Source organism: Acinetobacter sp. ANC 4805 (assembly GCF_022549495.1).
GTDB lineage: Bacteria > Pseudomonadota > Gammaproteobacteria > Pseudomonadales > Moraxellaceae > Acinetobacter.
Window position 1 is genome coordinate 1 of sequence record NZ_JAKZGD010000006.1, and the last position, 115,343, is coordinate 115,343.

The 115,343-nt window shown below is 37.2% G+C and carries 113 protein-coding genes and 1 pseudogene (1 of these 114 running past the window's edge); 40 read left to right on the forward strand and 74 right to left on the reverse strand.

Annotated features, from left to right (window positions below):
* The first annotated feature begins 247 nt into the window (after positions 1–247).
* Positions 248–997, forward strand: a complete 750-nt coding sequence (locus tag MMP60_RS09185) for an iron-containing redox enzyme family protein (RefSeq protein ID WP_241335985.1) — start codon at positions 248–250, stop codon at positions 995–997.
* A 377-nt stretch (positions 998–1,374) separates the two neighbouring features.
* Positions 1,375–1,611, forward strand: a complete 237-nt coding sequence (locus MMP60_RS09190) for a VF530 family protein (RefSeq protein WP_241335986.1) — start codon at positions 1,375–1,377, stop codon at positions 1,609–1,611.
* Positions 1,612–1,775: 164 nt separating this feature from the next.
* Here the strand turns inward: MMP60_RS09190 and MMP60_RS09195 are convergent, their stop codons facing one another.
* The 4 genes from MMP60_RS09195 to MMP60_RS09210 form a co-directional block, all read right to left on the reverse strand.
* Positions 1,776–2,693 carry an alpha/beta hydrolase gene (locus MMP60_RS09195; RefSeq protein ID WP_241335987.1) on the reverse strand — a complete coding sequence of 306 codons (918 nt, stop codon included), beginning with the start codon at positions 2,691–2,693 and terminating at the stop codon, positions 1,776–1,778.
* Between the two features lie 32 nt (positions 2,694–2,725).
* On the reverse strand, positions 2,726–3,658 hold the full coding sequence (locus tag MMP60_RS09200; RefSeq protein WP_241335988.1) for an alpha/beta hydrolase: 933 nt from the start codon (positions 3,656–3,658) through the stop codon (positions 2,726–2,728).
* Between the two features lie 237 nt (positions 3,659–3,895).
* Entirely contained in the window at positions 3,896–4,789 is an 894-nt protein-coding gene (locus tag MMP60_RS09205; RefSeq protein WP_241335989.1) for an AraC family transcriptional regulator, read from the reverse strand.
* A 208-nt stretch (positions 4,790–4,997) separates the two neighbouring features.
* Complete coding sequence (locus tag MMP60_RS09210; protein ID WP_241335990.1) at positions 4,998–5,912, reverse strand: AraC family transcriptional regulator; 915 nt, start codon at positions 5,910–5,912, stop codon at positions 4,998–5,000.
* 354 nt (positions 5,913–6,266) lie between these two features.
* Here MMP60_RS09210 and MMP60_RS09215 point away from each other — a divergent pair, with 354 nt between their 5' ends.
* On the forward strand, positions 6,267–6,965 hold the full coding sequence (locus MMP60_RS09215) for a DUF1826 domain-containing protein (protein ID WP_241335991.1): 699 nt from the start codon (positions 6,267–6,269) through the stop codon (positions 6,963–6,965).
* A 4-nt stretch (positions 6,966–6,969) separates the two neighbouring features.
* Here MMP60_RS09215 and MMP60_RS09220 read toward each other — a convergent pair whose 3' ends face one another.
* The 7 genes from MMP60_RS09220 to MMP60_RS09250 all read right to left on the reverse strand — a co-directional run bounded on the left by MMP60_RS09220 (position 6,970) and on the right by MMP60_RS09250 (position 15,376).
* Entirely contained in the window at positions 6,970–8,130 is a 1,161-nt protein-coding gene (locus MMP60_RS09220; protein ID WP_241335992.1) for a DUF4268 domain-containing protein, read from the reverse strand.
* Between the two features lie 131 nt (positions 8,131–8,261).
* Positions 8,262–9,062, reverse strand: a complete 801-nt coding sequence (locus MMP60_RS09225; RefSeq protein WP_241335993.1) for a sulfite exporter TauE/SafE family protein — start codon at positions 9,060–9,062, stop codon at positions 8,262–8,264.
* Between the two features lie 45 nt (positions 9,063–9,107).
* Positions 9,108–9,599 (reverse strand): flavin reductase, encoded by a 492-nt coding sequence (locus MMP60_RS09230; protein ID WP_018679326.1) that lies wholly within the window; start codon positions 9,597–9,599, stop codon positions 9,108–9,110.
* Positions 9,600–9,795: 196 nt separating this feature from the next.
* Entirely contained in the window at positions 9,796–10,824 is a 1,029-nt protein-coding gene (locus MMP60_RS09235; RefSeq protein WP_241335994.1) for a methionine synthase, read from the reverse strand.
* A gap of 30 nt (positions 10,825–10,854) precedes the next feature.
* A complete protein-coding gene (locus tag MMP60_RS09240) occupies positions 10,855–11,847 on the reverse strand; it encodes a DUF1852 domain-containing protein (RefSeq protein ID WP_241335995.1) in 993 nt (330 codons plus the stop codon).
* A gap of 474 nt (positions 11,848–12,321) precedes the next feature.
* Positions 12,322–14,499, reverse strand: coding sequence for a TonB-dependent siderophore receptor (locus MMP60_RS09245; protein WP_241335996.1), 2,178 nt, complete (start codon positions 14,497–14,499; stop codon positions 12,322–12,324).
* Between the two features lie 184 nt (positions 14,500–14,683).
* Positions 14,684–15,376, reverse strand: coding sequence for a type 1 glutamine amidotransferase domain-containing protein (locus MMP60_RS09250; protein WP_241335997.1), 693 nt, complete (start codon positions 15,374–15,376; stop codon positions 14,684–14,686).
* Positions 15,377–15,467: 91 nt separating this feature from the next.
* On the opposite strand from MMP60_RS09250, the gene MMP60_RS09255 reads away from it, so the two are divergent.
* From MMP60_RS09255 to MMP60_RS09265, 3 genes are all read left to right on the forward strand, one after another.
* On the forward strand, positions 15,468–15,881 hold the full coding sequence (locus MMP60_RS09255; RefSeq protein ID WP_241335998.1) for a MerR family transcriptional regulator: 414 nt from the start codon (positions 15,468–15,470) through the stop codon (positions 15,879–15,881).
* Positions 15,882–16,014: 133 nt separating this feature from the next.
* On the forward strand, positions 16,015–16,923 hold the full coding sequence (locus MMP60_RS09260; protein WP_241335999.1) for an alpha/beta fold hydrolase: 909 nt from the start codon (positions 16,015–16,017) through the stop codon (positions 16,921–16,923).
* Positions 16,924–16,936: 13 nt separating this feature from the next.
* Complete coding sequence (locus MMP60_RS09265; RefSeq protein ID WP_241336000.1) at positions 16,937–17,770, forward strand: SDR family NAD(P)-dependent oxidoreductase; 834 nt, start codon at positions 16,937–16,939, stop codon at positions 17,768–17,770.
* A gap of 7 nt (positions 17,771–17,777) precedes the next feature.
* Here the strand turns inward: MMP60_RS09265 and MMP60_RS09270 are convergent, their stop codons facing one another.
* Entirely contained in the window at positions 17,778–18,776 is a 999-nt protein-coding gene (locus MMP60_RS09270; RefSeq protein ID WP_241336213.1) for an AraC family transcriptional regulator, read from the reverse strand.
* 258 nt (positions 18,777–19,034) lie between these two features.
* Between MMP60_RS09270 and MMP60_RS09275 the strand changes: the two genes are divergently transcribed.
* Both MMP60_RS09275 and MMP60_RS09280 read left to right on the forward strand, forming a co-directional pair.
* On the forward strand, positions 19,035–19,841 hold the full coding sequence (locus MMP60_RS09275) for a type 1 glutamine amidotransferase domain-containing protein (RefSeq protein WP_241336001.1): 807 nt from the start codon (positions 19,035–19,037) through the stop codon (positions 19,839–19,841).
* Between the two features lie 168 nt (positions 19,842–20,009).
* Entirely contained in the window at positions 20,010–21,050 is a 1,041-nt protein-coding gene (locus tag MMP60_RS09280; protein WP_241336002.1) for an acetoacetate decarboxylase family protein, read from the forward strand.
* A 281-nt stretch (positions 21,051–21,331) separates the two neighbouring features.
* Here the strand turns inward: MMP60_RS09280 and MMP60_RS09285 are convergent, their stop codons facing one another.
* From MMP60_RS09285 to MMP60_RS09335, 11 genes are all read right to left on the reverse strand, one after another.
* Complete coding sequence (locus MMP60_RS09285) at positions 21,332–22,399, reverse strand: saccharopine dehydrogenase NADP-binding domain-containing protein (protein ID WP_241336003.1); 1,068 nt, start codon at positions 22,397–22,399, stop codon at positions 21,332–21,334.
* Positions 22,400–22,413: 14 nt separating this feature from the next.
* Entirely contained in the window at positions 22,414–23,652 is a 1,239-nt protein-coding gene (locus MMP60_RS09290; RefSeq protein ID WP_241336004.1) for an NADH:flavin oxidoreductase/NADH oxidase family protein, read from the reverse strand.
* A gap of 300 nt (positions 23,653–23,952) precedes the next feature.
* A complete protein-coding gene (locus tag MMP60_RS09295; protein ID WP_241336005.1) occupies positions 23,953–26,157 on the reverse strand; it encodes an OsmC domain/YcaO domain-containing protein in 2,205 nt (734 codons plus the stop codon).
* 272 nt (positions 26,158–26,429) lie between these two features.
* Positions 26,430–27,272, reverse strand: coding sequence for an SDR family NAD(P)-dependent oxidoreductase (locus MMP60_RS09300; RefSeq protein WP_241336006.1), 843 nt, complete (start codon positions 27,270–27,272; stop codon positions 26,430–26,432).
* 1 nt (position 27,273) lies between these two features.
* Positions 27,274–28,350 carry an amidohydrolase family protein gene (locus MMP60_RS09305; protein WP_241336007.1) on the reverse strand — a complete coding sequence of 359 codons (1,077 nt, stop codon included), beginning with the start codon at positions 28,348–28,350 and terminating at the stop codon, positions 27,274–27,276.
* A gap of 262 nt (positions 28,351–28,612) precedes the next feature.
* Complete coding sequence (locus MMP60_RS09310; protein WP_241336008.1) at positions 28,613–29,779, reverse strand: hypothetical protein; 1,167 nt, start codon at positions 29,777–29,779, stop codon at positions 28,613–28,615.
* An 11-nt stretch (positions 29,780–29,790) separates the two neighbouring features.
* Positions 29,791–31,110 carry a TolC family protein gene (locus MMP60_RS09315; RefSeq protein ID WP_241336009.1) on the reverse strand — a complete coding sequence of 440 codons (1,320 nt, stop codon included), beginning with the start codon at positions 31,108–31,110 and terminating at the stop codon, positions 29,791–29,793.
* Positions 31,107–32,693, reverse strand: a complete 1,587-nt coding sequence (locus MMP60_RS09320; RefSeq protein WP_241336010.1) for a GH3 auxin-responsive promoter family protein — start codon at positions 32,691–32,693, stop codon at positions 31,107–31,109. The genes MMP60_RS09315 and MMP60_RS09320 overlap by 4 nt, the downstream gene beginning before the upstream one ends.
* Positions 32,690–33,511 carry a hypothetical protein gene (locus MMP60_RS09325; RefSeq protein ID WP_241336011.1) on the reverse strand — a complete coding sequence of 274 codons (822 nt, stop codon included), beginning with the start codon at positions 33,509–33,511 and terminating at the stop codon, positions 32,690–32,692. Before MMP60_RS09325 ends, MMP60_RS09320 begins: the two co-directional genes overlap by 4 nt.
* 149 nt (positions 33,512–33,660) lie before the next feature.
* Positions 33,661–35,208 carry a DHA2 family efflux MFS transporter permease subunit gene (locus MMP60_RS09330; protein WP_241336012.1) on the reverse strand — a complete coding sequence of 516 codons (1,548 nt, stop codon included), beginning with the start codon at positions 35,206–35,208 and terminating at the stop codon, positions 33,661–33,663.
* Between the two features lie 25 nt (positions 35,209–35,233).
* Complete coding sequence (locus MMP60_RS09335; protein WP_241336013.1) at positions 35,234–36,295, reverse strand: HlyD family secretion protein; 1,062 nt, start codon at positions 36,293–36,295, stop codon at positions 35,234–35,236.
* A 599-nt stretch (positions 36,296–36,894) separates the two neighbouring features.
* Here MMP60_RS09335 and MMP60_RS09340 point away from each other — a divergent pair.
* The gene (locus MMP60_RS09340; protein ID WP_241336014.1) at positions 36,895–37,767 is read left to right on the forward strand and encodes a bile acid:sodium symporter family protein; all 873 of its coding nucleotides are present in this window, start codon (positions 36,895–36,897) and stop codon (positions 37,765–37,767) included.
* Positions 37,768–37,821: 54 nt separating this feature from the next.
* Here MMP60_RS09340 and MMP60_RS09345 read toward each other — a convergent pair whose 3' ends face one another.
* From MMP60_RS09345 to MMP60_RS09355, 3 genes are all read right to left on the reverse strand, one after another.
* A complete protein-coding gene (locus tag MMP60_RS09345; RefSeq protein ID WP_241336015.1) occupies positions 37,822–38,844 on the reverse strand; it encodes a 2-dehydropantoate 2-reductase in 1,023 nt (340 codons plus the stop codon).
* A gap of 207 nt (positions 38,845–39,051) precedes the next feature.
* A complete protein-coding gene (locus MMP60_RS09350; protein WP_241336016.1) occupies positions 39,052–39,402 on the reverse strand; it encodes a LysR family transcriptional regulator in 351 nt (116 codons plus the stop codon).
* Positions 39,403–39,461: 59 nt separating this feature from the next.
* The gene (locus tag MMP60_RS09355) at positions 39,462–40,571 is read right to left on the reverse strand and encodes an S-(hydroxymethyl)glutathione dehydrogenase/class III alcohol dehydrogenase (RefSeq protein WP_241336017.1); all 1,110 of its coding nucleotides are present in this window, start codon (positions 40,569–40,571) and stop codon (positions 39,462–39,464) included.
* Positions 40,572–40,744: 173 nt separating this feature from the next.
* Between MMP60_RS09355 and MMP60_RS09360 the strand changes: the two genes are divergently transcribed.
* On the forward strand, positions 40,745–42,256 hold the full coding sequence (locus MMP60_RS09360; RefSeq protein WP_241336018.1) for a phospholipase D family protein: 1,512 nt from the start codon (positions 40,745–40,747) through the stop codon (positions 42,254–42,256).
* Positions 42,257–42,375: 119 nt separating this feature from the next.
* Entirely contained in the window at positions 42,376–42,864 is a 489-nt protein-coding gene (locus MMP60_RS09365) for a pyridoxamine 5'-phosphate oxidase family protein (RefSeq protein ID WP_241336019.1), read from the forward strand.
* Here the strand turns inward: MMP60_RS09365 and MMP60_RS09370 are convergent.
* From MMP60_RS09370 to MMP60_RS09380, 3 genes are read right to left on the reverse strand one after another with little or no spacing between them, the layout of a single operon-like run.
* The gene (locus tag MMP60_RS09370) at positions 42,861–43,484 is read right to left on the reverse strand and encodes a class I SAM-dependent methyltransferase (RefSeq protein ID WP_241336020.1); all 624 of its coding nucleotides are present in this window, start codon (positions 43,482–43,484) and stop codon (positions 42,861–42,863) included. The genes MMP60_RS09365 and MMP60_RS09370 overlap by 4 nt on opposite strands.
* Positions 43,485–43,508: 24 nt before the next feature.
* Positions 43,509–44,099, reverse strand: coding sequence for a uracil-DNA glycosylase family protein (locus MMP60_RS09375; protein WP_241336021.1), 591 nt, complete (start codon positions 44,097–44,099; stop codon positions 43,509–43,511).
* 23 nt (positions 44,100–44,122) lie between these two features.
* Complete coding sequence (locus tag MMP60_RS09380) at positions 44,123–44,821, reverse strand: histidine phosphatase family protein (RefSeq protein WP_241336022.1); 699 nt, start codon at positions 44,819–44,821, stop codon at positions 44,123–44,125.
* A gap of 371 nt (positions 44,822–45,192) precedes the next feature.
* Between MMP60_RS09380 and MMP60_RS09385 the strand changes: the two genes are divergently transcribed.
* Entirely contained in the window at positions 45,193–46,797 is a 1,605-nt protein-coding gene (locus MMP60_RS09385; RefSeq protein WP_241336023.1) for a GMC family oxidoreductase, read from the forward strand.
* Between the two features lie 95 nt (positions 46,798–46,892).
* Here the strand turns inward: MMP60_RS09385 and MMP60_RS09390 are convergent, their stop codons facing one another.
* The 13 genes from MMP60_RS09390 to MMP60_RS09450 all read right to left on the reverse strand — a co-directional run bounded on the left by MMP60_RS09390 (position 46,893) and on the right by MMP60_RS09450 (position 57,226).
* Positions 46,893–47,927: an AraC family transcriptional regulator gene (locus MMP60_RS09390; RefSeq protein ID WP_277603717.1), complete on the reverse strand. Its 1,035-nt coding sequence runs from the start codon at positions 47,925–47,927 to the stop codon at positions 46,893–46,895.
* Between the two features lie 58 nt (positions 47,928–47,985).
* Positions 47,986–48,150: a rubredoxin gene (locus MMP60_RS09395; protein WP_004662235.1), complete on the reverse strand. Its 165-nt coding sequence runs from the start codon at positions 48,148–48,150 to the stop codon at positions 47,986–47,988.
* Between the two features lie 2 nt (positions 48,151–48,152).
* Positions 48,153–49,355 carry an alkane 1-monooxygenase gene (locus MMP60_RS09400; protein ID WP_241336025.1) on the reverse strand — a complete coding sequence of 401 codons (1,203 nt, stop codon included), beginning with the start codon at positions 49,353–49,355 and terminating at the stop codon, positions 48,153–48,155.
* Positions 49,356–49,576: 221 nt separating this feature from the next.
* Positions 49,577–49,987 (reverse strand): YeeE/YedE family protein, encoded by a 411-nt coding sequence (locus MMP60_RS09405; protein ID WP_241336026.1) that lies wholly within the window; start codon positions 49,985–49,987, stop codon positions 49,577–49,579.
* Complete coding sequence (locus tag MMP60_RS09410; protein ID WP_241336027.1) at positions 49,984–50,403, reverse strand: YeeE/YedE thiosulfate transporter family protein; 420 nt, start codon at positions 50,401–50,403, stop codon at positions 49,984–49,986. Before MMP60_RS09410 ends, MMP60_RS09405 begins: the two co-directional genes overlap by 4 nt.
* Before the next feature lie 80 nt (positions 50,404–50,483).
* A complete protein-coding gene (locus tag MMP60_RS09415) occupies positions 50,484–51,236 on the reverse strand; it encodes a zeta toxin family protein (protein ID WP_241336028.1) in 753 nt (250 codons plus the stop codon).
* 4 nt (positions 51,237–51,240) lie between these two features.
* Positions 51,241–51,495: a hypothetical protein gene (locus MMP60_RS09420; RefSeq protein ID WP_018679272.1), complete on the reverse strand. Its 255-nt coding sequence runs from the start codon at positions 51,493–51,495 to the stop codon at positions 51,241–51,243.
* Between the two features lie 78 nt (positions 51,496–51,573).
* The gene (locus tag MMP60_RS09425; protein ID WP_241336029.1) at positions 51,574–52,050 is read right to left on the reverse strand and encodes a DUF6438 domain-containing protein; all 477 of its coding nucleotides are present in this window, start codon (positions 52,048–52,050) and stop codon (positions 51,574–51,576) included.
* Positions 52,051–52,163: 113 nt separating this feature from the next.
* Positions 52,164–52,868 carry a 2-C-methyl-D-erythritol 4-phosphate cytidylyltransferase gene (ispD, locus tag MMP60_RS09430; RefSeq protein WP_241336030.1) on the reverse strand — a complete coding sequence of 235 codons (705 nt, stop codon included), beginning with the start codon at positions 52,866–52,868 and terminating at the stop codon, positions 52,164–52,166.
* A complete protein-coding gene (gene ftsB, locus MMP60_RS09435; protein WP_241336031.1) occupies positions 52,852–53,223 on the reverse strand; it encodes a cell division protein FtsB in 372 nt (123 codons plus the stop codon). Before ftsB ends, ispD begins: the two co-directional genes overlap by 17 nt.
* Before the next feature lie 125 nt (positions 53,224–53,348).
* Positions 53,349–54,638 (reverse strand): phosphopyruvate hydratase, encoded by a 1,290-nt coding sequence (eno, locus tag MMP60_RS09440; RefSeq protein ID WP_241336032.1) that lies wholly within the window; start codon positions 54,636–54,638, stop codon positions 53,349–53,351.
* A gap of 61 nt (positions 54,639–54,699) precedes the next feature.
* Positions 54,700–55,557, reverse strand: a complete 858-nt coding sequence (gene kdsA, locus MMP60_RS09445) for a 3-deoxy-8-phosphooctulonate synthase (RefSeq protein ID WP_018679267.1) — start codon at positions 55,555–55,557, stop codon at positions 54,700–54,702.
* Between the two features lie 31 nt (positions 55,558–55,588).
* Complete coding sequence (locus MMP60_RS09450; protein ID WP_018679266.1) at positions 55,589–57,226, reverse strand: CTP synthase; 1,638 nt, start codon at positions 57,224–57,226, stop codon at positions 55,589–55,591.
* Positions 57,227–57,596: 370 nt separating this feature from the next.
* Here MMP60_RS09450 and MMP60_RS09455 point away from each other — a divergent pair, with 370 nt between their 5' ends.
* Complete coding sequence (locus MMP60_RS09455; protein ID WP_241336033.1) at positions 57,597–58,034, forward strand: internalin; 438 nt, start codon at positions 57,597–57,599, stop codon at positions 58,032–58,034.
* A gap of 69 nt (positions 58,035–58,103) precedes the next feature.
* Here the strand turns inward: MMP60_RS09455 and MMP60_RS09460 are convergent, their stop codons facing one another.
* The 4 genes from MMP60_RS09460 to MMP60_RS09475 form a co-directional block, all read right to left on the reverse strand.
* Positions 58,104–59,192, reverse strand: a complete 1,089-nt coding sequence (locus tag MMP60_RS09460) for an alpha/beta hydrolase (protein WP_241336034.1) — start codon at positions 59,190–59,192, stop codon at positions 58,104–58,106.
* Between the two features lie 19 nt (positions 59,193–59,211).
* Complete coding sequence (locus tag MMP60_RS09465) at positions 59,212–59,928, reverse strand: SGNH/GDSL hydrolase family protein (protein WP_241336035.1); 717 nt, start codon at positions 59,926–59,928, stop codon at positions 59,212–59,214.
* Between the two features lie 35 nt (positions 59,929–59,963).
* Positions 59,964–60,371, reverse strand: a complete 408-nt coding sequence (locus MMP60_RS09470) for a nuclear transport factor 2 family protein (RefSeq protein WP_241336036.1) — start codon at positions 60,369–60,371, stop codon at positions 59,964–59,966.
* Positions 60,372–60,447: 76 nt separating this feature from the next.
* On the reverse strand, positions 60,448–62,472 hold the full coding sequence (locus tag MMP60_RS09475) for an NADPH-dependent 2,4-dienoyl-CoA reductase (protein WP_241336037.1): 2,025 nt from the start codon (positions 62,470–62,472) through the stop codon (positions 60,448–60,450).
* A gap of 124 nt (positions 62,473–62,596) precedes the next feature.
* Here MMP60_RS09475 and MMP60_RS09480 point away from each other — a divergent pair, with 124 nt between their 5' ends.
* From MMP60_RS09480 to MMP60_RS09495, 4 genes are all read left to right on the forward strand, one after another.
* The gene (locus tag MMP60_RS09480; protein WP_018679260.1) at positions 62,597–63,157 is read left to right on the forward strand and encodes a PadR family transcriptional regulator; all 561 of its coding nucleotides are present in this window, start codon (positions 62,597–62,599) and stop codon (positions 63,155–63,157) included.
* On the forward strand, positions 63,157–64,062 hold the full coding sequence (locus MMP60_RS09485) for an alpha/beta hydrolase (RefSeq protein ID WP_241336214.1): 906 nt from the start codon (positions 63,157–63,159) through the stop codon (positions 64,060–64,062). The genes MMP60_RS09480 and MMP60_RS09485 overlap by 1 nt, the downstream gene beginning before the upstream one ends.
* 185 nt (positions 64,063–64,247) lie before the next feature.
* Complete coding sequence (locus MMP60_RS09490; protein ID WP_241336038.1) at positions 64,248–65,483, forward strand: ATP-binding protein; 1,236 nt, start codon at positions 64,248–64,250, stop codon at positions 65,481–65,483.
* 105 nt (positions 65,484–65,588) lie between these two features.
* Complete coding sequence (locus MMP60_RS09495) at positions 65,589–66,377, forward strand: HAD-IIA family hydrolase (RefSeq protein ID WP_241336039.1); 789 nt, start codon at positions 65,589–65,591, stop codon at positions 66,375–66,377.
* Positions 66,378–66,468: 91 nt separating this feature from the next.
* On the opposite strand, the gene MMP60_RS09500 is transcribed toward MMP60_RS09495, so the two are convergent.
* From MMP60_RS09500 to argC, 7 genes and pseudogenes are all read right to left on the reverse strand, one after another.
* Positions 66,469–67,509 carry a 3-deoxy-7-phosphoheptulonate synthase gene (locus tag MMP60_RS09500; RefSeq protein WP_241336040.1) on the reverse strand — a complete coding sequence of 347 codons (1,041 nt, stop codon included), beginning with the start codon at positions 67,507–67,509 and terminating at the stop codon, positions 66,469–66,471.
* Between the two features lie 579 nt (positions 67,510–68,088).
* The gene (locus tag MMP60_RS09505) at positions 68,089–68,451 is read right to left on the reverse strand and encodes a YnfA family protein (RefSeq protein ID WP_241336041.1); all 363 of its coding nucleotides are present in this window, start codon (positions 68,449–68,451) and stop codon (positions 68,089–68,091) included.
* A complete protein-coding gene (clpA, locus tag MMP60_RS09510; protein ID WP_018679256.1) occupies positions 68,451–70,736 on the reverse strand; it encodes an ATP-dependent Clp protease ATP-binding subunit ClpA in 2,286 nt (761 codons plus the stop codon). Before clpA ends, MMP60_RS09505 begins: the two co-directional genes overlap by 1 nt.
* Before the next feature lie 122 nt (positions 70,737–70,858).
* Positions 70,859–70,984: pseudogene (locus MMP60_RS09515) on the reverse strand (hypothetical protein); the annotation flags it as partial.
* 298 nt (positions 70,985–71,282) lie between these two features.
* Positions 71,283–71,699 (reverse strand): ATP-dependent Clp protease adapter ClpS, encoded by a 417-nt coding sequence (clpS, locus tag MMP60_RS09520; protein ID WP_241336042.1) that lies wholly within the window; start codon positions 71,697–71,699, stop codon positions 71,283–71,285.
* 21 nt (positions 71,700–71,720) lie between these two features.
* On the reverse strand, positions 71,721–72,476 hold the full coding sequence (locus MMP60_RS09525) for a DUF6776 family protein (protein ID WP_241336043.1): 756 nt from the start codon (positions 72,474–72,476) through the stop codon (positions 71,721–71,723).
* Between the two features lie 75 nt (positions 72,477–72,551).
* Positions 72,552–73,601, reverse strand: coding sequence for an N-acetyl-gamma-glutamyl-phosphate reductase (gene argC / locus MMP60_RS09530; RefSeq protein ID WP_241336044.1), 1,050 nt, complete (start codon positions 73,599–73,601; stop codon positions 72,552–72,554).
* Positions 73,602–73,953: 352 nt separating this feature from the next.
* On the opposite strand from argC, the gene MMP60_RS09535 reads away from it, so the two are divergent.
* Entirely contained in the window at positions 73,954–75,492 is a 1,539-nt protein-coding gene (locus tag MMP60_RS09535; protein ID WP_241336045.1) for a hypothetical protein, read from the forward strand.
* Here the strand turns inward: MMP60_RS09535 and MMP60_RS09540 are convergent, their stop codons facing one another.
* Entirely contained in the window at positions 75,493–76,182 is a 690-nt protein-coding gene (locus tag MMP60_RS09540) for a SprT family zinc-dependent metalloprotease (protein ID WP_241336046.1), read from the reverse strand. It abuts the gene before it with no gap.
* Complete coding sequence (rpiA, locus tag MMP60_RS09545; protein WP_241336047.1) at positions 76,182–76,853, reverse strand: ribose-5-phosphate isomerase RpiA; 672 nt, start codon at positions 76,851–76,853, stop codon at positions 76,182–76,184. Before rpiA ends, MMP60_RS09540 begins: the two co-directional genes overlap by 1 nt.
* A 98-nt stretch (positions 76,854–76,951) precedes the next feature.
* Here rpiA and ilvA point away from each other — a divergent pair, with 98 nt between their 5' ends.
* Entirely contained in the window at positions 76,952–78,496 is a 1,545-nt protein-coding gene (gene ilvA / locus MMP60_RS09550) for a threonine ammonia-lyase, biosynthetic (RefSeq protein WP_241336048.1), read from the forward strand.
* Between the two features lie 277 nt (positions 78,497–78,773).
* On the opposite strand, the gene MMP60_RS09555 is transcribed toward ilvA, so the two are convergent.
* A complete protein-coding gene (locus MMP60_RS09555; protein WP_241336049.1) occupies positions 78,774–79,079 on the reverse strand; it encodes a hypothetical protein in 306 nt (101 codons plus the stop codon).
* Positions 79,080–79,673 (reverse strand): hypothetical protein, encoded by a 594-nt coding sequence (locus MMP60_RS09560; protein ID WP_241336050.1) that lies wholly within the window; start codon positions 79,671–79,673, stop codon positions 79,080–79,082.
* A gap of 334 nt (positions 79,674–80,007) precedes the next feature.
* Here MMP60_RS09560 and MMP60_RS09565 point away from each other — a divergent pair, with 334 nt between their 5' ends.
* Entirely contained in the window at positions 80,008–80,658 is a 651-nt protein-coding gene (locus MMP60_RS09565) for a TrkA family potassium uptake protein (protein WP_241336051.1), read from the forward strand.
* 1 nt (position 80,659) lies between these two features.
* Complete coding sequence (locus MMP60_RS09570; RefSeq protein ID WP_241336052.1) at positions 80,660–81,997, forward strand: TrkH family potassium uptake protein; 1,338 nt, start codon at positions 80,660–80,662, stop codon at positions 81,995–81,997.
* Here MMP60_RS09570 and MMP60_RS09575 read toward each other — a convergent pair.
* Genes MMP60_RS09575 through MMP60_RS09585 form a run of 3 tightly spaced genes read right to left on the reverse strand, consistent with a single transcriptional unit; the run spans position 81,985 to position 86,639 of the window.
* Positions 81,985–82,512: a cysteine peptidase family C39 domain-containing protein gene (locus MMP60_RS09575; protein WP_241336053.1), complete on the reverse strand. Its 528-nt coding sequence runs from the start codon at positions 82,510–82,512 to the stop codon at positions 81,985–81,987. The genes MMP60_RS09570 and MMP60_RS09575 overlap by 13 nt on opposite strands.
* Complete coding sequence (locus MMP60_RS09580) at positions 82,513–83,676, reverse strand: phospholipase A (protein ID WP_241336054.1); 1,164 nt, start codon at positions 83,674–83,676, stop codon at positions 82,513–82,515.
* A gap of 23 nt (positions 83,677–83,699) precedes the next feature.
* Entirely contained in the window at positions 83,700–86,639 is a 2,940-nt protein-coding gene (locus MMP60_RS09585; RefSeq protein ID WP_241336055.1) for an insulinase family protein, read from the reverse strand.
* 690 nt (positions 86,640–87,329) lie between these two features.
* On the opposite strand from MMP60_RS09585, the gene MMP60_RS09590 reads away from it, so the two are divergent.
* The 8 genes from MMP60_RS09590 (at position 87,330) to MMP60_RS09625 (ending at position 93,196) form a co-directional block, all read left to right on the forward strand.
* On the forward strand, positions 87,330–88,343 hold the full coding sequence (locus MMP60_RS09590; protein WP_241336056.1) for an adenosine kinase: 1,014 nt from the start codon (positions 87,330–87,332) through the stop codon (positions 88,341–88,343).
* 16 nt (positions 88,344–88,359) lie between these two features.
* A complete protein-coding gene (locus MMP60_RS09595; protein WP_241336057.1) occupies positions 88,360–88,665 on the forward strand; it encodes a Rieske (2Fe-2S) protein in 306 nt (101 codons plus the stop codon).
* 22 nt (positions 88,666–88,687) lie between these two features.
* On the forward strand, positions 88,688–89,299 hold the full coding sequence (locus MMP60_RS09600) for an OB-fold-containig protein (protein WP_162147121.1): 612 nt from the start codon (positions 88,688–88,690) through the stop codon (positions 89,297–89,299).
* 569 nt (positions 89,300–89,868) lie between these two features.
* Positions 89,869–90,060, forward strand: a complete 192-nt coding sequence (cydP, locus tag MMP60_RS09605) for a cytochrome oxidase putative small subunit CydP (protein ID WP_241336058.1) — start codon at positions 89,869–89,871, stop codon at positions 90,058–90,060.
* A complete protein-coding gene (locus MMP60_RS09610) occupies positions 90,060–91,637 on the forward strand; it encodes a cytochrome ubiquinol oxidase subunit I (RefSeq protein WP_241336059.1) in 1,578 nt (525 codons plus the stop codon). Before cydP ends, MMP60_RS09610 begins: the two co-directional genes overlap by 1 nt.
* Positions 91,634–92,779: a cytochrome d ubiquinol oxidase subunit II gene (cydB, locus tag MMP60_RS09615; protein WP_241336060.1), complete on the forward strand. Its 1,146-nt coding sequence runs from the start codon at positions 91,634–91,636 to the stop codon at positions 92,777–92,779. The genes MMP60_RS09610 and cydB overlap by 4 nt, the downstream gene beginning before the upstream one ends.
* Before the next feature lie 14 nt (positions 92,780–92,793).
* On the forward strand, positions 92,794–92,895 hold the full coding sequence (gene cydX, locus MMP60_RS09620; protein ID WP_002120988.1) for a cytochrome bd-I oxidase subunit CydX: 102 nt from the start codon (positions 92,794–92,796) through the stop codon (positions 92,893–92,895).
* A 4-nt stretch (positions 92,896–92,899) separates the two neighbouring features.
* The gene (locus tag MMP60_RS09625) at positions 92,900–93,196 is read left to right on the forward strand and encodes a cyd operon YbgE family protein (RefSeq protein ID WP_004799128.1); all 297 of its coding nucleotides are present in this window, start codon (positions 92,900–92,902) and stop codon (positions 93,194–93,196) included.
* A 689-nt stretch (positions 93,197–93,885) separates the two neighbouring features.
* On the opposite strand, the gene MMP60_RS09630 is transcribed toward MMP60_RS09625, so the two are convergent.
* The 6 genes from MMP60_RS09630 to MMP60_RS09655 form a co-directional block, all read right to left on the reverse strand.
* Positions 93,886–94,407 carry a GNAT family N-acetyltransferase gene (locus MMP60_RS09630; protein ID WP_241336061.1) on the reverse strand — a complete coding sequence of 174 codons (522 nt, stop codon included), beginning with the start codon at positions 94,405–94,407 and terminating at the stop codon, positions 93,886–93,888.
* Positions 94,408–94,471: 64 nt separating this feature from the next.
* A complete protein-coding gene (locus MMP60_RS09635) occupies positions 94,472–95,146 on the reverse strand; it encodes a DUF2057 family protein (protein WP_241336062.1) in 675 nt (224 codons plus the stop codon).
* Positions 95,147–95,369: 223 nt separating this feature from the next.
* Positions 95,370–95,966, reverse strand: coding sequence for a nitroreductase family protein (locus tag MMP60_RS09640; RefSeq protein ID WP_241336063.1), 597 nt, complete (start codon positions 95,964–95,966; stop codon positions 95,370–95,372).
* A 176-nt stretch (positions 95,967–96,142) separates the two neighbouring features.
* Entirely contained in the window at positions 96,143–97,264 is a 1,122-nt protein-coding gene (gene ftsY / locus MMP60_RS09645; protein ID WP_241336064.1) for a signal recognition particle-docking protein FtsY, read from the reverse strand.
* Positions 97,265–97,383: 119 nt separating this feature from the next.
* The gene (locus tag MMP60_RS09650) at positions 97,384–97,713 is read right to left on the reverse strand and encodes a hypothetical protein (protein WP_241336065.1); all 330 of its coding nucleotides are present in this window, start codon (positions 97,711–97,713) and stop codon (positions 97,384–97,386) included.
* 110 nt (positions 97,714–97,823) lie between these two features.
* Complete coding sequence (locus tag MMP60_RS09655) at positions 97,824–98,183, reverse strand: hypothetical protein (RefSeq protein WP_241336066.1); 360 nt, start codon at positions 98,181–98,183, stop codon at positions 97,824–97,826.
* A gap of 233 nt (positions 98,184–98,416) precedes the next feature.
* Here MMP60_RS09655 and MMP60_RS09660 point away from each other — a divergent pair, with 233 nt between their 5' ends.
* The 3 genes from MMP60_RS09660 (at position 98,417) to MMP60_RS09670 (ending at position 100,033) form a co-directional block, all read left to right on the forward strand.
* A complete protein-coding gene (locus MMP60_RS09660; RefSeq protein ID WP_004671340.1) occupies positions 98,417–98,650 on the forward strand; it encodes a hypothetical protein in 234 nt (77 codons plus the stop codon).
* 434 nt (positions 98,651–99,084) lie between these two features.
* Positions 99,085–99,462: a DUF2750 domain-containing protein gene (locus MMP60_RS09665; RefSeq protein WP_241336067.1), complete on the forward strand. Its 378-nt coding sequence runs from the start codon at positions 99,085–99,087 to the stop codon at positions 99,460–99,462.
* A 139-nt stretch (positions 99,463–99,601) separates the two neighbouring features.
* Complete coding sequence (locus MMP60_RS09670) at positions 99,602–100,033, forward strand: CBS domain-containing protein (protein WP_241336068.1); 432 nt, start codon at positions 99,602–99,604, stop codon at positions 100,031–100,033.
* Between the two features lie 63 nt (positions 100,034–100,096).
* On the opposite strand, the gene MMP60_RS09675 is transcribed toward MMP60_RS09670, so the two are convergent.
* A complete protein-coding gene (locus tag MMP60_RS09675) occupies positions 100,097–101,311 on the reverse strand; it encodes an aspartate aminotransferase family protein (protein ID WP_018679223.1) in 1,215 nt (404 codons plus the stop codon).
* 163 nt (positions 101,312–101,474) lie between these two features.
* Between MMP60_RS09675 and grxD the strand changes: the two genes are divergently transcribed.
* Complete coding sequence (gene grxD, locus MMP60_RS09680) at positions 101,475–101,816, forward strand: Grx4 family monothiol glutaredoxin (RefSeq protein WP_018679222.1); 342 nt, start codon at positions 101,475–101,477, stop codon at positions 101,814–101,816.
* Positions 101,817–101,867: 51 nt separating this feature from the next.
* Here grxD and MMP60_RS09685 read toward each other — a convergent pair whose 3' ends face one another.
* On the reverse strand, positions 101,868–102,191 hold the full coding sequence (locus tag MMP60_RS09685) for a hypothetical protein (RefSeq protein WP_241336069.1): 324 nt from the start codon (positions 102,189–102,191) through the stop codon (positions 101,868–101,870).
* 79 nt (positions 102,192–102,270) lie between these two features.
* Here MMP60_RS09685 and MMP60_RS09690 point away from each other — a divergent pair, with 79 nt between their 5' ends.
* Positions 102,271–102,702: a guanosine-3',5'-bis(diphosphate) 3'-pyrophosphohydrolase gene (locus MMP60_RS09690; protein ID WP_241336070.1), complete on the forward strand. Its 432-nt coding sequence runs from the start codon at positions 102,271–102,273 to the stop codon at positions 102,700–102,702.
* Between the two features lie 51 nt (positions 102,703–102,753).
* Positions 102,754–103,677 (forward strand): LysR family transcriptional regulator, encoded by a 924-nt coding sequence (locus tag MMP60_RS09695; RefSeq protein WP_241336071.1) that lies wholly within the window; start codon positions 102,754–102,756, stop codon positions 103,675–103,677.
* A gap of 54 nt (positions 103,678–103,731) precedes the next feature.
* On the opposite strand, the gene map is transcribed toward MMP60_RS09695, so the two are convergent.
* On the reverse strand, positions 103,732–104,529 hold the full coding sequence (gene map, locus MMP60_RS09700) for a type I methionyl aminopeptidase (protein WP_241336072.1): 798 nt from the start codon (positions 104,527–104,529) through the stop codon (positions 103,732–103,734).
* A gap of 353 nt (positions 104,530–104,882) precedes the next feature.
* Here map and brnQ point away from each other — a divergent pair, with 353 nt between their 5' ends.
* Both brnQ and MMP60_RS09710 read left to right on the forward strand, forming a co-directional pair.
* Positions 104,883–106,187, forward strand: coding sequence for a branched-chain amino acid transport system II carrier protein (gene brnQ / locus MMP60_RS09705; RefSeq protein WP_241336073.1), 1,305 nt, complete (start codon positions 104,883–104,885; stop codon positions 106,185–106,187).
* Between the two features lie 398 nt (positions 106,188–106,585).
* A complete protein-coding gene (locus MMP60_RS09710) occupies positions 106,586–106,819 on the forward strand; it encodes a hypothetical protein (protein WP_241336074.1) in 234 nt (77 codons plus the stop codon).
* A 38-nt stretch (positions 106,820–106,857) separates the two neighbouring features.
* Here the strand turns inward: MMP60_RS09710 and MMP60_RS09715 are convergent, their stop codons facing one another.
* Positions 106,858–107,313 carry a hypothetical protein gene (locus MMP60_RS09715; RefSeq protein WP_241336075.1) on the reverse strand — a complete coding sequence of 152 codons (456 nt, stop codon included), beginning with the start codon at positions 107,311–107,313 and terminating at the stop codon, positions 106,858–106,860.
* Positions 107,314–107,447: 134 nt separating this feature from the next.
* Between MMP60_RS09715 and MMP60_RS09720 the strand changes: the two genes are divergently transcribed.
* Together MMP60_RS09720 and MMP60_RS09725 are read left to right on the forward strand one after the other, a co-directional pair.
* A complete protein-coding gene (locus MMP60_RS09720) occupies positions 107,448–108,305 on the forward strand; it encodes an alpha/beta fold hydrolase (RefSeq protein WP_241336076.1) in 858 nt (285 codons plus the stop codon).
* Positions 108,306–109,021: 716 nt separating this feature from the next.
* Entirely contained in the window at positions 109,022–109,486 is a 465-nt protein-coding gene (locus MMP60_RS09725; protein ID WP_241336077.1) for a MarR family winged helix-turn-helix transcriptional regulator, read from the forward strand.
* Between the two features lie 56 nt (positions 109,487–109,542).
* Here the strand turns inward: MMP60_RS09725 and MMP60_RS09730 are convergent, their stop codons facing one another.
* From MMP60_RS09730 to MMP60_RS09745, 4 genes are all read right to left on the reverse strand, one after another.
* Positions 109,543–110,211, reverse strand: a complete 669-nt coding sequence (locus tag MMP60_RS09730) for an SOS response-associated peptidase family protein (protein ID WP_241336078.1) — start codon at positions 110,209–110,211, stop codon at positions 109,543–109,545.
* Between the two features lie 63 nt (positions 110,212–110,274).
* Positions 110,275–112,437: a malate synthase G gene (locus MMP60_RS09735; protein WP_241336079.1), complete on the reverse strand. Its 2,163-nt coding sequence runs from the start codon at positions 112,435–112,437 to the stop codon at positions 110,275–110,277.
* Positions 112,438–112,724: 287 nt separating this feature from the next.
* The gene (zapE, locus tag MMP60_RS09740) at positions 112,725–113,870 is read right to left on the reverse strand and encodes a cell division protein ZapE (protein ID WP_241336080.1); all 1,146 of its coding nucleotides are present in this window, start codon (positions 113,868–113,870) and stop codon (positions 112,725–112,727) included.
* A gap of 119 nt (positions 113,871–113,989) precedes the next feature.
* Complete coding sequence (locus MMP60_RS09745) at positions 113,990–115,009, reverse strand: AraC family transcriptional regulator (protein ID WP_241336081.1); 1,020 nt, start codon at positions 115,007–115,009, stop codon at positions 113,990–113,992.
* A gap of 155 nt (positions 115,010–115,164) precedes the next feature.
* Here MMP60_RS09745 and MMP60_RS09750 point away from each other — a divergent pair, with 155 nt between their 5' ends.
* A protein-coding gene (locus tag MMP60_RS09750; protein ID WP_241336082.1) for an NAD(P)/FAD-dependent oxidoreductase crosses the window boundary here: on the forward strand, positions 115,165–115,343 show its 5' end (the start). 1,336 nt of this gene lie beyond the right edge of the window; the window shows 179 of its 1,515 coding nt (coding positions 1–179); the start codon lies at positions 115,165–115,167; its stop codon lies off the right edge, out of view.

Consider the following 115,343-nt stretch of genomic DNA (forward strand, 5'->3'; position numbering starts at 1 on the left):
AACTAATCGTTTGAATTCCTTATCATTAAATCGTGTTAAATTTTCATATCTCATCTGATCAGTATAAAACATTTCTTACTTTCGCAAGAGATCTAATGATTAAATTTAATAAAATACTGTACATATAAAAAATGTTACAAATTAAATAACAATCATTGTATATTTATTGTATTAGGATACAATTTATAAAAAAGCAACAATCGTGGAATATGGTTGGAACAGGTCATACGAAATAGGATGCATCGAAATGACTATTATGAAGCAACAATACGGAACAAAACTAGAAATCACAACTCATTCTGAATGGTCTCAACATTTTTGGGATCAACTTATCCCTGCAAAAGAGCGAGTGAGTAAACATCCTTTATTCTTGAACATGGCAGATGGCACGCTTAGTCTAGAATGCTTTCGAGCAGCGCTATTAAATTTTTATCCATTAGTCGCTCATTTTCCATCTTATATGGCCGGTGCTTTAGCCAAAGCAACCACTTTTTCTTTAGACGGTGTAACGGAAACGAGAGATTGGCTGATTCAGAATATTAAGGTTGAGGAGCGTCATTTACATTGGTATCAAGATTGGGCTAAAGGTTTTGGTTTAACAACGGAGATGTTAAATGACGTACGTCCACCAGCAGCAATGAATGCTGTCAATCATTTTTTATGGGATGTTAATTTTCGTGGAACTCTTGCAGAAAGTATTGCAGCAACAAATCTAGCGATAGAATGGGCGACAGGTGATTGGAGTATGCATGTCTATAAGGGTATCCAAAGCTATACACAGCATCCTGAAGTTACTATTAATAAACGATCTTTAGCATGGTTAAGAGCTCATGCACATTATGATGATTTACATCCTTATGAAGCAATGGAATTAATCAAAAGATTATGTGATAAAGATCCTATTTTGCAAAGAAAAGCATTTTTAGCAGCGAAAGAGGGTTTGGCATATTATGAACTAGCTTTAGATGAATGCTATAAGTTACAACATAAGAACTAAAACATCAGATAAAACTGCTACTTAGTTGGGGGTGCTAAGTAGCAGTTTTTTTATATAAATATCTATACCTGCAACAAAATTTTCAATAAATAATCTGTATTAGTCCAGATAGGTTGTATACTAACGATCAAATCATCAAACACAAAGTAGGCTTATTTATACAAATATCCTTGCGGTTGATCAACAAAAACAAAGTGCTTAGTAATCAATATCTTACAAATACATAATTACGTATAATGTATATTATGTTAAATAAAATATTATGTAAGCTGTCTACTCACATGTTGCTTGCAATGACTACCTATAAATTCCAATCCTCTCATTTTTCAACTAGCTCAGGTTATAATGATGTCCTCCCAAAATATGGTTAAGCTATTATGAATGCCTCTAATGACCTTTTACACGGCAAAAAACTTGCTGACATTTTGGATGAATTATTGGATTACTACGGTGGCTTTGAAGGCTTAAGTCGTAAAATTGAAATTAGATGTTTTTGCATAGATCCAAGTGTTAAATCATCATTGCGATTCTTGCGTACCACACCATGGGCACGTGAAAAAGTAGAAAACTTATATTTGTATGTCTTACGCCAAAAAGCCAAACAGAAACCCTAGCCTCAGCATTTTAAAAAGACATAAAAGTTAACTTTTTCCAGATTTCCAAACGATTAACTCTATGTCCTCTGTATCTTCTAGCTGGTATAGATAAGCATTAAGCATTGTGAAGTATTTAACTTCATTTCTAAAAACAGACCATTTTGAAGTGGCCTGTTGGATTATTAAAGTTTGATTGTAAAGAATGGAACCAATTGAGCTACAGCTTCATCAACAAAGTTTAGCTTGTCATAGAGAGACATATGGTTGGCCCCAACAACGACATAAAGTTGTTTATCTGTACTCGCTGCCCGATTAATCAAGTCTTCACTCATCCATTTACTTCCAGCGTTACTACCTGCAATCGCAAGTAAAGGCTGAGTAAAAAATGCTTCTGCTTTGTTATAGGCATCATAAGTAATGATTTGGGTTAAACTGCGTGCAGTTGCAAAACCAGGTGCATTTGGATGCTCAGCACGTGGAGTATGGTAGTACTCCCATGCTTCACGTAATTCTTCATTCGGAGCATCTTCTTCTCTTAATGGTGCAAGTGGCATAGTTGCGACTTCTGAACCACTAGCATCGGCTGTACGTGAATCTGTACCTGCCTGAATGTACGGAAGTGCATCTGCATCTTTGACATTGTTTTCCCAACCATTACGGAACATTTGACCAATGTTCACCGCACTGACCATACCCACCGCTTTGATACGATGATCATTGATGGCCGCATTTGCAGTATAACCTGCACCTGCACAAATCCCCATCGCACCGATACGACTATTATCGACATAAGGCAAGGTTGTTAAATAATCAATTACAGCACTCACATCTTCTGTGCGTACATACGGGTTTTCTAACTGACGCGGCATGCCTGTACTAGCACCTTGGTAAGATGCATCATACGCAATCGTTACAAAGCCATGCTCAGCCAACTTCCGTGCATATAAACCAGCGGTTTGCTCTTTAACACCGCCGCCTGGATGGCTCACCACCACTGCAGGATAGGTTTTGCTTTCATCAAAACCTTCAGGGAAATTAATTACTGCTGCAAGTGTAATACCTTGACCATTATGATTTTGGATACTGATTTCTTTTAACATTTTCATATTCCTCTATTGAACTTTTTTGCGTTTCAAGCTGAAAGCTGCTCTTCAAAAAATGGGATTGCTTTTTCCAGTGCTTTAGCAACAGGCTCAGGTTGATCATACAACTCGTAATGGGATGTATTCTCTAAAACAAACAGCTCTTTTTGTTCCGATGCCGCACGACGTACAATCTCATGACCATCTCGATAAGCACCAAATAAGCCCGGTTTGTCACCAATCACCACTAAGATTGGTTGAGTTAATAAAATTTCAGCTAAGTGGAATGCATCCCAGCCTAAAGCGACACTCATTCGCGAGAATAAGGCACTAGTTGCACCATTCGGCTTCTGACCGCGAGCAGTCTTGTAGTATTCCATCGCTTCTAATGGATCAATATCAGTAATTCCGGCTTTTTTACCTTCCTCTACGGAAGGAGGTAATAAATTATTGACTAACAATTCTGTACCACGAGCTTCGGCAGTCCGTTGCTGTGCAATTGCTTCAAGCCCTTTAAGTAATGCCCCACCCGTTCCACCGTAACCTTCACGCATCATACGACCGAAATTAACCCCCGTAATAGAAGTCACAGCCTTAATACGGCGCTCAGTCATTGCTGCATTTAAAACATAGGCACCACCACCACAAACACCTAATGCACCAATCCGATTTTCATCTACAAAATCCTGAGTGACCAAATAATCTACGGCATAACGAATATCTTCGACACGATGATATGGATTTTCAATAAAACGTGGTTCACCACCACTTTCACCCTGAAATGATGCATCAATGACCAGTACAACAAAGCCTGCATCTGCTAAAGCTTGACCATAAATGTTGCCAGAAGTCTGTTCTTTACAGCTACCAATAGGATGAACACTGACAATGGCTGGATACTTTTTACTTTTATCAAAATCATTTGGGAATAAGATATTTGCCGTTGATTCCCATGCTAGGTTTTTATATTTTACAGTTTGCATATTGAGTACCTCACTCGTTAATTATGCGTAATAACAATTCGTTTTAGATTGAATTTCTTTCTATGTATTCAGTATAGGATTATAAAACGTGAGTGAATTGCCTAATTCAACGGATAATTTGCCTATTCTGGCATTTATGATTTATTTTAAAATTAATTATAATTTTCAATACCTTAAAAACAAACTCAATTTCTAATATCGAAATTGGATTGTAAACAGAACAATTCATTCTATTAATTAAGCTAAGAGTAAATTTTGGATATCTTTTTGTGGAGAAGACCCAAATAGACGTGAATATTCACGACTAAATTGTGATGCGCTCTCATAACCAACTAATCCTGCTGCATGACCAACATCAATATGCTGATTTAACATCAGGTGTCTAGCTTCCTGTAAGCGAAGCTGCTTTTGATATTGTAACGGACTCATTCCAGTAATTTTTCGAAAATGCTGTCTGAAAGTTGATGGACTCATAAATACTTGTTCTGCAAGATCATCCATCTGAATCTGTTGAACAAAATTATGCTTTAACCATGATACCGCTTTCTCAATTTTACTACTCACAGAACCAACTTTAATCAGTTGACGTAAATAAATACCATTTGCCCCCGTTAATAAACGAATTGTGATCTCTTGCTGTATGATGGGTGATAATTGCGATAATAAAATAGGTTCATTGAGTAAATTCACCAAACGATTTACCGATTCAATAAGTTCATAATCAATAGATTGAACACCAAAAGAAGGGGGTGTTTTCTCTTGAAAATCTATTTGCCCCATCTGCAAAACCATTTTTCTAATCATCGAGATATCTAATAAAAGCATCAATCCTAGAAAAGGTTTATGCTCTGATGTCCGACGTGTATGGCTAATAACAGGAATATCTATTGTTGTTAGCATAGTTTGACCAGGACTATAAGTAAAAATTTCCTCTCCAATAATCACTTGTTTTTCACCTTGTAAAACAATGCCTAAACCTAAATTGTAAATACAATGTGTTGCACTTGGTTCAGAACGTCGATGCAAGGATAATGCAGAAATTGCCGTACGATGATCACCATCTATTTGAATCAGGCGATCTACAGTCTTTGCCAATGAAGTGATGACATCACTGGTATTTCTATCATACATTTTTATCTCCTTATATCTCATCGACTCAAACTATGGCTGAATAAAACACCCTCTATTTGTTTAACTAAAAACCAACCTTTTGTACTAATTCAACCCAGTTTAGATTCATAATTTGAGCACGATTAAGTAGTATAAAAAATGAGAAAACTTAGAAATTGCCTAAAATGACGAGTTATTTGCCTATTATATTGAATTCATCAAAATTCCATTATGAATTTTGTTTCAAATGCTGAACATCACGTTGAGGTGATGCACCAAACAAACGGCTATATTCTCTACTAAATTGAGAAGCGCTTTCATATCCTACTAAGCTCGCAGCACGTCCAGCATCTACATTTTGATTTAACATCAAATGTCTGGCTTCTTGTAAACGCAATTGCTTTTGATATTGTAATGGACTCATTCCTGTAATTTCTCGGAAATGTTGCCTGAATGTCGATGGGCTCATAAACGCTTTATCTGCCAAATCATCCATTCGAATGGATTGAGTATAGTTATTTTTCAACCAGTTCACGACTTGGTGAATTTTTTGATTTACTGATCCAGTTTTGACGAGTTGACGTAGATAAATACCTTGTGAGCTGTTTAATACTCTAACAATAATCTCTTGTTGAATTAAATGTGCTAGATGAGGAATCAGAGCAGGCTCATCTAATGTTTTGACTAATCTTAATACTGCATCTGTAAGAGGTGCATCGACCCAGTCAACTGAAAATGAATCATGAATATCTTCTACAGATGCAGATACTTTATCAACTGGCATATTTACAACTATTTCATTCACCATTTGAATATCAAACAAAATTAAAACAGCTAAAAATGGCTTATCTGAAGAAGCCTGCACGATATGTGAAGTAGCTGGTAAATCTATCGTCGTTAACATACTTTGACCTTCAAAGCATTGATAGACTTTATTACCAATAACGATTTCTTTTTGCCCTTGTAAAATAATACCTAGGCCTAAATTATAGATACAATGTGTACTTTCAGTGGGACTCATTCTGCTATGGAAAGAAAGCTCAGAGATACTACATACATGATCTCCCTCTATCTCCGCAAAATGTGAAACAACCTGAATGAGTCGCTCCGTATTTTTATTTCTTTTAGCAGTGATGAGTGGCATAAATATTTAAAATCCAATCAGTGACTTAAATTTTGTGAATACATCCTTTCATTTTTGAATGAACTATTCCAGTACTAGGATAAACGCTTATCACTAGCCATTCATACAGCAAATAGATTTTTAGTAGAAAATAAAAAATAAATACAAAAAAATCAAATTCTTAGTTGTTTTATTGTACGAACATTATTTTTGGGGTTTCATATCATCACCTTTCAAGAGCTATTGATGCTCATTATGTTGATAAAAATTCTTAGCTCTACCACTTTTCCAACCTATCTTTTACAGTTTTTTGGAATGCAATATACCTAAGGCTAAGTGTTATGATTAAACCTTGTTTTATGATGTAATTCTCATATGGAAAATATATTCTCTAAAAATACACAAATTAAAGTAGTTTCTACTTTTTCTGAACTTGTGAATTTCAATTTTCAAGGAACAGTAAATGCTATGTGTTGGCATAGAGATTTGGTTGGTGATTTTGAAGAAATCGTGACTAAACTTGAGTTAAAAGAAAATATTACAGAAGTTTCTATTGATGATCTATTGGCATTACAACTTTCAGAAAACGGTCATCTTGCACGGGAAATTATCTTAAAGGATATACAACTATTAAGTAATTTCGGAGCTTCACCTTCGCTTAACTTACTTAAAAATTACGAGCGTGATGACGAACTAGACTTCATTTCAACGGATGTATATTCATATCATATTGATCGCTCACCCATTGAAACAGATACTTTTTTATGTACTTATCATGGTGTTGCAAGTGATATCGCACCCAATGATCAGGTTGAGCAAAAGATTTTAATCCCAGAAATTAGGGAAAAACTCAAAAAATTATATGATGGTCAAGATACTGAATTTGAAACGTTTTTAGAAGAATATTTCTTTGATCTACATTATCAGCCTAAACCCGATATAGAACCTATAAATTTAGGCTTAGGGCATCTTTGGCGATTGGCAGTAGATCACCCAACACAACAAGTTTTGCCCTGTGTGCATAGAGCACCTACTGAAAATGATGGTGAGTATAGACTTTTATTAATTTGTTAGATGTTTATTCATCTTCATGTATTTTGGGTTGCCACTGCCCTTGTTTGAGCAATTGATAAATACCATTCATGTGCGGAGCAAATGCTTGTTCAAATTTTATCATATTTGCAATCATCCATTCGATCATGCTTGGCCATTCAGCTTTGTCATAACCATCAAAAGGTTTTGCGTATTGAATGCGACATGATTTTTTTCCAGGTAAAGGTAACCACTCAAGTGACTGTCCAAATATTTTCTCAATTTGATCTTGATGAGATTTTAGGTATCCAAAAGTAGCATTATTTGCATCAGGTTCTGAACGAGAAATACTAAGTTCGACTCGAGCCTCTTTCTTGCTAAAAATAAGGCTATAAGGTAAAGAACTAACACCTGAGCCTGCACTTAACCAATGATCATCAGATGGGCTAATATTATTATAGAGTTTACATGGACTTTTACGAAAAGCTTCTAATGCCTGTTCCCAGAATTCTCTCCTAAGTTTATGTCTCTGCTTTAGTTGAATATCAACAGTTTTTTCTTCAGCTTCTCTTGCAGCTATGCCGATCATAAATTCTTTAATTTCTGGAGGTGGAATAATTTGTTCAATATTAAGAAACAAATCTGAATTACTACTATAGGGTGTTACTTTAAAGCATTGACATGATAAGTTAAATTGGCTTAGCCAAAGCATAGTATTCGTAACTTCTTTTCTATAGTTGGCTGCCACTAAAATAATTCTTTGACTTGTACTAGTATTGATAAGTTTGGTCTGTAAGTCCTCGATTTCTAAGAACTCAGATAATCGGTCTGAAGCTTTGACGTGGTCATTCGGAAAATATTGGTCAAGATATTTCTGATAAATTTCGATAATGTCATTTTTAGTAAGATTAGAACAATAACCTGCATATTTTAAAGCCTGCCATACAACATCACGCCCAGAATCATCAAGCTTATTTTCAATAATAACTAAATTACCTTCTTTGTCGATCGCCAAGAGATCTAAACGCTCTTTTGTATCATCAAAACCAGCAAATTCCTTTTGAATCATCAATAGTTCTTCTCCAAAAACAGCTGGGGTATTAACCAACCACTCTTGAAGATGATGGCGCTCAGAAAACCCAAGCTCAGAAAAAGTTTTAGTAAGTAGCGGAGAAATTCTATTTTGTTGAGAGTCAATCTTGTACATTTATGGGATAAGCTCGAAATTCATACTGCTAGGGATGATCTTAGATTACCATATCTGTAATACATTTAATCACAATGAAAAAAAAGCCCATATTTAATGAGCTTTTATCACAGGAATCAACCTATTATATTTCAACGTATTCCTTTAAAAAGGAAAAAACACCCGACAATAAGTAACAATACAGCAAAGCATTTTTTTAACATTTGTGGTGATAATGCATGTGCCACTTTAGCACCCAACTTCGCTGTAAAAAAACTCATTGAGCTGATGCCAATAAAGGCATAAATATGTACATAGCCAATACTATTAGGAACATGCACCTGCTCTTTCATACCAAAAAGCATAAAGCCCAACGCACCTGCAATCGCAATCGGTAAACCACATGCTGCTGATGTTCCCACCGCTCTTTGCATTACCACACCATAATGATTGAGATAAGGTACAGTTAGGCTCCCTCCTCCAATCCCAAAAATTGCAGATGCAATGCCAATTCCAGTACCTGCAAATACTTGTTTAGCTGCTGAAGGAAGTACTTTATTCTGATCAACGACCTTTTTTGCACCAGTAAACATCTGATATGCAACCCAAATTACAAAAGCACCAATGATCAGTTGTAAATGTGCTCCTGAAAGTAATCCTGCAATACCTGCACCAAAAAAAGATCCAACAACCAGCCCAGGACTTAGATTTTTGAATACAGGCCAAATCACAGCACCATTTTTATGATGAGCCATTAATGAACTGATAGATGTCACAATAATGGTCGCCAATGATGTCCCTAGAGCCATATGCATGATCACTTCAGATCCGTACCCCATTTGCGTAAAGACCACATATAAAAGTGGTACGATGATGAGTCCACCGCCAACACCAAAGAGCCCAGCAGCAAATCCTGCTGATGCACCTATTGCTAAAAAAATAATTAATTCCACGACATACTTACTTACTTGAGAGTTAATATTAAATACAAAGTTACTTTACGCGATTTCTGCTTCACCGACATGATGATAAGCACGATTGAAATAAACCAAACTATGTTCATTTTGACCTTGTTGAATCGCTACAGTACGACAAATAAAAATTGTATGTGTTCCAACTTCTTGAATTTGTTCAATCTGACAATCAAAACTCACCAAAGCATCATCTAAAACAGGCGCACCTGTTTCTAATTCTGTCCAAGTTCCATATTTAAAGCGTTCTTCTGAACTCATCTTGGATGAAAATACGTTGGAAATATGCTGATGATGTGCACCCAAAACATTGACGGTTAAAATTTCATTTTCTATAAAATGTGCATGTGACCGAGAAGTTTTATTCATACAGACCAGTAATGTCGGCGGTGTATCAGTGACGCTACACACCGCAGATGCAGTAAATCCATGACGACCAGAAGCTCCTGAAGTAGTCACTACATTCACTGCACTTGTCAATAAAGACATTGCATTTCTAAAGTCTGTTGCTTCAATCATCATTTTATTCCTAAATTGAACCTTAGATTTTCTTTAGATTTCGCTCTACCACTCGATCGCGACATTGGCACATCATCTAAATGAGTTCTGAGTAGAACTGATACTTGCTCTGAATCTGACTAAGGGGCACTCGTTTGATCTGGAATTTTAGCCAAACTAAACAAATACCCTTTACATATATATCGCTGAGCAAGTACTAGGCAGAGAGTTCTTTTCGAACAATTTCTGCACCTGCACTTAAAGCATTGAGTTTGCCTCTTGCCACTTCACGAGCCAAAGGTGCCATACCACAGTTAGTCGAAGGATAAAGTTTATCTGCATCAACAAACTGAAGTGCTTTGCGTAGCGTATCCGCGACTTCTTCGGGTGTTTCAACCGTATTGGTTGCCACATCAATCGCACCAACCATGACTTTTTTACCGCGAATCAGTTCAATTAGATCCATCGGCACACGAGAGTTTTGGCATTCCAATGAGATGATATCGAGCTTAGATTTTTGTAGCTTAGGAAAAGCTTCTTCGTATTGACGCCACTCTGAACCCAAAGTTTTTTTCCAATCGGTATTGGCTTTGATGCCATAGCCATAGCAAATATGAACTGCAGTCTCGCATTTAAGACCTTCAAGCGCTCTTTCTAAGGTTGCAACACCCCAATCATTCACTTCATCAAAGAACACATTAAATGCAGGCTCATCAAACTGAATGATGTCGACACCCGCAGCTTCTAATTCAAGTGCTTCTTGGTTCAAAATTTTGGCAAATTCCCAAGCCAGTTTCTCACGGCTTTTATAGTGACCATCATACAATGTATCAATCATAGTCATTGGGCCAGGCAACGCCCACTTGATTGGCTGTGTGGTTTGGCTACGTAAAAACTTGGCATCTTCTACAAATACTGGCTTTTGGCGAGAGACTGCACCGACTACAGATGGAACACTTGCATCATAACGATTACGGATACGCACCGTTTCACGCTTCTCAAAATCCACGCCATCAAGGTGTTCAATAAATGTTGTGACAAAATGTTGGCGTGTTTGCTCACCATCACTGACAATATCAATCCCTGCATGAATTTGTTCTTGCAGAGATAAACGCAAGGCATCTTGCTTCGCTTCGATTAATGCCTCACCCTCTAATTTCCAAGGTGACCAAAGTTTTTCAGGTTCTGCAAGCCATGAAGGTTTCGGTAAGCTGCCAGCCGTTGATGTTGGTAATAAAATTGCCATTTTAAATCTTCTATCTCTATTTCAGGTAAATTAAGCAGCGTTACTGTCTACGGTGTAATTTGCAGCCCATTGCTCAAGGATGTTTTGATAAGGCTTGATAAAGTTTTCTTCCGTCCATTTACCTTGTTTTACTGCGAGCTGACCACGTTCAACACGGTCATAGACGATTCGTGTTAATGAATAATCTGGGTACTCTAGACTTGCTTGATAGACCTGTGCCGCTGATGAATTTGCATTGTAAATTTCAGGACGATAAATCTTCTGGAAAGTCTCCATGGTACTAATCGCACTGATCAGCTCGAAGTCAGTGTAATCACGTAATAAATCACCTGCAAAATAGAATGCTAAAGGTGCAACGCTACCTTTCGGCATGAAGAAGCGAACCTGTAAGCCCATTTTATGGAAATACTCATCGGTACGAGAGTATTGATCTTGTTTATATTCAACACCTAAAACTGGATGCTCATTAACAGTACGCTGATAAGTCCTCGCCGTTGAAACGCTTAAACAAATGACAGGTTGTTGATTAAATTCAGCCTTAAACGTATCTGAATTCACTAAATATTGATAAAGCTTGCCGTGTAAATCACCGAAACCTTCAGGCGCATACGAAGTTGAGTTCTCTTTATTATGTTCTTTCAGCACCACGCTAAAATCGTAGTCACGCACATAAGATGAGAAACTATTACCAATCATGCCCTCAATACGTTGATTAGTATGGTGATCGGTAATTGTGCTTTTCAGCATTTCAATAATTGGAAAAGTTTTACCATTACCTTCAATATCTAAATCCGCAGAAATAATATCAATTTCAAGTGAATAGCGATCACCATTTGGGTTATCTGTTTGTGCTAAAGCATTGAAACGATTATTAATCATTCGAAGCGTATTGCGTAGGTTCTGCTCACGGCTTTCTCCACGCGCCAAGTTGGCAAAATTGGTCGTTAAACGTGTGCTATCTGCTGGTTGATAGTTTTCATCAAAACGAATGCGTTTAATTGAACATGCAAACTCTGTACTCATGATGATTGGTATCCTAATTTTTGCAATAAAATCTAAATTTCTCTATGGAGTGATTTATACCGCAATCATTAGATGAATAAAAATGATTTAATCTAACCTCAAGATGAGTAAAATTCATGTTAAGGTTTTTGTTGTATCCATTGCGAATGAAAGGCAGCAAGCTGAGTCATCAGATTTTATAAATTAAGTCAGTAAAGCCAACATAAATTTCTTGAAAATAAAAGTTTAGATTAGATCTGAGTGTATCTTCAAAAAGGGATAAAAAATGGAATAAAGAGCTAAAAGACAACGCTAGAAAATTGTAATTTCAAAGCACAATTACATTCTAAGTATTTAAATTTAATTCATTATTTTTATTTTAAAATCATATCACTTAATTTTATGTGACATGAAGTATCAAGTACAGCCCCTCCCATCATATGATTATTAGTGCTGTACTTGACTGAATTTATTTACCACATTCAACTAATGCAATTAAAAATTCACAGTCCAAGACAATTGTGCTGTACGTGGTGCACCGAGAAATAAATAATCATCGCCGAAGAAGCTACCGACATCTCGCCAATATTTTTTATTAAACACATTGTCAACATTCAATCTCAGTGTGTTTTCATAGCCATAAGCACGGAAGTTATAGGCTGAACCCAGATTAAATACGGTATAGCTAGGTACTTTCACTGTACCTGATTTATTTGCATATTTACGATCACTATATTGCATACCAGCCAATAAACGTAAACCCTCTACTTGCGGCACTTGGTATGAGATATAACTCGCCAAACGTACAGTTGGTACATTTTGAGTTTGATGACCTTGATATTCAGATGATTGTATATCTTGTAAGCGTGAACGGGTCAGTGCCAAAGTAGATGTCATATCTAGGTTTTGACCTATACGCCCTTGTAGACCAAGTTCTAAGCCGAGGTTATGTTGTTGACCATCCGCCACAAAGTCATTTGCTGTGTTGGTATATTGATTGTCTTGTTTTAAATCAAACAATGCCGCAGTAAAGAGTAAAGCTTGCCATTGCTGTTTAATTCCTAGCTCATACTGAGCCGAATGTTTTGGTGCTAATGTCACAAAAGGATTGTTTGTAAACCACGGTGCTTGTCCGCCGTCACTTAAGCCTTTGGCATAAGACGCATACAGATGAGTCTTTTCCCAAGGCTGATACATCACAGCAAATTGGGGTAAAAAGCGATTAAAGTTGGTATCTCGGATATTATTCGCATTTGCATCATAAGCACTTTCATTCAAATGCAATAATTTACCGCCTACTACAGCAGACCAAGTATTATTGAAGTCAATCTGATCAAGTAAATTGAATGCAGTTTGCTGACTGTTCAAAGATTTGTAATGGTTGCCTAAAGTTGCTTCAGACGGATCATAGTTCACAGTGTCAGTATAAATATTTCCTGTGCCCACTGGTTTATTAATCGCATCATATTGCGCATGTCGTTTATAAGTCTTTGATAATTCCAAACTAAGTTTATGTTGCCATGTGCCAGTACTGAATTGGCCATTTAATCCTGTTTTAAATTGATTGGTCAAATAACTGTCATCAGGACTACGGAAATCATAAATATCATAGTTACCATTTTGGTCAAAAGTATTGCCTAAACCAGTAATCTGACACACGCTGCTATAACAGCCCCATGGGAATGCTGAATAATCATCCACCACAACACGGCTTTGTGAAGCACTTAGATTTGCTGACCAATCTTTATTGATTTGGTAATTATATTTTAAGCCCGTATTTAAACTTTGATTGATGACAGGTTGGCTCCAACTTTGATAGCCAAGTAAACGATCCCATTCCACGCCAGTGGGTACAGTTTTACCATCAAGTAATTGATAACCTGGTACTGAACGCTGGCGTTGACGCTGTGATTCAATATTAAATTCTAGTTTTGAACGATCGGAAATGTGCCAATCTAAAGCCAAAGAGCCAAATAAACGTTTGCCATTAGCATGCTCAACATAAGGATGGATTTCCTCATGCGCTAAATTCATTCGATAACCAAACTGCTGATTAGCTCCTAAAAATCCACCCAAGTCCGTTGCGATACGATTGCCACCATGGCTATCTGCATCAACGGTCATTGAACGGATGTCTTTAGGACGTTTGCTTACATAATTAACCACACCCGCAGGTGTTGACATGCCACTTTGAATGGCACTCATGCCCTTTAAAATTTCGACTTGTTCTTTGTTTTCCAGCCCGACATTTTGTTCACCACGGAGTAAGTTGCCATTGAGCAAGTAGCTTGAACCAAGGTTCAGCGCGAAACCACGCATCATAAAGTTTGAGTAATAGCCAATTGGAGCGTAACCATCACCTACCGCAGCATCATTTTTCACAACATCCGTTAATGTTTTCGCATGTTGATCAGCAATTCGTTCAGCCGTAACTGCATGAATAGATGCAGGAATCTCAGCAATATTTTGTTGCGTAAAACCAGATAAATTCACCTTTGGTTGAAAATATACGCTTTCTGCTGCTTGGGCATTTACTGTGATTGTTTCTAATCGGGATACCTTATTTTCATCTTCAGCATGTACCAATACTGAGCTTAGCCCTAGGCATGAAAATGAACCAACCGCCAGTAACGCTTTGTGTAAACGAGAAAATGTAAATGGATATGTTTTCACAGTAATTGCCTAACCCCAAAAGATAATCTTATAGCCTAAATTTTCGGGCATGAGTATTCACAATTTTCTATGATTGAACAAGTACGTTTTCCACCATCTATCTAATATTTTTAAATGCTCTGTATACCGTAGGTAGAGACAGAGCATATGATCAAAATGTTTTTAAATCACTCTCTTTGAAAAATTAATGATTTAATAAACGCTCAATAATTGCTTGAGCCGTTGGGCGAGCAGAAAATGGATTTTGACCTGTAATCAAATTGCCATCTCGAACCACATAGGGTGCAAATGGAATGAATTTTTTAGAATAGATCGCCCCATGTTGTTTCGCTAACTGCTCAGCATTATAAGGTACTCTTTTTGCTACACCTGCTAAGATCTCTTCGCTCCATGCAAAACCAGTTATTTTTTTATCTTTTATCAGATATTGCCCATCTGAAAGCCGAACATTAAGCAGCCCACAATAACCATGACAAACACTGGAAACAATGCCACCTTTCTCATAAATTTTTCTAGTCATTTCTTGGAGTTCGGTATTATTCAAAAAATCCCACATCACGCCGTGCCCACCCGTGTAGTAAATCACATCATAATCTTTCCAATTGATTTCAGATGGCTTTTTAGTATTTTCGAGCAGTTGCATAAATGCGGCATCATTCTTGCGCTTCAATACCGATTGATCAGCAACGAAACGCCCTAATGATTTTGGTTCAAGTGGCGACTTTCCTCCCTGTGGGCTGACGATATCTTGAATATAGTTTTGCTTCTCAAATTCATCATATGCATGGGTCAGTTCACCTAACCATAGACCTGTAGGTTGATCAATTCCTTCATATTCAGATACATTGGTGACAATATGTAATATACGTTTAGACATGCTTTACCTCTGCTTTAGCTTTATTTTTAATCTTGCTTTTGCATCACTATAAGTCTAAAGTTAACTTCAATGTCAAGAGGAAATCAGTAAAATGAATATTAGCGAATTATCAAAACATAGTGGTTTAACTACACCGACGATTCGTTATTATGAACAAATCAAACTGTTACCTAAGGCAAAACGTAAATCGAATGGCTATAGAGAATATAGCGAAGACGACCTTAAACAGCTTTTTCTGATTCAACAAGCACAACAAGTCGGCTTTTCACTCGCAGAAATTAAAGCCTTTTTACCATCAAATGTAACGAATTGGGATCATGACACGCTTATTGGAATTTTAGAAAACAAAATCAAAGACATTGAAGAATTAGAACAGAAATTAGCAGTCAGTAAGCAAAACCTACGAATGATGATTTTTGCGATCAACAATAAACCTGATGAAATCACTTGTGCGGAAAATGCCAAGCGATTGCTTAATCTATATTATGAAAATGATAAGAATTAATACGTTATTAAGTTTAGTTATAAAGCAGTTAAATAAATTGGCGTAAAATATCAAGTGATATGGCGGTTTCCATCAAGATCATACATTAGCTTTGCTTAAAAATAGCGCTACGACCCATCATTAGGAAATAGCGATGAGCAGCAAAAATAGTGAAAGATCACAACCAAGTGATATTCACTTCAATTCTGGTGATCTGAAATGTAGTGCATATCTATATCGTCCAGATCAGAAATCACCATCCCCAATTATCGTCATGGCTCATGGGCTTGGTGGTACTCGGAAAATGCGTCTAACTGCTTTTGCCGAACGTTTTGTTACAGCAGGATACGCCTGTCTTGTTTTTGATTATCGGCATTTTGGGGACAGTGAAGGTCAACCAAGACAACTTTTAGACATTAACCGCCAACTGGAAGACTGGAAAGCTGCGATAGCTTATGCACGTCAATTGTCAGGAATAGATCATTCAAAAATTATTCTGTGGGGTTCATCCTTTTCTGGAGGACATGTTCTAGCTACGGCTGCCCAAGATGCAAATATTCGTGCCGTGATTTCTCAATGTCCATTCACAGATGGACTTTCGTCAAGTCTAGTCATGGATCCAGTGACTTCGTTAAAACTCACGACTTTGGCATTGCGTGATCGCATAAGTGCTGTACTGGGAAATGAACCAGTTATGGTGCCTTTGTCCGCAACGCCTGGTAATACAGCGCTCATGAATGCAGCGGATGCTCACTCAGGTTCACTCGAATTAACTAAATATGATCCTGATTATAAAAACTACGTTGCAGCCCGCTTTGCCTTTGACATCATTCGTTACTATCCCGGACGTCAAGCCAAGAAAATAAAAGCCCCTGTATTATATTGTGTTTGTGAAACCGACAGTGTTGCCCCCTCAAAAGCAACTTTGCGTTATGCCAATCAAACCCCTCAAAAAGAAATTAAACGCTATCACTATGGTCATTTCGAAATTTATATCGGTGATGCATTTGAGCATGTAGTGAATGATCAAATTAATTTTCTAAAACGAACAGTTGCTATCTAATCGAGTAAAAATCATGAATAAATATCAATTAAAAGATAAAGTTGTCGTCATTACTGGTTCAACAGGTGGCTTAGGTCAAGCAACAGCACAGGCATTACGCGATAAAGGTGCTAAGTTAGCGTTACTAGATTTAGATTTAAATAAAGTTACCCAGCAAGCAAATGACTTAGGTGGAAGTAGTAACGCAATCGGATGGCAAGCAGATGTTTGCTCTTTAGAAAGTTTGGAAAATGCGATGGCAAGTGCGGCAAAGCATTTTGGCAAAATTGATGTCGTGATTGCCAATGCTGGCGTTGGTAATCCAGCATCACTGGAACATATGGCACCTGAAACCTTTGAGCGAACAATTGATATTAATTTAACAGGTGTATTTCGTACTTTCCGTTCTGCGCTGCCTTATGTAAAAGAAACTCAAGGCTATTTATTGGCAATTTCGTCCTTGGCAGCATTTGTACACTCCCCTCTAAACACGCATTACACTTCAAGCAAAGCAGGTGTTTGGGCATTATGCGATAGCCTACGTTTGGAACTTAAACATTTGAATATTGACGTGGGTAGTTTTCACCCCACCTTCTTCCAAACACCGATGATGGATGCAGTGCAATCAGATCCAGCAGGCAAAGCAGTTTGGAATGGTAATACAGGCATCTGGAAATATGTAGCGATTGAAACTGTGGTCTCAGAACTGGTTGAAAGTATTGAGAAGCGTAAAGATATTGTGATTGTACCTAAAAGTAATAAATTCGTTGCCAATGCTCCGGGATTGTTTCGTAACATTATTGAACTAATAGGATTCAATCAAAAACAACTGAAACAAACGATGCAACTGGCAGCAAAGCATGATTAAAATCAGATCAATTGATTAAATTTATATTTAAAGATTCTCGTTCTTGCTGCGGTGTTTTACCCGACCATTCTTTATAGGCTCGGGTAAAAGCACTATGTTCGGAATACCCAAGTAACAGAGCAATATCTATAATTTGCAGTCTCGGGTCTATTAAATAAGATTTTGCTAATTCATAACGAACTAGATTTAATTCTTTGCGAAAACTTGTCCCCACTTCAATTAATCGTCTTTGTAAGGTTCGACGTGACAAATGCAATCTTTCAGCAAGCTGATCAATCTCTGGTTCACCTTGATGCAGTAAATAGGCAATTTGCTTACGAACTTGCTCTATAATTTCTTCGACTTGGGGTAAGCGTGCAAGCTGTTGATCAGCATGTTTGTCCAGCAATGTCATCAAAGCTGTATCAGGGCTTTTTAAAGGTAAACTCAACATTTCTAATCCGAATCGAATCAGCGGAACCTGTTGTTCGAAAAGAACAGGACAACCAAAGTATTCTTCATAAGGTCTAATATCTTCAGGTCGTTCATGAATAAAATGAACCGCTTGTAAACTATCCTTACCGCGAATCAGGCTTCGACCAAACTGCACCATCACCGTTCGACCAGTTTCATCAACTAAACCACCTGTCTCATATTCACCAGTATCCCAAGTCAATTCTACACATTCACCAAGTAGCTGAATATTTGCAGGGATAACATCAAAAATAAGCCGTTGATAACGCTCAAAACGTTGTATTACAGTCAAGAAATTATCACAGGCAGAAAGTACTGCCCCAATGATTCCAAGATGTCTCGCAGTAATGGTTTGTCCCACATGTAAGCCAATCAACGGATCATTCAAATAATCTTTAGCAATTTGTAATAAGTTTTCCCAATGTTCAATCGCAACACCACCGAGACCATTTGTCTCTGGAACTGGCCAAGGTTCACCCAATACTTTTTCTGGGTCATGCCCCAATGTTTCCATATATTCAAATAATAATTGAACATAGGTCTCTGGGATCATTCTTCGATGTAATGGTTTAGCCAATCCTTAGATCTCATTGTTATTTTAGTGGCGTAAAGTATCAAATAGATCGCTTAAAACTGTCAAGATAATTACTATAGCACTTGATATTTTTGAACTTATTATAAACTTTGAAAATTTACGATGATTCATTTTTTAGGATTTAAAATCTAATAATGATTTGCTGCACAAACAGCTTGACCTTAAACCTCACTTTAAGCATAGCATTGGACTCAGGTAATTCATGAGGAACCTGTCATGTTCAAAGCTTGGAATATTCGCAAAGGGTTAATTCCTATTTTTACAGTTGTTTTTGCAAGTAATTATGCATATTCATCTGAAACAGCGTCTCAACTTCACCAGACAAAACAGAATGGAAAAATTCTGGTGGTGATGACCAATCATACGACTTATCCAACACGAACAGATAAAACAGGATTATGGTTCACTGAACTCACCCATTTTTATGATGTTGCCGAGGCTGCTGGCTATGACATGGATTTTGTCAGTCCACAAGGTGGTGCTGTTCCTTTGGATGAACATAGTTTGAAATCTATTTATTTAGATCGTGCCGCTAAAGCTCACTTAGCCGATCCTCAATTTATGCAACGCCTGAAAACAACATTGGCACCAAATAAAATTGAGCCGAAACATTATAAGGCAATTTATTATACGGGTGGTCATGGCACGATGTGGGACTTTCCCAACAACAAAGAGCTGAAAAATATTAGTGAGAATATTTATCAACAAGGTGGGATTGTTTCCGCGGTTTGTCATGGGGTTGGTGGTTTATTGCCATTACAAGATGAACAAGGCAAACCTCTGATTGCAGGTAAAACAGTAACAGGTTTCGCCAATATTGAAGAAACACTTTCAGGAATCAAATCCCAAGTCCCTTTTTCCTTGCAAAATGAATTAATTGATCATGGTGCAAAATATAAACGTGCTTTCCTCCCTTTTAATTCTTATGTCATTTCAGATGATCGAATCATTACTGGACAAAATCCTCAATCGAGTAAAGCTATTGCTGAAGCAGTCGTGAAAAAATTAAAAAGTTTAAATTAAGTTTTCATATTGATATTTAAAAACCAGATTCACGAAATCTGGTTTTTGTGATTAGTTGTATCCAATTTTTTAAATTTTAATTTTTCTCATTATTTATGAAAATAAGCTTGACCTTAAACCTTACTTTAATCTTAGCATTTAAGTGAGATCTATAGGAGTCATATGATTATGTTTAATCTTATTCATTTAAACCGTTCCATTACTGCAATATCAATCAGCCTATTTTTAGGCATTTCCACCCAAGCAGCAGAAAATAATTTAACCACTGGCACGGTCGAACAAACTATGAGCAATAATGCGCAACCCACTACAGTCGTCGAATTTGGCCCATATAAAGTCAATGTACCCAAAGGTGGTTATTATGATCGTTTTCGGATGAATCCTAATTTAGATGAAGTTGCAAAAGACCCAGCGGCTGGAAATATTGATTTCTTTCGCGCCATTCCGAAAAAACTGGTTGAAACACGTGTAGGTAAAGTTTGGTCTCCAAATTTTTATTACCGTACCAGTAATGTGCAGCTTTTGATGTTAGCACCTGTTTCTAAATTGAAAGCAAAACTACCATCCCCACTTGAACCTTTACAACCTTTTCCAGGCTATGGTTTAGTTTCGCTGACTTTCTTCTCATATGTGGTTGGCGATGTTGATCCCTATGATGAAGTCTCTGTCGCAGTGGTTGTTCGTCAACCCAAAGCTCATTACTTTCATTCAACTGAATTATTAAGCTCAATGAGAAAGCATAATTATTATGGTTATGTACTTGCCTTACCCGTGGATACAGAGATTGCACGTGTGCGTGGTGTGTATGGGTATCAGTTGCCAAAATGGTTGACGCCAATAGACATGAAAATTGATCATCAACAGGTTCAGGCTCATATCTATAATACAGATGGAAAACCTGATCTCAGTTTAACTGCACCAATACCAACCATTAAGAACGTCAAACCTCAATCTCGCATTGAAACCAAGACGATGTTTAATCAAGTCGATGGTGAATGGCATCAAACTTCTGTGCAATCAAATACATTGGCTTTTGGTCAAAAGTTATTTCCTAAAAATGTCGAGCTGGTTCGTAGTGGTGGTCCTCTGAGCAAATTGCTAGATGATCTAGGTGCAAACAAAGTACTGCGTTTAGATGTCGTAAAAGATGCCCAATTGGCATTGAATATGCCTATTCCGATGCCATCCTTAGATAAAATAAAAAGATAAGACTAAAAAATAAATTCTTCACGAAAGACATTCTCATCTGAGAATGTCTTTTATATTAATAATAAATATTTACCTTAAACTTTAAGAATTATTACTTTATGATTTTCATCATGGTTAGACTGAATTAAATCAAATTACTAAATACAAAAATTATATAAAAAATAAAATTTATATATGAATATCCCTATGATTTCATATTTTAAATTAATCTTAAAAATGTAATAGAAAAACCAGAATCATATTTAGAATATGTTTCTGGCTGTGAAATTAAATAACTTCATTTAAGTAATAATCAATGCACCTGAACCTTTGATTTGGGTTACGAGTTGATAACCCATTAATTTGGCTGGCGTATATGTTCCACCTTTCACTTTTTGTTCAAGTAAATAACGAACTACCGTCAGCGCACCATTCACCGTTAAGCTATAAGCATTTTCAGTTTGAATTCGTGCTGTTTTAATCTGCCCTTGAGCATTTGTAGCTTCACCCCATACATAGGTTGGTAGCTTGGCGCGTAATTCCTCGTTTGGTCCAACGACTGATTTTCCAATCATGGATTTCATCATTTTTTGCACAGCTTGGAGCTTTAATACTGGACGTAAGCAGTTCAACACTTTTGCACCAAAAATTACTTTTGAGGAAGCAGGTACAAACACCTCAATATTAGCAATTCCTGTCGTATAAAATGCCGTAGCCACATCGCCCCAAGGTACACTCATCGCACTCTTTTGACCATCACCAAAATCAATATGGCGAACATGGTGTGCTAAAGGAACAGTAATAATTTTTCCATTTTTACGGATTTTTCCACCATCCGCCATGCCTTCAGTACTGGTTTTTGCAGTTCCGGGAGAAAGCCCCGTTTTGGAGTCAAAGCCTAATGCCAAATGTGTTGCATCAGGTAAAGCCTCTTTCAGCGCAGCTGCGACACAATCTGTTGGAATAACATCAAATCCAACACCAGGACATAGAACAATATCTGCTTGTTGTGCTTGAATATTTAAGGACTGTGCCAATTCAAAAACAGGAATCTCGCCAGTAATATCTAAATAATGTGCGCCTGCCTTTATACATGCCTGCATCATCGGCTTTGACGTTGATGAAAAAGGCCCAGCACAATGCATAACTAGATGCAGACCTTCTAATTGTTCGCTGATCTGAATAACTTCATCTAGTCCAAAGGCACGAAATTCAAGACCAAGTTCCTGAGCTAATTCAGCCACTTTCGTTGGATTACGTCCTGCCAAAATGGGTTTTAGCCCTTGTCGCACAGCCTCACGAGCAATTAATTCACCCGTGTAACCATTTGCGCCGTATACCATCCAATTTAAATTATTTGTATTTTTCATTCTAAGACCCTGTTTTAAGATGAAAATGTATAGTCGCGCATATGATTTTTATATTGGCGAGTACGACGTGCCATCGCAGTTTGCTGTAAAATCAATGCCCATAAAGGTGCAACTTTAGGATTGGTTTTCTTACCTGCACTCAGTTTACGCAACTGGAATTTTACTGTTGCCATATTGGCAAGTGAAGCGAGCGTTTTATTTTCCCATGTAATTGCACTTAACGCTGGTGCAGTATCCTGACCTTGTTTCCACTGATTCGGTAAATTGGGATCAATCGCCAAAGCCGTGGCAATTCCAACCATATCGACACCACTTTCAATCACTTGTTCTGCAACCTGTTTGCGACGAATTCCACCTGTTACCATCATTGGCATTTTCGCGACTTTACGAATCTCTTGGGCAAACTCTAAAAAATAGGCTTCTCGTGCTAAGGTTCGTCCATCTCTAGCTTGACCTTGCATTGCAGGTGCTTCATAACTTCCACCTGAAAGCTCAACCAAATCTACAGGTAATTCATTTAACATTTTCACTACTTGTTGGGCATCTTCTGCACTGAATCCGCCACGCTGAAAATCGGCAGAATTTAATTTAACAGCTACCGTAAATTTTGCTGACACTACGGCACGTACCGCTTTTACAATCTCAATCAAAATGCGAGCACGATTTTCTAATGAACCACCCCATTGGTCTTGGCGTTTGTTGCTTAGTGGTGATAAAAACTGACTGAGTAAATAACCATGTGCAGCATGGATTTCAACACCATTAAATCCTGCTTTTTCACCTAAACGAGCGGTATTGGCAAAACGTTGAATGACTTCTTCAATCATCTCTTGTGTCATTTCAATTGGCAGACTGAAACGATCAGATAATTTACCGAGATCTAATGCAACAGCCGATGGTGCCCAAGTTTGTTGTCCTAAATTCGATTGCATTTGTCGACCAGGGTGATTGATCTGCAACCAAACTTGTGCCCCTTTGGAACGTCCAATTTGCGCCCAACGTTTAAATGTGTCCAAATACTTTTCATCTTCCAATACCACGCCACCCGGTCCAGTCATGGCACGACGATCGACCATCACATTTCCAGTAATGATTAAACCAACACCACCATCTGCCCATGCTTGATATAAACGCATCAATGCTTCTGATGGCGCATGGTTTAGATCAGCCATATTTTCTTCCATTGCTGCTTTTGCAATGCGGTTTGGAATACGAGAACCATTTGGGAAAACCAATCTTTCAAACACATTCATTTCTTGTGCCCTCATTTTGTATGGTTTTACTTTAAGATTAAAGTGAACTTTAATGTCAACCTATTTTATTCAAATATTTCTATTTATTATCAATATTAATAAGATGATAGAGCCAATAAACTGGTGCGACCCATTACACAAGAAGAAAATAAAAATATTAAAAACAATAAGTTGAATTATTTTTGCTTTTATTCTTTCCTTGGTATTACTTATATTTAATCACAAAATTTTAGTCATTCTATAACAAAAAAGTGCATGATCAACATGCACTTTTTAGAGCTACAAATTTTTAACCGAGATTTACATAGTTAATCCAACAGCCTTTGCACGCGCTTGATGCAACTTCTTATAGCTATCAATCAAACGTAAATGACGATCAAGCCCCTCAAGTTTCATACTTGTTGGTGTGAGACCATAGAAACGAACATTTCCTTCAACAGACCCAACGACTGCATCCATACGTTCGTTACCAAACATACGACGGAAATTCGTTTCATAATCTTCTAATTCCATCTCATCATCGAGCAATACTTCAAGTACCACGTTCATGCATTGATAAAATAATCCACGTTCAACGGTATTGGTGTTGTATTGTAAGAAGGTTTCAACCAGTTCTTTGGCTTCTTCAAATTGTTCTAATGCAATATAGATCAATAATTTAAGCTCTAGGATGGTCAACTGTCCCCACACAGTATTGTCATCAAATTCAATACCAATCAAGGTCGCGATTTCAGTATAATCATCTAATTCACACTCTTCTAAACGCTCGGCTAAAGCTTCAAGTTGAGTTTGATCTAAGCGATGCAGATTTAAAATATCTTCACGGAATGCCAAAGCTTTATTGGTGTTATCCCAAATTAAATCTTCCACCAAATAAATTTCAGAATAATCTGGAACTAAGATACGACATGCTGTTGCACCTAAATGCTCATAGACAGCCATATATACTTCTTTGCCCATTTCTTCCAAAATGCCAAACAATTCAGCCGCTTCTTCTTCATTTGAGTTTTCACCCTCATTGGTGAAATCCCACTCGACAAAGTCATAATCTGATTTAGCACTAAAGAAACGCCATGAAACTAAGCCACTTGAGTCAATGAAGTGTTCCACAAAATTATTCGGTTCGGTCACTGCTTCACTTTGGAAGGTTGGTTGAGGAAGATCATTTAAACCTTCAAAACTACGCCCTTGTAATAGTTCAGTTAGACTACGTTCCAACGCCACTTCAAAGCTCGGATGTGCGCCAAAAGAAGCAAATACACCGCCTGTACGTGGATTCATCAGTGTCACACACATCACTGGGAAATCACCGCCCAAAGAAGCATCTTTCACTAAAACAGGGAAACCTTGTTCTTCTAAACCTTGGATGCCTGCCACAATACTTGGGTATTTTGCCAGTACTTCTTGAGGAACGTCAGGTAAAGCAATTTCACCCTCTAAAATTTCACGTTTAACAGCACGCTCAAAAATTTCTGATAAACATTGAACTTGGGCTTCAGCCAAAGTATTACCTGCACTCATTCCATTACTCAGGTACAAGTTTTCAATCAGATTCGATGGGAAATACACAACTTCTTTATCTGACTGACGCACAAATGGCAATGAACAAATACCACGCTCTGTATTACCTGAGTTGGTATCATATAAATGCGTACCCAGTAGTTCATTATCTGGGTTGTAAATTTCAAGGCAATACTCATCCAAAATTTCTTTTGGTAATTTACCTTTCGAACCCGGTTTGAACCACTTTTCGTCTGGATAATGTACAAATTCTGCATTGGCAATTTCTTCACCCCAGAACTGATCATTATAGAAAAAGTTACAGTTCAAACGTTCAATGAACTCACCTAAAGCTGATGCTAAAGCACTTTCTTTGGTAGAGCCTTTACCATTAGTAAAGCACATTGGTGATTGTGCATCACGGATATGCAAAGACCAGACATTTGGAACAATATTACGCCAAGATGCAATTTCGATCTTCATCCCTAGATTCGCCAAAATACCAGACATGTTGGCAATGGTTTCTTCTAGTGGTAAATCTTTCCCTGCAATATAAGTGCTGCTTTCTGAAGTCAGACTTGGCATTAACAGTGCTTGTGCATCCGCATCAATACTTTCGACTTCTTCAATAATAAATTCAGGGCCAGTTTGAATTACTTTCTTCACGGTACAACGATCAATCGAACGTAAGATACCTTGACGATCTTTTTCAGAAATGTCAGCAGGTAGTTCAACCTGAATCTTAAAAATCTGTTTGTAACGGTTTTCAGGGTCAACAATATTATTTTGTGATAAACGAATATTATCTGTCGGAATATCACGGGCAGCACAATACACTTTGACGAAGTAAGCTGCACATAATGCCGATGATGCTAAAAAGTAATCAAATGGACCCGGTGCAGAACCATCACCTTTATAACGAATGGGTTGATCAGCGATAACTGTAAAATCATCGAACTTGGCTTCTTGTCGAAGATTGTCGAGATAATTAACCTTGATTTCCATGCTGGCACCTAAATATTCTTATGTGTCAGCACAGACACATAAAATTTCAAATATTGATCAATAACCCGAATCGTGGATAAGAAATTGATTTAAAAAGAGTAGCTAGAGCCATTCATTCATCTGAACAGGAAACTGACTCTAGTCGTGATGGGCGCTATTATAGAAGTATTTTGTGTAATTGATAACTTTTGTCTGTTTTTCTAGTCTATTTATGAGCAATTAAGCATGTAAAAATAACTTAGAAGTTATTTTTACATTTACCACTCTACCATTCACTTGCCATTTTTCTGCGATTTCTTAGTCAGAAAATTAAGTGCTTGAGAATAATGAGTTGGAGTAATTCTTTGCACGACATCTAAAATTTTTGCATCAGTACCAATTAAAATACGTGCTTTATTTTTTCTAACGGCATCTAAAATAATTTTTGCAGCATCTGAAGGTGGTGTTTTTAATACCTTATTGAATGATCGGCTTGCTCGTGCAGGATTCATTCCTAAGGCACGAATACTATCACTCATACGTGCATTATTTGCGATATTAGTACGAATCCCTCCTGGATGAACACAAGTTGCGCTTACGCCATTATTTTGGATATCTAATTCTTGGCGCAAAGCTTCAGTGAAACCACGCACTGCAAACTTAGTCGCATTATAAGCACTTTGGGTAGGTTGCGCAGTGAGACCAAATAAGCTAGAAATATTAATAACATGCCCTTCGCCACTTTGTTTTAAATAAGGTAAAAATTCCTTCGTCCCATATACGACTCCCCAAAAGTTGATATTAAAGATCCACTCCATTTCTTCATAATTCATTCCTTCAACCGTACTCGCTAACGCCACACCTGCATTATTAAAAATCAAATTAATTTTACCGTGATGCGTAAAGCTATCTGCTGCCCATGCACGTATAGCTTCTTGATTAGATACATCTAATTGAGTGAACGTCGCATTCACAGGGTATTGTGCTATGAGAGATCGTGTTTCTACTAAGCCTTGCTCATTCACATCACTTAATGCCAAATGTGTACCTTGTTGTGCGAGAAGAATCGCAAGTTGCTGACCAATACCAGATCCTGCTCCTGTGATTGCAGCAACTTTTTGGTTAAAATTTTTCATGTTATGACTCTATATTTAATTGATAAAAATTGATCGCATTCTGTCTAAATATGGAATACAACGCTTGATCGCCATAGGGTGTGATCATTTGAATATATGCATAGATCAAATCACTTAGAGCAGCATTTGGCTTATCCATAGGGAAATTAGAGGCATACATAATTCGATCAACACCAAACACATTGATTGCGTGTTGAATCATGGGGGTTAATAGATTGACGATTTCTGTAGGGCTTGCAGTGCGGTGCTGTTGATAAAATGTATGCCCTAATACTGGCATCATCAAACCTGAAATTTTGGCATAAACATTTTTCTGCTGTGCCAATAGTCCTAAATCATGTTGCCATTGCTTAAAGATGTCAGTTCGTTGCGCTGAGGTGATTCCTGTTTTCTTACCAACCGAACCAAATAACCCTGCAGGTGTCGCAAGGTGATCTACCACAATACGTGTTTGAGGAAAATTTGCTGCTAAAGCTGTAATTTCAGTTAACTGAGTTGAATAACCCCATGCATCAAAGGACAAATCTAGTTTTGCGACATCCTCAAAACCTTTTAAAAATTTCTTTGACTGATATAAATGAGGTTGATCACACCAACGATAAATTCCTTTATCTTTATGCCAAGACGCCATCTTTCTAATACCCCTAAATAACGGGCTAGCATCTTGATGTGCTTTTAAAATATCTTTAAACCCTTTTTCTCTAGGATCAGCTGTACCTACGATAGCGCCTAAGGTTATGTCATGTTGTTTAAAATTGAGTTGTTTAACCCATTCTGTTTCTTCGACAACACCAAACCCTTTTGCATGATGCCAATTCGCCTCAATATGTACCACGCTATCAATAGAAAAAGGCGCAATGTCTGCACGATAATGTATTGGTAAATAAGGGTTTAAAGCATATTGTGTCAACCCTAAACTATCTAGCAAGGATTTTGGTTTCACAAAACGAACCATTTGGTCCATCACTGCTGGATATTTCCCAAGCAGTTTGACCAATAAAGCCGCCGAATGTGGCGTATGATATGGATCCCATTGATGAATATGTGGATCAATTATAGCGAAATCTAGTTTTTTCATTCTTATACTCGTCCAGAACACATAACAATCACGAATTGAATTTTTAAAATCCTGTGGAATTGTTTTAGCGTACAGAACAATAGACTATGAATAAAATGATTTATTTAAATATCAAACTATGAATTCCATTCATTTATGTTCCACGATAAAGTAGATTGCCAGTCTCAGTAATTATTTAACGATGCAGAGAACACCTCTGTGCCATCGAAATCGAGACAAAAGGGTTTCTATTTTCTGTGTATTTGCATGGCAATCTCGTCAGTTAAATACGCCCAATTTCAAGATATGGAATGAGGGTCGCATCAAAATTTGAACGAGGGTCTCCAGCAAAACTGATAAAACCGTGCATTCCTGTTAAGCATTCGCCTTTATAAAATTGATTGAGTTGATAACGTGGATCTTTATGTGACAGTGTAAAACTCACGACACCAATACCAAATTTTTTTGATATTTTGTGGGCATCTGCGAGCATGCGATGGTGTAAGGCAAGAGATTCTGGATGACACAATAAAGTATGTAAGACATGGTATTTCAAAGAATCACCACGCTTAGGTAATGGCATACTTTTCGTAACCGATGTGCACAAATTATAGATTGGTCTAAATGCACCAATTAAAGGACTGTAATGTAAAATTTTGGTTTGTTTAATGCTATGTTGATCCCACAAACCAAACATCCCAACAAGCTTATTATTTTTAAAATAAAGAATAAAATCAGAAAGTTTGATTCCTGAAAAATAGTGATGTCCTTGTGCTAGTTCTTCAAAATTATATGCAGGAATAAAGTTATAGTGCTTTGACATCTCAGCAATAAAGTCATTCATTGCAGGGATATGTTCAAGTTGAGCAATACAAGATTGAACATGACGAATATCCTGATGATCTTGAGCGGTACGATTTAAGAAAGCTTTGATTTTTCTTTTCGTTCCCAAATGCGTCAAGGTTAAAGTTTCAATCAACCCTTCATCATAATAATCTGGCATACCTGTTTTAGCAGTTTGCATTGCTGCGCGCGCTGCATGGTTATCATCAAAAATAATCATTTGGCTAAAATTAGGCTCATACATACTGATTTTCACATGAGCGCCTAAGACCTTGACCAAAGATTTTCCTCGATAACTTGGATCAACACGTAGATCGCTGGCATACCTCAGATTTTGTATTTGTTTGTTGATATAACATGGACGATGACCATTGCTATAGCAGGCTACCTTTTTCCGCTGTTCGGTATCCTCAATTACAACATGTAATTTATGTCTATATAGGATGTCTGAGGCCTTAAAATAACTCGGCTCACGTTGAAAACTGATTTGGACACCTCGGGTTGTCATCGGAACAGAGATGAGTTCTCTCAATCCCTGATCGTCTTCAAGCACTGCCTCACGTGTAATGAGATTATTTTGGGGTTGTTGCACTGAATCTATTTTCATTGATTATTCACCTATTGATGATGTGGAACAGACACCAAATCGTTTAAATTTCCCATCTGATCGAGTAGCTGATATACAAATACAACTTCATCTTGTTGATTGACGGTTTTTTGAGTCTGCACATCCAATAATTTCTGCTCTGTATTGAGTAAATCGAAGGTTGTTTTGGTACCCAACTCAAATTCTTTACGGGTATATACAAATGCGATTGAAGCGGCATCAATTGCATTTTGCAGCGCATCTTTATTTTGACGAATGGTTTGAAGTTGTGCGTAAGTGGTACGGATACGCTGATTTAGATCTAATTCCAAACTTTTAATTTTTTGATTTGCAAGTTCAATATCAACTTGGGCTTTATTGATATTTGCACGATTAAGTCCATCATCATATAGCGGTACATTTAACTGAACACCGACCATATAATTATTACTTTCCGAGCCAATATTGGTTGCTGCATGTTGAGTACCAAGCTTACTGGTGAGCATCACCGTCGGCCACAGTTCCCTTTTGGTTAAAGCATATTGCTTTTCTGCCGCTTGCTTTTCATATTTCGCTTGTATCAAAGCAGGATGGTTCTTGGTTTTCGATAGAATGTCATCCACGTTATTGGCGATGCTTGGCAATTGATTTATTGCGACCAAATTATCAGCTGTTACCCCAGTGATTTGATAAAATTGTGCTTCACTAATGGTCAGATTAGATTGAGCTTGAGTAATATCTGCTTGCCCCTGAGCAACTTGAGCCAGAACTTGAGCTAAGTCTGCTCTTGTAATCATGCCGACATCAAACCGCCGTTGTGATTCATACAAAGAACGCTGAAGATTAGACATGGTTTTCTTTCTGAGTTCTAAAATAGCTGTCTTTTTAAGCACATCGGTATAGACCATCACCGTATTCAATATGGTTTCAGACCGCTGATCTGATAAGGCTTCATGACGGGCTGAAAGCTGATTCTTCGCAACTTCGATTCCCAAACTATGCCGACCAGAGGTGTAAATTGGATAATCTAACTGTAGTTGCAAACTACGCCCCCTGCGATTTCCTTCTGTTGGAAACATCACATTGGTTGGCGTTTCTATTTTTTCATAGTCTAATTGCCCAACGAAATTGACTTTAAGTCCATCTCGTTGGGTTGCTTGACCAAGTACCGCCGTAGATTGACGAACACTGAGGCGACTCAGTTCTAATTGGCTTTCATGCTTCAAACTTGCAGAAAATGCATCATCTAAAGTCATTGCTTCGACTGAACTCGTAGCAAATAAGACACTTAAATACATTAAATATGGGTACTTGCATGCTTGCCTTTTAAATTGATTGATCCCTCTATTCATAGTCGTTCCAAACTATTTAAAGTAATTTTCTTTAACGGTTCAGGTTTAATATTTCCCTCAATTAGCCCATCAGACATCACCAATTTTTTATAAGCAGCCCAACCATTATCTGCCTTACGAATTTGCGGTTGGTCGAGTTGACCTAAATTACGCGCTAATTCGTAATGGAAGTTTTGACGCAAAATACTGTCAATATATTCATGATCAACTGAGTGATGAATATTTCCTTCAAACAGTACACAATAAAATGGTTTCGCCTGTTGCTGCGTATCTATCGCAAGCAATGAAATCGCTTTGGAATCGGTTTCATTTAAATGAGACAATAATTGTTGGGCTGTCTCAGGAGCGAGTTTCTCACCCACTAAATCCACACCAAAACGACGACCCTGAAATTCAAAACAAGGTATTTGTTCCAAGAAACCTGTAACCAATAAGCAATCATCTAAACAGTAGCGTAGTAAGCCATTGCCTGAGGTAATAATTGGACTAACCACATCACCCAGCTTGAGTTCCCAAGAAGGGATTATTTTTCCTTGCTGTTCGCCCTCTAAATATTCAAATTCATAAAAATGGCTTTGATATGCCAGTGGATACTGATCGTTATAAGGAATCGTCACAACCCCTTCGGTTGCCCATAACCCCTTACCTTCAAATTGTACAAAGGGTAATCGCTGTTGCAATTTCTCAGCCCAAGCTTTTGATCCTGCGGTGTCCCAACTCGATAACAAACTCAGTTTTGGCCATAATTTTTGAAAATCAATTTGATGATCGTGTGTCGCGGTCATTAAACGCTTTGCACTTTTCGGGCTAAATGGTGCTTTAACTTGCTCTAAACATGCTTGACGTTCTCCCCATGAACCACTATCAAGTACTTCTATAATTTCATCTTGCATTACCTCTAAACGATCGAGTAATTGCAATGCAAACGTTGGGCTCCAAACAGAAATCATGGCTAAATTATGGTTTGCAACCAAATAACATAAGGTCGCAAACAAGGCATCATCCGCATTTGCTGCAAATGCCACATTACTGGGAACAGCCTGAGTAAATTTAGATAAAAGACGTTTTCCGACACTTAATAAAGCACTGTCATCATTGAGATTTTTATCTTTTAATACCTCACGTTGGCTTTCAGGCAACCATGAAACTGACCAATAATGTGTACCCCATTGTAACTGAGGGCATTTACGATACATGCTTGCCAACCACGGTGCGATCGCATGATCAAGCTCATCTAAAAACAATTGGGTATAAGGAATAAACTTAATTTGTTCACTCGAACCACTGGTCGGTTGAAAACGAATGAGCTTACTGGTTGAAAGTGATAATTTCTGCTCACGATATTGATTAATCTCCTCTCGCCATGCGCTATAACGAGAGGATTTAAAAGATTTTATGAATTGTTCATAAGTCGTGGCATCTTTTTTCCGTGCAAGGTTGGACGTTTGCAAAATTGAGTGCAATATTTGACGTTGAGATGCTTCTAAATTGTTGGCATTCTTTTTAAAGTCTTTATTCGCCGAATCACACCATTGTTTCAAGATCATATGTGATCCAGAGGTGAGCCATTCTGTATATTTCATTTTGAGATACTCTTGCTCAGTTTAGATGTTGTAAGAATTGCCTCGTGTTTTCCCTTACTGGTTGGTTTGGTAATGAATCTTGCTGGAAAACGAGCTAAGTCTTTCCAACTTAATCGACCGATGCATGGTAATTCTGTGCCTGTTGTCCAAGTCGGGTTTTTTTGTTCAAAAAAATGTATTTTAGGATTTGTTATTCTCATTTCTTCGGTAATGGGCGCAACTTCATTTTTTAAAGGCTGATAGTCATCACCAAAATTCAATAATCCAACTTCTTTGTCATAATATTCACCAAAGAAATTTTCACAGTAATGTTCGACAACTGTCGATAGGTGTTCATTATTACCCTGCATATTTGGGTAATAGGCATAATAATTATTGGCTAATAATAAATATGTTTTATAGCCTTTTGAAATCAGCAGCCAATAAAACTCATTAAAAGGATATCTCACTCTCAGTTTTATAATCAGCTTTAGCATAGTACTTTGCAGTGTTCGAGTTCCCCAAAACTCCTTCAGAATAACCGTATCTCCACTAAACAAAACGGTATAGTCTTTGCCATTTAAGTAAAAATGTTGAACAGCAACTGTAGAAAAACCAACAACTTCATGTGTTTCTGAGTTAAAAATTAACATCGCCCCACTTTTCTTTTTGAAATCATCTGAAAAAATTTCAAACTGGGTATTCTCATAATATTGTTCATAAATTGAATACATTGCTTGCAGTTGATCAATGCCTATTTTCTCTCGCTCAATATATTGACCATAAGTTGTTTCCTTATTGTTGAATATTGAGATGATCTTAGCCGTTGTATTAATCATAAATTAGTCCTTTAAATTTTGAATATGAAAATCTCTATCTCATAAAGAAATATAAAATTCATATTATTTTTTTAGGGAAACATATTTTTATATGTCCCATTTTATTTTTAAATCATTGAAAAATGATTTTACCCTCTAGTCTTATGTATCTATATATTCATTTTTTTCGCCCTATCCATAAAAATTGTAAGAAATGCAGCCGTGATCATGATGATTGAGAGCATACGCAACAAATCATTAAAGCTCGATGTAAGTGCTTGATAATGAATATCTCTGTAAATAACACTGAGTGCGATTTGCTGCGCATCTGATCCAATATCTTGATATTGTGCTGTGAGTTGATTGAGTCGTTCTATAAACACCCAGTTCTGCGGTGTCATATATTGATTGAGTTGGGTGACATGTATAGCAGTCAGCCAATCTAATGATGAATTAATAAGTGCTAAGCCAACTGCACCGCCGATATTACGCATGAGGTTATAAATACCACTGGCATCTGCGACTTTAGACAGCGGTAATGTACTCATGGCTAAATGTGATACAACAATTAGACAAATCATGAGCCCAATACCACGATAAACTTGTGGCCAAAACATAAAGTCGTAATCACTATGGATACTTAAATGTGAGTTTAACCAGACTCCAAAACTTGCTAAAAGCATTCCAATAAATACTGTTTTTCGAGTATCAAAATTTGGAATTAACCATGCCAATAATGGTGCAAAGAAGAACATCACAATTCCTGTGACCATCATAATATGACCGATCTGGCTACTATTCATTTCTCGGACTTGTCCAAGAAATACAGGGATCATGTAGCCTAATCCATACAATGCCATGCCAATCACAAAGGTAATGATTGCACTTAAAGTAAAGTTTTTGTTTTTAAAAACACTTAAATCTAATAATGGTTTTGGTTGAGTAAAACTGCGTGAGAAGAAAATAAAAGCACCAATCACGCAAATGATAAATGCAAACCGAACTCCCGTATCCACAAACCAATCATGACGAGCACCTTCATCAAGGAAATATTCAAGCCCGCCTAAAAACATTGCCATACCAATGAGGGCGAGCCAATCCATCGTCTTGATCAAAGCATGATTTGCTTTATCAATATCTGGCCCTGAAAAAATAATCGTCGCAATAATAATTCCTGGAATAATATTAATCAGGAACATCCAATGCCATGAGAAATTATTGGTCAGCCATCCGCCGATGGTTGGACCAATCGCTGGACCTAACGTACTGACCATGCCGAAAACAACCAATGGTAATGAGCGCTTAACTTCTGGAAAAAGTAAAAATAAGGCAGTCATAGAAGTCGGAATCATACCGCCGCCCATAAACCCTTGTATCGCTCGAAAGACCAATAGGCTTTCTAAGTTCCAAGCTAATGCACAAAGTAATGAACTGATCGTAAAACCAATCGCGCAAAGTGTGTAATAAATCCGTGTAGATAAAATTCGAGAGACAATACTCGACATTGGAATCGCAATAATTTCAGCAATCAAATAGACCGTTTGTACCCATGTCACCTCATAGCGACTGGCACTCATACCTGCTTGAACTTCATTCAACGAGCTTGCAACAATTTGTATGTCAAGAATTGCCATGAAATTGCCAAAGATCATCGCAATAAAGATAATCCATGCAATTTTGGGTGCAAATTCCCATTCACCGTTTAAATGCTTATCCATTTTTTATACCTAAATGACTTTCTTATTAAGTTCTTAAGTCAACTGTCGCCTTGACCGACATTCCAGGTTTTATCAGCTCGATATGAGGGGTTGAATCAATTGAAATACGCACAGGGATACGTTGCACAACTTTATTAAAATTACCTGTTGCATTATCTGGTGGCATAAGCGAGAACGTTGCACCTGATGCAGGAGAAAAACTTTCAATTTTTCCTGTGTAACTTAGGCTTGGATAAGCATCAATTTTGAGATTAACCTTTTGACCGATATGCATTTTTTCAATTTGTGTTTCCTTGAAATTTGCCTGAACATATAAGCTCTTTTCAGGGATAATTGCCATTAAACGTGTTTGGGGTGAAACACGCGAACCTTTTTGTATCGCAAGGCTGCCCACTTTACCTGACACTGGGCTGATGATTTTTGCTGAGCTTAAATCAATTTGATAAAGATCAGAGGTTGCATGTGCGCTCTGAATATCTGCTAAAAGTTGTGCTCGGCTTGCCTGCAAACTTCCTAATTGCGCTTCAGCCGAATGAACTGTTGCTTGTGCCTTACTTAATTGCGCTTGTGCTGCTAAATATTGAGATTGAATGCCCTCAAAATTTTGTCGAGTAATCACCCCATCTTTTAATAAATCTTGATAACGGGAAAAGTCCTTTTTTAAACGAGATAAATCTGCTTCAGCAGCAAGGACACCACTATTTGCTTCGGCAATCGTTGAATGCGCGGACTTTTCATTCTGTTGCTGCACACCAAGTGCAGCTTCTTTTAAGCTTACAACTGAGCGAGCTTGATCATAACGAGCTTGATAATCTCGATGATCTAAAATAGCCAAAGGCTCGCCCTTTTTTACAACTTGATTATCACTAATAATAAGCTCAAGTACTTCCCCTGAAACTTTAGGCATTACCCAAGTGACATCAGCTTGAACATACGCATTATCAGTTGATTGATAAAATCGAAATACTAAAAAATAATATATTAACCCTGCTATCAGGCTTAAACTAAGTAAGCTAAAAACAATCCAAGTTACTTTTTTCCGTTTTTGGAAATTAACATCCGTTTCTACCTGAACCAAGGTATCCATATACAAATCCATGTGCTTGTAATGTAAGGTTTTTATTTTAACCCAAGTCAAATATGGGCAATCACTCTTATAACATTCATTTAGCCAAACTAAACAAAGTGCTATAAATATCAAATTGATGTAAATTATCGTTCTTGATGTAATAAAATGTCATTGACCTTTATTTCAGTGAACAAGTGTATTTGTGCCAATAATATTTGTCAAAAAAAATATGATGAAAGCCAATATTTTCATGCTTATAATAATTTGAAGTGTACTTAAAATCTCAATACACCCTTGATATTAATAGATAAACTTAATAAATATCAGCTCTTAATGATATAGATCATGTTTTATTAGATTGATCTTTTTATCTGTCAAAAAATTAGAATTTTTGAATATCAGATGGTTATAAAAATGTAACTATTCGGGAAAAGTTGATATTTCAATCTTTAATTTATGCCTTAATTGCTTAAGTTGTCGTTTAGCTGACAGATTCTTGTATACGAATTACCTAAAGTACTCTGTACACAAGGAATGTATAAGATGACTAAGGTCAGCGTTGCTTAAATATTAATCTTCTTAAAAAAATAATTTTTTATCAAAAGGAATGAACGGTTATGGATTCAGGATTGATCACACTTTTCTTGCCTATGGCTTTGGCGATTGTCATGGCTGGTATGGGGCTAGAATTAACGTTAAAAGACTTCGCACGTGTCAGTAAACATCCCAAAGCAGTTTTGATCGCTTTATTTTGCCAATTGATTTTATTAGTAGGCATTGCTTTTATAATTTGTAAAATATTTGCACTACCGCCACTTCTAGCGGTTGGTTTAATGCTCTTGGCAGCCTCGCCTGGAGGAACAACCGCGAACCTTTTTAGCTATTTATATAAAGGTGATATTGCGCTCAATATTACTTTAACAGCAATCAATGCAATTGTTGCAGCAGTGTTCCTTCCCTTTATCGTGAATTTTTCAATTTTGCATTTTATGAATGAAGGTCAGCACGTCGGTCTACAATTTACAAAGGTTCTACAAGTTTTTCTCATTATTTTAGTACCTGTCTGTATTGGCATGCTGATTCGTCACTATACCCCACACATTGCAGAGAAGCTAAATCGCCCTGTTCGAATTTTTGCAATAGTTTTTCTACTGATTATTATTCTTGGGGCAATTTTTAAAGAACGAAATAACCTGATCGAATATATTGGACAAATTGGATTTGCAACAGCACTATTCTGTGCAATTAGCCTACTTATTGGTTACTTTGTGCCACGCATGTTGGGAATTAATTCTTATCAAGCCAGAGCATGTGCTTTCGAAATTGGTATTCATAACAGTACTTTGGCGATGACCATCGCACTAACCATTATGGCAAGTACAACTATTGCCATGCCAGCCGCAGTCTATTCTATTTTTATGTATGTATTTGCTACGATCTTTGGGATATTCATTACGAAATATGCAGCTCAAGACAGCGTAAAAGCATAAGCAATAAATAATTTTAAAGATTAAAAAGCGTATAACATTTATACGCTTTTTTGATTATATGGTCTTACTTACTTGTTCAAATAACATGGTTTTGAGTTCTAATCCCGACCATGCTTTTAGCTCTGATGTTGATTCAGCCTGTTTGACCAGTTGAATCAATTTTTCATTAATTGGCGCAATGAGTTTGAGCTGTTTTGCTAAATTTACAACTTCGCCATTAATCCAATCAATTTCTGTTTTTCTTCCAGAACTTAAATCATCTGCCATTGAAGATCGTGCAAGTGGATCAATGGCTAACATTTTTTGACTGACAATCTTAAAAACCGTATTCGGTAATTTCAATATTGTAGGGATAAATTGTGCTGGAATTGGAGTAAGTTGTGCTGGTTTAATTTTTGCTATTTTAAGTAAGTTCAATGCTTCCAATTGAGCAATTGCTAAACACTGGCGATATTCACGAATAGACAATTGTTGTTTCAATGGAAGTTGTGACAGCGCATTTATCGAATTATTTAAGTTAAGTAAGAGTTTCGCCCATTGAATAGCCTGCATATCTGATTCTAGTTTGATTTCGAGATTTGCCTTTTGAAATGCGTTGGCTAATTCTATGAGTCCATCATGCTTCTTTACATACAATGCCCCATCTGTACCTTGATGAAATATGCCATTTCCCAAAGCCACTACATTGAAAGGCACCATGCCTTCAAGAAGAATATGATCGGTTAGAATCTGCTTTAAGATTCCTACATTGCTTAAGCCATTTTGGAAACTAATAATGATGGTCTTTTTCTTTAAAATATCCTTTAACTCACCAGCGACTTGTTCAGTAGATGCAGATTTAACACATACTAAAATAATATCTGCTTGAGCTGCAATTTGAGGATCATCTGTTATTTGGAGTCTATTTGCAGCTATGGTTTGCTTAAACCCTTGATAGTCTGAAACTGTTAAACCATATGTTTGCAGTTGCTGTTGAATTTTTGGACGAACAATAAAATTTATATCATAGCCCGCAGCAGCCAACCTACCACCAAGATAACATCCGATACTGCCAGCACCATAAATACAGATTTTCATTCACTTACTCAGGCTTTTAGATGGAAATTTTTAGTATTTTAAAAACTATACCGAAAATCTGTAGGTGAATTTGTCGTTTAGCTGACAAATATTCATGTCGCTAAATCGCAACAGCAATATCAACCCTTTTCAGAGCCGAACAGATAAGAACCATTGTTAGAAAAGCTTCAACTTTATTGACATATACTCATGATATTAAAACGAGTTTTATGGTTTTAGATAACGAGATATATCTTGAAATTCAGACTCTAACGTTTGAACCGCATGCTGTTCCATCGCCCTAAATTTTTTTAATATCATTTGTCCAAACTCTGTCACTACAGCACCACCACCATGCGTTCCACCTGTTTGAGTCTCAACAAGATGAGAATGAAAACATTGATTCATGGTATCCACCAGTTGCCAAGCACGACGATAACTCATCTCCATTGATTTCGCGGCTTGGGAAATGGAGCCTGTACGTTGAATTGCTTCAAGTAACTCAGCTTTACCTGGACCAAAAGCAATTTGCTCTTCGGCTAAGATTCGGACATGTAATTTTAAACGTGGTTTTGACATCAACTTATACTCAAAGATTTGATGATGCGGTACACATCATCAAATCCAAACATTAACAATTAAAAATGAATCACTGTACGGATCGATTTACCTTCGTGCATTAGATCAAAAGCGTCATTAATGTCTTCTAGCGGCATGGTATGCGTCACAAATGGCGCAAGTTGAATTTCACCTTTCATCGCATCTTCAACCATTTTGGGTAATTGTGAACGCCCTTTTACCCCACCAAAAGCAGTTCCCATCCATTTACGACCTGTCACCAACTGGAATGGGCGAGTTGAAATTTCTTGCCCTGCACCAGCAACGCCAATAATCACTGATTGTCCCCAACCACGATGTGCGCATTCTAATGCTGAGCGCATGACATTGGTATTTCCAATACATTCAAAGGAATGATCAACGCCCCAACCTGTCATTTCAACAATCACTTGCTGAATTGGCTGCTCATAATCTTTTGGATTCAAGCAATCAGTTGCACCAAATTGTTTTGCCAATTCAAATTTCTCAGGGTTGGTATCAACGACAATAATACGTCCAGCTTTGGCTTGACGTGCGCCTTGTACCACAGCAAGACCAATACCACCCAAACCAAATACCGCAACACTATCACCCGCTTGAACTTTCGCCGTGTTATGTACTGCACCAATACCAGTCGTTACACCACAACCTAGCAAACAAACTTGTTCAGGATTTGCTTCGGGATTAATTTTTGCTAAAGATACTTCAGCAACAACGGTATATTCACTAAAGGTTGAACAGCCCATATAGTGATAAACAGGTTGACCATTGTAAGAGAAGCGCGTTGTACCATCAGGCATCACGCCTTTACCTTGAGTCGCACGAACTGCAACACACAAATTGGTTTTACCCGATTTACAAAATAAACATTCTTTACACTCTGCGGTATAGAGTGGGATGACATGATCACCCACTGCAACACTCGTAACGCCTTCACCTACTTGAACAACGATACCAGCCCCTTCATGACCTAAAACTGCGGGGAAAACACTTTCAGGATCATCACCAGATAAAGTAAATGCATCGGTATGGCACACACCTGTATGGGTAATTTTAATCAGTACCTCACCTGCTTTAGGTGCTTCAACATCAAGTTCTACGATTTGCAATGGCTGACCTGCGGCAAAAGCAACGGCTGCACGAGATTTCATACCTTTATCCTTTATAGTCGATGTAATGTTTTATGTTTATGTAACAGTTAACTGATTTTATGCTGATATTCAACATCTTCAAGTACATGTAGTGCTATCTTTACACAAGTAGACAACATTTCACGATAAAAATGATAAAGAATCTATACCACCTTAAAAGTATAACGATTGTTATGGTACTAGGGCTGAGTGCTTGTGCTTTGCCACCTAATCAAAACCATGATCGGAGTGACCCTTTGCCAATAAAAACAAAGTGGATGAATGATCCCCAAGCTGATCTTAATATTAAACAAGGTCTGACTGCTTTTTTAGCATTAGATGATGCGTTTCTCAGTATTGCATCTCGTATTCACTTGATTCGAAATGCAAAATATCAGGTTGATTTACAATATTATATTTGGAAAGACGATGCGATTGGCAATCTCATGTTGCATGAGTTGCTGAATGCTGCCGACAGAGGCGTAAAAATTCGATTATTAATTGATGATCAAAATGGCATAAAACTAGATAAAACTTTGAGGGCACTCTCACAGCATCCAAACTTTGAAATTAGGATTTTTAATCCCTATAAATTTAGACATTTAAGAGTGATTGATTATCTATTCCGATTAAATAAAATTAATCATCGTATGCACAATAAATTGGTGATCGCAGACGATGCGATTGCAATTACAGGTGGTCGCAATATCAGTAGTGAGTATTTTGAAGCCAGTAACTATTTTCAATTTAGTGATATGGATATTTTATTCTATGGCAGCGCAGTTGATCATGCAGAACAAAGTTTTAAAGAGTTTTGGGATAATGATTTAAGTTATTCAACCACACAATTGATCGGTACTGGGCAACCTCAGCAGCTTGAGCAACTTAGACAAAAATTTGAACAACTTGATCAGACCAATACTTGGACAGAAAATAAGCTTGAATCTGCACAAAACTTTTTAAAAGAACGCCTTCAACATTACCCTATTCAATGGGCAAAGGCACATTTTGTTGCCGATCATCCCAATAAAATTTTAGGTCAGGCAAAAGATCAAGAACTGATTTCGTTTCAAATGCTCAAAATCCTAGGTAAACCTGAACAACATATGGAACTGGTTTCTGCTTATTTTGTTCCAACACAACGTGGAACAGAATATTTAAGCCAACTTTCGAATAATGGAATTAAAGTTCGTGTATTAACTAACAGTTTAGTTGCAAATGATGTGGCCGTTGTTCATTCGTTTTATAGTAAATATCGTAAACCACTCTTGCAAAATGGAGTTCAACTTTACGAATTTAAACCCAATATTGAACGAACAAAGCGAACATGGTACGAAATCGCAACAGGTAGTGTGATCCCCGTAAAAGGTAAAAATCGTTCGAGTTTGCATGCTAAGTTTTTTGATGTAGATGGTAAGGTTTTTATTGGTTCATTTAATTTTGACCCAAGATCAGCTTATTTAAACACCGAAGTCGGTTTAGTGGTTGAATCTGATCAGCTACAAAATCAAATTACAGCATTACTTGATCAACACTTACTTCAAGTTGCTTATCAACTTAAACTTGACTCAAATGGCAATATCGTTTGGTATGAACATAAACAAAATGGCGAAATCGTAAAACATTACCGTGATCCTGAAAGCACTAATTTTCAAAGATTTAGTACCAAGTTTGTTTCCTATTTTCCAATTGAATGGATGATGTAAGATGTTAATCAATCTATTCTGATTGACTAAATTGACAAATTATTAACAACTAAAGACTATTTTCTTTAAGCTTATATATGCTAATTATTATATGAATAAACAATAACAAGGATAAAACGATGATTTCAAAAAAAGATTGGAAAAATATTCAGCAAGTATTCAAAGCCGCACAAAAGGCTTCCCTACACTCCTCGATTGCAACAGTCGATCAATTTGGTCAACCTTCAATTACCCCGATTGGTACAGTTTTTTTAAACGAGGATCAAACAGGTTACTTTTTTGATACTTTCACAGAAAAATTAAGTACTAATTTAGATCAAAACTCAAAAGCATGTATTCAAGCAATCAATAGCAGTAAGTGGTTTTGGTTAAGTTCACTCATTCAAGGCAGCTTCACAGATTTCCCTGGTGTACGCTTATATGTAGAGATCGGAGACTTACGCCCAGCAAGTAGAGAAGAACGATTCGCTATAGATCGCCGTATTCAACCATTGCAGTGGACAAAAGGAAGTCAACTTATCTGGTCTGAATTTACACATGTTCGTGACATCAAAATCAATGAATTCCGCTGGATTAAATATCCAAAAATGATGGAGCATTTAATTTAACTCAAACTCATTTCGAATAAACATAACCCTTCTATTTCCAATGGCATCTTGATCTCTTGAAAAGATGCTTGGCTAAGCGCATCCAAGTGCTCTTGTTTATTCATATAGAGTTGATTATTTTGCATTGCATGGGGCGCGCACAAATGATCACAAACTAAATAGATGCCATCAGAATTCAACAAAGTTCTGACGATCTTATGAAAATTAGCTGCATATTTTTTATGTCGAAGTTCATGCAATGCTTGATGGATGATAATAAAATCATATTTTTGATCTAAAGCATTTTTCCAATTAGATTCTTTAAAATTTCCAACAAAGTATTTTGTTCGAGATAGTTCTGATACATTCAACTTGTTTTGTGCAAGCTGATGCATGACTTCAGAAAAATCAAACGCCGTATATTCGATATGATCTAACTGCGCCAACAAATGTTGAGCTAGAAAACCTGGACCAGAACCTAATTCCAATATGTGACATGGATCAGAATGATAAGTTCTTATTAACTCTACATAATAATCAAAAAAATCTTTTCGCCATGGGCGTTTTACATTTGCCGTCTCTTGCCATTCAAAAGCATCTTCGTAGTTTCTTAAATCAATTGGACTAGATACATCATTCATATAATTCCCCTATTTTTTATATATTTAAAGCAACCCAATCGCTTGAAAAAATTGTTGATAAGCATCCGCTTTTTTGTTTAATGCTAAAGGATAGGCCCGCGAAGATGACGGCAAGCGATACAAATTCAGCTCACGATTGACGTAATTCACGTGTACTGATTGCCCAATCATTGGTTTATTTATTTGTTCAGGAAAATGCTGCATCAAAGTATCAGTTGCTTTATCTCCTGTGGTCATAATCGTATGACACAGCGGAATTTGCCCAAGCAATTGTGATAAATCAGTTGCCGTCACAATTTCTAAAAATTTATCAGAAGCATTGCCTTGCAGTCGTTTCACTTGATAAGCCGTATCAAATATTGCTATTCCAATCTTTGTGAGAAAATCACGAATTTGTTGTTCTTTAAAACGCTTATTTGGTAAATCTAAGAAGTAATCTTTATCTTTGAAAAAAATGAGCCCAAAGATACGCCACATATCATTTTGATAGTTCGGATAGTAAAAATCCATTTTCCATCGACTCTGTGGTGGTGGAAAACTACCTAACATCAGTAGTTTGGCATTATGTGGTAAAAATGGACTTAAAGGATGTGTTTCAACGGCTATCTCTGTCATCATATTTTCTTATAAATTCTCGCTTATAGCCACGTTAGTAAATTAGGTTGTTGAGATTTAATAAATTGGTGTTCATTTAAGCTCAATAATTGTAGTTCACCATTCATTAACTTGAGTGTTGTAATACTGGTGTTGGCGATCGACCAACTTAATGCAAAAGTACGTTGTACACTTAACTCGAGTAATTTGCCAATAACAACTGAAATAACGCCGCCAGATGTAAAAACGACAACTTCTGAACCTTGCTTATCCGCCAATTCTGCACACAAATTTTGTAAGGCTTGTTCTATACGTGTTTGAAAGGTCATCCAAGATTCATCATATTCATGGTGAAATGCTTCATCTGCCCAACGAGCAATCGCTTTATCAAAAATCTGAGCTAAATACGCTCTTGGATCGACTTCTTTAAAAACATCCTGCTTCAATACTTCAGGTTGTGAAAACTTAGGTTCATACAATGCAAATACTTGTTGATGGTTAAACTCATTCCATAAGCTATCTGTTTTATAACTGGCTTGAGGAAAGCACTGTTCCAATGAAATTTGGGTCGTTTGTTGATGTCGTTTCATACTTCCTGAAATGATATAGGGCTGCTCAGTAAAGAGATTCTTAAAATACTGCCCTAAAAGCTTTGCTTGAGCTTCGCCATTTTCTGAAAGTTCATCATAATTCGTTTTACCAAATGAAGCCTGACCATGTCGGACTAAATAAATGGTGGTCATTGGATTACCTTATTTTCAACAAGTTCTAAGATGAAATGTAGTTTTAGCATAGCTTGTTCTTATTGTATAAATTTTTTGTTTTTCTTTGGTTGCTTTTGATTTATTTAGAATGACTCAAATTTGCTTAGGCTATTTCCATTTCACTAAAATATTTTATGTCGACTTATGAATATTGATTGTCTTTTTCTACTATGCAAACAACAAAATAATAAATCACGATGAACTTTTAAAACCATTCAATGGAAATTTTCAGCTTATTCATCTATCTCACTTTTAATACGACTCCATTTTTCAATGGAAGCCTTTAAAAATGGTCATTATTCAAACTTATAGATAGATTTTAAATTGCTGAAATATAGGAGTTTTCTCAAATGATTAAAGACGATTATGACTTTGACTATCTCATTATTGGTTCAGGATTTGGAGGAAGTGTCTCAGCACATCGACTTTCAGAAAAAGGATATTCCGTCGCAGTGATGGAAATGGGAAAACGTTGGGAAGCGAAAGATTTTCCTAAAACCAATTGGAATACCCCAAAATGGATTTGGCGCCCTGCTATAAATTTCTTTGGATTTTTTAATTTACGTATTTTTAGGCATGTTGCAATTATCTGTGGCAATGCTGTTGGTGGTGGTTCTATCACCTATGCCAATACATTATTAGTTCCTCCGAGTAGCGTATGGAGTGAAGGGAGTTGGGGCAAAATTCCGCACTTAAAAGAAGATATGCCCCAATATTTTGCTGAAGCAGAAAGAATGTTGGGGGTAACGGACAATAAAATATTTGGGCCTGCTGATCATATGCTCAAGAAAATGGGAGATGCTGTCGGTGTTGGGCATACTTTTAAGCCAACACGAGTTGCAACCTTCTTCCCTCCTCAAGGTGAACAAGGTGGTAAAACCTATCCCGATCCTTATTTCAATGGAAAAGGTCCAGATCGCGCAACCTGTACCGCTTGTGGCGGATGTATGACGGGCTGTAAACATAATGCTAAAAATACCCTAGATAAAAACTATTTATATTTTGCTGAAAAACAAGGCGCGAAAGTTTTTGCTGAAACGAAGGTCATTGATATTCGCCCTCTAAACAATAAAGTCGATGGAAGTGATGGTTATGCTGTGACCACAATTCATTCAACTCAATGGGGGCATCGAAATAAGCGAGTTTGGCAGGTTAAAAACGTTATTTTTTCAGCGTCATCTCTTGGAACACAAGAATTGTTGCTACGTCTAAAAGATAATAAAGTTTTACCCAACGTTTCCAACCAATTAGGTATGCAAGTACGTACCAATGCTGAGTCCATTTTAGGCGTTCGTTTCTTTGATAAGCATGTCGATATGAGTCAAGGCGTAGCAATCGGTTCAAGCATTTATCTTGATCATAATACTCATATCGAAGCAACTCGCTATCAACGAGGTTCGGATGGTATGGGTTTGCTTACAACTCACCTCGTCGGTGGAAAACCAGGTTTTTCACGTATTTTATTATGGTTATGGGCATTGATCTGCCATCCGCTAATCTTCTTGAAAATGAATAATCCTTTTGGCTTTGCAAAACAGACGCTTATCTTTTTAGTCATGCAAACGGTTGATGCATCAATTCAAATGAAATTAAAAAGAAACTGGTGGTGGCCTTTTAGCAAAACATTGTCGTCACAAGGTCAGCCCTTACCTGTTTATATCCCACAGGCAAATGCCTTTACTGAAAAAGTTGCCAAAATGTTTAATGGGCATCCTATGACGACAAAAACTGAAATACTCTTTAATATTCCCTTTACTGCACATTGCATGGGTGGTTGCGCTATGGCGACTTCGGACGAAGAAGGTGTGATCGATGCACAAAATCGCGTGTTTAATTATAAAAATATGTACATCATTGATGGTGCAATGCTAGGAGCAAATTTAGGTGTTAACCCAAGTTTAACCATTACCGCCTTAGCAGAACGAGCAATGTCTTTTATACCGCCTAAAAGTTAAGACTATTCTTCTCTCTGACATTTTCAATATATAAACGGTGCAATATAAGTTGCACCATTTAAAAATAAGCTTATAGAAAAATTAAAGTAGACATCTCAGTTATAAATTTTGATATTTTTTTGATAAATCGTTGGCGCAATACCAACAAAAAACTTAAATGATCGAGAAAAATTAGAAGCGGATGCGTAACCTAATTCCTCAGCTATTTCAATCATGCTTTTATTAGTAGAGATCAGCATCTGTTTAGCTTTATCAATAATGACCGTGTTTTTTAATTCCTGATATGAGGTCTCCTTCTCTTTTAAATTCCTTTGTAGTGTTTTACTTGAAATATTCAATAATTTTGCACAGTCTTCTAGGCTCGGAATTTCAGAAGAGTTTAAAAAGAGTTGTTTGAGCCAAACGACCAGATCAATATTATTCTTAATCTCATATATTTGTTCCTGACACTTTAGTTCGATCGCTTTACGCGTACCTTCATCAGCTAGACGTAATTTTTGTTTAATCAGTTTTTCACTCAATTGCACTCTAAGGCTCGGTTTTTTCAAAGTATTAAAGTGAAATTTAACTTTGCTTAGATGCGCATAGCGATAGCCATGTAACGGCTCATTGATGGACATGAAAATATGATATGGCAACAACCTATTCTCAACCAACTCATGAATCGTACAATGCAAAGCGACTGCAATTGCTTCCAGATGAAAGTTCAGAGATAAGGTATCTATTTGAATCACAGGTTCACAAATCAATTCCATTGACTGATCAGTATGATAAAAATATGAAAGTTTAAAACTAGGGATAATCAAAGAAAAATATTTAGAAATATAAATCAGCGCTTGTTCTAAGTTTTCACTGGTTAGAATCGCGTAACCAACCAAACTATGCGAACTCACTTTTAAAGAGTGTCCTAATTCAAATGCTAAATCATAATTACGTGGAAATTTTAAACAAAATGAAATGAATTTACTGACCTGTTCTTGGTTAATTTTCATGTCAGGTGAGCTTAAATATTTTTTTAGATCTATATTTATTTCAGATAATATTTCTTCAGTCGTAATATTTCTCGATTCTAATATATCAAGTATCTTGAAATAATATCTTGCTGGAATATACGGGATTTGATTATTCATTTTTGTATTTTCTTTATAGATGAACGGCAAGATTTAGTTCTCGCCGCCTCTTTCTACTTTAGATTTCAACCATCTCAAAATCTGCTTTAGAGACCCCACAGTCTGGGCACGTCCAACTCTCAGGAATATCTTCCCACGCAGTGCCTGCATTGATACCATCTTCTGGCAGACCTAGAGATTGATCATAAATCCATCCACATACGATACATTGATATTTTTTCATGTTTAGAGCACCTCCATTGCTTGAGCTTGAAAATATTGATTATATTTTTGCAAAACGGCTTCTTTCGCTGGCTCATAGACATTGATCTTATCAATATCCCCTTGGTAATAATTAATTACCTGCTTATCCATAATACTAAACCAATATGAAGGTATAAACACTTGTAAAAATAAGCTTGTGTATCCTGCTGGCAATTGCGGTACATTTTCATAATGACGTAATGCTTGATAACTACGTGTTGGATAAGCATGGTGATCTGAATGACGCTGTAATTGATACAACAAAATATTGCTGAATAAGCTGTTATTGTTCCAACTATGGACAGGCATGGTTCTTTCATAACGACCATTTTCTAGCTTTTGTCGTTTTAACCCATAATGCTCCATATAGTTAACGGCTTCAAATAGCGTAATTCCATAAAGTGATTGCGTGACTTGGGTCGGAATAATATTTTTGCCAAACACTTTGAGCATTAACCCATGATAAGCGGCAGACATTGCCCAACCTTGTAATAGCTCATTGTGCATTGACCAAAAAGATAAGCCCTTTCTCTCTAACCGTCTGGTTTCAATTTCAATTGCCGATTTAAAACTACCACTCACTGTTCTCGGCCAAAACTTCCAAAAAGACTCACCAAATTGTGATGAAGCTGGATCTTCTGGCGTTGCGACACGCAAATGATGCCCATAAGGATGTTCGATGCGAAAGTGATTGTAACCTGTGGGTGCTAAACACAAATGCGATAAGTAGTGTTGTAACTTTCCTGATTTATGACTTAACTCATGTGCCGTATTAATCGCCACACCATTCACTAGGCCCAGTGTTGTCCCAATCAGAATACGATCAGAGAGTGGTGTCGAATCTCGGCTCGCAATATAGTTGCCATAAATGTTTGCAATATATTGTAATGGGATATAAAGATTCACAATTTTTGCATAATAAGGATCTGCCTCTAATTCAGCTATTGCATCCTCAGGAGGATTCTCTGAGTCTTCTCCTAGAAATTTATCAATAAGTGGAATCAGACCATGTAGTGCGATTGGTCCTGCGGCTGCAAAAAATTTCTTGGTACGCTTCGGCCCGAATTGGTAACCTAACATCGCAGCATTTGCAATATTCGGAATAACGAGACCTAACATCCACAACTTTCTTTTTTTATCTTTAAACTTTGGAACATTAGTTTCAATCTGATGAATAGCATTCATATAGCAACCTCACAAATTTATCTTTGGTTGGTGCTATGATTCAATATTCTTTAGAAGGTGAATTTCCAATTTAGGACAATGGCTATTCTTAAAAAGACAAAATGGTTTTTGTAATACTTTTACAAAATAAATTTTGTGCTAAGAATTTTCTCTAATTCTAATAATCAAGCCACATGTAAGAAATGTAGCTTGATGAATGATGCCATATTAAATCATGCAGCCTATCGTTCGGACCACAAACGATGTACAGACATACCTAATAGCATCGCAGCAATAAAATACCAAGCTTGTGAATAACCTAATCCAATCAATGTAATTGCTGGTGCTGGACAAATTCCTGCAATCCCCCAACCGACTCCAAAAAGACTCGAACCAACAATTAACTTTTTATCAATATGGGTATTCATTGGTAATGATATTTCTTCTCCAAAGATCGTTTTCGGATTTCGAATCGCTTTTTGGAATGGAATAATTGCCACAATGATTGCCCCCATCATCACGAACATTAAACTTATATCCCATTGTCCCAAAATATCTAAGAAACCCAAAACTTTCTCAGGATTAGACATCCCTGAAATCAACAAGCCTAATGCAAATAAGCTACCAAAAATGAAAGCAAGTATATTTTTCATAGCGTGGCTCCGATGATATGGCGAATAACATATACAGTTACGATTCCTGCTAACATAAATGTAACTGTAGCAATCATAGAACGTATGGATAAACGACTAATTCCACAGATTCCATGCCCACTGGTACAGCCAGAACCTAAACGAGTCCCAAAACCAACCAAAAGACCTGCGATGACCAACCCAATCGGAGAGGATTCAATAACAATTTCTGGTTTTACAAAAATCTGATAAATGAACGGTGTCACGAATAGTCCAAGTAAAAACCACAAAGCCGAACTACGAACCAAAAGCTTTGGTTGTAACACTTGTGCAAGCAGACCACTGATGCCTGTAATACGACCATTGACATATAAATAGCCAACAACGGCAAGCCCCAGAATTCCACCACCGATCAAAGCCGAGATGATGCTAGACATGATTCATCCAAATATACATTATATATTTTTATATTATATCATTAAGTATAATAATTAAAGCCTTTTTTGTAGCCAATTTTTTACTCAAACTCGGTCAATACTTTTTCTACAAACCAAATTGGAAAATCTGTGACGATAGGATTCAGTTTTAGCCATTCTGCTTGCTCAATCTCAGCGAGAAAAGCCGCTTTTTCACCATTAGACGAATTATCAAAGATAAAAGTGCGATCCGTCATTTCTACAGCCTGCATGAGTAAATCCATACTGCGATAGTAACGATCACGAATTTTTTGCTCAGGTACAGGATGCCCTCCCGTAGTCACTCGATATTGAACTCTTGCAATATTAATTTCAGGGTCAACGGTAGAAACATAATACAAGTATGTTTTAAAACCTTGTTTCTGAGCAGCTTTTAAAAACTCAACTTTACTTATATGTGACATAACAGTCTCAAAAGTAAAACTTATTTTTAATTTCAAAAATTCTAGTCGAATAAAATCAATAATGCGTGCTGCAAGGTACGAATCCACATCTGCTTTGACAAAAAGAATTTTATTTTCTGCCAGTAAATCAGGTTCTTGGCTTAATAAAGGGTGAATCTGTTGATCTATTTGCTTGTTTTTAGTTTTTAAAAATTCAACCAGTTTTATACAATCCAAGGACTCATGATAAGTATTTAAATCTACAATTTGTGTTTGATTTAAAATTTTTTCGAGTTCATCTGCATTTAAATATGCCCCGATATGTCGGGGCAATAAATAATCTTTAATCGTACTTTTCCCAGAACCATTTGGGCCCGCAAACATACGAATTCTAGGCTTAAATTGTCGCATTAACTTATACAATAGCCTGCTTTTTCTTACGTTTTAGTACATGATGTTGCGCTGAAATAGACGTATAAGCTGTTGATATATCTTTAATCACACTAATCTCACCTGTTGGTAATTGCTTTAATAGCTGATGATTTTTGGCATATACCACAGTTGAAGACTGGCTCGCATGTTTAAAAGCATTGCGGAATGCTTGTACAGCAAGATCAGGAAGATGATCCTCTTCTTGCATACTCATATTCATGATTGTAAAAGCTGTCATTGATGACTCCTCCGCATGATTGTGCTTGTACTTATACTAACATAAATGCCAAATTTGTCTATTTTAGCAACAGCTAGTTTAATGTACTAAATCATCAATACCGATCAATTTCGGTAGTTTATCAATCAGCTCATTTAACTCTAAATTTGCGGGAGAAATACAACCTGTATAATGGCTTAATTTAGTTGTTGTACCATTTGCTTGAATCCATGAGAAATATCCACTTGGTTGATCTGCTGTGATTTGCTGACAGCCTGTTGTTTTAACATTTGCACCTGTTTCTGGACGATAAGTCTTTAATTCATATTGTAGTTTTTTATAAACAGATGGATCTACTGTTAAATCATGCTCTCCCATCACTTTTGTATATTGCTTACCATTAAAATGTACTGCACCCGATGGGGTTACATCGACTGAATAGATTGGACATGCTCCAAAACATGGACTCGATGAGTAGCGAATTGTTTCTTGTACAGTATCCTGAGGTTGTTGAGACGTAGATGCACATCCAAGAAAAGAAAAAGTAAAAAAGCTTAAAAGTAATAATTTTTTCATTTGTTTATCCGTTATAAATTATGTCCTTTTAATTTAACAAATCACATTTTTTTTGTCATTCATATTGGTATAAAAGTATGCAATTAATTTACTTAGGCTATTTCTGTTAAAAATTAAGTATGTTGCTGTGATTGAAGAATTAATCGAGCCAATTCTAAATCATCGGTATAGGTAATTTTAATATTGTCTGAACGTCCTTGTACGACGTGTACAGGTTCATTTATATATTCCAAAGCGCTTGCTTCGTCTGTAATTAGAATATTATCCAATAATGATTTTTCAATGGCTTTTCGTAAAATACCTAATTTAGCCATTTGCGGTGTTTGTGCTTGCCATAACAACGCACGACTTACTGTTTTTTCAATTTGATTTTGATTGAGTACTTGTTTAAGCGTATCACGGACTGGTATCGCTAAAATATTACTTTGATCTGAGTCGATTGCCGATTTTACTAATTTTTCTAAGCATGCTGTTGTCACACATGGACGTGCAGCATCATGTACTAAAACCCAATCATCATCATGGGCAATTTGAGATAAATAAAGTAATGCATTTAGAACAGAATCAACACGCTCTGCGCCACCTAGACAAAAATGTAATCTATTTTGGTGCTGAAATATAATTGTTTTAGCAAAGGTATCCTGTTCACCGATCGCGAGTACACATCCAGCCAAATCTAAAGTATTAAGTCGCTTTACGGTATGTTCAAGTACAGTATGATTTTGAATATATTGATATTGTTTTAATTCAGTTTTTGAAAAACGACTGCCCGAGCCTGCTGCTGGCACAACCGCCCATAGCTTAGTCTGGGTTTTCATTGGTCGATGCATCTATTTTTGCATTTGGGTCAATATAAATAGGCTTGTAATGAGTGCTAATCGTACTCATTTGTACAAAAGTTTCATTGGGTTTAACGAGACCTAGATCCAAACGTGCATGTTCTTCTATTGCCTCAGTTCCGTTTTTTAAGTCAAAAACTTCAGCTGCTAAAATACGATTGCGCTCTTTTAGTTCGGTATTGACTTCGACTTGTTGCTTAATTTGCTGAGTCAAGGCTTGATGAGGGAAATAACCACCCTCACCTAGCCAAAATTGGTACTGTAGACTTGCCACCAAAACGGTAACAAGTAACAGAATCAATTTACTCGAGGTCGATCGAAACATTTCTATCATGGAAAACTCCCTACATCCCTAACAAAGGAAGATCATCTACAAATTCTATAGGATTATGAATTTGCAGAGTTTCTGTCTTTTGTAAAGAAAGATGATCAGAAGTATTCAACATAGATAAATTGACCTTAGTTTAGACCTTTGAATTCAGCTTTACCGCGGTAAGCTGCGTTCGTTAATTCTTCAATACGAAGTAATTGGTTATATTTCGCTACACGGTCAGAACGGCATAGTGAACCGGTCTTGATTTGACCCGCTGCTGTACCTACTGCTAAGTCAGCAATTGTTGAATCTTCAGTTTCACCTGAACGGTGTGAGATTACAGTGCTATAACCGTTTGCTTTCGCAAGGTAAATTGCATCTAAAGTTTCAGTCAACGTACCAATTTGGTTATATTTGATCAGAATAGAGTTACCTACTTTCTCATTAATACCACGTTGTAAAATCTTAGGATTGGTTACGAATAAATCATCGCCAACCAATTGGATTTTGTCACCAAGGATTGATGTTAAATAGCTCCAACCTTCCCAGTCAGATTCATCTAAACCATCTTCAATCGAAATGATTGGGTATTGGTTTACAAGACCTGCTAAATAATCAGAGAACTGGTTGCTTGTGAATGCTTTATTACCTTCACCTGCAAGGATGTACTGACCATTCTTGTAAAATTCTGAAGATGCACAGTCAAGTGCTAACATAATGTCAGAACCCGCTTTGTAACCAGTTTGACCAATCGCTTCAAGAATAACAGTGATTGCTTCTTCGTTTGAACGTAAGTTCGGTGCAAAACCACCTTCATCGCCTACAGCAGTATTTAAACCTTTTTTGTTTAAAACTGATTTTAGAGAATGGAAGATTTCAGCACCCGCACGTAATGCTTCAGCGAATGAAGTAAAGCCTACAGGCTCAATCATAAACTCTTGAATATCAACATTGTTGTCTGCATGCGAACCACCATTGATGATGTTCATCATTGGTACAGGCATAGTCAAAATTGTTTGACCACGGAGATCAGCGATGTATTGGAAAAGAGGAATTTTCTTTTCATCAGCAGCAGCACGTGCAGCAGCTAGCGATACCGCTAAAGTTGCATTTGCACCCAATTTTTCTTTGTTTTCAGTACCATCTAGTTCGATCATCGTGTTATCGATGTCTTTTTGTTCAAATACTGATTTGCCGACTAAAGCATCACGGATAATCGTGTTTACGTTATTAACTGCTGTACGAACACCTTTACCTAAGTAACGTGCTTTATCACCATCACGAAGTTCTAAGGCTTCACGAGAACCAGTCGAAGCACCAGATGGCGCACATGCACGACCAACAACGCCAGATTCTAAAATTACATCTGCTTCGATGGTTGGGTTACCACGAGAGTCCAAAATTTCACGTGCACGGATGTCAACGATTTGGCTCATGAACAATTCCTCTGTTGAATGAATATGAGCTGCGATTAAAGCAGCGTATGTGAGTAAAAACTCAGTGTGTGTCTAACTTTTTGAATCCTTTGACTAAAGTATCCAATTCTTTGAGTTGTGCCAAAAATGGCTCAAGCTGAGATAAACGTAACGCACAAGGCCCATCACATTTTGCAATTTCTGGTTCTGGATGTGCTTCTAAAAACAAACCAGCTAAACCAGTTGCCATACCCGCACGTGCTAAAGTTGTAATTTGAGCACGGCGACCACCCGCAGAATCTGCACGTCCGCCAGGGGTTTGTAATGAATGCGTTACATCAAAGAATACGGGCACATTCATTTCTTTCATGATGTCAAAGCCCAGCATATCTACAACCAAATTGTTATAACCAAATGCTGAACCACGTTCACAAAGAATGAGCTTGTCATTTCCAGCCTCTAAACACTTATGCAAAATATGACGCATTTCGTGTGGTGCTAAGAACTGTGCTTTTTTGATATTGATAATGGCTTGAGTTTTTGCCATTGCCTCAACGAGATCAGTCTGACGACTTAGAAAGGCAGGAAGTTGGATAATATCTGCAACTTCAGCAACAGGCGCTGCTTGGTAGGGTTCATGAACGTCAGTGATAATCGGCACATTAAAATGTTTCTTAATGTCGGCAAGCCATTCAATTCCTTTTTCTAAACCTGGTCCACGGAATGAACTCAGGCTTGAACGGTTTGCTTTATCAAAGCTCGCCTTAAATACATAAGGAATATCTAAGCGTTTGCAAATATCAACATAAGTTTCAGCAATTTCAAATGCTAAATCTTTTGACTCTAATACGTTCATTCCGCCAAATAATACAAATGGCAAATGATTTGCCATTTGTATATCGCCTAAACGTACAACTTCTTGTGGTTTTAAGTGTGACATTTAAACTTTCCCAGTTCCTTAAAAGCCTACCTTACTTACTGTTTTGGTGCTGTTTCTTTGCAGCATCAATAAAACTAGCAAATAATGGATGTCCATCACGTGGTGAACTTGTAAATTCTGGGTGGAATTGTACAGCAATAAACCAAGAATGTTCAGGAATTTCTACAGTTTCAACTAAATGTTGTACTGAAGAATAACCCGATATTTTCATACCAGCTTGTTCTAAAGCAGGGATAAAACGATCATTCATTTCATAACGATGGCGATGACGTTCAGTAATTTCAGCTTTACCATAGACTGCACGTGTTTTAGAACCTTCAACCAGTTCAGACTTTTGTGCGCCTAAACGCATCGTGCCACCTAAATCTGATTCAAGGCTGCGCTGTTGTAACTCGCCACGTTCATCTAACCATTCAGTGATGAGACCAATTAATGGGTACTTGGTTGAACGATTAAATTCAGTTGAGCTTGCTTCTGGCATAGCTGCAACATGGCGTGCAAATTCAATCACTGCCAATTGCATACCTAAACAAATACCTAAGAAAGGAACATTGTTTTCACGTGCATATTGAATTGCACGCATTTTGCCTTCTGTACCACGCTCACCAAAACCGCCTGGAACTAAAATCGCATCCGCAGTACTTAAGACGCTAACATCTTGCTGTTCAAGGTCTTCAGCATTGACGTAATCAATTTGAACTTTAACGCGATTTTGAATACCAGCATGTAAAAGTGCTTCATTTACAGATTTATAAGCATCTGGTAATTCAACATATTTACCTACCATCGCAACACGTACTGTGTATTCTGGGTTCAATAATGCTTCTACGACATTATCCCAATCTTCAAGATTTGCTTCAGGAAGATCATTAAAACCAAAACGTTCACAAATTAAGTCATCAACATTTTGCTCATAGAACGTACGTGGAATTTGATAGATGGTTTTTGCATCTTTACATACTACAACAGCACGCGCTTCAACATTGGTGAACAATGCAATTTTACGTTTAGTATCAACATCGACATCGTATTCAGTACGGCAAATTAAGATATCTGGCTGAATACCGATCGAAAGAAGTTCTTTAACCGAATGTTGAGTTGGTTTGGTTTTGAGTTCAGCAGCAGACTTGATATATGGCAATAATGTCAAATGCATCAGCATAGTACGTTTATGACCAAGCTCAACCATAAGCTGACGTACAGATTCCATAAATGGAAGTGATTCGATATCACCAACCGTACCGCCAATCTCAACGATGGCAACGTCATAACCTTCGCCTGCACGAAGTACACGTTCTTTAATATTATCGGTAATATGTGGAATAACTTGAACCGTACCACCTAAGTAGTCACCACGACGCTCTTTATTTAAAACGTCTTGATATACACGACCACTGGTAAAGTTATTCAGTTTGGTCATTTTCGCACGACGTAAGAAACGTTCGTAATATCCCAAATCTAAGTCAGTTTCAGCACCATCCTCTGTGACGAAAACTTCACCGTGCTGAAATGGGCTCATGGTACCTGGATCGACATTAATGTATGGATCCATTTTTACCATTGTGACTTTTAAGCCACGAGCTTCCAAAAGTGCGGCAACAGAAGCAGCAGAAATACCTTTACCTAGTGATGAAACCACACCACCAGTGACAAAAATAAAATGGGTCATTGAGTTTCTCGTACAATCGAGCCGAAATCGGCCTACAATGTTGGGTAATTTTACTGTACTCTGCACCTATAAAGCAAAGTCAAACCGCATCAATTCAAAGAACTATAAACAACTGACTATTCTATCAGCATTTTCAATAAAATTTTATGGGATTTGTGGATATTTCATACATAGATGACCTTTAGCCCATAAAACAACCGCATGTACTGAGTAAACAATTCACTGGATTCCTGTTACAGGTTTCTGAGAACAAACATCCTTGCTCAAACATTTATAAAATATCAACAAACTCAATAAAACCGAGTGATTTCTTCATCTAATTTTACTGTTATAATTCAAGCCATCCTTAATTCAATATGTAGCTTTAACAATGGCGAATAAAAAACTTTTAATTTGTGCAGCGCTTGCAACTGGTCTATTACTGACTGCTTGTGTGAAAAAAGAAGAGCCAAAAAATGAAGAACAATCAGAACAGGCATCTGAAGCACAAACGACTCAAGCAGCATCTCAACCAGAACAAACCCAAGAATTCCAACCTTTGGAAAGCGTAGATAAACCTGCAACACCTGCTCCTGTGATTGAAATAAGTCGAGAACAAACAGCGAATACAACCACAGAAATTCGTCGTGAAACGCAACCTGCTCAAATTCAAGCAACTGAAGAAGCAACAGCAACAACTGCCCAAGCTGAGCAACCTAAACCAGCTAAAGTAGAACAACCTAAAGCCGTAAAACCTGCTGCAGCACAAACTGAAGATGATGCCGTAGCTGCCGCAATTGCTGCTGCAACGCCTGCCTTAAATAATTAATTTATTGATATCTTTAAAAAGCCATGAATTGCTTCAATCGCAGCTCATGGCTTTTTTGTCTATTTAAATTTACGAATAATGTTTAAAAAAATCAGCCATAAGACGCGATGCCCACGATTTCACTTCTAAACTTTCATAGAAACCACAGTGGCTTCCCTTTTTGGTGGTAATCACAGCAATATTTTCCATTTGCCGAACCACATCTTTATAAGGGTCTAAGTTCTTAATTGAGCAAACTGGATCATCTTCTGCATTCAAAACCATCAATGGAATTTTGATATTTTCCAATACATAGATTGGGTTAATTGCTTGGCAGTAACTCTGATAATCCTCAAAACCAGCCATCTCAAAATATGCTTTCTCAAATGCTTCCAAATTAGTCGTTGCGAGTACTTGATCTAATGAAGCAACCTGACTCCATGTATTCTGATACGGATAAATAAAATACTTGAACAACTTCTTGGTCATCATTTTGCTATAAAAAGGATGCACATTTTTAAAACCAATCTCGGTGTTATAACCTGGACACATCGCAAAAGCAGCTTTAAATGGTGTATCAGAACCTTGTTCACCCAAATAGCGCACCAATAATCCTGTTCCTGCGGAAGAACCTACAGCATATAAATCGGACGCTGGAAATAGAGTTTGAATATGATCTAATTGCTCTCGCAAATCAGTCGTCAAACCAAATAGTGAGATACGTGGTACGGGCATTGGTAAACCCGCATGCCCACGGCGTAAGCAAAGTGCAATGCGCCAACCTGTATATGTATGCAAGTCTTTGACCAACTCACGCATACTCTCAGGTGTTCCTGTAATGGTATGCATGATCACAACGGTTGGCGTTTCTGGCGGAAGATCATAGCCATACCAAGCAATCGCTGTTACTCCACCATCTTTCATCGTAAGCTGATCAATACGATCATATTCAAGCTTGATCGTTTTCTTTTTAATCACATCAAAATATAGAAGATGGACATGGGTATTACTCAACCACGGTGTTGGGCGATATTTTTGTTTCAACTGGGGGAGTTTTTCCAAAACATCTTTAATTTTCCCTTTCGGGTCATAATACATTTTAGGTTGCTCAGCACCGAGTACCAAATCAAATAGCTCTGAACCTAAGACTTTAATTTTATTTAAAGTAGATATGCCCATATGCAACAACTGCCTCTGACTATGCGTTAAATGTCTGTCGCACTAATGCTGCGACCTGTTGTCCCCAAATAGCATAAATTTCTTTACTGGGATGAAAACCATCACTTGCCATGGGTAAATTCATCGCCTGAAAATTTTCAATATCATATTGTATGAATCTAAATTGACTCTGTGGCGCTAGCCATCGTTGTAATGCTTGATTCATTTGTTCTGCATATTTACCAAATAACCATGCCAAAGGATCAGGCAAAGCTGGAAAATGCTGCATTGGCGGTACACCAGACACAATAATCAATTTTGGTTGAAAATGATTCTGTATTTGAGTAAATAATTGTTTTTGTTGTTTTATCCAAGACTTTGCCGAAGTTAATTTGGTCACATCATTGACACCAATAGACGTGACAACTACATCATATTTTCTTTGTTCCAACTGTTGGAGTGCTTGATAAACTTGTTTAGTGGTATCACCTATTTTTGCATGTAGTTTCCATTGCAAAATATATTCATTCTTTAATTCTGAAATAATCGCACCAGATAAAGCATCTTGTTGAGTCTCAACACCAACACCTGCTGCGGCTGAGTCCCCCAAAATAAGTAAAGACAGTGGTTTTCCTTGCCCAATTAAGCCCTCACGTTCGCCACTCGCTTCCATAAGATGTGGTGTATTCTTACGAACCTTTGTACCTTGTATAAACAGTACAGGCAATAACGCTAAAGTTGACAGTTTTAACCACATGTTAATCTCGGTATGACTTAGACGATTTAATTGTATTACTGAGGTTGATACTGGGCAATTCTTGCACCCATTTGTTCAGCTAATGCAGCCAAACCACTCATTGGTCGAATCATCACTTCAAAATCAATGATCTGCCCATGTTCATTAAAACGGATCATATCAATGCCTTTTAAGGATTTACCGCTAACATTGGCACTGAATTCTAGTACAGCATTTTCACCGTCTTCTGAATAAAACTCACGGTGATAGGTAAAATCCTGAAAAACTTGAATCACATTAGTCAAAATGAAGAAAACAACTTGTTTTCCCTCATAGGGCTTATATGCAATCGGCGAACGAAATACCACATCATCAGCTAAAAGATGACTGAGAATAGATAAATCACCTGTTTGAATCATTTGATGCCAGTTTTTTAAAGATTGTTTTGTTGTTGCAAGTGTCATTGTTATTTTCCCTTTGTCATTTCATCAATGAAGTTAGAGACATTCCCTAGCTAGAGGAAATGTCTCATTCATCTATTTATAGAACCGCAGCTAACTCAGCACCTTGACGGATTGCACGTTTCGCATCTAATTCACCTGCTTCTTTCGCACCACCAATCAAGTGAACGTTTTTACCATCAGCTTTAAGCTGATCAAACATTGCGGTATATGATTCTTGACCTGCACAAATCACTACATTGTCAACCTCTAACACTGTTGTCTGACCATCTACAGTAATATGTAAACCTTGATCATCAACCTTGTCATAGCTTGCACCCGCAATCATTTTTACATCACGATGTTTTAAGCCTGTACGGTGAATCCAACCTGTCGTTTTACCCAAACTAGAACCTACGGCTGCGCTCTTGCGTTGTAACAAGTAAATTTCACGCTCAGATTTTTCCAACTCTGGTTGCTTTAAGCCACCTACTTGCGCATAGCTCGTATCAATTCCCCATTCTGCGTAGAATTTTTCAGGGTTTAAGCTACCACTCTCGCCTTCATGCGTTAAATATTCAGCCGTATCAAAACCAATACCACCTGCACCAATAATTGCGACACGTTTACCTACAGCAATACGCTCTTTCAATACTTGGATATAGCTCAATACTTTTGGATGATCAATCCCTTCAAATTGTAATTGACGCGGTGTTACTCCTGTTGCAACAACGATCTCATCGTAATTCGCTTGGCTAAGCTCTTCGTATGTTGCCGTGTGATTTAAGACAAGCTCAATATTCGGTTGCAATTCAATTTGACGTTTGAAATAGCGTAATGTTTCGTAGAATTCTTCTTTACCAGGAATGGTTTTCGCGATATTAAACTGACCACCAATCTGATTGCTTGAATCAAACACTTTAACTTTATGACCACGACTTGCTGCATAAGTTGCAAAGCTCAGCCCTGCTGGCCCTGCACCAATCACGGCAATATTTTTTACAGCGTTTGTTTCTTTAAAAATAAGTTCAGTCTCATAACATGCACGTGGATTGACTAAACAAGTTGCGATCTTCATTGAGAAGATATGATCTAAACATGCTTGGTTACAACCAATACATGTATTGATTTCATCACTGCGACCTTCACTTGCTTTTAATACAAAATCAGCATCCGCCAACATTGGACGAGCCATCGAAATCATATCTGCATGACCAGAAGCAAGCACATGTTCAGCCATTTCAGGTGTATTGATACGGTTTGAGGTGATTAAAGGAATCGAAACTGTACCTTTAAGCTTTTCAGTCACCCACGTGAATGCCGCACGAGGTACTTTAGTTGCAATCGTTGGAATACGTGCTTCATGCCAGCCAATCCCAGTATTCAGAATCGTTGCACCTGCTTTTTCAATTTCTTTAGCAAGCTGAACAACTTCTTCTAAGCTTGAACCACCTTCAACCAAATCAAGCATAGATAAGCGGTAAATAATAATGAAATTTTCACCGACTAAAGCACGCGTACGTTTTACGATTTCAATCGGAAAACGAATACGGTTTTCATAACTACCGCCCCATTCATCATCACGATGGTTAGTACGTGCAGCAATAAACTCATTAATCAAATAGCCTTCTGAACCCATGATCTCAACACCATCATAACCTGCATATTGTGCAAGCTTGGCACAATTCGCAAAGTCATCAATGGTTTGCTGCACTTCAGCCGAACTTAATGCTTTAGGTTTAATTGGGTTAATTGGCGCTTGAATCGCTGATGGCGCAACATTATTTGCTTGGTAAGAATAACGACCTGTATGCAAAATTTGCATAGCGATCTTACCACCTGCCTCATGTACAGCTTGAGTAATGACTTTATGTTTTTCTGCTTCTTCAACTGTATCTAACTTTGTACCATGAGCGAATACAACACCATCATCATTAGGAGAAACACCACCTGTTACAATCAGACTTACGCCACCCTTAGCACGTTCAGCATAAAATGCTGCCATACGCTCATAACCTTGAGGTGCTTCTTCTAAACCAATATGCATAGAACCCATAAGCACACGGTTTTTAAGTGTAGTAAAACCCAAGTCAAGTGGTTGTAATAAATGTGGATAAGCTGACATGTTTTCTCCTTTGGCTAGCAATCTGCTTGCTAATGCAACTTGTTGCACAAAGTTATAAACAAGATTTGATTTTTATGCAACATATTGCATAATTCTGATGAGTCATTTTTTATTACGGATCATCATGTCACTTGCCCATGTTTTATTGACGAGCTTATTAGAAAAGCCAAGTACTGGTTTTGAGTTAGCGCGTCGCTTTGACCGTTCAATGGGCTTCTTTTGGAACGCGACTCATCAGCAAATTTACCGTGAACTCAATGGTATGCTTAAAAAAGGATGGATTTCAACCTTAGAAGAACAAGCAGCAAATAGCCGAAAAAAAACCTATCAGGTTGAACAACTCGGAAGAATACAACTCGCAACATGGATTGAACAGCAAAGTGAACCTGCACAGCTTCGTGATGACCTCATGGTCAGATTAAGAGCCGAAGCACAACTCGGTGGTAACAATATATTGCCAGAATTAGAACGGCACTTAGAACTTCACAAGGAAAAACTCGGTCTTTACCAAACAATCCATGATAAAGACTTTAAAAATAACGAACCTACTAGCCGTATTCTTTTTATCCATAAAATGATTTTGGAACTCGGTATCATTAAAGAAATTGAATGGATAAAATGGCTAGAACGAATGATTCCACAACTTAAACAGTTCGAGCAAATAAACGAAATTGGAGAACAATGATGCCGTTCTATACGATGCCTGATCAAGAAAAATTATTTGTCCGACGTATAGGTGAAGGAGAACCTGTACTCGTACTGTCAGGACTTGGCATGCAAAGTTGGCAATGGCTTCCTTTTTTATTTACGAGTCGTAAAAAATACGAATTTATCATTCCAGATTGGCGTGGTTTTGGTGGCTCTAAAGACTGTGCTATACCCAACAAAGATGCTATTTCTAGCCATTGGGACGATATAGATTCACTTATTCAACAACTTAAATTAGATCAGTTTATCCTGATCGGTTATTCCATGGGTGCAACCACAGCCATGCATGGGATGAAACATGGCGGCTTGGGGCAAAAACTCAAAGCCTACTTACATATTGATCAAACCCCCAAAATTGCTGTAGACAACACTTGGCAATATGGCTTATTTGGGCAAAAACAGGCACGTTTTAAAAATCTACTCCTCAATATTCAAACACTTTTATTAGAAAATAGATTTGCACAGCGACTCGATGACTTACCAAGTGATATTCGTTATAAACTCGTAAGCTTATGGGGTGCATTTATTGAATTACAAAGCAGCAATACATATAGCCCCAAAATCTTTAAACTTGCCCTAAATCGACCGTTACTACAAAAATATTTACTCCCGATTCAACGTCTTGATTACTTGCTATGGTATGTAGAAAACTATTTAAACCATGACGAAGACTATCGAGAGGCAATTAGCCAAGTTAGTTGTCCAACTACATTCTTTATTGGTCGTGAATCAAGTCTGTATGCTGAAACAGGACAAACTATTGTGGCCAAAAGTCTAGCAGATGCCAAAACAGTTTATTTCGAGCATTCTGGTCATACACCACTGATTACTGAACCAAGAAAATTTAGTCAGGAAATTGGCAAATTTTTACAAGAAGCCTAATTTATTTAGGCTATTTTTGGATAGAGAGTGCGATTGTCTCGCTTACTCTCTTCTTATTGAAACACATGATTCAAAGTTGATATTTTTCGATCAGACTCTAAATTTCTACAAAATAATCCATATGTTTACACTTAGACTCTAAACTTTGCTATATTTAATAAAAATATTAGAGCCTAGGTGTAAAGATGAAAACACCCAAAATCCGTAGAGAAGCTTATTTAAACTTTTTACATACATGGCAAGAGCGTGATGTGATTAAAGTGCTTTCAGGTGTACGCCGCTCAGGGAAATCAACGTTATTAGCATCATTTCAGCAGGATCTACTTACGCAAGGTGTACAAGCTGAAAATATTATTGCGATTAACTTTGAACTGATGGAGTTTGAAGAGCTCACCGACTACCGCAAATTACATCAATATATTTTAGCTAAAGTAGATCAAAACAAACAAAATTATGTTTTTTTAGATGAAATTCAGCATGTTCCTCAATTTGAAAAAGTCGTTGATTCTTTATATGTCCGAGACTATATCGATTTATATATTACAGGTTCAAATGCCTTTTTTCTAAGTGGAGAATTAGCCACATTACTGACTGGACGCTACATTGAACAACATATCCTACCGCTCTCTTTTCAAGAATTTAAACAATGGCATGTAGAAAATAACCCGATCATTCAACAATTATCCAACCGTGATTTATATGCCATGTATATACGCAGTAGTTTTCCCTACACCCTTGCAATGCACAGTAATCAGGAAACCTATGATTATTTGCAAGCCGTATATGCAAGTATCATGTTTAAAGATGTCATACCACGTCTAAATACTGCCGATGTCAATTCATTAGAACGTGTAGCAAAATATTTAGCCAGTGTCACTGGCTCCCCTATTTCAATCAATAAAATCAAAAACACATTTGTATCAAGCGGCGTAAAAATTTCCTTTGAAACTGTAAAACGTTATATTCAAGGCTTACAAGATAGTTTACTTTTTTATAGTGCCTCACAATTCAAAGTTCGTGGTCGTGAGCTATTACAGTCATCTGAAAAATATTATTTGGTTGATGTTGGTCTACGTCGCATTATGCTGCCAGATGCCAATGCCGATCAGGGACATATTTTAGAAAATGTAATCTACTTAGAATTGATACGGCGGGGCTATACTGTATATGTAGGTCGAGTCGATGAATATGAAATTGATTTTGTGGCTGTCGATACCCTACAGAATTTGACGTATTATCAAGTCGCCTTAGAGACACTTAACGAAGATACATTGGCGCGAGAATTGCGTCCACTACAAAAAATATCTGACTCATATCCCAAGTATCTATTGACCTTAGACCCGATTGGCATGGAAGCAAATTACAATGGTATTGTAAAAATGAATGCCTTAGATTGGTTACTGTCCAAAGAAAACTTGTAATTGATTACAAAAATTACCCTAGTGATGTTAAATAGCCTCGTTATTCAGGCTATTTAACATTCTATAACTTATACTTTTCTATCAATAATATGTAAGAACATTTTTATGAATAAAAATCACAAAATAAAAGGCATCATCTTCGATATCGATGGAACATTAATTTTAAACGGTCAAGCTCTTTTGGGTGCAATTGAAACAATCAATATCCTTCGCAAAGCAGGCATATTATTGCGCTTTGTTACCAATACCACCACAAGAACATCCGAGCAATTAGGCTCATCATTAAGAGTTTTGAACTTTAATCTCCAAGATGATGAAATTGTAACTTCAGTTAGTGCATGCATCAAATTTATCAACAAAAACTATCCTAAAAAATCAGGTTTTTTAGCGATTCCAGAAACAATAACACCTCAGTTTTCCATGATAAAACAAACCAAAGACAACCCTGACTTTGTTGTACTGGGTGATTTAGACGAAGCTTTTGACTATGCTGTTTTGAATCAGGTTTTTAACTATGTAAGAGCTGGAGCTCAGTTGATCACTTTTCACAGCAATCTTTATTTTTTTCGTGAAGAAAGAACTTGGTTAGATAGTGGTGCTTTTACTTTTGCATTAGAAAAAGCGACTGGTAAAAAAGCCTTCGTCACAGGAAAACCTGCTTCTGAAATGTTCGAAAGTGCAGTTACTTCTATGGGGTTAAATAAAAATGAAGTCATCGTTATTGGCGATGATGTATTGACCGATATACAAGGTGCACATAACTCAGGCTTAATAGGATATTTAGTCGCAACTGGAAAATTTAAACCTGAACATTTAATTGAATATCACATCACGCCAGAACATCATCTCCATAATATTCGTGGCATTATCAACATTCTAGATATAGATGAATAAAGTAGCATCGACGAGAAAACGTCAAAAACTATCATTTTAAAATGATAAATCAGCCAATCTAATTTATAAATTGGCTGATTTATCTATAGTTTTAGTGCGTTCTCATCTGCTCAGCCATATCCAATAATACTTGTTCAGTTTTATCCCAACCTAAACAACCATCTGTCACTGACTGACCATAAGTCATATCACAAGAAATCTTTTGATTCCCATCCACTAAGTGACTCTCAATCATTACACCACGTACTTTTGACTCAGCACGCTCCGCAACGATTTGCTTTAAAACATGTGGTTGCTGCAATGGATCTTTGCCACTATTCCCATGACTACAGTCAATCACCAATGCAGGCAAATGCTTATGTCTGAAGTGCATGGCTTGAACTGAAGCCAAATCATAGTTCGTACCATGATTTGAGCCACGTAAAATTAAATGCGGTAATGGATTACCATCACTATGCAAAATTGCAGGTAAGCCTTGTTGTGTCATGCCTAAAAATTGATGACCATGAAGCGCAGATTGAATCGCATCTAAAGCAATTTGAATCGAACCATCTGTACCATTCTTAAAGCCAATGCTGTATGGCATATGGCTCGAAATTTCACGATGAATTTGTGATTCACTGGTACGCGCACCAATTGCACCCCAAGCTAATAAATCATCAAAATAACCTGTTGCCATTGGGCTTAAAATCTCACTTGCAATTGGCAAGCCTTTTTCAATTAACTGAATATAAAGTTCACGAGATTTTTCTAAACCAAGTTGTAAATCAGATGATCCATCTAAATTTGGGTCATATAAAAAACCTTTCCAGCCCACAGTCGTACGTGGTTTCTCAATATAGGCACGCATGACAAGAAAAATCTGATCTTTAACTTGTTCTTGTAGTTGTTGTAGACGATCAGCATATTCTAGAACTGCAATAGGATCATGAATCGAGCAAGGACCAGTAATCACCATTAGACGATGATCTTGTCCTGATAAAATATTTTGAATCGTTTGACGATGTTTTAAAATTTGCTGCGCCAAAGTTGCAGACAACGGATACTGTGCTTTGAGTTGTGATGGCAAGCTAAGCATTAATTCTTTTGAATAAGTTTGTGATTGTGTCAAAGCAGTGTTTAAAGCATTCATTATTCATTTCCTTTGGACTGTCCTCCAGTCCGAATATTTATTTGAGCAAGTGTGATCTAAGCGATGTTGATTTCTTTGCAAAGTAAAACCAAGAAGTCTTGCTAAAATATGAAAAGTTGAATGTAAACATGGTATTTCTCCTAAAATGATAAAGGTTAAAGCATAAAAAAACCTGATCGGTGTTGCCGATCAGGTATTAACTGGTTGGGCAACTTTTCCGCTGCCCGAAACGCATCAGGCAACTGTCAATAGTGCCAAAAATAAAAATATGCGTTTGTGTTTACAGTATGCTTTAACATGTTTATTTCAAATATCTAAAAACTGTTTCTAACTATTAAAGTACGCACTATTTCAGCATTTGACAAGTGTTTTTTATCTTTTTTAATCGGAATATTTCACGCTGAGTTAATTTAGAATTCAAGCAATTAGAACCTTAACTGATTAAGCACATATTTACGAATCACAAACCTATTGCCGCATTGAGCATATCATCAGATATTCTTAATGATTCCAACTAAATAGCAATATCGTTTAGAATCAATACTACGCAAAAAAACTCTATTTTCTTTAAGATAACAATTAACGCACCAAACCTTGAGGCTGTAAAATAATCATTGCTGCTCCACATAAAACAACTGCACCACCCAATACATCCCAACGAGTTAATGCCACTTGATCAACATAGCGTAACCACATCAATGCTGTGAAAATATAGATGCCACCATATGCCGCATAAATACGACCTGACGCAACTGGATGCAACGTCAATAGCCACACAAAAATAGCTAAACTTAAAGCAGTCGGTATCCAAAGCCAATTTGATTTTCCCTGATTTAAAATCAGATAAGGAAAATAACAACCCAAGATTTCAGCAATTGCTGTGATGAAAAATAACCCAAATACTTTAAGTACTTGGGTTATCGAGAAAGACAATTCAAACATTAAGCAGGTTCAGCACTCGGATTAATATGGTCTTCAAAGACTTCCAATTTTAGACCAACTTCTTTGCCATTTTCTGTTTTCACAGAAACCGCAACATTACCGCCATGTTCAGCAAGCTCACCAAACAGAATCATTTCAGCAAGCGGTTTTTTCAAATGCTCTTGAATCAAACGTTGCATTGGACGTGCACCCATGAGACGGTCATAACCATTCGTTGATAACCAATCACGCGCGCTTTGATCAACCTCAAGCATCACTTGCTTATCATCTAATTGTGCTTGAAGCTCTGTTAAGAATTTATCAACAACAGATTCAATAATCGTGGTTGGTAAAGACTTAAATTGAATCACACCATCTAAACGGTTACGGAATTCAGGCGAGAATGCACGTTTCATTGCATCCTGATTGTCTGCACTATGATCTTGTTCTGTGAAACCAATACTCGCACGCACAATACTTTCTGCACCAATATTTGTGGTGAGAACAATAATCACATTTCTGAAATCAGACTTGCGACCATTGTTGTCAGTTAAAGCACCATGATCCATCACTTGTAATAACAAGTTGAATACATCTGGATGGGCTTTTTCAATTTCATCTAGCAATAAGACACAATGCGGATTTTTATGAATCGCATCGGTAAGCAAACCACCTTGATCATACCCAACATAACCAGGAGGCGCACCAATCAAACGTGAAACCGCATGGCGCTCCATATACTCTGACATATCAAAGCGAACCAATTCCACACCTAACAACTTAGCAAGTTGCTTAGTGACTTCAGTTTTACCTACACCTGTTGGACCCGCAAATACAAAACTACCCACTGGTTTATCTGGTGCTTTTAAACCTGCACGAGATAGCTTGATTGCTGATGCTAATGCAGTAATCGCCTCATCTTGACCAAATACTACTCGTTTCAAATCACGTTCTAAATTCTCAAGTACGCTCTTATCATCTTTAGACACCGTTTTTGGTGGGATACGTGCGATCTTAGAGACAATATCTTCAATGTTTTCAACTGAAATCGTTGTACCATCGACTTCAGCTTTAAGACGGCGTTGCGCACCCGCCTCATCAATCACATCAATTGCTTTGTCTGGTAAAAAGCGATCATTAATAAATTTCGCTGATAACTCTACAGCAGCAACTAAAGCTTTATCATCGTATTCAACATGGTGAAAATCTTCAAACTTGCTTTTCAAGCCACGTAAAATATCAATTGTTTCACCAATACTTGGTTCATTGACATCAATTTTTTGGAAACGGCGTGATAAAGCATGGTCTTTTTCAAACACTTGACGGTATTCTTGGAATGTTGTCGAACCAATGCAGCGTAGACTACCGTTTGCTAGAGCTGGTTTAATCAAATTCGATGCATCCATTGTACTGCCCATACTTGAGCCAGCACCAATAATCATATGAATTTCATCAATGAATAGAATTGCATTTGGATTCTTTTTCAAAGCATTCAACAATTGTTTTAAACGCTTTTCAAAATCACCACGATATTTTGTACCAGCAACCAATGCACCAATGTCCAAGCTATAGACTTCAGCATTTGCAAGTGGTTTCGGTGCTTTACCATTGACGATCAACCACGCCAAACCTTCAGCAATCGAGGTTTTACCTACACCAGGATCACCTACTAACAGTGGATTATTTTTACGGCGACGGCATAATATCTGCGCCGCACGCTCAATCTCTTTCTCACGTCCAATTAAAGGATCTGTTTTGCCTTTTTGTGCTTCAATATTTAAGTTAAGCGTATATTGTTCCAATGGGCCTGCATTTGCTGAAGCCGCATTTTCACCTTCGATATCTTCAACCTCCTCTTCAACTTGAATCTCATCTTTTCGTGTGCCATGAGATAAGTATTGAGTTAAGGTCAAACGATTAATTTGATGGCGTTTAAGCAAATAAACTGCGAAAGAATCTCGCTCAGAATACATTGCAACTAAAACATCAGCACCTTCAACTGTGCGATCCCCACCACTTGATTGAACATGGAAAATTGCACGTTGCAAGATTCGATCAAAACTTTCGGTTGGATGTGGTGCTTGTTCACTATTATCACCAAGTTTTGGGGTATGTTGCTCTACATATTCCTCTAATTCTTTACGCAAAGTAACGATATCAGCACCACATGCTTTTAGTGCATTTACAGCTGAATCATTATCAAGTAAGGCAAGCAACAAATGCTCAACTGTCAGAAACTCATGTCTCTTTTGACGAGCCATGCTAACAGCCAAACGTAACGATACTTCTAATTGACGACTGAGCATGTAACCCCCTTATATTGTGTGCTCTCTTTGAAAAATGATGACCATTTTAGCAGTAGAGCTAGTTATTAACTTTGTTTGCCTAGGGTGATGTAAGCGTTATCTAGTATACGTTTACAACAACGCTTTGCTTCATAATCTACAGTTAGCATTAGTTGAGTATCTTGGTCAAGATTCAAAACAACGTATTGTTGTAAAAATTCAATTACAAAGAGAATATGATCCACTCAATTGATCAAAAAGAAAGCAAATCCAAGTGAATATATTTATTTATCTCGATTCACTCGGATAATACCGACCTCTCTTTCATCATTCACAGCATAGTTGTTCATCTTACATTTGAACAAACGTTGCTTTTACCTCTACCACTAAGGTCTTGCGCATGAGGAATGAAATTCCACAAGTGCGTTGCTTTTTTAATGCCTTCACTCACAGCATATGAGCTATATCATGGCGCAAGGTCTTGCGCTCGGACAAAGCGTTGCTTTGTTTATCCTCTACCACTCGGGTATAACCCTCGTCTTGCGCAGCTAAAAAGCGTTGCTTTTTTTAACGCTGCTCAGGTTCGATCTGACATAACAAAGGATGACCTTGCGAACGAGCATAGTTATTCACTTGATTAGCTTTAGTCTCAGCAATATCACGTGGATATATGCCAGCTGTTCCCTTGCCTTCATAGTGAACCGTTAACATCACTTGACTTGCTTGATCTAAATTCATGGAAAAATATTGTTGTAGGACCTCAATAACAAAGTCCATAGGTGTGTAATCATCATTCAGTAAAACAACAGCATATAAAGATGGGCGCTTCAACTCTGGTGGTGCTGTTTGTACAACCACCTCGCCATCATGATCATCTTGCTGCGAATCACTTAAACGTGGATTTAAGTGCCAATCGACATATCCAGATTGATGAAAGGCATTTTTCACTTCACTTAAATTCATTTGACGTTTATATCTTCGCATATGGGGTTCTTACTATAGAGGCTATTGAGCGCTTGCTTCAGCTTGAGGAATTTCAGATACAAAAGCAGAACTCACATCAACTGCTTGACCACGTTGCCAACTGAACCGCTTAATCACAGGTGTACCTGAACCAGACAAACGAACTTCAATAAATTGAGGTGTGAAACCTTTCGGCATTGTCCAACGCCCAGTCAAACGCTCAAAATCATCGAAATTAAAATTTTTGTCTTCTAAAGGCACATCTAAAACTTCAGTATCTTTAATTAAACGTAGCTCAACAGTACCGACTGCACGGCGTTTGTTTGGACTCACTTGAACTAAATCAAGCTGATATTCAAAAGCATTCTCTGGTAATGATTTAATCGCTAAATTTTGTACCGTTAGGCTAACACCACCACGTTGTCTTAAAATTTCACGATAAATTGCATTCATGCTTTCAAATTGAACTTTATCTGCATTTGCTTGATTAATGCCTTTAAATAATTCATCCGCATTACCTACAGCCATGTCCCGTTCTTGAATGACAGCATTTAAACTTTTACTGACTGTATCTAAAGCAACTTTTTGTTTTTGTACCACCTCAACAAGTTGCTCTGCATCTGCATCATAACCAACAACCGTTAGACCTTGGCGATGTCCAACCGTATATCCCAAAAGAAAACTACTGCCAACCAGCAAGGTAGCAGCAATCACTAAAGGTAAATTCGTTTTGAGGAATTTATTCTTGTTAACGGAACTTTCTGGAGAAATAGTCGGTTCAGCGTTTTCCATCATCATCTCTATCGTTATGATTTACATCAAAACACACATTTAAATCCAAATTTAAATGTGTGTGAAGTATAAAAGCGTTTTTTATGGTAATAAACCAATACCTTCCAAGCCAGCAGCCTCATCAAAATTGAACATCAAATTCATATTTTGAATCGCTTGACCTGCTGCACCTTTAACCAAATTATCCTGTGCAACCAACACAATCAATTTATTCGGTTGTGGTTGATATAAAGCGATACGCAGTTCATTTGCACCACGTACACTACGCGTTTCAGGAGAGCTATTTGCAGGCATTACATCGACAAAGCGTTCATTTTTATAGAAGCTTTCATACAATGCTTGTAAATTGATTTGCTGAGCTTGTTCGGTCAAATCAACATAGATCGTACTCAACATGCCACGGATCATCGGAACAAGATGCGGAACAAAAATCAGTTGACTAAACTGACCTTTTTCACCTGAAATATTTTCCAAGGCTTCAATAATTTCTGGATGGTGACGATGTCCTGCAACACCATAAGCCTTAAAATTGTCGGCATTTTCGCTGTAAATCATACCTAAACTAGCTTTACGACCAGCACCAGATACGCCTGATTTAGCGTCAATAATAATACTTTGCGTATTGATTAAATTATTTTGATCTTTCAATAACGGCGCTAAGCCCAATTGCACGGTTGTTGGATAGCAACCTGGATTACCAATCACTTGTGCATTTTTAATTTTGTCACGATTTAACTCAGTCAAACCATAAACAGAATCAGCTAGTACACTTGGGCAGCTATGCTGCATACCATACCATTTTTCAAATTCAGTAAGATTCTGTAAACGAAAGTCTGCGGCAAGGTCAATCACTTTTGTACCAGCAGTAATCAATTCTTCGGCATGTTGCATCGCTACACCGTGCGGTGTCGCAAAGAATACAACATCACATTGCTTAAGAGCATCCAAATCAAGATCAGAAAACTCAAGATCAGTATGTCCTCGTAAACTTGGGAACATATCTGAAACACGTTTGCCTGCTTCAGTTCGAGATGTTAAAACACGTACTTGGGCTTGTGGATGTCTTAATAAAAGACGCAATAATTCAACGCCTGTATATCCAGTTCCACCAACGATGCCAACAGAAATCACGTGCTCTACCTCAAACTATAAATAGTGTGCGTAGTATGGCAGTTTGAGGGGATTTTCACAATCCATAACCCTATAAGTTATATAGCATTTCTCTATGGTTTAAATGAAAATATTGTTCGCAATCAAAGTAAAGTATGTAAAAAATTAAAAATAAAAAAAACAAAAATGTAGATTTAAAGATTTGTTTTAACTTTATTGTTCGCCATTCAGTTAAAAACAGTGTAAAAGTTCTTTCAAACTGGATTTTACCACTGGTCAAGAAATACTATTGAATCCTCTAAGTATTCGCATAGAATAAAAACCATGCGGTAATAAAATAAATTTCATGGATGCTAAATTTTGGAGAGCAGGAATGCCTTCTTTGAGATCAAAACAAAGGTCAAACCAATATATCTGCTTAGGCGTAAGCACTCTTTTGCTTAGTTCAGCTTTTTTAGTTGGTTGTGGAAGTGGTGAAAGTGAAGCCCGATATGAGCCCACTCCGCCAGAAGTAATCACACCGAAACCTAAAAACCTCGATATCAAAGTCCCTGTTGAAATGCGCGATGTCGTAGTCAAAGTGATTGACAATTTTGATAATAGCTTAGTGATCGAACAAAATGTGAGTACAACTTCAAATCTGAACATTACATTGCCGAAAGTTCTGAATACAGAGCACTTATACAGAATTGAAATCTCTACCACACCAAATTCACTCATTTATGATTTTTTGAGTGGTCAATATAAGAGCTTTTCTTTAACATTTAATGCTTTAGTTGAAGTAAATACCAGTAATTTAACTCAACCAATCTTTATCACACCAAATTCAGAAGCAGCCTACCAACGTGCAATCATCCGATCTGGTCAGCTTCCAACCGATACCCCAGATTCGACTCAAATCAGTGCGCTACAACTCAAACTTGCAACAAGTGATGTAAATGTAGCCCTGTTAAATGGTTTCTCTAATGTAGACCTACCAAATCTATCCCCAAGCACAATACTTTCAATATTTAAATCAAATAACCTGACACCAAGCAATTTTAATCGATATATTAATACTTATCTAAATTTTGGTTACATCCAACAATGGGCAACCGCTTATCCAGATGACAATGCATTTGTTGGATTCACTAAAAATCTTGCGATTGATTTAAAAGATGGTTATCTAGACGCAAAAAAAATCCGTGGTGATGCAACACCACTTGTTTCATTAATCACTCAATCACCTGACAATACCGATCCAAATAAAAATACGCTGATTAATATTGCAGCAAATCAGAAAAATATTAGAGATCAATATGCAACGCTGTTAAAAAGTGCAGTATTAAAACTTGCAAACAACTATGACCAACCAAATGCAAATCCGTCTGGATATATGCTACTTGAGCAAAAAGCGTATTCTGGAACAGATCCTAAAATTGAAGTCCTTGATAATTTTAGAATTGGTGGTGCTGGTGATTACCGACGTGCTGTAGGATTCGCCGTAAATAGCAATACATCAACATGTCTCGGTTCGACCTACCTATGTCAATCAGGTGTCACAGGAATTAATAGTACTTTTAATGCCAACTTACCTTCTATTGAATATTTAATTGGACATTACGAAGATAAAATCAACAATTGCCAACTCAACATTAGAGCCAATGGTGTTTTAGAACTACGCAAAGGGACGCAAATCTTTACATCTAAATTGGATGGAGACAGTACTGATAATTTAATGCTTGTAAATCAAACTGGTCAAGATTACTTATTAAATAGTAGTTCGACCGATGTAGACTTTAGCTTACAAAAATACAAGTTCATCCAGATAAAACTAAATGGTCATCAAGTCCTCAGCGCAAGCGCTGGTCTAGATACACGTAAAGCTCCTGATCAGCTACAAACCACGGAATTAGAATGTAGCTTTATTTAATTAGATATACCACCACGCAGGCAATTGAAAACTTTTTAATTGTCTGCGATGTTCCTGATAGTTTTCATCATATTTCGCCACTTCATTCCAAAATGCAGCACTATGATCAAAATGTTTGGTATGTGCTAATTCATGGATACAAACAGCTCGAACACTCTGTATTGGCATGAACACCAATGCAGCATTGAGCATAATGTCATGTTTTGAACTACAACTTCCCCAACGTGTCTTTGGCTTTCTAATTGCGCATTCACCATATCCTAGACCTGTCTGCCGACTCACCAAATCTAAATATTCTGGTAAAAACTGTTTCGCATATCCCAATACAGCCGCTTGTAATGCTGCTTCAGGAGATTCATTCCGAATAAATAGAATATGCTGATCCCAATTAAATTTAAAAATATAACGTTGCTGTTGCTGAACAATTTGGAATGGCTGAGAATGATTAAAAAGTAATAATTGTTCAGGAAGAACGATTGTTTGGGGGAATTGATTTTGTTGTTTATTCCATGTCTCTAGCAACCACTGTTCGGATTGATTTAAAAATTGCTGAATTTGTCGTTTACTACAGGATAAAGGCACTGTTAAACGAATACCTGTTGGCTCGACACGCAAACGCAAATTTCTCGCCCTTGCATGTCGCACCACTTTAATTTCAGGCAATAGTGTTTCCAATGAAACTGCTTGCATTATTGCGCTGTACGTTCTTCGATACCATTATTGGTTGCAACAATCGCAATACTTGCAGCATTTAAAGCAAAAATACCATTAGTCACAACACCTGGAATATTGTTAATGGTTTTTTCCAACTCAAGTGCATTCAAAATATTTAAGTTAAATACATCCAAAATAACATTACCGTTATCTGTCACAACGCCTTCGCGATAAACTGGATCACCGCCTAAAGCAACAATCTTACGTGCAACGGCAGAACGTGCCATTGGAATCACTTCAATCGGAAGTGGAAAATCACGCCCTAATTGCTCTACCCATTTCGAATCATCCACGATACATACAAATTTTTTGGCAATTGAGGCAACAATTTTTTCACGTGTCAATGCTGCACCACCACCTTTGATCATATGCATATGGCGATCAATCTCATCTGCACCATCGACATAGGCATCTAAACTACCAACTGAGTTCATATCAACAACTTCGATACCTAATTTTTTAAGACGTTCAGCCGTAGCTGTAGAGCTTGCGACTGCTGCCTCTAGTTGTAATTCTGGCAATAAATCAATTAAAAAATTAACAGTACTTCCTGTTCCTACGCCCAAAATGCCGCCTTTAGGCAAATGTTTCAAAGCTGCTTTTGCCGCAGCTTGTTTTTTCTCATCTTGGGTTGCATATAGACTCATGACTTCACTCAACTATTTTGACATTTGCTGCAAGAAAACAGCGCAAATGCACAGGGGTTTGCTACAATGATCGCCTATTTTAAACTGTTATACGGAAGATGAACATGCTGTCTCGTGTGGTACGACAAATTTTACAAGCAACGGTTTATGATGTTGCGATTGAAACACCGCTTGAAGCAGCTCCCCGAATTAGTCAAAAAATTAATAACAACATTCGATTTAAACGCGAAGATTTACAACCTGTCTTCTCTTTTAAGCTACGTGGTGCTTATAACCGTATTAGTCAACTCCCTAAAGATCAACTCGATCGAGGTGTGATTTGTGCATCTGCGGGTAACCATGCACAAGGTGTTGCTTTATCTGGAAAAAGATTAGGCATTCCAGCCATTATCGTCATGCCAAGCACAACACCTGACATCAAAGTACAAGCGGTTAAAAACTTAGGTGGACAGGTTGTTTTACACGGCGATAGTTTTGATGTTGCCAATAAATATGCAAAACAACGTGCTGAAAATGAAGGATTAGTTTTTATCCCACCTTATGACGATGAACTCGTGATTGCTGGGCAAGGCACAATTGCGAATGAATTATTACGTCAATGGCGTGATGTGGAATATGTTTTTGTTGCTGTTGGCGGCGGTGGTTTGATTGCTGGTGTTGCAGCTTATTTAGGTGAAGTTGCGCCACACGTCAAAGTCATTGGTGTTGAATATGAAGAGTCAGCTTGCTTAAAAGCAGCACTTGAATCAAATGAACGTGTGATTTTGCCACATGTGGGTTTATTTGCTGATGGTACAGCCGTTGCTCAAATTGGTGAATTGCCTTTTGAAATGGTACGTTTATCTAAATCAGATAATTCTGGTCCAATTGTTGACCCAACAATTGTTACAGTCAATACCGATGAAATCTGTGCCGCAATCAAAGATACCTATGATGAAAATCGCAGTATCGTTGAACCATCAGGTGCGATGGCTTTGGCTGGTATCAAAAAATACGTTACCGAGCACCAGCTCACTGGAAAGAACATGGTTTCAATTGTTTGCGGTGCAAACATGAACTTTGATCGTCTCCGTTATATTGCTGAACGTACTGAATTAGGTGAACGTAAAGAAGCAATCTATGCAGTGACAATTCCTGAGCAAAAAGGCGCATTTCTTAATTTCTGCCGCGCTCTACAAGGCCGTAATATTACTGAGTTTAACTATCGTGCCAGTGATGATAGTCAAGCTCAAGTATTTGTTGGGATTAGTTTGAAAGGTGGTGAAGTTGAACGTCACGAAATCCATGAATTACTCAAGCAACAATATGATGTCGATGATTTATCGGATGATGAAGTTGCAAAACTGCATATTCGTTATTTGATTGGTGGTCATGCTAACCTTGAAAATGAACGTTTATTCCGTGTTGAATTTCCAGAGCGTCCAGGTGCATTACTGACTTTCTTGGAACGTCTAGGTCCAACGCATAATATTACCCTGTTCCATTATCGTAACCACGGCGCAGCAGAAGGTCGTGTCCTTGTAGGTTTACAGGCGACTGATGCCAAACAAAATCCTGATGGTTTAGTCGAAACTTTAGAGAAAATTACTTATCCATATGCTGAAATCAGCAACAATATTGGATATAAGCGTTTCCTTAAATAATCAATCAAGACAATAATAGCCGACTTTATGTCGGCTCTATTTTTATCAAAATATGATTTTGATCCTGTATGGCATTAGCAAATAAATCCGTTTGACTTCCTACTATACAATGAACGAAGTATAGTCAACTTACTTAAAAAAACTAATCTGACAATCTACAAGCTTAAAACAACGACCATCAATAAGCACGATTGATTCTCCATTAAGATAAGCTATAGAACTACCTAATGCAGACACTCCAAATTCAACTTGTTTACGCCACCCATCCAAGTCACCTTTATAAGAAATAGCCTGAAAATGTTCCCCCACTAGGAATCACTATTTCACATCCTTCAACAACTACACCACCATTTTGAGCTATAGGGGGATTAACATAACGAATAACTTTTTTAAAAAATTCAGGAAACAAACCTGAAGAATTATTAAGAATATATCTATATTCTCTCCCCTCGACATATTGCAGCCCAGGAATTAGCCTCTCAACCTGAATATTACCTAATCCAAGCAGTTGTTCCATTTCACTTACCATGACCATAATTCCAATATTATTACTTTGCTTCATCACAATAGTAGAACGAGACAATCAATCTACTATTAGAATATTTGGAATCTTTAATAAAAGCTCTCTTAATTCTAATAATGTAATTTTATTCTTCTTAGCTATTCTCGATGCATCGCCCGTTACTGCAACACACTCTGGGTCTGTATCAGTATAAATACTAAGAATTACACCTATTTTTTCAGGCCAATTTCGTGATAACACATATTGACGTGCCTCACATGGTGAAATAATTGTAAAACAGGGCCACTTCGGAAATTGAATATAATTCGGATCACAGCGTAAGAACCTACAACCATCAAGTAAAGCAAGTGAAAAATCACAATTGCTAATTGATGACCTTTCTTCCAGATCCCAATCACCAAAATCACAGCCTATATAATTACCCTTAAATAAAACATTATTAAAATGAGCTTTTTCAAAGTGAAAATTTACAAGACTGCGATTCTGCTCAAACACCCCACCATTCATTCTTATGCCAGCAATCGCAATTGCCTCTGCCTCACAATTAGAAATAATTTCACATTCATTCAACTCTAAGTTTGGTCCTAAAATATTAACCACATCATTTTTTAGCTCAATCCTAAGTCTTGTTAAAGACTTATCTTTAATATTCATAGATAAACTCAAAAATTTAATCACCCTAAAAACTCATTAGGCATTCGTTTTTCTTGGGTTATACTATCCTCCTCCCTAATCATATTTCAACCCAGTGCTAATATTGTCTTGTTCCACGCTTTGCTGTGGAATATCAAACTGGTTATATGTTTACACCTAGAAAATATTTACTCAAAGCAATTAAATTCCCAACAAAATTCCTTGTAAATTTTGTTTTGTCATAACGATAACAAATCTGACTTTTTTCAACTCAAACAAAATCATTACAAACCAATCAATTGATCCACCTTAGAATGAATAAAAAGACATTTTTATCATTTAGTTAAGGATTATTATGGCACAGTTTGCAGTCATTGGTTTAGGGAGTTTTGGAGCAACTGTTGCCTTAGAACTGACCAAGCTTAATCATGATGTGATTGGGATTGATACCATCAAACGTAACGTAGAAAGTTTAGCTGATCGCATTACCCATGCTGTGATTGCAGATGCAACCGATGAACATGTATTAGAAGAACTCAACATCCAAAATTGTGATGCGGTTGTGGTTGCGATTGGCGAAGATATTGAAGCCAGTATTCTCTGTGTCCTAAATTTAAAAAATTTGGGCGTAGATAAAGTCCTCGTCAAAGCTAAAACTAAAGCTCACCACACCATCCTTTCCCATTTAAACGTCAGCAAGATTATTCATCCTGAAGAAGATATGGGTGTGCGTGTCGCTCAAGCACTCAACTACCCAATGGTCAGCCGTTATATGGCTTTGGATGATGATCATTATATTGTCAAAGTTCCTGTACAAGAAAAGCTAAATCATGTGAATTTATCAGGCATCTTAAAACAAGAACCCAATATCAAACTTTTATTACTTAAACGCAATCAACAAATTCTATATGAAACCGATGTGAATTTTACTCTACAGGCTGGCGATGTGCTTATTTTAGAAGGCTCGCTCAGCCATCTCCGAAAGCTCTCAGGATGTTTTGTATAAAATGACTATAAAAATAAATACTCAAAAAATTTTTAACTTAAGTCCACCCTCCTTATTAGCGATTGGGTTTCTGAGTTTTATTATCATTGGAACACTATTACTCAAACTCCCCATCGCCAATAAAGGCAATTTGAGCTGGATGGATGCCTTATTTACAGCAACATCGGCTGTAACCATTACAGGTTTATCTGTAGTGAATTTAAATGAGTCTTTTAACCATCTTGGACAGGTTATTATTCTGTTATTAATCCAAACAGGTGGTTTGGGTTTTATGACTTTCGCTATTTTGGCAGCCTTAAGTCTAGCACCTAAACTTGGACTCAAACAACAAATGATGGCGCAAGATAGCTTAGGTCAAACGAGCTTGTCCAAAGTTACCTTTGTGGCAAAAGGCGTAGTGATCTATACACTTTTTTTTGAACTCATCGGCGTCATTATCTTAAGTACATCTTTTATACCGATCTACGGCTTTGACCGTGGGCTGTATTATTCGATTTTTTATAGTATCTCTGCATTCAATAATGCAGGTTTTTCGCTATTCAATAACAGTTTGATGAATTTTCAAGGTCATTATTTAATCTGTTTAACTATTAGCACGCTCTACACCTTAGGTGGGATCGGCTTTCTTGTTTTAATTGATATAAAACAAAATAAACGATGGAGCAAACTAACACCGAATAGCAAACTCATTCTCAGTGCCATTGCAATTCTAAACGTCGTTGCTTTTATTCTCATTTGGCTGTTAGAAGCCAATAATCCACTTACGCTAGGTGCAATGAGTACTGGTGAACAGGCTATGAATGCATGGTTTCAAGCCACTGTACCTCGTTCATCTGGGTTTAACACCATTGATACAGGCGCAATGGAACACAGTACAACACTGCTCACGATGCTATTGATGTTTATTGGTGGCGGTTCACTGAGTACCGCAGGCGGTATTAAAGTCGGTACATTTGTCATTTTACTGCTCTGCGTCATTTCCTTTTTACGGCGCAATGAAGAAATCCGCATCTTTAATCACTCTATTTCCCAAGAAACCACCTATAAAGCACTTGCCGTCGCAGCAATTACAGGCATGCTGATTTTTGTCGGCTGCTTTACCCTTTTTCTTTTGGAGCCTAAACTGGATGTCTTAGATCTGATGTTTGAAGTGGTTTCTGCGGCATGTACGGTTGGTTTATCTCGAGGTGTAACAGGCGAACTACATGATGGTAGTTTATTTGTCCTAAGCTTACTGATGTATACAGGTCGACTTGGGCCGTTAACACTCGCCTATCTGATTGCTACGCCAAAGAAGAGCCGTTTAAAACATGCCAATGCCAATATTCAAATTGGGTAATTATCTAAAGGCTGCTCAACCACAATCACCTGCCGACAAATTCCATCGGCTTGGCGTTGTTGCTCAAATACGGTTTTAGACATCGCTTCAAAGTGATCACAGAAACTAATCTCTTGTTCATCAACTGAATAAATCAAAGATTGGTTTCCCACACCCTGTAAGGTGTCATAAAACACGATAACAAAGTGACCATTTTCAAATGCCTGCTGAATCTCGGAATAAGTCAAAGCAGCCTGAATTGGAATCTGAAGACCTTGTGCATCCAAATAACTTTGCTTTTCTTTCTCATCAATATTCGGATCAGGGTCAGTATACAATGACACTTCAAAGCCTAGTTTTTTCAGTGCAACAGCTAACGCTATGGTAAAAGTTCCCTCTTGTTGGTCATGGCGACATAACTGAATCAAGTCAGCAATATCAATATGGGTCTGATATTGCTTTAAGATCAACCAAATTGCGAATACGCCACAATTTGCTTCAAGCTGTAACAATGGCTCTGGAATATTTAAACTCATTTAATACCAATTCATCAAAGACACGCCTAAACCAGCGTAAGTTGCACGATGGTTATAATCAATCAGGCTCTCACCATAACCATCAAAGAGTTGTAAATGTCCACGTAACTTACCTTTGATTGGAAATGCCCAATCAAATTGCACAGCACCATGCGAGCGATCGCCACCTTTTAATGAATGACGTAACATTAAAGAGAAATCATTATCACCGTGGCGGTAAAATGCGGTGAGGTCTCCACGCCCCATATAATCCTTAATATCAGGATTATTATCATTTTTGGCACTTTCTTCGACACGATACCAAGGGCGTAACATCAACGCAAAATTGTCTTTTTCAAACCCTAGATTAAAAATCACACGGTTCCAACTCCGTGATAACGGATCAGAACGACCATTAGATTGATGATTTAAAGTCACACCTAACAGACGTGCATTTAAGCCTAAAATCTCATAGTTGGTTCTGAACATCAGACTTGCTTCAGGCTCGTAGTTGGTCTCACGGAATGGTCGAGACTCTTCAGCATTATAAACTTGCCAATGAGAAGACTGCGTATACCCCAACCACACATCACCATTATTGCCTAAAATATTCTCTAAAGCCTTTGTTTTCAAAGAAATCTGAAACTTGGCTTCTGTAGAACTTAGGTTTTGCTTATCAGTAACAGTGTTATTCGGGTTTGGGCTACTTGGAAACTCGTTTTTATCACTCGTCCAAAAAGCAGGTAGCAAATAAACAGGTTGATAGGCACGGATATTCCATAAACCAAGCTTACTTTCTTCAGAAAGCTCCCAACGGCGATCAAGTAATGAAACATTCGGATCAAATTTAGGTGCAGTACCTAAAATATGTAGATCACTAACCTTTTGAACCACTTTCTCGCGTAGTGTTTCAGGCGGTGCGATTTCGTTCTTAATTTCTATCGGCGCAGCCAATGGAGTAGCTTCAGCAGCTTGAACTTGTGGTGGAATGACTGTTGGTGCTTTAAAAAGACTATCATAACAAGCCAAACGATCCGCATTTGAAGCCAATGCAACACAAGCCTCTACTGTCGCAGGGTTCGTTGGTGCAATCGTTTGAGCATGAGCAAATGACATACCTAAAGAACTCAATAAGCTAAACACACCTAGTTCTAAATAAGTATGCTCAAAAGACTTGAACGTCATATACAGTCTCCCACCGTTCTATTTTAGTTGGCTTGTTGAATGCTAAATCCGAGTGCCTGCAATTCTTCGCGTTTTGCAAATGGTGCAACCACTGCTTTCACAGGTTTTTGCTCCAGTAGATACTGTTTTGTAACACGTTTTAAATCATCCAAACTCACATTCAATAAACGTTCACGTAAAACTCTACGGAATTTAGGTGTACGTGCATGCAATAAAGCATAACAAGCAGTAATCGCTTCTCCAGCAGGTGAACCAGGTTTATCCATACCTGCAACCAAGCCTAAAATCGCTTCTTCAAGCTGGTAAGCTTGCTGTTCTACATTAAATAACCATTGCACACTTGCTTCAAAATCATTAAATGTTTCAAGCAAACGCGGGTCACGATAGCTATAGAAACGGAATGAACAAGCATTACCATCGTAGCTTGCCCCACCACCATAAGCACCACCCTTTTCACGGATCGCGCTATGTAAGAAACCATTACGCAGATATGCAGCCAATACCATCAATGGTGCTGCATCTGCATGTGCAACGTCGACAGCTTGATAAGCAGAGCAGCAGAATTGAACATTCGTCTGAATGAGCCAAGCTTCATCATTCTCTGTATTGATTTGCTCAACTTGGGTTAAGCTTACAGATGACTTATCGACAGCCAATTTATCCCAAACGTTTTGAATCTCTTCAACTAAACGATCCGATTGATGCTCTTCACAGACCAACAAAAATTGTTTAGGTGCTTGTAATAACTTGCGATGAATCGCCTGTAGTTCCGTAATCAAGGCTTGATAAGCTTCATCGTCTTGGTCAATCTTATTGACAAGATCACTCAACCAATTCAACGCACCCAAACCTGTGTTGTGATAATCACGGCGAGCTAAGGCACTCATCTGACGTGACGCAGCCTGCATCGCATAGCTATGCCCAGAACCAGACAAACGTGACTGCCAACGTGTTTTACGTTGCTGCAATAATTCGATGATACGGTCTTTTTCATCAAAACGGAGCTGTTCAAATGCAAGTTTCAACAATTGGATTGAATCTAACTTTTGAGTCAATGATTTAGTCGTCAACGTCAACCAAGCACTGATACGATCTTTATTATCTACTTTGCTGCGTAAAGATGCCCCCATGCCTAGACCACCACTCACCGCAGTTTGAATCTGCTGTAGTTCAAGGTAATCATATTCTCCTGCGCCAACCTCTCCCATCAAAATAGAAAGTAAATTGAAGTAAGGTGATTGTACGATTTCATCAGGAATTTGAATCAAGACTTGTTGATAATAAATACCGTTCGTACCTGCATGGTAAAGGTTTAAAGGCGTATCTAAACCATTACTAATAATTTCACGAAGTTGCCCTTGCACAATTTGTAAATCTGCAGGTACATCCTCCAAACCAACTTTCGGCAATAACTCAAGATCATCAGGTGTATCTTGACGTTGTTTTAGCGCTTCCGTTTTTTCCTGAATTTCGACTTTCTGAGCATCGGTTAAATTCGCCGTAATTTCAGCCAATCGTGCTTGCTCAGCTTGTTGCTCTTTGACCGATTTAGTTGCATCAGGCACTAAAGTCATTTGCACACGATGTGGATTATCTAACAAATGAATTTGAATCAAGTTAGACAACCACATTGGGTCTTTCAGTTCTTCTTTGACTTGCTCAATCGCAGCATCCACATCCCAGACATGGATTGGATCATTATGGTGAATGGCACTGCCTAAACCATTTAAAATAAGGCTTAAACCATATGGCGTACCATCACCGTTGATTTCACGTTGATGCAATTCAATTTGATGCAAAATCGCATCGACCAAATCAGTATCAATTGGTTTTGATGCTGCTTCTTTCAGAATATCTAAAACACCGTTTTTAAATGTTTCAGCATGTTCTTCATTCGAACCTTGTACACCACAATAGAACGTCATTTCAAAGTTACTATCATCAACGCCCATCAATGGGCCAGTTGATTGTGCATAACCACAGGTCTCTAAATAATGACGTAATGGTGAAGCCGAATTTTCTAATAGGATTCCCTCAACCAAACGCATCCCTAAACGTAATTTAATATCGCTTGTTTCAGGCAATAACCATGACATTACATGATAGGTTTTATCTTTAAGCTCTTCACTATCTACAGCATAGCTTTCAGTGACTTCAATCGCTGCTGGTAGACGTTTTTCAGGTTTTGAATACAGTGTTGTACCCTGAGAAAACTTATGCAAAGCGAGCTTTTCAAACTGCTCTTGTAGGTCATAGGCAGTTTGATTACCAAAGGTCATAAAGACTGCATTACTTGGGTGATAATGAACTTTATAGAAATCGACCAGTTGTTCATATGTTAAATCAGGAATGTCTTTTGGATCACCACCCGAATTATAGTGATAGGTTGTTTCAGGAAATAAATGATGCGCCAACTGATGATAAAGTTGATCTGTCGGTGAACTCATTGCCCCTTTCATTTCATTGAAAACGACACCTTTATAAACCGCTTGATCATTTTCCAACTCAATGCGGATGCCTTCTTGAGCAAAATCTAAAGGATTTAAATTTGCAGCAAAAGCAGCATCCAAATATACAGATAATAAATTTTGAAAATCTTTTTTATTCTGTGTCGCGAAAGGATATGCCGTCCAATCTGCTGCAGTAAACGCATTCATAAAGGTATTCAGTGAACGACGAATCATTAAAAAGAATGGATCACGTACAGGAAACTTTTCTGAACCACATAAAGCGGTATGCTCTAAAATATGTGCAGCGCCTTTTGAGTCCATTGGTTGCGTTCTAAAAGCCACTAAAAACACATTTTCATCATGGTTCGTAGCTAAATGATAGTGAACTGCACCAGTAATTTTGTGCTTATATTCTGAAACTTGAATATCGAGTGCTTCTACATGGTGTTGACGTAATAGCTGAAACGCAGGGTGAATCGTTTGAGTAATGCTTTCAGAAACATCGACCGTCATGTGATCTCCAATTTATCTATTTAAATAATTACAATTGATGGTAGAGAGTCTACCGAAGAATACGTGAGGATATCCATGTAAATTACTATGTTTTTGTAGGAAAATGCAGCGAGCAATCAAAGATGATTTCTCAAAATCTTTCAAAAATTAGCATTTAGTAACACGATAGGCTCACAATCATTGCTTCAATAAAAACAAGCCGCATGGCTTATATCACTAAAAAATGCAGCTCACAAAAATAGATTTTTTCATATTGTTAAATATATTCAAATAAATAGAAACCTAATTTATTGCTATGATAATCAGGATAAAGATAAAAACGGCATAACCGACCAGCTTTTTTCTGTAAATCATGATATGAATCCCGACTCACCCCACCAATTGCAATCAAATGCTTTTGTTCATAGGCAATAAATAGAGCCTCACCAAACTGATTAAAACAATTTTCACCTATTTTGAAATCTTGTACTAAGCGATGTAGAAAATGAAAACCCTCAATCTGTGAAAATGCTATTCGTCAATCTAATTTCTAAGATAAACCTACGACTTTTTCTATTCTAAAATGATTCAATGACAAGATATTCCTCAAAAATATTACCCTATACCCCACCTGAATTCTTTTCAACAAACTACTGTAATCCTGAGCATTAGTGTAAACTTTGCTTTTTGATTTTTAATGTGATGACAAACATGGCAACTGTTGATCTTTTTGCAATTGGTAATGCGCTGATTGACCAAGAATTTAAAGTCTCAAATGAGTTTTTAACACAACAAGCGTTGCAAAAAGGCACAATGCAGTTGACCGATGGCGACACTCAAGCGGCTTTATATCAACAATTACAAGATACGCAAAGCTATAAAGGTCAAGCAAGTGGCGGTTCAGCTGCAAATACAACGGTTGCCTTTGGTGCTTTAGGCGGTACAGCTTTTTATGGATGCCGTGTGGGTAATGATGACCTCGGTACAATCTATTTAAATGGCTTAAATGCGGCAGGCATTCAAACAACAACGCAATCCATCAGTGAAGGCGTAACAGGTACATGTATGGTTCTGATCAGTCCTGATTCAGAACGTACCATGCACACATATCTTGGTATCACGGCGGAACTCACAGCAGAACAAATCGACTTTGAACCATTAAAAACTGCAAAATGGCTCTACATCGAAGGTTATTTATCAACAAGTGATACTGCACGTGTTGCCGTTAAACAAGCACGTGAACTTGCCAAAGCACATGGCGTTAAAATCGCCCTCTCACTGTCTGACCCTGCAATGGTGCAATATGCACGTCAAGGTCTAGAAGAATTATTGGATGATGGTGTTGACTTATTGTTCTGTAATGAACAAGAAGCGTTGATGTTTACCAACACAGTAAATCTTGATGCTGCAATTGAAATCTTAAAATTAAAGAACCAACATATTGTCATCACCCAAGGCGCAAATGGCGCAGTCATCATTGATCCAGCTCAGCAATTCCATGTTGCTGGTCGTCATGTCGATGCCGTAGATACCAACGGTGCTGGTGACGCCTTTGCTGGTGCATTCTTATATGCAATCAATGCAGGTCTCAACTTAGAAACCGCTGCTCAACTTGCAATTTTGATCTCAAGTGAAGTTGTAGCACAATTCGGTCCACGCCTAGCGATCGAAAGCTACACTGAACTATTTGAACAATTCAAAAATGCTCAACAGGAATGTGCTTAAAATGGAAAAAATTTGCATGACAGAGGAAGTTCCTGAGCGTGAGTCTCGTGCATACGACACCATGAGAGGAACAACAATTTTCATTACTCAAAAAGATGGCAGCTTTTATGCTTATCAAAATGTTTGCCCACATTTGCAAACAGAACTTGAGTATTTAGAAAATCAATTTTTAGATCAAGACCGCGAATATATCCAATGCTCTACTCATGGCGCATTGTTCTCTGTGGAAACAGGTGAATGTATTTCAGGACCTTGCTTGGGTGAATTCCTAGAAAAAGTAAATTTGGAAGTCCACTCCGATGGTGGTATTTATATTGATTAGTGCCTAAACCATGAATTCTGCAATGACTGAGTTTTTTTTAAATTATTACCTAATGCCATTTCACATGAGTGTAGTTGCATTAATTTTGCTCAGCATTGCAGAAACGATCGGTATTTTTATCGGCTTACGCCCCAGTCACCTTGTGAAAAGAATGACACCTGAATGGTTATTAAACTCGCCACTCTTGGACGTAAAATTCTCTAAATACCTCATTTTTGTATTTTTACTCATCAATTTTAGTTTTGCAGGTTATTTCTTAGAGCTTTCTTTTTTTGCTTTACAGCATTATTTCATCTCACCTTACTACTTATTTGTTCCAGCCTTAATCATCGACATCTTTTTTACTGTGTTTATGATCCATTGCTTAGACCAAGTGATCAGACCCAAAGTCACACATACTCACATTAACTTAGTGGGTCGTTTAGCAACAATCTCAACGGGAAATGCACGTCCAGGCTTCTCTGCACAAGCACGTGTTCGCAATGAATTCGGTCAACTGTATTATGTACAAGTAGAGCCAGAATATGGTGAATTAGAGTTACAATCCCAAGTGTTGTTGATCAGTCAGAAATCTAATTCGTACTATATTGCTAAAAAAATCTCAATATCAAATAAGCTATTCACCGCAGACTGAACCCAAAATCCGTTGAAATCTAATTGAAGAGATTAGGATTTTTTTCACATAGTATTAAAATTACAATTTGTTACATAAAGAAAAAATGAAAAACGTGTAATCACCTCTTCCATTTCTATCAATTTATTGATCTAGCTATCTATCCAAAATGAATTGTGACATTTCACATATTTTTCACACAAAACTCTACTAATACACTAGGTTTTACCCAAAATTCATTATAAAAATTACTTAATTATGTAATCAGTTCTTTAAATGATTGTATATATTATGTTTTTTATATTCATACTATTTTAGTTGGTTTAATATTTTTTAATTAAGTATAAACCAAACCTTTTTAATCAGGTTTAAAAATATAAATACAACTGTTTCAATCAGATTTTTAAATCAATTCATATTATTTTAGTTGGATAACAAGAATATTTTAATTAATTTATAATAAAATAACTAAGACATTGATATTTATAATATATTTTTAATAAAAACATTTTAATAGCCTTAAAGGTTTATTTTTAATGAATTTTATTTAATAATGTTTTACATCTTTTTAAAATATGAGGCGAAGTTCTATGAACATGAGTTCTCAAGATCCAAACCGGAGATTAATCCGAGAAATCACGATTATTCTTATTATTAAAGTTGCACTTCTCATGGTGATTAAACATATCTGGTTTGATGCCCCAACGATTCCAAAAGATTTTAACAATGAAGTTGCCGAGCGTATTGCTGGTGACATGTCCAAAACTCAGGAGACACGTTGATGATTTCTGAAAGCGTGGTCGATCTTTCGCGGTTCCAATTTGCAATGACCGCAATGTATCACTTTCTTTTCGTCCCTCTAACTTTAGGTCTAGCTTTTATTCTTGCCATTATGGAAACCACCTACGTGATTTCTGGCAAAGAAATTTATAAAGACATGACCAAATTCTGGGGAAAACTCTTCGGGATTAACTTTGCCTTAGGTGTAACCACTGGTTTAACCATGGAATTCCAGTTCGGTACTAACTGGGCATATTATTCTCACTATGTAGGCGACATCTTTGGTGCCCCGCTTGCAATTGAAGGCTTGATGGCTTTCTTCCTAGAATCGACTTTTATCGGTCTATTCTTCTTTGGTTGGGATCGCCTTTCTAAAGTTCAACACTTAGGTGTAACTTGGTTAGTTGCGATTGGCTCAAATATGTCGGCGCTGTGGATTTTGATCGCCAATGGTTGGATGCAAAACCCAGTTGGTGCTGCATTTAACTACGAAACCATGCGTATGGAACTTGTAGACTTCGGTGCATTAATTTTCAACCCAGTCGCTCAAGTAAAATTTGTACATACGGTTTCTGCTGGTTATGTCACAGGTTCGATCTTTGTTCTCGCCATCTCAAGCTATTACCTGTTAAAGAAACGTGATTTGCCTTTTGCTCGTCGCTCTTTCGCGATTGCTGCAATCTTTGGTTTAGCTTCAACCCTATGCGTCATTTTACTTGGTGATGAATCAGGTTATGAATTGGGTGATGTTCAAAAAACTAAGCTCGCTGCAATTGAAGCTGAATGGCACACTGAACCTGCGCCTGCTGCATTTACGTTATTTGGTATTCCAAACCAAAAAGAAATGCGTACTGATTATGCAATTAAAATTCCATATGTTATGGGAATCATTGCAACACGCTCTACGGATAAACAAGTCACAGGCTTACATGACTTGATGAAAGAGCATGAAATCCGTATTCGTAATGGTATGGTGGCGTATAGTGAGCTAGAAAAACTACGTGCTGGTGATCGTTCGCCAGAACTACTTGCATCATTCGAGAAAAATCAAAAAGACTTAGGTTATGGTCTGTTATTGAAAAAATATTCTCCAAATGTGGTTGATGCAACTGAAGAACACATCAAAGCTGCAACTAAAGATACCATTCCAAATGTCGCTGCCTTGTTCTTCTCTTTCCGTGCAATGGTTGCTTCTGGTTTCCTCATGTTAGTGCTATTTATTTTAGCAACATGGGCTGTGGCAAAACGTAACGCAGAAAACAAACCTTGGTTACTTAAATATGCCTTATTTGCACTCCCACTTCCGTGGATTGCAGCTCAAACAGGCTGGTATGTAGCTGAAGGCGGTCGTCAACCTTGGTCTATTGGTGAAATCTTACCGACACACCTCTCTGCATCAAGCGTTAGCACAGGTGATGTGTGGGGATCAATTATTGCACTTGCTGCGTTCTATACCGTACTTCTCGTTATTGAAATGTACTTAATGATCAAATTTGCTCGTTTAGGTCCAAGTTCTTTGCATACTGGTAAATATCATTTTGAGAAATTAGCAGCAAAAACTGGGGAGGCTCAATCATGATCGAATATGAACTCCTAAAAATTATTTGGTGGGTATTGGTGGGTGTTTTACTCATTGGCTTTGCACTCACTGATGGTTTTGATATGGGCTCAATGGCACTCATGCCATTTGTAGGTAAAACCGACTCTGAACGCCGTGCTGCAATCAATACGATTGCACCACACTGGGATGGTAACCAAGTTTGGTTCATTACAGCGGGGGGTGCATTATTTGCTGCATGGCCAATGGTCTATGCCGTCGCTTTCTCTGGCATGTATTGGGCATTATTACTCGTGCTCTTTGCCTTGTTCCTACGACCTGTTGGATTTGACTATCGTTCTAAGTTAGAAAATACCCAATGGCGTACTTCTTGGGATTGGGGTCTCTGTATTGGTGGTGCTGTACCTGCACTGGTGTTCGGTGTTGCATTTGGTAACTTATTCTTAGGCGTACCATTTAGCTTAGATGACACTTTACGTTCACAATACACTGGTAGCTTCTTTGCTTTATTGAATCCTTTTGCACTCATTTGCGGTATCGTAAGCTTATCGATGTTATCTGCTCACGGCGGCGCATGGTTAATGCTTCGTACTGATGGTGATTTACACAACCGTTCTGCGAAAGCAACGCAAATTATGGCAATTGTATTTCTTGTATGCTTCTTAGCTGCTGGTGCTTGGTTATTCTTTGGAAATATCTCAGGCTATAGCTATGCAACTGCGGTGAATACCAATGCTGCACTTAACCCGCTTGCAAAAGAAGTTGTCACTAATGCCAATCATGGTTGGATGAATAATTACTCAACTTATCCAATTACCATGGCTGCGCCAATTGCTGCAATCCTAGGTGCATTATTGGTGATCATTAGCGCTGGCAAACACAAAGCTGCTGCGAGTTTTACAGGTACAAGCCTGATGATTGTGGGTGCAATCTTAACTGCTGGTTTTGCATTATTCCCATTCTTGTTACCATCAAGTATTGATCCAACGTCAAGCTTAACAATGTGGGATGCTGTTTCTAGTCATAAAACCCTTGGTGTAATGACGGTTGCTGCATGTATTTTTGTTCCTCTCATTTTGATCTATACCTCTTGGTCTTATTACAAAATGTGGGGCATCATCACTAACAAACACATTGAAGAAAATTCACATAGTTTGTACTAATGAGGAGATGTGAAATGTGGTATTTTGCATGGATTCTAGGCATTTTGATGGCATGCTTCGCAGGTGTACTCAGTGCACTGTATATCGAACACCATCAAGATTTAGATGAGGAATAATAGAATGGCTGAAGCAATGACAACACCGAAGAATAGTAAAGCGCAAGTGCTTGCAATGACCGTTTCGTTTTTGTTGGCATTGCCACTTGCAGCTATTTTATTGGTACACCCAGCACTGATGTTAGATGCCAATGGGCACTATAACCACAGCATGCTTATGCTTGTCATGGTCGGTATTTCTGGCGGTTTTATTCATGGTGTTGGGTTTATACCAAGATTTTGGTTATGGAAATGGTTATTTAGTCCTTATATTGCATGGCCTCTGATGATCTTAGGTTATTATATTTGGATTGGTAATTAATCTCCAAAAATCAAATAAAAAGAGGAAGCTATGCTTCCTCTTTTTTTACTTTATAAGCACATTGTCATTACAAAGTAATAATAAACTATGAATAAAATTTCTATGATTATGGCTATTGAAAATATTTCTAATTTTTTTGATATAAAGCGGATTGTACAGATATACACATACTATTTGGATTATTAACTAGAATAACCGTCAGTGGCGTAAGATAATTATTAACAAAGAAATAAAAATAAAAAGCTTTTAAAAACCCATATGGTCTTCCACCTACTGCAATTTCATTTGTATATGGGAAATGATAAATATAAAGTTTCCTTTGTTCATTTAAGGCATCCTTTCCATACAAACGAAAATTCCATGACGTGCTATATTTTTCAATCCTTCATCAGATTCATACCGATAGCAGCCCTTTTCCACTTGATCCATATCAGTCAATTGATAAAAGTCTCTTTGACCCAACCATAAAAAATAAGCGATGAATAAAATACCAAGAGCAAAAATGGCGATATATTTTCTTCTATTTTTCAAATTACCCTTGTTTTAACTCTCTGTTTTTTTTATTTAATATTCCTCTAACCAGCCTAATCAGAAAATGATAAAAAATCCTAGACTATGGTGAAGTTATCCAAAAACTTGTCGAACTCCATCACAGCCCTAGAAATAAAATACCATTGAAAGCAAATTTCTTATGCAATCACTTTTTCCATTTCAATCAGCTGAATTGGTACTAATGGCTGACCGACATCTGCATCTATAGGATAAGACTCTGTACGCCCTGTGGTCTGATAACCGCGACGTTGATAATATGCCATCAACTCAGTACGAACATCTAGAACATACATGATTAAGCGTCGAACGTTCGAATAGTTCTGAGTAATATAAGTTTCAACATAATTAAGCATTTCTCTGCCATAACCCAAATTTTGAATTGTTGGATCAATCGCAAAAGTTCCAATTTCAACAAAACTACTATCAAAAGTTAGCCCAATGCAACCAACCAAAGAACCTTGTTCATCTTCACCAACAAGTAATTCAAAATTTGATTGATTTAAGTCTCTACTTAATTGCTCTTTGGTAATACATGTCCCATCTACAAAAACTTTTTCTGTCGTCCAACTTCGATCAGACTGAGCCCGATAAGCCACATTAATTAATTTAACCAATTGCTCTACATCATCAATCTTTGCTGTTCTAATATTTAAAGACATTTCTATTTTATACATTCAATAAAAAACCGATGATAACATCGGTTTTTTAAAATGGACGAGTTAATTAGTTGGTTTGACCAGCTAACCATGCCATAAATTTTTGGCGCTCAGCTTTCGATGCTTTTTGCCACAATTCTACTAATTGTTGATCAGTCGTTTTTACAGCACCCGATACCGTTGTTGTCGTTACTGCAACAGAAGCCACATTTGCTGTCCCTACTGCATAAACAGGTGCAGGTTGATTCACGGTATTGTTTTTATTCTTCTGAGTCAGATCAAGCGTACGCCCAAGTAAACTACTGCCTGTAAACCAAGGCTGTACTTCATTGTTAGCACCTGTTTGCTGCACAACAAGCTGTTTGTTTTGATCATATAAAGCAACTGTTGGTTGTTCAGCATATTTTTTTGCTTCACTAAAGTTTTTTGGAGCATTTACCAGCGCTAACTTATACGCTTGATTGTCTTTCAGATCCGTTGCTTGAATTGTTACAACACCTGATTTTACAATATCATGCTCACCATTTAAATGATCAAAATATTCACGATAACGTACATTAACTGTTAGATTTCCAGCATCAACTTGATAGTTATTTTTCTTAGAAGGAATTAACCCACTATTTACTTCTTGACCATTTACCGCAAGAATTACGATTTCTTCAGGCGCAGTGATTGTGACTGCTGAAAAAACTGAACTACTTAATAATAACCCGAAAGCAGCAACACCAACTCTTAAAGACATTCGACTCTTCTCGATATAAATAATGTATGAAACCGTATGCACTATGCAACGCGATTATGACTATTTTATGACAACAAGCCAAACTGTCTATTCTAACAATTTAGCTTTTTTCAGATATATACATCATTTTTAAAGATATCGTCTATAGTTCTTTAGCCAACAGTCTTACTTACAAAATAAAAAAAGCACGTTAACGTGCTTTTTTACTCATACTTATCACAACTTAGTTAAAAGTTTTGAAACGCGCCGCATCATCCATATAAGTTTTTTCACCAGCCGCTGCTTCAATAGAACCAAACACGAGTTGTGCGCGTAGTTTCCAATTTGACGGAATATCAAAAGTTTCAGCAACTTCAGCATCAACGATTGGATTATAGTGCTGTAATGATGCACCTACACCAATTTCAGATAAAGCAGTCCATGTCGCAAACTGAGCAATCGCACTTGAATGTTCAGACCAAACTGGGAAGTTATCAGCATACAATGCAAATTGCTCTTGTAGACCTTTTACAACATCCTGATCTTCATAAAATAACGCTGTACCAAAACCTGCTGCAAAACTATCAATTTTTGCACTAGTATTTGTGAATGCTTCTGCTGGAACCATTTTACGTAAAGTTTCACGCACGATTTCCCAAAACTGAGTATGCGATGCACCATACAAAGTCACAACACGTGAGGTTTGTGAATTAAATGAAGATGGGCTTTGTTTTACTGCTTCGCGAATTGTTTCGTCAATCGTCGTTTGGTCAACTGTAAGGTTTTTACCAATTGCATAAATAGTACGGCGTGCTTTAATGCTATTTAGAAAGTTACTCATGTTGTTATTCCTACTCTACCTTTTAAGGCGTTATCTTGGATTGAATGTAGTGTATAACGGTACATTTTTTAGGAATAGTCTAAAAAATATGACAGATCGTTTTATTTTTGCAACAATATTATTTTCATAGTAATAAAAAAACTCCACATCACGTGGAGTTTTTTAACATATATTAATTACTTATCTGTTTCAAACAATGCTGCAACGAATGATTTTGCCGAGAACGGACGTAAATCATCAATTTTCTCACCTACACCAATATAACGAATTGGTACATGCGTACGACTTGCGATATTGAAGAGTACACCACCCTTGGCTGTACCATCTAATTTCGTAATCGTAATACCTGTTAAGCCAACAGCTTCATCAAAGAGTTGCACTTGATTAATCGCATTTTGGCCTGTGCCTGCATCTACAATCAACATGATTTCATGTGGCGCAGTTGCATCAATCTTCTGCATCACACGTTTAACTTTTTTAAGTTCTTCCATCAAGTTTGCTTTATTTTGCAAACGTCCTGCTGTATCAGCAATCAGGACATCAATACCCTTCGCACGGGCACTTTCAAAAGCATCAAAAATTACTGAAGCACTATCTGCACCATGCCCCTGCGCAACTACAGGAATCTCATTCCGTTCGCCCCAAATTTGGAGTTGCTCAGTCGCTGCAGCACGGAAAGTATCACCCGCCGCAAGCATTACTTTCTTACCTTCACCTTGGAGACGCTTAGCGAGTTTACCAATGGTTGTCGTTTTGCCTACACCATTCACACCCACCATTAGAATCACATAAGGTGATTTATTTGGATCGATATGTAATGGTTTTACACGTGGTGCAAGTAACGCAACCAGCTCTTCTTGCAATGCTTTGTAGAGCGCATGCGAATAAATTAAATCTCCACGAGCAGTTCTTTCAGTAAGATTCGCAATAATCGTCTTGGTGGCTTCAACACCAATATCAGCGACAAGTAATTGTTCTTCAACTTCTTCTAATAACTCATCATCAATTTCTTTACCACCAATCAAGATATTGACCATACCATCAGTAAAGCTACGACGCGTTTTGGTCAAACCATCTTTCATACGACCAAAGAAACCACCAGTCGATTTAGTTTCTTCTGTAACAACAGGGGCAGATGGCTCCTCTACAGACACAAGTGATGGTGCCTCAACTGTATTTTTTACTACTGGCTCAATAATGGGAACATCGACAGCAGGTAAACTTGGCAATGTGACATCGTCATCGCCAATATCAGCATTTATCAAGAATTTATTTTGCATATTCGATTGCTGTTGCATGTCGATTCCTTGAGAAAAAAGCAGCTTTTTTAAAAGATCGTCAGTCTAGCACAAATTGGTTTCTTTTTCCTGACCAAGACAAAGTGTTCATTTATAAATAAAAATGAGTCGTTTAAAACTTATTCATCTTCTTGTGCCATTGCTGGATATTCTTTAATACGACTAGATTCAAATTGATAAGCATTGAGAAGCTTTAGATAATCTACACGGCGAATTTGGGTATGTTCTAATATGTCCGCTGCCATTTGTTGCGTCTTAGGATGACTGGCTTGCTGTGAAAACTGAAGCATTTGCTGATATTGCAGTTCATTTACAGGACGTTGTAATGCTTTATATGCAAGCAGAAAAATAGACAAAATAATGATACTGACCAAAATATTATAAAACTGGTCTATTTGTAATCCTAATTTGGATTGCAGAGCTTTATGTTTAGAAATTATAGACAGCATAATCTACCTCGAATTAGATGTAGTGTATGTGTCTGACTCGCCTAGAACAAGTATAGCGTTCAATAAATCAAGAGAAGAAGTTTACCGAACGCCTCTTTATCAGCATAAATCTAACTCATAAGTGTTCGTACAAAAGCAAAATATAAAATGCAGGCGATGATTATAAGTGTAACAAATACGGCAAACATCCCTACACCACTTTCAGCATCAGCAGGATGTAAATCATCATCATCTGCGATACGTTTTAACTCGCCATTATAAATGTCATAGAACCAATCCTTTTGTTCAGGAGTCAAATGGCTTGCAAAGTCATACACGCGTTTACGTTGGGCTAGACAATAATCACCTAAATGAATTTCTTGATGAAAAATAGCTTCATCGAGTAATTTACGGTGATGGTGAGCTAAAGCAATAATTTGGCTTTCTGATGGTGGCACATCAAAATTGAAACCATCAATGATATTTGACATATTCTTCTCCTTATCTATTTCTATTATTTTCACTTTGATTTTACTTAAAAATATTTGGCAAAACTGTTTAATCGTGTAAGCTCTTTAATTACATAATGACACGCAATATATTTGACAATTCAAGTAATCTTGTCATAATTATTTCATAATTCAGAGTTATAGTGACTTAGATTCAAAGTAAAGTATCTTTGAATAGAATTTGAAGTAATCATAATTAGAATAAGGAGTTATATATGATTCAACATTTTACACAACATGAACTAGAACATGTGTATGCAAATGCGGTGAATACAATTCAATCGCAAAAAAACTTTCTAGATGCAGTGAAAGAGCTTGAACAAGTGGCTCAAGCAGGTCATGGCAAAGCAGCGTTATTTTTAGCGGAATTGTATTATCAAGGTTTTCGAGTAGAACGCGATTCGCTAAAAGCACAATATTGGCAGAAAATGGCAACATTACAAGCTTAACGAAACGTCACCTAGGTGGCGTTTTTTAATACCGACATAAAACGAATCAACACGGCTCTTTCATATTCCTGACTTGCGCTGTACCAAAGCTTAGTCGCTTTGTCTTGCTCAGGTGGCGTTTTTTAATACCGACATAAAACGAATCAACACGGCTCTTTCATATTCCTGACTTGCGCTGTACCAAAGCTTAGCCGCTTTGTCTTGCTCAGGTGGCGTTTTTTAATGCCTAATAGTTGTAAAAGCATTATTCATAAGAACTACTCACTTCATTTGTCTTCTGTTGCGCATCAAAACCTTAGCTTCAATAGCTTTCTAAAATCACATTTTGAACACCATTGAATATTTGCTTACGATTTAGATGAATTGTTTAAACATAATTGCCATATAGATTTCTTATAATAAAACATGAGTTTAAATAAAATTAGTTTACGAACATGTATCGTTTTAATCATTTCCAACCAGTCTCACGAGAATTGATGATCAAAATTTCAATTCTAAAAACAATGATGTATTGTGGCGTACTATGGGGTCTATACCATCAAGGCTGGGCAATTAAGTCTGATCATGATGGTCATGTTTTCCCATTTTGGTTAAATGGTGTACAAGCACACCGTTATGCAAAATCAAACTGGAAAAATTACAAACCACGTAAAATTACACCAAAAGATTTTCACGAATCGCTTTTACCAACTTTAACGCGTTTACAGGTAGAACCTGCTCTTTTTAATTCATCTCATCGCAAATTTAAGCTATCAACACAGCAAATGCAGCATTTCTTTTTTATGCCGCAACAATCTACAGGGATCGCTTAATTTATTTGCCAAGCGATAATGATGACTTTTTAAACATTCATGAGAAAAAGTTATCATTGAAGCTTAATTAGGACTTTGCAATTAAAAAAAATACCGTTAAGTTAAATGAAAATGACAATACAACAGAGGTAGATAAACAATGACAATCGTTGCCCAAGTCATCAAAAATAAAACCGTACAATCAATTTTTACAATTTCACCGAATGCGACTGTACTTGAAGCAATTACGATAATGGCAGATAAAGGCGTGGGAGCTTTGGTTGTTGCAGAAGATGAAAAACTGGTTGGTATTTTCTCTGAACGTGACTACACACGCAAAGTAACTTTGATGGAACGTTCATCAAATACAACACCAGTATCAGACATTATGACATCTAAGGTCATCACTGTTGGTCTAAACAATACGGTTGAGGAATGCTTACAATTAATGACAGATCGTCATTTACGTCATTTACCTGTTTTAGATAAAGAAAAATTAGTCGGTTTTATTTCGATTGGTGATTTGGTCAAAGCCGCAATGGAAGATCAACGCATACTAATCGAACAACTTCAACAATATATTTCAGGCTAACTTTCTCGCTGAAATAAGAAAAGGGCAAATTAATTGCCCTTTTCTTATTGTGCGGAATAATGTTTATGCTGTTAAAAAGTTTTTAATCACAGGTACAAGACGCTGCAATAATTCATCCGCTTGAGTTTGTGTCATATTCAATGGCGGTAATAAACGCACAACCGACCCAGCTGTCACATTGATAATTAACTTATATTCATCACGTGCAATAGCAACAAGTTCAGCACAATCTTTTGGCAATTGAATACCAATCATCATACCAAAACCACGCACTTGCACATTCTGATCAATCAATTCAGCTCGTAGTTGATCAACAATATAAGCGCCAATTGTTGCTGCATTTTCAACAGCATTTTCTTTTTCCAATGTATCAAGTACTGTGTACACCACACGTGAACCAAGCACTGTGCCGCCATAAGTCGAACCGTGGCTGCCCGCACCAAGTAAGCCTACCGCTTTACCTTGAGTCATCACAGCACCAACAGGAAAACCATTCCCTAGACCTTTCGCTGTAGTCATGACATCAGGAATAATATTGGTATGTTGGTAAGCAAAGTATTTACCTGTACGTCCATTACCCGTTTGAATTTCATCAAGCATCATTAGCCAATTGTGTTGGTTACATAAAGCACGTACTTCATCTAAATAACTAAAGCCTTGCGGTGCGGTATTTACTCCACCTTCGCCTTGAATCGGCTCGATCAGAATTGCAACGATATCTGGATTGTTAATCGCTGCTTCTTGAATCGCTTCAACATCACCAAATGGGACACGAATAAAGCCTTCAACCAAGGGAGCAAAACCTTCTTGAACTTTTTTATTCCCTGTCGCAGATAAAGTCGCCAAAGTACGGCCGTGGAAAGATTGTTCAGCAACAATAATTTTAGGGTTACTGATGCCCTGTTGAAAGCCAAATTTACGTGCAATCTTGATCGCACCTTCATTTGATTCAGCACCACTGTTTGAGAAGAAAATTTCTTCCATTCCTGAAACTTGAGCAAGTTTCTGCGCAGCAGCCGTTTGCCAAGGAATTTCAAATAAATTACTGGTATGTACTAAAGTTGCAGCTTGCTCCGCAATCGCTTCCGCAACCACCGGATGTGCGTGCCCTAAGCCACAAACAGCAATCCCTGTTAAAGCATCTAAATATTCCGTACCATCTGCCGTATATAAATACGCCCCTCGTCCTCGTACAAAGCTGATCGCTTGGCGACCATAAGTTGCCATAAGATGTGATGGTTGATCAGGTTGCACAGGAGCAAGAGTGATATTAGTCATAACAAACTCAATCTATCATTAGTTGTGGTGAAAAAACTTATATAAGCAAAAACTTGCATAGATTGAAAGCTCAAACTCACATTTATATAAGAAAAATCTTTAGCAATAGCCGTTCAACGATTTTTCGGTATATAATTTAGGGAGATTAGTTGAGGATCTATCTATGACGGAACAAGCGCGTGATACAGTAGCGTTAATTCGTGATCAAATTGCGAAACACCCTGTTTTACTTTACATGAAAGGCACTCCACAATTCCCGCAATGTGGTTTTTCTGCACGTGCAGTTGAAGCACTTAGCCAAATTGGTCGTCCATTTGCCTATGTAAATATCTTGGAAAACCAAGATATTCGTACCACATTACCTCAAATTGCAAACTGGCCTACTTTCCCACAATTATGGGTAAACGGCGAGCTTGTTGGTGGTAGCGATATCATGCTTGAAATGTTCCAAAATGGCGAGTTAAAACCATTAGTTGAACAGTATAGCCCTGCTCCTGAAGCATAAGCTATACAAGCGAAAGCCAATCACATGATTGGCTTTTTTATTGGCTTAGATTTATTGTTGACTAAAGCCCACATAACGAAACATACCCTCTACACCTAAATCTGCTTTGTAAATTTGCATATTTGGATAGTCTGTCTGAGTGACCGTCTCATAAATATTCATGTTTGGGTCTTCATGAATTTCATCAACCGATTGTGGCAAAACTGCCTCAAAACGATCAGCAATAAACTCAAAACCTAAATCCATTGCCATGAATAATGTATGCTCACACGGCTGAATATATTGTTCTTGCTGCCAATCCAAAACGGCATGTTGGCAAAAAGGGCATAAAATGTTTTGAGTTGCATCGACAATGTTGATGAGTTGATATGACATAATATTACAGCGTAAAAAATTTGATTCAGTGTAAAAGAATATGATGTATGAATCTATCTTGAATAGAAGGATTTAGCTTATGGCAACACTTGAACAAGCCATTGCACTGGCAGCACAACAACATGCAGGTCAAGTTGATAAAGCCAATGCCCCTTATATATTACATCCGTTAAGAGTCATGCTGAATGTTCCAACAATTGAACATAAAATTGTTGCTGTTTTACATGATGTTTTAGAAGATACAGAAACAAGCACTGAAGATTTACGCAAGTTAGGGTTTCAACAACAGATCATTGACGCTATCCTCGCACTCACGAAAAAAACAGGCGAATCTCGATTACAAGCTGCTCAACGAACTGTACAAAACCCAATTGCCCGTGTTGTGAAATTAGCAGATATCGCTGACAATATGAACTTATCTCGAATTCAATCACCAACAATCAAAGATTTTGAGCGCTTGAAAGAATATCAACAGGTTCGAGATATATTATTATTTAAAAATGTTGAGTAATCGTATTTATACTGATTTAACTTGCTCACAAAAGCTGGAGTTTATAGCGTAATGCTAACGGATTTAGATGATTTTTATTGCTTTGCGCTTGTTGTTGAACATGGTGGTTTTAGTGCGGCTGAACGTGCAACTGATATTCCTAAATCCAAACTCAGTCGCAGAGTTTATAATCTAGAGGAACAACTCGGTGTACGTCTCATTCAGCGAAGTTCACGTCATTTTGCTGTAACAGACATTGGTATGGATGTGTATCATCATGCTCAAGTGATGATGAATGCTGCCCAAGCTGCGCATGATGTCGTGAATCATTTAAGTAGCCAACCGCGTGGTGTCATCAAAGTCAGTGTGCCTGTCGACATTGCCCAAAATCAAATGGCAAAAATTCTGCCTGCTTTTTTGAAGAAGTACCCTGAGGTTCGGGTTCAAATGATGGTCAGCAATCGTAGAGTAGATGTGATTAATGAAGGTATTGATCTAGCATTACGTGTTCGCTCTAAACTAGATGATGACCCCAATCTTGTATTAAGACAATTTGAAGCAATTGAGCAACGTCTTTTTGCGAGTCAAGCCTATTTAAATGAATTTGGACATTTATCAACACCTGAGCAACTCAGTGATCATCGCATCATCAGTATGGCAGAAGAACATTTAGACCAACACTTTTTATTGTTTGGCCCTGAAAACCAACAAAAGAAAATCAAAGTCAATCCTGTCATTATGGGTTCTAACTTATTAATGTTAGCTGAACTTGCAAGCCAAAATTGTGGTATTGCCCTATTGCCTGACAGCATTGCACAAGATTTCATCAAATCAGGTCAATTGGTGAAAGTACTCCCTGAATGGACAGCACCACATGGTATTTTTCATGCCGTCTATCCATCACGCAGAGGTTTATTACCCGCAGTTCGTGTCTTCATTGACTATTTGGTCGAACAACTTACGCTATGCTCGACCAAAAGAAAACCCAATTTATAATCGAATTTTAGGTCTGTTGTATTTCACAGATGGTTGTGACAGAGCATCATATCCTTATGAAATGGCAGGGTAATGCCCTGTTCCATTCGGCCAAGGTGTTAACAGCTCAAAACCATCATCGGTTACAGCAACCATATGTTCCCATTGTGCTGAAAGTGATTTATCTTGCGTCACGACAGTCCAACCATCATTTAATTCTCTTACATGCGGTTTACCCGCATTGACCATCGGCTCAATCGTAAAGACCATGCCTTTTTTCAAGACCATGCCTTGTCCTTTCTGACCATAATGCAGAATATTCGGCTGTTCATGATAAATACGTCCAATGCCATGACCGCAATATTCTCGAACAATACTATAGCCTTCACGCTGCGCAACCGATTGAATCGCATAACCAATATCACCCAATGTCGCACCAGGTTTTACGGCATGGATCCCTGCAAGCATGGCTTCATAGGTTGTTTCCACCAGCTTCTTAGCTGCTGGATTCGCTTCTCCAACAAAGTACATACGACTGGTATCACCAAAGTAGCCGTCTTTAATAACAGCGACATCAATATTTAAAATATCACCATCTTTCAATATTCTATGTGTAGAAGGAATCCCGTGACAGACTTCATCATTGATCGAAATACATGTCGTCTTGGTAAAACCATGATAACCAATATTGGCAGGAATCACCTGTAACGTATTTACAATATAATCATTACAGATGTCATCTAAATATTCTGTTGAAACGCCAGACTTGATATAAGCACCAATCATTTCTAATACTTGTGCCGCCAAACGTCCTGAGATACGTAATTTCTCAATATCTTGTTCAGATTTAATGGTCACAGTAGAAGCTCTCATTCGAGATTTCCTTATTCAGATATTAGGTTAATGCAACATGCAGATTCATTTTTCTGTACTGCATTTAATATTTCAATAGTTGTACGCTGTAGTACACAAATCTTCAATCTTTTTAAGACCGAAGATTGTTTTTTATTTTACATTTAATTTCAGCATACAACATAAGAAAAAAGTCTAACAAGCACATTTTTTTACTTTTAAAATATTTTCAATAGATTAAGTTTACCAGAGCTAATTACATGATTTTAATCAGTTCTTATTAGACAAAAATAAACCAATTTTCACATAAAATTAGTTTCAAATGACTACAATTTTGTTCTAGAATCCGCACTTTTATTTTATACCTCCCTTTTATGAACCATCTTCGTACAGGAGATATTATTGCTCTTGGTTTTATGACCTTTGCACTTTTCATTGGTGCAGGCAATATTATTTTCCCTCCCATTGTTGCACAACAGGCTGGTGAACATGTCTGGCTCGCTGCTTTTGGATTCTTAATTACCGCAGTCGGTCTTCCTGTGATTACGATTATGGCCTTGTCTCGTATGCAAGGCTCTATCGAAGTGATCAGCTCGCCTTTAGGACGCTTTTTTAGCTTACTCCTCACAATTGTCTGCTATTTATCTGTTGGGCCACTCTTTGCAACACCACGTACCGCTACTGTTTCTTATGAGATAGGATTTGCACCTTATTTTGGAACATCAAATAGTAGCCTATTGATTTACAGCATTATCTATTTTGCCTTTGTGACTGCTATCTCACTTTATCCAAATAAACTTTTGGACACCGTTGGTCATATACTTGCACCATTAAAAATTGTTGCGCTTGCCATTCTGGGTATTGCAGCGATTCTTATTCCAACGGGTTACATTTCTCCACCAGTACACAAATATGTGACTAGTCCCGTTTCTGAAGGCTTCGTCAATGGTTACTTAACCATGGATACCTTGGGTGCTTTGGTATTTGGTATCGTGATTATTCAAGCAATTCAATCACGTGGTGTCACAGACTCAAAACTGATTACCAAATATGCGATTATCGCAAGTCTGATTGCTGGTGTAGGTTTGACACTGGTCTATATCAGCCTATTTAAACTTGGATTGGGCAGCCATGAAGTTGCCGCAAATGCTGCGAATGGTGCTGTTATTTTACATGCTTATGTTCAACATGCGTTTGGTGATCTAGGCTCATTGTTCTTAACAGGTTTAATTTTCCTTGCCTGCATGGTGACTGCGATTGGTTTAACTTGCGCATGCGCAGAATATTTCACTGAGTTAACAGGCTTACCATATAAATTATTGGTTTTTATCTTAATTGGTTTTTCATTATTAATTTCGAATTTAGGCTTAACCAAACTAATTGCGTTCTCTGTTCCAGTATTAAGTGCCATTTATCCACCAGCTATTGTTGTGATTATGATGAGCTTTTTCTGGAAATATTGGAATAAACCTTCAATTGTCGTGAGCTCTGTTACTGCTGTTGCTTTCCTATTTGGCATCATTGAGGCACTCAAAGCTGCTGGGTTTACCGAACAATTACCTCAGTTCATTAATAATCTCCCTTTAAATGAACAAAATCTTGCTTGGCTACTTCCGTCACTGGCTGTTTTGGTTATCGCAATTGCGGTAGACCGACTCTCTTCCGTGTCGAAGAATTAAAATGATTTGTCGTTAAAATGGTGTTTTACCCAAACATTATTTTAGCTATACAAAAAATGTTCTTTTATCCAACTTACATTTTTTGTTTACGACAAATTATTTCCTTTGATCAAAGCCCAAATGCGACCAAATGATCAACGATAAAAGACTAAGCAATATATAATTTTAGCTCTAAATATTTATCAAAATGTAAAAAATACACTTAATATTCAATAAGAAAATAATATAAATATATATGATAAATACTTAATTGGTATAGAAATCAATACCCTCATAAATTTATCTAAAAAATAGCCAACTTAGCCCTTGAAATATGAGGAAATTCAAAGTACAACTTGAATAATAATTCTGACAAAAACGATTAGGTTTTGTCATCACACCGCAAGGGAGGGATGGAGATGTTATCATTACATTTCAACAAGCAAGTCTTCATTGACACTCTGAAGACTAACGACTCAGTGGTATATGCAATTACAACACTTGCGCTTATGGCGACATTGTTATTGCAAGGCACGATTAAGGGCAACTTAAAACCCGAATATTTTGCATACGCTCTGATTGTGTCGCTGGCCTTTTGCATGTGGGGGATGATTGATCGAAAGTTTCGACAGATAAGTGCCAAGCGCCAATAGAATGTTTTAAGAAAAATGGATGATTACTCATCCATTTTTTAGTTTGTAAACTTTACAATCGTTCCAAGTAGTAAGACAGTTGTCGCACCTAACTCAACAATAATTAAATTCAGCATTAAAAAGGTCATACACCAGCGAGGAATTGACCACTGCCCTAACTTATGTGGTTGCTTAAACTGATTGGTCGTATCCTTTAACATTCCATGAATGATATAGACCAAAATCGACATCGAAAAAAAGAATAAATTTGCAATTACACAAAATAAGCTCAAAGTATCAGATAAGCTCGTGAAAAAACTTAAGGCGGCTAAAATTAAGCTCGCAGCAGCATAAAGCAAACTACTCCGGTGTGCGATGTCTACATAATAATGCGCACGTGCCAACTCTGTATTCCTAATTTGATAATATTTCCATACACCTGTGATCATCCCAACCCACAGAAATATCCCACTGAATATAATTGCCAATTCCGTTGCGCTAGTTAAAACCAACATTTCCCTTTTCCCTAAATCATGATTCCCAAAGCAGCTATATTACATAAAATTTGACTTTTAAGTCACTTTTTACACAAGTTTCTTTTTGGAACTTGTGTAAAGTAGAAATATGCCTAGATACGAGTACTTCTCAAATGACGACATTTGAATCCTTCTGGATTAGCTGCAAAGATGGTTATCAACTTGCCGCACAATATTACCCTACAACTGATCACACTAAACAATTTCCGATCTTGATTTGTCCAGCGACAGGTATTACCAAAAGTTTTTATCACTCATTTGCAGAATGGTTAAATCAACAAGGCTATAGTGTTTTAAGTTTTGATTTTAGAGGCATTGGTCAGTCATTACATGGAGAATTGAAAGATTCAAATGCCAGTATTAATGATTGGGGACTATTAGATATTCCAGCAGCGATTGAAACCCTATTAAATCGTACTCAAGCCGAAAAAGTCATTATTCTCGGTCATAGTGCTGGTGGTCAATTACTGGGTATCAATCCACATTACAACAAAGTTGCTAAAGTTGTCGCAATTGCGGGTTCAACAGGTCATGTAAAAGGGTTAAAAGGCAAAACAAAACTTCTTGCACCACTGATGTTCAATGTTATTTTTCCAGTTTCAAGCTTATTTAAAGGTTATGGTGCCACCCAATTTATTGGGATGGGTGAAAATCTGCCAAAAAACGTAGCAAAACAATGGGCAGAATTCTGTAGCAAACCTGGTTATGTTATGAATGCAATTGGTAAAAGCATTCACAACGATTACCACCAAGAGATTGTCTGTCCGATTACATCAATTTGGGCGAGTGATGATGAAATTGCAACGCAAGCAAATGTTAAGGATCTGTTACGACTTTACCCAAATGCAACAACACATTTGATTGAATTAAATCCTAAAAAACATGGTTATAAGCAGATTGGACATATGTCTATGTTCAAGAAATCACATCACAAACTATGGCCTATATTAGAAAATGAATTAAAACTTTAGACGTATCCTTAAGCGAATCGTTTTCACTTTTCACGCATCTAATTCGTAATCCAATTTAGATGCGTTTTTTTATGATTTAAAACTTATTCAATAGCAAAAAATAACGTTAAATCTAATGCAACAACAAAATCTAGCCTGATAAGTTGATTTAAAAACAAGCAAATACCACGCAATAAAGCTACATTTGTATTCTTTTTAAGCAAGATATTTTAAAGATTTATCTAAAAAATGTGATAAAGAATGTATTTATTCAACTTTTTAACAAACCACATAAATTCATTTTTTAACCAATTGTTAAATACAAACCACTGTATTAAATTTGTTTTTTAATAAAATTTATTTTACAAATGTATTAATTTCATATCTTTATGACATTTTAGACAGAAGTTTTTGTAAAAAAGTCACGTCATAATTTGTATTTATTTTCTACAATACATTTGTTCTACAAATACGCTACAATGCAACACTGTGGAAATACCACTGGGGTAAAATAGATAGGTAAAACCATCATTAATAACGGTTTTATACAATTTACATGATGATTTTCTTATCTTTAATAAAGATGGTTTTATCGCCACTTTTAGGAAGATTTGTTATAAACGAAATGTTAGAAAGAACAAATCTAATGTTTTTTCTAATGTATAAATTGTAGACATTTCATGGAATCTTGGGGTTGCATCTAACAACTCTGTGTAACAAGCATAGGAAATAACTTAATGCCTAAAAAATATGCGCGTTTTTTACCTACATCAGAAACATTTAACTTAGAAGACTTTCCTTATTTCTGGATTTCTCAAGTAAATGCACAGTACGTTCAAAATATCGACAACGTACTTAAAAAGTATGGTTTAGACAACTCTCGCCGTCGTATTTTAATTGCATTGAATGTAAAACCCCATGCAAGTGTGTCTGAACTTTCGGACATGGTCATTTCAAAAATGTCTACAACGACTAAAATCGTGTATCGCCTCAAAGATGAGGGATATATTGAAACATATTCATGTAAAGAAGATGGTCGTATTACTCGTGTTTATCTGACAGATAAAGGCAAAGAAATGATTATAAAAATTAATGATTTAACTTCTGTAATCTTAGAGCAATCATTTGATGGTTTAACACCATTGCAAATCGAAAAAACGATGGAAATTTTGAAACATATGTTTAAAAATCTTGCACGTTAATTTTACAAAATACTAAAACAAGGGCTTCCAAATAGAAGCCCTTGTTTTTTTATGCCTTAAAAAAGGTCGAACATATTCATCTGAGGTGTTGGCTTTTCTATTTTAGTTTTAGGTACATGTAAACATTCAAACTCTTCTACTGGAAATCCCTGCATAAATTGAATCATTTGATGTGGTTGTTTTAAACTCAGCCAATCATCAAGACAATCATGTGGAATAATGACGACGGATCGTTTTACATCACCAGGCTCGTGAAACTCTTTCATCATCGGATGGTCTATTGCATCCATCGTAAGCATCGCTGCGGAACGAATAATTTCATTCTCGATTTTGCAAATTTCATAAAGTGCTGCAATATAAAATGCTTTGCCATCTTTACGCCGTACGCCCCATCGTTGCGGTTTATTCTCAATATATTTACTTTCATAAAACTCAGTCACTGGAATCACACCGAACTTGCATTTATACGCTGCATATTGAAAGCTAGGCTTCTGAAAAATGGTTTCATGTCGAGCATTATAAGCACGTTTAGAACTGTTAATATCCTCTGCCCATTTCGGCACTAAACCAAATAATACTTCTCGCCACTCCAATCCATGTTCAGATTTAAACAATAGTGGAGTTTTATAACTTGGATAAATCTCATCGGGACAGTTAAAAGGCACAAGTGGTAGTTCAAGTTGTTGTAATTGCTCAAGTGTTATTGGTTTGTAGTTAGCACACATAAAATCACAAGCACCTTATTTAATAAAAAAAGCCTCCGAAGAGGCTTTTTATTTTAGATGAAATTAATCACCTGTATAACCTTTAAGTTTTAAACGTGCAGCATGTAACAATGGCTCTGTATAACCAGATGGTTGCTCAGCGCCCTTGAAGATCAAATCAGCAGCAGCTTGGAATGCAATACCATCGAAGTTTGGTGCCATTGCTGTATATAGTGGATCATTCGCATTTTGCTGATCTACAATTACAGCCATACGCTTAAGCACTTCTTCAACTTGCTCACGTGTTACGATATTGTGACGTAACCAGTTCGCAACGTGTTGAGAAGAAATACGTAAAGTTGCACGGTCTTCCATTAAACCAACGTTGTTGATATCTGGAACTTTAGAACAACCTACACCCAAGTCAACCCAACGAACAACATAACCCAAGATACCTTGACAGTTATTTTCAAGCTCATTGTTTAGCTCTTCAGCCGTCCAGTTTGTTTCTGGTGCAAAAGGAGGGGTTAGCAAGTCATCTAAAGACAACATTGCTTCAGCAAGCAATTCATCTTGACGTGCTTTTACATTGATTTGGTGGTAATGCATAGCATGAAGTGCAGCACCTGTAGGTGATGGAACCCACGCACAAGAAGCACCAGCATTCGGATGAGCTGTCTTAGTCGCCAACATATCTTTCATGCTATCTGGTTTTGGCCACATGCCTTTACCAATTTGCGCTTTACCTTGTAAACCACATGCTAAACCAATTGCAACGTTACGATTTTCATAAGCAGCAATCCATTTTTGCGCTTTAACAGCTTCTTTACGTACCATTGGCGCTGCTTCCATAGACGTATGGATTTCATCACCCGTACGATCCATGAAGCCTGTGTTAATGAAAATTGTACGGTCTTTTGCAGCAGCGATACAATTTTTCAAGTTAACAGAAGTACGACGTTCTTCGTCCATGATACCAATTTTGAGTGTTTTTGCAGGTAAGCCAAGCGCTTGTTCTGCACGTTCAAACAACTCTACCGCAAATGCAACTTCTTCTGGGCCATGCATTTTTGGTTTAACGATATACATTGAACCTTTACGAGAGTTTTTATTCTCATTTTCACCGCGAATATCAGCAACAGTAAGCAATGGTGTAACCAATGCATCCATGATGCCTTCAAATACTTCTTCACCTTCTACAAGGATCGCTGGGTTAGTCATCAAGTGACCAACATTACGAAGAAGCATCAATGAACGACCATGTAAAGTTGTTGTACCACCGATTAAGTTCTGAATTGTACGGTCTTTGTTTAGAGAACGAGTAATGGTTTTACCATTTTTCTCGATTGACTCTTGCAAATCACCTTTCATTAAACCTAACCAGTTACGGTAGCCTTCAACTTTTTCTTCTGCATCAACAGCAGCAACAGAATCTTCCAAATCTTGGATCGTTGTAATTGCTGCTTCAAGTGTTAAGTCTTTTACACCAGCTGCATCTGTCTTACCAATTGGGCTATTTGCATCGATATCAATAATAACGTGCAAGCCATTATTTAATAAAACGATTTCAACTGGGTTTGCAGCTTCACCATTAAAGCCAACAAATTGAGCTTCATGTGCTAAAGATGTTGTAGAACCATCTTTTAAAGTCACAACTAAACGATTGTGATCAACTGCATACTTAGTTGCATCGGCATGAGAACCTTGAGCAAGTGGGAATGTTTGATTAAGAAAATCTTTAGCGAAAGCAATTACTTTATCGCCACGGACTGGGTTGTACCCTTTACCTTTCTCTGCACCATTTTCTTCAGAAATTACATCGGTACCGTAAAGTGCATCATATAATGAACCCCAACGTGCATTTGCAGCATTTAAGCAGTAACGTGCATTACGTACAGGTACAACAAGCTGTGGACCAGCTAATAGTGCAATTTCTTCATCTACATTTTCAGTCGTTACTTGGAAATCAGCAACTTCTGGTACTAAGTAACCGATTTCAGTTAAAAATGCTTTATACGCATTTAACTCAAATTCATTATTACGATGCCATTCATCAATCTTAGCTTGGATTTCATCACGCTTCGCTAATAGTGCTTTATTCTTTGGACTAAGATCGACAACGACTTGCTCGAAATTTTTCCAGTAAGTTTCACTGTCTAGACCAGAACCTGGTAAAGCTTCATTTTCGATGAAATCGTAAAGTTCTTTAGCAATTGCTAGCTTGCCTTGTTGAATACGTACAGTCATTGTCTTTCCTGATGGTGCTAACTTTTTATAACAAGAAACCTAGTATACCGATTTATACTAGCCTGAATAGTAATATCACATTGCTAAATAGTAAGCATTTTCTTAGTTTAAGTATTGACAAATATACTTTTTATTAACATCAAAAACCAAATGATGTACTACTTAGCCCTATTTATGCGACACACTCGCTTTCTCAAACTCATCTAGTTATAACAAAATTCAATTAAGAATAAAGCTTTGTCTATCTGAATTTATAAAAAAGGCATTCCGTAGAATGCCCTTAAAATTTATGAGGTTTTTGAAACTTGAATTTGGCGATGTTCTGAGTGCAGATAATCATCCGATTGCATTTCCAATAAACGTGAACGAGTTCGTTCAATTTCAAATGCTAATCTTTCACCTTCATAGAGATCAATAATCGAATCTTCTGAGGTTAAAAGCAGCTTCACACCACGATCATAAAACTCATCGACTAAATAGATAAAACGACGTGTTCCTTCCGAAAGGAAATCCGTTAAATGTGGTACGTTACTCACCAGTACCGTATTATAAATATTAGCAATTTCAATAAAGTCGGCAGGACTACGTGGCTTAAAACATAACTCAGAAAATTCACACCACAATACATCTTCAGTATGACCCAAGGTTTCTACAATTCGGTTATTAATCATAATTGGGGTATTAGAAAGCGTTTGTGTATGTGTCAACGCTTGAAAACGTTCAAACATCCATGCTTGTGCATCATGACTCAAAGGATGCTTAAACAATTGCGCCTGTTTCAAAACGCGTAACCGATAATCAACACCAGCATCGACATTCAATACAGCACAATTTTTCTGTACCAAGTCAATTGTAGGAAGAAAACGGTCACGATGGATACCATTTTTATATAAACCTTCTGGTGCAATATTAGACGTCGCAATCAACGTGACGCCACGTTCAAATAACTTTTGAAATAAATCACTAATAATCATTGCATCCGTCACATTTGATACAAAAAACTCATCAAAACAAATGACAACCGCATTTTTATAAATCTGATCAGCAACAGAATCTAATGGATTACGTTGACCTGAAAGCTTATTCAATTCTTTATGCACATGTTGCATAAAATGATGGAAATGCATTCGGGTTTTACGGCGAAATGGAACTGATTCATAAAATTGATCCATCAACCATGTTTTCCCACGTCCTACACCACCCCACATATAAACACCTTTTGGGTAGGTTTGACGACGGAAACGTCTAAATGCTTTCTTTGAGGCTTTATAACGTGTGAGCAACTCTTTCCATACTCGATCTAACTCTTGCACTGCCTGAGCTTGAGCTTCATCTGGCATGAATTGACCTGATTCAATTGCTTGAGCATAACGCTCTGCAGGTGAGATCGGCATAAATGAAGTGTTATGTGAGTCTGGTTTAGAATTTGACATAAGGTGTTATTACAATTTTAATTGGTGAAAATTATATCGAACATTGAGTCCAAAGACATTAGATTTTAGGCTTAATTATCATGCAGTTTAAACATCATAATGTACCATTCTTTTACCATTTAATGATTTCGATTATATTGGCGTGGGCTTTGACCAAACCAGCGTTTAAAAGCATGATTAAACGCCGCAGGCTCAGAATAACCGAGCATTTCTGCAACTTGTTCTATCGAATATGCACTATCTTCAATAAATTTTAATGCCTTCTGCTTAATTAATCTTTCGCGAATTTCTTTATAACTGGTTTGTAATTGCTGCAATTTATGTCTTAGAGTCCTCTCAGGAATCTTTAATGCACATGCTGTTTCAGACATTGTAGGTATTACACCATTTTGCATTTCAAGATATTCCTCGACATATTCTAAAATGGTTAACTTTGCACTGGTACTTCGTTCTAATTTATTCAGATCTTGTAGGCATTTTTCTTCATAAACACGATAAGTTAACGCATCAGCAGATGGAATTTTAATATTTAAAATTTTAGTGTTTTTTAGAATGAAAGAAGCCTGCTGACATTCAAACTTAACATCTAGGCCATAATATTGCTGATAAGCTTTTATTAATTCCATTTCTCTTGGTATTTGAAATGGTAGCTCTATTTGAATATCAGGAATTTCAAGCCCCATCATTTTAAAAATATCTTGTAGAAATTTATATGTACCAGATATTTCACATTGAGCACGAAATTGTCCCAAATGTGTATTTAAATCAATAGGTTGATAATGTAAGTGGATGAAATTCTTTTCAATGTTCAGTTGTAATGAACCAAATAGATGTGTCAATTGTTGAAAACGTACACCATTTAATAGCGCGTTATGTAAAGTATCACTTGTGACAAGTAGCATCAGGAATGGACCATACCCTGCAAGTGCATAATGCTGTCCAATCACTAAACCTTGTTCTGGAGAAATATCCTGACTAATATATTGTAAGATGTCCCATTCAATTTCATCAGCAATGATCGAATTCGGATCTAAAGCATCGGCGAGAATCCCCATATCTGCTAAACGAGCATCTACATCTATGCCGACATGACGCATGCCCTGAATTAAATACATCAATCCGAGGATAGATCTCTTCATAATTCTGAATGCAGTTCCCAAAACCTTAATGTTGTACTATAAAAAAACACAGAAATGAATTGCCGAAATGATCAAGTTCTGCGTCTATATAATCATATTTAATCTCCATAAAACCTTTAAACTTGCACGAAATTTAGATGTATAGGGCATGGACTATGCGTGATGTAACCCAAAATGCTATTCAAAAAACCAAAGTTGCAATTATCGGTGCAGGTTTTGGTGGTTTAGCAATGTCTATTCGACTATTACAAAGTCAAATCAAAGATTTTGTAATTTTAGAAAAAACCAATGACGTTGGTGGCACATGGCGTGAAAACCAATACCCAGGTGCAGC

Coding starts and splice junctions, on each gene's coding strand:
- MMP60_RS09185 (WP_241335985.1), top strand. CDS start 248: ATGACTATTATGAAGCAACAATACGGAACAAAACTAGAAATCACAACT.
- MMP60_RS09190 (WP_241335986.1), top strand. CDS start 1,375: ATGAATGCCTCTAATGACCTTTTACACGGCAAAAAACTTGCTGACATT.
- MMP60_RS09195 (WP_241335987.1), bottom strand. CDS start 2,693: ATGTTAAAAGAAATCAGTATCCAAAATCATAATGGTCAAGGTATTACA.
- MMP60_RS09200 (WP_241335988.1), bottom strand. CDS start 3,658: ATGCAAACTGTAAAATATAAAAACCTAGCATGGGAATCAACGGCAAAT.
- MMP60_RS09205 (WP_241335989.1), bottom strand. CDS start 4,789: ATGTATGATAGAAATACCAGTGATGTCATCACTTCATTGGCAAAGACT.
- MMP60_RS09210 (WP_241335990.1), bottom strand. CDS start 5,912: ATGCCACTCATCACTGCTAAAAGAAATAAAAATACGGAGCGACTCATT.
- MMP60_RS09215 (WP_241335991.1), top strand. CDS start 6,267: ATGGAAAATATATTCTCTAAAAATACACAAATTAAAGTAGTTTCTACT.
- MMP60_RS09220 (WP_241335992.1), bottom strand. CDS start 8,130: ATGTACAAGATTGACTCTCAACAAAATAGAATTTCTCCGCTACTTACT.
- MMP60_RS09230 (WP_018679326.1), bottom strand. CDS start 9,599: ATGATTGAAGCAACAGACTTTAGAAATGCAATGTCTTTATTGACAAGT.
- MMP60_RS09235 (WP_241335994.1), bottom strand. CDS start 10,824: ATGGCAATTTTATTACCAACATCAACGGCTGGCAGCTTACCGAAACCT.
- MMP60_RS09240 (WP_241335995.1), bottom strand. CDS start 11,847: ATGAGTACAGAGTTTGCATGTTCAATTAAACGCATTCGTTTTGATGAA.
- MMP60_RS09250 (WP_241335997.1), bottom strand. CDS start 15,376: ATGTCTAAACGTATATTACATATTGTCACCAATGTATCTGAATATGAA.
- MMP60_RS09255 (WP_241335998.1), top strand. CDS start 15,468: ATGAATATTAGCGAATTATCAAAACATAGTGGTTTAACTACACCGACG.
- MMP60_RS09260 (WP_241335999.1), top strand. CDS start 16,015: ATGAGCAGCAAAAATAGTGAAAGATCACAACCAAGTGATATTCACTTC.
- MMP60_RS09265 (WP_241336000.1), top strand. CDS start 16,937: ATGAATAAATATCAATTAAAAGATAAAGTTGTCGTCATTACTGGTTCA.
- MMP60_RS09270 (WP_241336213.1), bottom strand. CDS start 18,776: ATGATCCCAGAGACCTATGTTCAATTATTATTTGAATATATGGAAACA.
- MMP60_RS09275 (WP_241336001.1), top strand. CDS start 19,035: ATGTTCAAAGCTTGGAATATTCGCAAAGGGTTAATTCCTATTTTTACA.
- MMP60_RS09280 (WP_241336002.1), top strand. CDS start 20,010: ATGTTTAATCTTATTCATTTAAACCGTTCCATTACTGCAATATCAATC.
- MMP60_RS09285 (WP_241336003.1), bottom strand. CDS start 22,399: ATGAAAAATACAAATAATTTAAATTGGATGGTATACGGCGCAAATGGT.
- MMP60_RS09290 (WP_241336004.1), bottom strand. CDS start 23,652: ATGAATGTGTTTGAAAGATTGGTTTTCCCAAATGGTTCTCGTATTCCA.
- MMP60_RS09295 (WP_241336005.1), bottom strand. CDS start 26,157: ATGGAAATCAAGGTTAATTATCTCGACAATCTTCGACAAGAAGCCAAG.
- MMP60_RS09300 (WP_241336006.1), bottom strand. CDS start 27,272: ATGAAAAATTTTAACCAAAAAGTTGCTGCAATCACAGGAGCAGGATCT.
- MMP60_RS09305 (WP_241336007.1), bottom strand. CDS start 28,350: ATGAAAAAACTAGATTTCGCTATAATTGATCCACATATTCATCAATGG.
- MMP60_RS09310 (WP_241336008.1), bottom strand. CDS start 29,779: ATGAAAATAGATTCAGTGCAACAACCCCAAAATAATCTCATTACACGT.
- MMP60_RS09315 (WP_241336009.1), bottom strand. CDS start 31,110: ATGAATAGAGGGATCAATCAATTTAAAAGGCAAGCATGCAAGTACCCA.
- MMP60_RS09320 (WP_241336010.1), bottom strand. CDS start 32,693: ATGAAATATACAGAATGGCTCACCTCTGGATCACATATGATCTTGAAA.
- MMP60_RS09325 (WP_241336011.1), bottom strand. CDS start 33,511: ATGATTAATACAACGGCTAAGATCATCTCAATATTCAACAATAAGGAA.
- MMP60_RS09330 (WP_241336012.1), bottom strand. CDS start 35,208: ATGGATAAGCATTTAAACGGTGAATGGGAATTTGCACCCAAAATTGCA.
- MMP60_RS09335 (WP_241336013.1), bottom strand. CDS start 36,295: ATGGATACCTTGGTTCAGGTAGAAACGGATGTTAATTTCCAAAAACGG.
- MMP60_RS09340 (WP_241336014.1), top strand. CDS start 36,895: ATGGATTCAGGATTGATCACACTTTTCTTGCCTATGGCTTTGGCGATT.
- MMP60_RS09345 (WP_241336015.1), bottom strand. CDS start 38,844: ATGAAAATCTGTATTTATGGTGCTGGCAGTATCGGATGTTATCTTGGT.
- MMP60_RS09350 (WP_241336016.1), bottom strand. CDS start 39,402: ATGTCAAAACCACGTTTAAAATTACATGTCCGAATCTTAGCCGAAGAG.
- MMP60_RS09355 (WP_241336017.1), bottom strand. CDS start 40,571: ATGAAATCTCGTGCAGCCGTTGCTTTTGCCGCAGGTCAGCCATTGCAA.
- MMP60_RS09360 (WP_241336018.1), top strand. CDS start 40,745: ATGGTACTAGGGCTGAGTGCTTGTGCTTTGCCACCTAATCAAAACCAT.
- MMP60_RS09365 (WP_241336019.1), top strand. CDS start 42,376: ATGATTTCAAAAAAAGATTGGAAAAATATTCAGCAAGTATTCAAAGCC.
- MMP60_RS09370 (WP_241336020.1), bottom strand. CDS start 43,484: ATGAATGATGTATCTAGTCCAATTGATTTAAGAAACTACGAAGATGCT.
- MMP60_RS09375 (WP_241336021.1), bottom strand. CDS start 44,099: ATGACAGAGATAGCCGTTGAAACACATCCTTTAAGTCCATTTTTACCA.
- MMP60_RS09380 (WP_241336022.1), bottom strand. CDS start 44,821: ATGACCACCATTTATTTAGTCCGACATGGTCAGGCTTCATTTGGTAAA.
- MMP60_RS09385 (WP_241336023.1), top strand. CDS start 45,193: ATGATTAAAGACGATTATGACTTTGACTATCTCATTATTGGTTCAGGA.
- MMP60_RS09390 (WP_277603717.1), bottom strand. CDS start 47,927: ATGAATAATCAAATCCCGTATATTCCAGCAAGATATTATTTCAAGATA.
- MMP60_RS09395 (WP_004662235.1), bottom strand. CDS start 48,150: ATGAAAAAATATCAATGTATCGTATGTGGATGGATTTATGATCAATCT.
- MMP60_RS09400 (WP_241336025.1), bottom strand. CDS start 49,355: ATGAATGCTATTCATCAGATTGAAACTAATGTTCCAAAGTTTAAAGAT.
- MMP60_RS09405 (WP_241336026.1), bottom strand. CDS start 49,987: ATGAAAAATATACTTGCTTTCATTTTTGGTAGCTTATTTGCATTAGGC.
- MMP60_RS09410 (WP_241336027.1), bottom strand. CDS start 50,403: ATGTCTAGCATCATCTCGGCTTTGATCGGTGGTGGAATTCTGGGGCTT.
- MMP60_RS09415 (WP_241336028.1), bottom strand. CDS start 51,236: ATGCGACAATTTAAGCCTAGAATTCGTATGTTTGCGGGCCCAAATGGT.
- MMP60_RS09420 (WP_018679272.1), bottom strand. CDS start 51,495: ATGACAGCTTTTACAATCATGAATATGAGTATGCAAGAAGAGGATCAT.
- MMP60_RS09425 (WP_241336029.1), bottom strand. CDS start 52,050: ATGAAAAAATTATTACTTTTAAGCTTTTTTACTTTTTCTTTTCTTGGA.
- ispD (WP_241336030.1), bottom strand. CDS start 52,868: ATGAAAACCCAGACTAAGCTATGGGCGGTTGTGCCAGCAGCAGGCTCG.
- ftsB (WP_241336031.1), bottom strand. CDS start 53,223: ATGATAGAAATGTTTCGATCGACCTCGAGTAAATTGATTCTGTTACTT.
- eno (WP_241336032.1), bottom strand. CDS start 54,638: ATGAGCCAAATCGTTGACATCCGTGCACGTGAAATTTTGGACTCTCGT.
- kdsA (WP_018679267.1), bottom strand. CDS start 55,557: ATGTCACACTTAAAACCACAAGAAGTTGTACGTTTAGGCGATATACAA.
- MMP60_RS09450 (WP_018679266.1), bottom strand. CDS start 57,226: ATGACCCATTTTATTTTTGTCACTGGTGGTGTGGTTTCATCACTAGGT.
- MMP60_RS09455 (WP_241336033.1), top strand. CDS start 57,597: ATGGCGAATAAAAAACTTTTAATTTGTGCAGCGCTTGCAACTGGTCTA.
- MMP60_RS09460 (WP_241336034.1), bottom strand. CDS start 59,192: ATGGGCATATCTACTTTAAATAAAATTAAAGTCTTAGGTTCAGAGCTA.
- MMP60_RS09465 (WP_241336035.1), bottom strand. CDS start 59,928: ATGTGGTTAAAACTGTCAACTTTAGCGTTATTGCCTGTACTGTTTATA.
- MMP60_RS09470 (WP_241336036.1), bottom strand. CDS start 60,371: ATGACACTTGCAACAACAAAACAATCTTTAAAAAACTGGCATCAAATG.
- MMP60_RS09475 (WP_241336037.1), bottom strand. CDS start 62,472: ATGTCAGCTTATCCACATTTATTACAACCACTTGACTTGGGTTTTACT.
- MMP60_RS09480 (WP_018679260.1), top strand. CDS start 62,597: ATGTCACTTGCCCATGTTTTATTGACGAGCTTATTAGAAAAGCCAAGT.
- MMP60_RS09485 (WP_241336214.1), top strand. CDS start 63,157: ATGCCGTTCTATACGATGCCTGATCAAGAAAAATTATTTGTCCGACGT.
- MMP60_RS09490 (WP_241336038.1), top strand. CDS start 64,248: ATGAAAACACCCAAAATCCGTAGAGAAGCTTATTTAAACTTTTTACAT.
- MMP60_RS09495 (WP_241336039.1), top strand. CDS start 65,589: ATGAATAAAAATCACAAAATAAAAGGCATCATCTTCGATATCGATGGA.
- MMP60_RS09500 (WP_241336040.1), bottom strand. CDS start 67,509: ATGAATGCTTTAAACACTGCTTTGACACAATCACAAACTTATTCAAAA.
- MMP60_RS09505 (WP_241336041.1), bottom strand. CDS start 68,451: ATGTTTGAATTGTCTTTCTCGATAACCCAAGTACTTAAAGTATTTGGG.
- clpA (WP_018679256.1), bottom strand. CDS start 70,736: ATGCTCAGTCGTCAATTAGAAGTATCGTTACGTTTGGCTGTTAGCATG.
- clpS (WP_241336042.1), bottom strand. CDS start 71,699: ATGCGAAGATATAAACGTCAAATGAATTTAAGTGAAGTGAAAAATGCC.
- MMP60_RS09525 (WP_241336043.1), bottom strand. CDS start 72,476: ATGATGATGGAAAACGCTGAACCGACTATTTCTCCAGAAAGTTCCGTT.
- MMP60_RS09535 (WP_241336045.1), top strand. CDS start 73,954: ATGCCTTCTTTGAGATCAAAACAAAGGTCAAACCAATATATCTGCTTA.
- MMP60_RS09540 (WP_241336046.1), bottom strand. CDS start 76,182: ATGCAAGCAGTTTCATTGGAAACACTATTGCCTGAAATTAAAGTGGTG.
- rpiA (WP_241336047.1), bottom strand. CDS start 76,853: ATGAGTCTATATGCAACCCAAGATGAGAAAAAACAAGCTGCGGCAAAA.
- ilvA (WP_241336048.1), top strand. CDS start 76,952: ATGAACATGCTGTCTCGTGTGGTACGACAAATTTTACAAGCAACGGTT.
- MMP60_RS09560 (WP_241336050.1), bottom strand. CDS start 79,673: ATGAATATTAAAGATAAGTCTTTAACAAGACTTAGGATTGAGCTAAAA.
- MMP60_RS09565 (WP_241336051.1), top strand. CDS start 80,008: ATGGCACAGTTTGCAGTCATTGGTTTAGGGAGTTTTGGAGCAACTGTT.
- MMP60_RS09570 (WP_241336052.1), top strand. CDS start 80,660: ATGACTATAAAAATAAATACTCAAAAAATTTTTAACTTAAGTCCACCC.
- MMP60_RS09575 (WP_241336053.1), bottom strand. CDS start 82,512: ATGAGTTTAAATATTCCAGAGCCATTGTTACAGCTTGAAGCAAATTGT.
- MMP60_RS09580 (WP_241336054.1), bottom strand. CDS start 83,676: ATGACGTTCAAGTCTTTTGAGCATACTTATTTAGAACTAGGTGTGTTT.
- MMP60_RS09585 (WP_241336055.1), bottom strand. CDS start 86,639: ATGACGGTCGATGTTTCTGAAAGCATTACTCAAACGATTCACCCTGCG.
- MMP60_RS09590 (WP_241336056.1), top strand. CDS start 87,330: ATGGCAACTGTTGATCTTTTTGCAATTGGTAATGCGCTGATTGACCAA.
- MMP60_RS09595 (WP_241336057.1), top strand. CDS start 88,360: ATGACAGAGGAAGTTCCTGAGCGTGAGTCTCGTGCATACGACACCATG.
- MMP60_RS09600 (WP_162147121.1), top strand. CDS start 88,688: ATGACTGAGTTTTTTTTAAATTATTACCTAATGCCATTTCACATGAGT.
- cydP (WP_241336058.1), top strand. CDS start 89,869: ATGAACATGAGTTCTCAAGATCCAAACCGGAGATTAATCCGAGAAATC.
- MMP60_RS09610 (WP_241336059.1), top strand. CDS start 90,060: ATGATTTCTGAAAGCGTGGTCGATCTTTCGCGGTTCCAATTTGCAATG.
- cydB (WP_241336060.1), top strand. CDS start 91,634: ATGATCGAATATGAACTCCTAAAAATTATTTGGTGGGTATTGGTGGGT.
- cydX (WP_002120988.1), top strand. CDS start 92,794: ATGTGGTATTTTGCATGGATTCTAGGCATTTTGATGGCATGCTTCGCA.
- MMP60_RS09625 (WP_004799128.1), top strand. CDS start 92,900: ATGGCTGAAGCAATGACAACACCGAAGAATAGTAAAGCGCAAGTGCTT.
- MMP60_RS09630 (WP_241336061.1), bottom strand. CDS start 94,407: ATGTCTTTAAATATTAGAACAGCAAAGATTGATGATGTAGAGCAATTG.
- MMP60_RS09635 (WP_241336062.1), bottom strand. CDS start 95,146: ATGTCTTTAAGAGTTGGTGTTGCTGCTTTCGGGTTATTATTAAGTAGT.
- MMP60_RS09640 (WP_241336063.1), bottom strand. CDS start 95,966: ATGAGTAACTTTCTAAATAGCATTAAAGCACGCCGTACTATTTATGCA.
- ftsY (WP_241336064.1), bottom strand. CDS start 97,264: ATGCAACAGCAATCGAATATGCAAAATAAATTCTTGATAAATGCTGAT.
- MMP60_RS09650 (WP_241336065.1), bottom strand. CDS start 97,713: ATGCTGTCTATAATTTCTAAACATAAAGCTCTGCAATCCAAATTAGGA.
- MMP60_RS09655 (WP_241336066.1), bottom strand. CDS start 98,183: ATGTCAAATATCATTGATGGTTTCAATTTTGATGTGCCACCATCAGAA.
- MMP60_RS09660 (WP_004671340.1), top strand. CDS start 98,417: ATGATTCAACATTTTACACAACATGAACTAGAACATGTGTATGCAAAT.
- MMP60_RS09665 (WP_241336067.1), top strand. CDS start 99,085: ATGTATCGTTTTAATCATTTCCAACCAGTCTCACGAGAATTGATGATC.
- MMP60_RS09670 (WP_241336068.1), top strand. CDS start 99,602: ATGACAATCGTTGCCCAAGTCATCAAAAATAAAACCGTACAATCAATT.
- MMP60_RS09675 (WP_018679223.1), bottom strand. CDS start 101,311: ATGACTAATATCACTCTTGCTCCTGTGCAACCTGATCAACCATCACAT.
- grxD (WP_018679222.1), top strand. CDS start 101,475: ATGACGGAACAAGCGCGTGATACAGTAGCGTTAATTCGTGATCAAATT.
- MMP60_RS09685 (WP_241336069.1), bottom strand. CDS start 102,191: ATGTCATATCAACTCATCAACATTGTCGATGCAACTCAAAACATTTTA.
- MMP60_RS09690 (WP_241336070.1), top strand. CDS start 102,271: ATGGCAACACTTGAACAAGCCATTGCACTGGCAGCACAACAACATGCA.
- MMP60_RS09695 (WP_241336071.1), top strand. CDS start 102,754: ATGCTAACGGATTTAGATGATTTTTATTGCTTTGCGCTTGTTGTTGAA.
- map (WP_241336072.1), bottom strand. CDS start 104,529: ATGAGAGCTTCTACTGTGACCATTAAATCTGAACAAGATATTGAGAAA.
- brnQ (WP_241336073.1), top strand. CDS start 104,883: ATGAACCATCTTCGTACAGGAGATATTATTGCTCTTGGTTTTATGACC.
- MMP60_RS09710 (WP_241336074.1), top strand. CDS start 106,586: ATGTTATCATTACATTTCAACAAGCAAGTCTTCATTGACACTCTGAAG.
- MMP60_RS09715 (WP_241336075.1), bottom strand. CDS start 107,313: ATGTTGGTTTTAACTAGCGCAACGGAATTGGCAATTATATTCAGTGGG.
- MMP60_RS09720 (WP_241336076.1), top strand. CDS start 107,448: ATGACGACATTTGAATCCTTCTGGATTAGCTGCAAAGATGGTTATCAA.
- MMP60_RS09725 (WP_241336077.1), top strand. CDS start 109,022: ATGCCTAAAAAATATGCGCGTTTTTTACCTACATCAGAAACATTTAAC.
- MMP60_RS09730 (WP_241336078.1), bottom strand. CDS start 110,211: ATGTGTGCTAACTACAAACCAATAACACTTGAGCAATTACAACAACTT.
- MMP60_RS09735 (WP_241336079.1), bottom strand. CDS start 112,437: ATGACTGTACGTATTCAACAAGGCAAGCTAGCAATTGCTAAAGAACTT.
- zapE (WP_241336080.1), bottom strand. CDS start 113,870: ATGTCAAATTCTAAACCAGACTCACATAACACTTCATTTATGCCGATC.
- MMP60_RS09745 (WP_241336081.1), bottom strand. CDS start 115,009: ATGAAGAGATCTATCCTCGGATTGATGTATTTAATTCAGGGCATGCGT.